Below are 111,369 nucleotides of genomic sequence, written 5' to 3' on the forward strand. Positions count from 1 at the left end.
ATATAACTAAACTTTTCTAATGCCTATATTATAAGCTTTGCGTAAAAACAAATAAAATTTAAAGCAAAATAAAAAATTTAACTTCAACATAAAACCCAAAATTTCTAATTTTATTCAAGAATTTAAAAGATTTTTATACGTTTTAACGTATATTATAAATAATTTTTAGTATATTTAATACTTTATATTGATATTTATATACTATTTTACATTATTTATATAATATTTTAGGTATATTTAATGATAAATAACGTATAATTCTTCAATGATTGAAACAAGTGATATATTTAATTTGCTTCACAATGCAGTTGAAGCAAAAAATATCGGTAAGAAAATTTCACAAGCAAAAATGGCAGAGGATCTTGGCGTGCCTATGAGGACATATCAGGACTGGAGACTTGGAAACTCAAAGCCGCAAGCTGCTGCTGCTGTTTGCAAACTGCTATGTGAGCTTGACGATGATGAAATATTATTTGTTGTCAATAAGATGAGAAAATTGCTAGGAAAATAGATGGAAAATTTAACACAAAAAGAGAGAATCGACCTTGAGGGCGTTTTTGCAGTCATTTGCACTAAAAAAGAGTCAAAAATTTTAGTTACTTACAAGGATCTATGCTCGGCTGCAGCTTCAAAATTTCATGTAGTTAAAAACAAGATCAAAAAAGCAAGAGAAAAAAGAGCCAAAATTTAGTATTTTTGGCTTGAAATTTAGTTATTTCATAAATTTAGTAGCCAAAAAGGCTATTAAATAAATTTCATCCTACTTATTTATAGGGTTTTGCTTCGCTTATCTTAATAAGCATCTATCTTAGCTACCAAAATATCTATAAACGGTGGCTCCAGTAGCCTAACATAAATTTATCAAATTTAATGTCACTACACTATCTTCTCCGCTTCTTTATTGCGTATTCTTTTTACATTTCTTATCTATAAGTTTGGGGAGTTTTTCGCAAGATCAATGAGTAAAGACGGGCTAAATAGAATGGAATTTGAAATTTCTGAGCTTGCAAAGGCACTCGGTTTTAGCGTCATTAGTAAAGATAGAAATCCAGCTTGGAAACCTATAAATGATAAATTTGCAAATGATATTTTAGAAGAGCTTAAAATTTATAAGCCAGAAGCTAGGATAACAGCTGTGCATGCTGGACTTGAGTGTGGAGTGCTTTTGGAGAAAAAGGCAGGTCTTAGTGCATGTTCTATTGGACCAAACATCTACTCACCTCACTCTACAAGAGAGCACTGCGAAGTAGCTTCTGCACTTTTTATCGAAAAAGTCGTTCGCGGTATCGTTAAAAAATATAACTCTTAAAAAACAAAATTTGCTAGAAATTTCTAGCAAATTTTTCTATATCACCTTATCCTTGCTTTTACAAAGATCGTTTAATATGCACTCATGGCAAAGCGGTTTTTTAGCCTTGCAGGTGTAGCGCCCAAAAAGAACCATCGCTTGATGAAGCTTGCCAAGATCAGTTTTAAAGGCAAGAGTTAGATCCTCTTCAGTCGCTTCTGGCGTCTTTGCACTGCTTAAGCCAAGTCTATGCGATACTCTAAAAACATGCGTATCAACTGCCATTACGTTTGCATTTGTCGCCTCTAAAAGCACGACGTGAGCGGTCTTTTGCCCAACTCCAGCAAGGGCTTTTAGCTTCTCTTCATCAAGCGGAATTTCTCCGTTATAAAGCTCAACCACGCTGTTTGCCATCTTGATCAAATTTACGGCCTTATTGTTAAAAAAGCTGCATGAGTTTATCATCAGTTTTAGACTGGCTAAATTTGCGCTAGCTAACTCAAAAACATCTTTATATGCCTCAAATAGGGCAGGTGTGATCAAATTTACCCTTTTGTCTGTGCACTGAGCTGAGAGCATGACGCAGACAAGAAGTTCATATAAATTTCTAAACTGAAGCTCGCTTTTGGCGTCTTTAAACTCTTCTAAAAGCCTTTTTTTTATCTCTAAAATATCTTTTTTTGTTCTCATTTGGCTATTTTACCTAAAATTGCAAGTTAAACGAAAAGTTACCGCATTATTTGATATAATTTTGCCCATAAAATCAATTTTTTAAAGGATTTATATGAAAAAATTTTTGTTTCCAGCAGTTTTAAGTTTAGCTGCAGCTGTCACTCTAAACGCAGCAGTAGTTGCAACAGTTGATGGCGATGCTATAAACGATAGCGATATCTCAGCACTTTTATCAGCGGCTATGCCAGGTTTTGACGCTAGCAAGCTTCAACCAAATGAGAAAAAACGTATAATCGACGATCTAATCAACAGAAAACTTCTTTTAAAAGATGCAAAAGCGACAGGTATTGAAAAAGATGTTGATTACATCAAGGCTGTAAAAGCTGCACAAGAAGGCATCGCAGTTGAGCTTTATATGAGAAAACTATTTGACGGTATAAAAGTAAGCGATAGCGATTTAAGAGATTTTTATAACAAAAACAAAGCTAGCATGAACCAACCAGCTCAAGCAAGAGCAAGACATATCTTAGTTGAAGATGAAAAAACAGCAAACGACATCATTGCTCAACTTAAAAATTTAAAAGGCGAGGCTCTAACTAAGAAATTTGCAGAGCTAGCAAGCCAAAAATCAATCGACAAAGGCTCAGCAGCACACGGTGGCGAGCTTGGCTGGTTTGGTCAAAGCCAAATGGTAAAACCTTTTGCAGACGCAGCATTTTCAATGGCTAATGGCACAGTTTCAACTAAGCCAGTTAAAACTCAGTTTGGCTACCATGTTATCTTAAAAGAAGATGGTAAAGCTGCTGGCACTGTAAGCTTTGAACAAGCAAAACCAGAGATCGAGCAAGCTGTAAAAATGGAGAAATTCCAAGCTGCTGTTAGACAAAAAAGTGAAGCTCTACGCCAAAAAGCAAAGATAGAATACAAATAAAATTTGGAGGATAAAATGGGCGTTTTAGATATCGTAAAACCTGGTGTTTTAAGCGGAGATGATGTAACAAAACTTTATGCTTATGCCAAAGAGCAAGGTTTTGCAATACCTGCTGTAAATGTCGTAGGCAGCGACTCGGTAAATGCTGTTTTAGAAGCGGCAAAGGTTGCTAACTCGCCTGTTATCGTTCAGTTTAGTAATGGCGGTGCAGGTTTTTACGCTGGTAAAGCCTGCGAAAACGCAGCCGTTCTTGGTGCGATCGCTGGAGCAAAACATGTTCATCTGCTTGCCAAGGCTTACGGCGTGCCAGTCATTTTACACACTGACCACGCTGCTAGAAAGCTTTTGCCTTGGATAGATGAGCTAGTAAAAGCAAGTCATGAGTATAAAAAAACTCACGGCGTGCCACTTTTTAGCTCTCACATGCTTGATCTTAGTGAAGAGAATATCAACGAAAATTTAAGCACGTGCGAGAAGTATCTAAAAGAGCTTAGCGAGCTTGGTATCAGCCTAGAGATCGAGCTAGGCGTCACTGGCGGCGAAGAAGATGGCGTAGATAACACAAGCGTTGATAACGCACTTCTTTACACTCAGCCAGAGGACGTCGCGCTTGCTTATGAAAGACTAAGCAAGATAAGCGATAAATTTAGCATCGCAGCTAGTTTTGGCAACGTTCACGGCGTCTATAAACCGGGCAATGTCGTGCTAAGACCAGAAATTCTTAAAAACTCACAAGCCTATGTCGCTAAGAAATTTAACACAAAAAGCGACAAGCCAGTAAATTTTGTATTTCACGGCGGAAGTGGCAGCGAGCTAAAAGATATCAAAAATGCTGTAAGTTACGGCGTTATCAAGATGAACATTGATACCGATACTCAGTGGGCATTTTGGGACGGCGTGCGCGAGTATGAGGCCAAAAATAGGGCATACTTGCAAGGTCAGATCGGCAACCCAGAAGGCGATGACAAGCCAAATAAAAAATACTACGATCCAAGGAAATGGCTAAGAAGTGGCGAGGAGAGCATGGTTAAGCGTCTTCAGACTGCTTTTAGCGACTTAAACTGCCTAAATAGGAACTAATCCTATGCAAAATCAAAATGATTTTAGTGAGCTAAGCGTGCCAAAAGAGCGCCAAGCTCACTCTTTCTTTGTCTTTTTTAAAGTTATCTTTATCCCTTCAGCTATCTACATCTTGGCGATACTAGCGTATCTTGGCGTTATAAATTTTCAGATGAAGCTTCACACCATCGTGATGATGGGCGTTATACTCTTTGTCGCTTTTATATTTTCACGTCACAGCGCTTTGGTCGCTTACTCAAATTTCTTAGCAAATGCCAAAGATTACAAGATAAGGTTAAAAGAATTTATTATCGCTCATCTCTTTGAAATTTCAGGCGTCAAAAAGGCAAACGCTAAATTTGAAGATTTTTTCGAGAGCTATACAAGAAATTTTAGAAATGACAACCTAGCAAACATTGGCCAAGCAGTCTTTCCTATGCTTGGAATTTTGGGCACATTTATTAGCATCGCTATCTCCATGCCAAGCTTTAGCTCAAGCACTGCAAACGGACTTGAAAAAGAGATCGCTATACTGCTAAACGGCGTGGCTACGGCATTTTATGTATCGATTTACGGCATATTTTTAGCACTTTGGTGGATGTTTTTTGAAAAGATCGGCATTAGTAAATTTGAGAGATTTTACAGCGAGCAAAAAGAGCTAAGCCGTGAGTTTTTCTGGCAGGAAAATGAGCTAAATGCAAATTTCATGAAGGCAAGTGTGGGCTACTTTAAAGATAGTCACGACGCCTTTAAAATGGTGCTTGATGATAAATTTATAAAAGAGCTAAGCGAGCAGACAAATGAGAAATTTAACAGCCTAAAAGAGCTTTGCGAGGTTGAGAAAAATATCATCAATCAAAGCAAAGCCGAGCTTAGTGCAAGTTTAAAAATGCTAAATGAATCTGGGCTAAAACAAGATGAATTTGTAAAAATCCACTCCGATATATTAAAGGCAGTTGGCGCGTTTTCTAATGCCTTTAAAGATATGGAGGTTAAAATTTTAACCGAGCATGCAAAGCTTGGCGAAATTTTTAGCAGAAATTTAAATGCCACAAAAGAGAGCCAGCTTAAATTTGAGCAGACTATCAAGAGTTTTGATGCCATTTTAAAAGAATTTTCTCTCTCTTTGATAAAAGAGCAAAACGAGGCATTAAAGGCATTTAGAGCCTCGCTCGTGGAGAGTGCTACGATATTTAAGGCAGCTTATGAGCAAGAAGGCAGGAGCTTGGAGCGTGAAAAAGAGCGCGAGAGCCTCATTGCTGAGCTTAAAAAGAACATAGACGAGATCGATAAAGAAGCAAATTCTGTAATAGAAAAAATCGAAAATCTAGTGCAATGAAAATAGACAAAAATAACGAGGATCAATCGAGCTTTTGGGTTTCGTACGCAGACTTGATGGCGGGTCTGCTCTTTGTTTTTATGCTGCTAATCGGCGCTGTCGTCGTAAAATACGTCCTAACTCAAAACACCCTTGAAAATAAAGAGCAAGCTATCATCACAGCTTTAGCAAATTTAAAAGACGCCCAGGGTAAGAATTTCACCCTTGAAGAGCTAAATGACGCCCTAAAAAGCGAGCTTTCAAAGATAAGCGACGAAAACATAAATTTAAAAAAATCAAATGAAATTTTTGTCATCCAAATAGACGCCCTAAAAGAAAAACTAGCCCAGCTCATAGAGGAAAACAAGGACGCAAATGCGAGCATAAAAGAGCTAAATGCTAGCATTTTTGATCTAAACCAAAAGATGATCGTGCTAAATGATGAAATTTCATCAAAAGATAGAGCGCTAAGCGACGCAAATGCAAGTAGCGAGAAAAATTTAGCCAAGATCGCCTTTTTGCTCGAGCAAGTGAGCAAAAAAGAGGCTAGATATGATGAGCTTTTAAGGGATCTAAACGTCACTCGTGACAGGGTCAAAAACCTAACTGGCATAAGGGTTAAAGTGATCTCAGCTCTAAAAGATAGGCTAGGATCTAGCATCGAGATCGACCCAAACTCAGGCGCGCTAAAGCTTAGCTCGTCAGTGCTTTTTGATAAGGGAAGTGCCATCTTAAAAGAAGAGGTCAAAGAGGAGCTAAAGGCAACACTTAGTAAGTATTTTGACGTGCTTTTAAATGACAAGGAGATCGCCTCAAACATCGATCAGATCGTGATCGAGGGCTTTACGGATAGCGACGGAAGCTACATTTACAACCTAGAGCTCTCACAAAAAAGAGCCTACGCCGTGATGGAGTTTATAAACTCATTTAGTGACGATGCACGCCTTAGAAAGCTGCTTGTCGCAAGTGGCAGAAGCTACAACGAGCTAGTTTTCAAAGATGGAGCCGAGGACAAGGACGCTTCAAGGCGCATCGAGATCAAATTTTCACTCTCAAACAAAGAGGCTATCAACGAGATAGAGAAATTTTTGGAGTTTAAGGGTGATTGATAAAATTCGCTTAAGAGGGCGAGAATTTTGGCTTTTAAGAGATGACTTGCTAGGCGAGTTTAACGGCAATAAAGCAAGAAAGCTGGAGTATTTTTTAAAGGCCGATCTTAGCGGCATCAAAGCCATCGTATCTCATGGCTCAAACCAGTCAAATGCCATGTATAGCCTAAGTCTTTTTGCCAAACTAAAAGGGCTTAAATTTTACTACGTCGTCTCTCATCTAAGCTCAAATTTAGAGCAAAATCCAGTTGGAAATTTCAAATTTGCACTTGAAAATGGCATGGAAATTTTTGTGAAAGAGGAGCGTGAGAAATTTGCCAAAGAGCTAGCAAAGAGCGAAAATGCGCTCTTTATAAACGAGGGCGTGGCGCAGAGTGAGGCTGAGCTTGGCTTTATCACGCAAGCAAATGAGATAAACGAGTGGAGCAAAAAAAGTGGCATAAGGCCTGACATTTTTTTGCCCTCAGGTACAGGCACAAGCGCATGCTACCTAGCAAAACACACCGATCTTAGGGTCTTTACAGCCCCTTGCGTAGGGGATGGCGACTATCTAAAAAAGCAAATTTACGAGCTAGATAAAAACAGCAAAGTGCAAATTTTAAATCCCCCAAAGAAGTATCATTTTGGAAATTTATACCCTGAGCTTTATGAAATTTGGCTTGAGGTTTGTAAAAGTGGCGTAGAATTTGAGCTTATTTACGACCCAGTGGGCTTTATGACGCTTTTTGCAAATTTAGATAAGCTTGGGAGCGAAATTTTATATATCCACCAGGGCGGAATTTTAGGTAATATTACACAAAAGCAAAGATATGAGAGAAAACTAAAAATAAAGGATCATAAATGAAATTTTTACACAGCAGCGACGCTGACTTTGAGAGTAGATTTTCGCAGCTTGTTAGACGAAGCGACAATGACATGAGTGCCGTTATGCCAGTTGTTACAGGCATCATAGACGAGATAAGAAAAGATGGTGATAGCGCGCTTTTTGCACAGATAAGCAAATTTGATAAATTTAATGTCACAAGCAAAAACGACATAATAATCGACGTAAAAGAGATGGAGGCGGCCTACAACTCGCTAGATAATGCCCTAAGAGTGGCTCTAAATTTAGCCCACGATAGGATAAAAAGCTATCACGAGCGCACAAAGCCAAGCGACTGGACATATAAGGACGAGCACGATATCTTGCTTGGCGCAAAATACACTCCGGTTGATCGCGCTGGTCTTTATATCCCAGGCGGCAAGGCGGCATATCCTAGCTCACTTCTTATGAATGCTATCCCAGCGATCGTTGCAGGCGTAAGAGAGATCGTAGTTTGCACCCCAGCGCCAAATGGCAAGGTAAATCCTCTACTCCTTGCAGCGATGCATCTTTGTGGCATCAAAACAGCCTTTAAAATAGGCGGCGCAAGTGCGATCGCAGCGATGGCGTATGGCACAGCGACCGTGCCAAAGGTCGATGTCATCACAGGACCTGGCAATATCTACGTAGCGACTGCTAAAAAGCTAGTTTATGGCGACGTGAATATCGATATGATCGCAGGCCCAAGCGAGATAGGCGTGATCGCTGATGATAGCGCGGACCCTCGTCACATAGCGATCGATCTACTCTCACAAGCCGAGCACGACGAGATCGCGAGTGCCTTTTTGATAACGCCAGTGGAGGCCTTTGCAAGAGCAGTGCAAAGACATATAGAGGACGAGCTAAAAACTCTAAAACGCGAACCAATCGCTAGTGCTAGCATGAGAAACAAAGCCGCTATCATCGTCGCAAAAGACTTGCAGGAGTGCTTTAAACTGATGAACGAGCTTGCAGTGGAGCACCTAGAGATCGCTACAAACGATGCTTTGAGCTATATGGACGAGGTAAAACACGCTGGAGCTATATTTTTTGGACACTTCACGCCTGAAGCGATGGGCGACTATTTAGCTGGACCAAACCACACCTTGCCAACTGGCGGAAGTGCGAGATTTTACTCACCACTTGGAGTTGAAAATTTCATGAAGCGAAGCTCTATCATCTCAGTTAGCAGAAAAGGCATCATGCACCTTGGCAAACCATGCATGCAGCTAGCCGAAGCCGAAGGACTAACGGCTCATAAAAGATCAATTGCTGTGAGATTAGAAGACTAAAAAGGGCAAAGAATTTAGGAAAAATGGCTTTTTTCTAAATTCTTTTTATAATATTTTTTGCTTTAAGAAATATTTTTGCAACTTTTTATGAAATTTATAGTAAAATCCATCACGAAACTACTAAAAAAGGAGTTGATATGAAGTTAGGAACTTATACTGCAAACCAGGCTTCAGGAAACTATTATTTAGATCAAGCTAAAAATAGCGAGAAAAAGGCGCTAAACGCCATTTCTGCAAATAGCGAGATCAAAGCATCAGGTGCAAATTTGCAAATCGCAGAGAGCTTACTTTCGCAAACAAATGTCCTAAACGAGGGCATGGCAAATGCAAACGATATGATCGGTATGCTCCAGATCGCTGACTCAACGCTTTTAAATTTAAGCGAGAGCGCTGATAAGATCGGTGAGCTATCAAGCAAGCTTTCAAACCCAGCTCTTTCGGCTAATGAGCAAAAGGGTATAAAAGGTGAGATAAATGCGCTAAAAAATGCGATGAGTGACAGCGTAAAAGAGGCCAAATTTAACGGTAAAAACGTTTTTGACGCCGAGCTTGGCTTTTTCACAGGCGAGGGCACAAAAAATATAAATTTAAGCACAAATGCTCTTTTAAATGTTAAAGAGGATGGCTCAAATTCTGGCGATATTTTGAAAAATATAAATTCACTTCGCTCTGAGATCGGCTCGACACAAAACGCTGTATTTAGAGGTATGAACGCTCTAGCTGCTAGAAGCGTAGCAAATGCTAATAGCGTAGAAAACCTTGATAGTAGCGACATCGCAAAGAGCTTGGAAGAAAATTTACAAGCAAATTTAAAGCTACATGCTGCCTCTTTAGCTAAAGCTCACGATACTACGAGCTTGGCTGCAAAACTAGATAAACTTCTAGGCGAATAAATTTTTACCGGTCTTTGGCCGGTAAAACTCTCTTTTTTTGCTTTTTATTTCTATTTTTTAAGTTATGAAATATATTTATAAATTAAAATTTGATCTTTATTGGGTTAATTTAGTTGGCAAACGTACCTGCAAAAGAGCAAATTAGATTAATTGTGTTTTATGATATTTTTGAGCTAATTCTTTGGTTATAAATTCTCAAAAAGAGAAAAGCAAATGTTACAAATTTGATCTAAGAATTTATAAAATTTCTTAATGGCTTTTTGACATCTTTGTTGCAAAAGTAAAAAAGTAGATTAAAAGTATAAAATTTAAGCTTGGGGTAGTGGATCTCGCCCAAAAGGGCAGGGCTTGTTAGCCCTCGATGTAGTTTTTGAGTTTTCTACCAACTTTTGGGTGTTTTAGTTTTTTAATAGCCGAGCTTTCTATCTGGCGGACGCGCTCACGAGTGACGTTTAGTGCCTTGCCGATCTCTTCAAGTGTGCGGTCGCTCTCGTCTTCAAGCAAGCCAAATCTCATCGAAATAACTGCCTTTTCACGCTCATTTAGCTGTGAAAGCACATCGTCGATCTGCTCTCTAAGGTCACTTTTTAAAATTTGATCTATCGGTGATAGCGAAGTTTTGTCTTCAACAAAATCTCCAAATTTACCGTCCTCTTCGTTTGCGATAGGAGCTTCAAGGCTAATAGGCTCTTTTGTAATCTTGATCACCTGTTTTACCTTATCAACGCTTAGTCCGACCTCTTTTGCGATGACGCTTACGTCAGGCTCTTTTCCCTCTTCTTGGAGGTATTTGCGGTTGATTTTGTTGATACGATTAATCGTCTCTATCATGTGGATAGGTATCCTAATCGTCCTTGCCTGATCGGCGATCGCGCGCGAGATAGCCTGGCGGATCCACCATGTGGCGTAGGTTGAAAATTTATATCCTTTTCTATATTCAAATTTATCAACCGCTTTCATAAGACCGATGTTGCCCTCTTGGATGAGATCTAAAAACGGCAAGCCCCTGTTTGTGTAGCGTTTTGCGATACTTACGACAAGACGGAGGTTTGACTTAGCCATTCTAGCTTTTGCTTCGTCTGAAATTTTCTTTCCACGTTTGATCTGCTCCAAAATTTCTTTTAGTCTTGCTGGCTCAAGGTCAAAGCCTTGTTTGCTCGCCTCTTTTGTCGTAAAAAGCTTTTTGATCTCGACGTAGGTCGATACCATCGTAGCCTCTGGCACGCGAGCTGCGATCTCTTCTTTGCTAAGCTTGATGATATCTTTTAAGATGCTTTTGTGATTTTTCTTTAGCTCGTCGCTAAACATCGGTAAGCGATACTCCAAGCGTTTTAGCTCTCTGTCAAATTCATCATCGCTTTTTAGTGCTGTCTCCATTGATTTTACGATCTCGCTGATTAGCTTACTTGTTGGACCAAGATCCATCAGCTTCTCTTTTAAAATTTTCTTTTTAAACGCAAGCGTCATCTTTGAAGCTGTGTCGTCGCTTTCTACCTTATCTTGCTTGTTTGCGGTCTTTAGCCACTCTTTTTTAGCCTTTTCAAGGGCTTTAAAGCTCTCTATAACTTTTTCAGCACGCTTGTCGTTTTTGGCTGATTTTTTAGGAGTTTCGTTCTCTTCGTTCTCCTCATCTTCTTCGTCTATATCCTCTTCGCCATCTTCGTTTTCGTTTTCACTCTCGTCTTCAAAGCTTTTAAAAAGCTCTTTTACGCGGCGTTCTCTGTTGATGAGCGGCTCTTTGTAATCAAGTATGAAATCGATCAAAAACGGTACCGAGCAAAATGCATCGATTATGATATCTTCGCCAAGCTCGATCCTCTTGCTGATCTCCACCTCTTCTTCTTTTGTAAGAAGCGCGATCTGACCCATCTCTCTTAGATACATCCTTACTGGACTATCTGATCTTGACCACTCTAAAAGGTCGCTCTCGCCTGAAAGATCGAGATCCTCGTCGATATCTTGATCACTTTTTTGAGCATTTTCTTGACGTTTTTTAGCGTCAGCTAAATTTCTAAGCTTTGCAGCTTCAGCAGATGTGATGAGCTGAACTTTGTTTGTTTTTGCTAGTTGTTCTATCTTTTTTACTATCGTAGCCGTCGGAGCTTTGTCTAATAATTTTACTAATTTTTCGTATGTCAAAAAGCCTTTTGCATTTTCAACAAAAAGCTCTTCTATCTGAGAAAAAGAGTCTTTTGCGGCGCTCATAAATTTCCTTTCAAATCGTATTATTGTGATTTAAGTATTGGTTAAAAGAAAGTGGATTATACCCAAAAATTTTTAAATGTCTATAAAAAGAAAGTTGGAACAATGATTGCTTAGTAGCTATAAAAATCAAATTTTGATTAGGAAAATTTATGCAAAATGGTTATTATCAAGCCACTGCTGGCATGGTAACGCAGTTTAATAGACTAAATGTCATCTCAAACAACCTTGCAAATGTAAATACGATCGGCTACAAGCGAAACGACGTAGTCATCGGCTACAAGCGAAACGACGTAGTCATCGGCGACTTTGCGAGAATTTTTAAAGAGACGCAAGATGAGCTCCCGCTTAAAAATCACACAAAAGACGGAGCTAAATTTCTAAATAGAACACTTGATCGTGTGCCACAAGTGAGCGAAGAATACACCGACTTTAGCGCTGGTGGCTTTAAATACAGCTCAAATACGCTTGACTTTGCGATAAAAAGAGACGATGCTTTTTTCTTAGTCGATACTCCAAATGGCGTAAAACTAAGCAAAAATGGCTCTTTTAGTCTTGACGGCGACGGATATATCGTCACAAAAGAGGGTTATAGGGTGCTGCCAAGTGGCTATGAAGCGCAAAATCCTGGTCAAAGAGGCATTCAAGTGCCACAAGGCGAGGTCTTAACCTCTGATAAAAATGGAAATTTATATTCAAATAACAATCAATTTTCTAAATTTTACATCGCTCAGCCAAGAGAGATAAGGGATCTAAAAAAGGTCGGCGACAATCTCTTTGAGAGTAGAAATTTTGACGACATAACCGAGCTTGACGAGGCTGACAGCGTGATGCAAGGCTACGCTCAGATGTCAAATGTAAATCCAGTCTTAGAAATGGTGGGTCTAATAGAAACCCAGCGCTTAGTTGATATGTATCAAAAGGTTATGACAAGCCACATGACTGACCTTAACCAAGATGCTGTTCAAAAACTAGCCCTAAAAGCTTAATAAAAGGATAAAACTATGATGAGATCACTTTACACTGCGGCCACTGGCATGATCGCCGAGCAGACGCAGATAGACGTAACCTCACACAACATCGCAAACGTAAATACCTATGGATATAAGAAAAATAGAGCTGAATTTGCTGACCTTATGTATCAAGTCATGGAGTACGCAGGCACGGCTACTAGCCAAACTACCACAAGCCCGACAGGCATCGAAGTAGGCCTTGGTGTGCGCCCAACAGCGATAAATAAAATTTTCTCTCAGGGCTATTTTAAAGAGACTAGCAACAACCTAGATATGGTAATAGCTGGCAACGGTTTTTTTCAAATTCAACTCCCTGATGGCACGACAGCTTACACTAGAAATGGTGCATTTAAGCTTGACGCAAACGGCACGATCGTAAATAGCGACGGCTACCAGCTCATCCCTCAGATCACTGTCCCTGCAAATGCGACGCAAATTTCAATAGGCACAGACGGTACCGTCTCAGTGCTTCAAGCTGGCGAAACCGACATGGCTCAGATAGGTCAGATCGAGCTAGCAAATTTCATAAACCCAGCCGGTCTTCACTCGATGGGCGATAACAACTACCTTCAAACAAGCGCTAGCGGCGACGTGGTGGTAGGTGTAGCAGGCCTTGACGGACTTGGCACCATTAGACAAGGCTTTGTCGAGATGAGTAACGTGCAGCTTGTTGAAGAGATGACTGATCTCATCACTGGTCAGCGCGCATACGAGGCGAACTCAAAGGCGATAACTACGAGTGACTCGATGTTAGAGATAGTAAATGGACTTAAAAGGTAGGTGATATGGACGCGACTTTGGCTATTGTTGGACTTATACTTGTTGCTTTTACGCTTGATGTTTTTTACTTTTCAGATAGGACCCCAAAGGGCAAGGGTCCAAAAAGTCAGGTGCATTAAATTTATAATGCATTGTAAATTTGGCAGTCTTCGTCGTTGCCTAGCTCGCAGGACTTGCCAAAGTATTTTTTGGCTAAATTTTTATTAGCCTCAGCGCCTTCTGCTTCATAGTAAATGACCCCAAGGTTATGACAACCATCCCCAAAGCCCATTTCGCAAGCTTTTATAAAGAGTTTGCTAGCTCTTTTTTGATCTTTTTCTACATATTTTCCACTATGAAGCATCATGCCAAGGCTATTGCAGCCAGCAGGAGCGTCTAGTTCGCAGCTCTTTTCAAAGAGCTCTTTTGCCTTTTTGGCGTCTTGCTTTACGCCATTTCCGTCATAGTATAAAAGCGCAAGACCGTAGTATCCGTCGCCATCTTTTAGCTCGCATGCCCTTAAAAAGAGCTCTTTTGACTTTTTATAGTTTTTATCTAGCGTATAGACAAAGCCGAGCCTTGCGCAGCCAAAGCCATCTTTTAGCTCGCAGCCCTTTTGGTAAAATTTGGCTGCATTTTTGTTATTTACATCTTTTATGTAGTCCATGTCATAAAGCACGCCCATGCTACTGCAAGCGCCTGCGTGTTTTAGCTCGCAAGCTTTTTTGTAAAACTCGCCCGCTTTTTGGTAGTTTTTGCTCTCTTGATAGATAGAGCCAAGCTCGTAGCAGCTTGTGGCGTCAGCCTTTTCGCACTTTGTCTCAAGCACTTTTTGGTCTAAATTTACACTCCACAAAAGAGCTGTAGAAGATAAAAGTAAAACGATCTTTTTCATTGCCTGCCTTTTTAAAAATTTAAATAAGTTTAGATAAAAAGGTCTAAATTTATAGTAAATATATTCTCATTATCGTTTAGGATGTGAAATTTAATACCCAAGCTTATCTAATAAATTTCTCATATCACAGCCCTTTTTAAAACCTAGCTCGCATGATCTTTGAAAGTAGCTTTTGGCAGTCGTTTTATCCTCTTTTTTGCCGTTATCTAAAAGCGCGTAGTTTAAAAATCTTGCATATCTATTTAATATGATAGTTTGATTAAGCTCGCTACCCACGTCGTTGTAGCCATTTAGATAGATGAGCGCAGCGCTGTAGCAACCCTCTTTCATATCATTTTCGCAAGCTAGTAAAAATATCTCTTTTAGCTTTTTGAAATCTTTATCATTGCTTGAAGAGTTATAAATTTTTGTAGCAGCCTTGTAACAGCTCGTTAAATTTGCTCTTATATCGCCCTCGCTTTGACACATCTCGTCTAAATTTTCTGCATTTAGAAGCAAAAAGAGAGATAAAAACAAAATTAGCTTTTTCATAAATGCTCTTTAGTGAAAATCTCTAACTATCTCGCAAGCCTCTTTAAGGCCTAGCTTGCAAGCTTTTTTAAGCTCTTTTTCTGCCAGCTTTTTATCCTTTTTTGTGCCTATGCCATGATAGTAAAAGTATGCAAGATGTTTGCACCCACTTGCGCTATCTAGTCTGCATGCCTTGTTGTAATATCTAAACGCCACTTCATCATCTTTTTCTACGCCAAGAGCGTCGTCGTAAAGGCTGGCTAGGTTATTGCAAGCATCGGCAAAGTCAAGCTTGCAAGCTTTAAAATAGAGCTTACCGGCCTTTTCATACTCTTTTTGCTCTTGATATAAGCTCGCTAGGTTGTAGCAAGATATGCTAAAGTCGCTATCACAAGCCTTTTTGTAAAGCTTTACCGCTTCTTTGTAGTCGCGCTTTACGCCAGGCGTGTTGTGGTATAAAACTGCCAGGTTGTAGCACCCTTCATAGAAATTTTGCTCGCAAACTTCTTTGTAAATTTTAGCAGCCTTTTTGTAGTCCCTTTTTACGCCGCCGCCGTTATTATATAAAACTGCGACGTTAAAACAGCTTTGTATAAAAGCTAGATCGCAGCCTTTTTTAAAAGCTTCTAAAGCCATTTTGTGATCTTTCATCTCTTGATACTCAACACCAAGGTTGTGGCAGGCAAATTTGTTATTTTCATCGCAAGCTTTGTTAAGAATTTCTAGTGATTTTGTCACGTCTTTTTTTACGCCAAGTCCGCTTTTGTAAAACTCAGCCAGATAGATGCATGCGTCTAAATTTTTAACCTCGCACTCACTTTTATAAACTCCAAATAGCCTTTTATACTCATCATCGCTATATTTGCGGCTAAAATCAATGCAGTTATCTTCGATGTTGCAGCTATTTGCTTGAGGGATTTTTATCTTTGGATTTGTTGTTAAAGCTATTAAATTTAGTGTTAAAAATATTAGTAAAACTATCTTTTTCATAGAAATTTTCTTTATAAATTTTTGTTGTTATTTTATAAAATTTAGTTTTAAAATGCGAAAAGGTCATTAAATTTATAAGAACAAAATCTATTCTTTAAATTTAACTCTTTTAAATATATTTTTAGCCTTTTTTGGTATTTTTAGTTAGTAAATTTTACAAGGAGAAATAATGAAAATAAACAAAATTTTATTTTTAGTCGCTCTATTTTTGGGCTTTGGCGTGGCAAACGCACAAGACAGCTTTCAGCATATCAGAAACGCTACCGCAAAGATAAACTATGCGGGAGTGAACTTTTTGCTCGACCCTTATCTTGCACCAAAGGGTAAATATCCTGGCTTTGAGGGGACGCTAAACTCACACCTTAGAAATCCTTTGATAGAACTTCCTATGGATGCAAAAGAGGTGTATAAGGGCGTCGATGCGATCATCGTTACGCACACGCATCCTGATCACTGGGATGAGGTCGCGGCTGAAATTTTACCTAAAAATATCGTTATCTTTGCTCAGCATAACGATGATGCGGCGCTAATCAAAAAGCAAGGCTTTAAAGACGTAAGAGTGCTAGACGAATCGGCTGAATTTAAAGGAGTGAAACTACATAAAGCAGGCGGCGCTCACGGCACAGCAGAGATGTATGAAAATAAGCAGCTTGGTGCTATTTTGGGCGATGCGATGGGCGTCGTGTTTGAGGCAAAGGGGCACAAAACGCTTTACGTCATGGGCGATACGCTTTGGACTGCGGACGTAAATAAGGCTCTAAACAAATTTAATCCTAGTGTAGTCGTGATGAATACGGGCGACGCTCGTGTGCTAGCATTTCCTGACAACGGTATCATAATGGGCAAAGCCGACGTAGCTCACGCCGCAAAAGTGCTTAATGGCGCGACTATCATCGCAGTGCATATGGACGCCGTAAATCACACGAGCGTAAGCCGTAAGGATCTTCGTGAATTTGTTAAAAAAGAAGGCATAGAGAGCAAGATCACTATCCCAGATGACGGTGAAATCATCAAATTTTAATCTCAAATTTTACCCTACAAGGCTAGAATTTCTAGCCTTTATCCTAAAATTTTTAAATTTTTGCTAACATTTTGGCTTTTATTAAGGTAAAAATTTGACATTTAACTACGTTTTTAAACTATCCATTCCTATCTTTATGGGCTATTTTCCGCTTGGTGTCGCCTTTGGCGTGCTGGCAAAGAGCATGGGAGTGAGCGCATTTATAGCTATGGCGCTTAGCATGCTTGGATACGGCGGAGCAGCGCAGTTTATGATGCTCTCGCTCTTTAGCGTGGGCACGAGCTATGTTGAGGTCTTTATCGTGAGCTACCTTGTAAATTTGCGTCACACTTTTTATGGAATTTCACTTTTAAAAGAGTATAGCGGGATCAAATTTAGGCTTTTAAACATCGCTTTGCTAACAGATGAGACCTTTGCGATATTTAAAAATTTGGGGCTAAAAGAGGCTAGTGATCGAAGTTTTGTCTTTACCTGGCTAAATTTGCTTTCTTGGTCTTACTGGGCGGCTGGGACGCTTCTTGGTGCGATACTTGGTGACTTTATCAAGGCCGATACAAGAGGGCTTGAGTTTAGCTTAACAGCGCTTTTTACAGTAGTCGTCATCGAGATGTTTAAAAATGATAAAAACTACCGCGTGCTCTTTGCGGCGGTCTTTTTTGGCGTGCTTGGAGTGAGCCTCTTTCCAACTAAATTTGTGCTGGTTGGCTCGATGGCGCTTTGTTTTGTATTTTTGCTTTTGTTTAAGGATAAAATTTGATAAGTGTAAGCTCAAGTGAGATGGTGCTTTTTGTGGCAGTGCTTTTAAGCGCCTTGGCTACTTTTATAACGAGGGCGACGCCGTTTTATGCGTTAAGAAACTATAAGTCAAACCCTTATTTAGACGCCATTGAGAAGCACATGGGTATGATGATAATGGTCGTTTTGGTCTGCTACGGGCTAAAAGATACGAAATTTAGCGAGTTTCCATACGGCTTAAGCGAGATAGTGGCAGTTTTTACGGCTGTTTTGGTGCATTTGAAATTCAAAAATGCCCTTCTTAGCATAGTAGTTTCGACTGGAATTTATATGCTTTTGATAAGAATTTTTTAAATAAATATAAATTTTGAAAATTAATAAATTTTTTAAATATATGACGTTATAATGCTCTAGCAAATTTTAATGCAAAGGAGCTAAAATGCGTTTAATCTTTAAGGCGGTGTTACTCATGATTTTAGGTGCTACTTTAGCGGTTGCTAAGCCAACCATCTACATCCTAGCTACTGGTGGAACGATAGCAGGAAGCGGCTCAGGCTCGCTTGATTCTAGCTATACTTCTGGAACTGTTACGGTCGATAAACTTATCGCAGCCGTGCCAGATATCAACAAGATCGCTACCATAAAAGGCGAGCAAATTTCAAATATCGGCTCACAAGATATGAACAACGAAGTTTGGCTTAAGCTTGCAAATAGAATAAATGAGCTTCTAAACAGCGGCAAAGCTGATGGTATCGTCGTTACTCACGGCACAGACACTATGGAGGAGACAGCTTACTTCTTAAATTTAGTCGTTAAAAGCGACAAGCCAGTTGTGCTTGTAGGTGCGATGAGAAATAGTGGCTCACTAAGCGCTGATGGCCCGCTAAATTTATTTAACGCTGTAAATGTAGCTATCAGCAAAGATAGCGTAGGCAAGGGTGTTGTGGTTACTATGAATGACGAAATTCACGCTGGCAGAGAGGTTACAAAAACTAACACAACAGGCGTTGATACATTTAAATCACCAAATAGCGGCAAGATCGGCACAGTCTTTTATGGCAACGTAAAATACTATATGAACCCACTCAGAAAACACACAGCAAGCTCAGCTTTTGACCTAACTGGCGTAAAAGAGCTTCCAAGAGTTGATATCATCTACTCTCACGCAAATGACAATCCTGACTTTGTAAATGTGGCTGTTAAAAACGGCGCAAAAGGTATCGTTAGCGCTGGTCTTGGCAATGGCAACCCTTACTTTAGCGTCTTAGAGGCTCTTGGCGAGGCTTCAAAAGCTGGCGTAGTGGTAGTTCGTGACTCACGTGTGGGAAGCGGCGAGACAACTATGAACGGCGAAGTCGATGACGCAAAATACGGCTTTTTAACAAGCGACAACCTAAACGCTCAAAAAGCTAGAGTGCTTTTAATGCTTGCACTTACAAAAACAAGCGACAAGGCTAAAATTCAAGAGTATTTCTTAACTCACTAAGCTTAAATTCTCGTGGCGGAACTATTAAATTTATAGCTCCGCCCTCTCTTTTTTAAAATTCACACTAAAATTTAAGGCTCTAAAATGGGTATCAGCGCGCACTACTACGCCTACTTGCAAGATGATATAGAAAAGATCAAAAATGGCGGCGGCGAGCTTTTGGACGAATACGACTTGGATAATTTTTGGGACGCGATGTGTAAGATGCTAACTGGCACAAATTTCAAGCAGAGGCTTAAGGCTGGTGATTTTTTTAGCTCAAATGAGCCTTTTAGCTGGGCTATTTTTGGGCGAAGTGCCTTAAACGAAGAGCTAAGCGAGATGATCTCTTATACTAACGCTTCGGATGTAAAAGAGGTGGCTAGGGCGATGAAAAATGTTGAGATTAGCGCACTTTTAGCAAAGATAAATTTAAAAGAATTTGCAAGCTCAAACACTTATCCTGATATCTTTGGGAGCGAGAGCGAATTTGAAGATATAGGGGCGAGTTTAAAAGAGCACTTTACTGGGCTTTTAAATTTTTATCAAAATGCCGCCAACAAAGGGCTTGGCGTGATAATAGTAATAGGCTAAATTTTTAAATTTATAAATGAAAGGTGATTTAAATTTAGCCAGCTTTAAAGGCAAATAAATTTATAGAGTGCCTACGTGGCAAAAGATAAATTTATACAAAAACATACTTGATAAATTTGCTATCTATCTAGGCTGCGAGGCATATACAAAATCGCCTTTGTTTTAGCGCTAAATTTATTAAATTTATATGCCTAGCGTCAAAAGTCAAATTTCTCACGTCCAAAAGCAAGCTAAATTTGCTAATAAAGCCTTCTTTTATCATAAATTTATAGATTTTGATTTAGCATTTCATTAAAATTTCAAGGCCTCTTATGAATTTCTTGCTATTTTTTATCACCCTTGCGCCCATTTCGATGATGCCAGGTATCAACATGACTTATGCGATGAGCGTTGGTATGAGCTTTGGCTACAAGCACTCGTTTTTCGTGATGGCTGGGCAGCTTTTAGCGATCGCTTTTGTCTCGTTTAGCTGTATGCTCGGCGTGGGAGCGGTACTGCATCATTTTGATTACGCATTTAAGGCGCTAAATATCATCGCAGGCCTTTATATGCTCTATCTTGGCGTGATGCTCTTTTTTGGCAAGGGCGAGCTTAGCATCACAAATGTCTCAAATTTGCCAAGCAAAAAGCAGATGTTTATAAATGGCCTCATCGTTAGCGTCTCAAACCCAAAGGCGTGGATATTTTTCTCAGCCTTGCTGCCTACATTTTTGGATAAAGATGACTCTTTTAGCCTTGCTCGCATGTGCGTTATCACCGTAACGCTCGTTTTCATCGAGTTTTGTGCGCTAAATATCTACGCACTTGGCGGAGCTATGCTAAAGAAATTTTTACAAACGCACCTAAGACTACTTGAAATTTGCACTGCTATCATCGTCTGCACGATCGGCGTGCTCTTGCTTTTTAGATAAATTTATCCCCTTTTTACCTAGCTTGGCTAAAATTTATCCAGTTTGCACTACATTTTTAGCAAAAGGATAAGAGATGAAAAAATTTCTATTTATATTTACAAATCAGCCATATAGCGGCACAGACAACGCTTACAACGCACTAAGGCTGGCTAGAGCGCTAAAAGAAAAGGGCGAAGAGGTTAGGATATTTCTCATGAACGACGCGGTCGATCTTGCGCGAAATAGCACCAAAAAGCCAGAAAACTACGACATTGATCTAGTGGAGATGCTAAAAGAGCTATACGCTGGCGGCGCTATGCTTAAGGTTTGTGGTAGCTGCCAAACAAGGTGCGGTTTGCATGTGGGAGAGCCTTATTTTGAGGCTGAGGTGAAAGGCAGCATGGATATCTTATCCGAGTGGGTGAGAGAGTGCGATCAGGTGATGACATTTTAGAGCAAAAAGGAGAATTTATGAGTTTGACATTTAGTGTAAAAAATAAAAAGAAGCTACTTGGCGGATATGCAAAGGCGCTAAGCGAGCGTGAAATTTCAGCTCTTGTTGAGGGGCTTTTCTTTTTTAACAGCGAGCAAGAGGAGCCAAGCGCAAATGAGCTTGGCGCTGACGTGATGATAGCAGGCGTGTGGCAAAAGAGCGTTCGTGGCTTTGAGCTAAACTACGAAGATGGCGAGTATATCGTGCGCGTTTATACTCCAAGTGGTGTCGGCGACTGGCAGATCGCACTTGAGCTACTCTCAAAGCTCTCAGCCCAAACTGGCTCAAAAATAGAGTGTGACAACGAAAAAAATTATGATAGTGAGCAAATTTTAAAATTTGACTACGAGACTGACATCATGTGGGGGCTTGAAGCGTTAAAAGATATAAAAGAGAAAAATCAAACGCTTTATATCTCTGGCGTGGAGCGAGACGTGGCGTTTGACGCGGTTATGGTAGATGAAATCTTTGCCAGTGCCAGCCCTGCGGCTAAATTTGATGAGATGATGAGGCAGGTGCAGTATCTTGACGCATACAGCGCAAAAGAGCACCTCTATCAAGACAAAGACGGCAACGAAATTTTTGGCACATATACACTTAGTGAAAATTTACCGACCATCTTGCCTTATGCCCCATCTCCGTCGTGGCAGGCGCAAGAAGCGCTTGGAGATCGCAAGGTATCGCGCTGGGTGCTTACGCTAGTTGTGGGCGTGGATGAAAAAGACGCGCATGTGCTTGATGAGTGTGAATATGGAGCTTTCATGGCAAATTTACCAAAAGAAAAATACCATTTCATCGACGCTGCAAACGTGCTTGTTGAGCCACTTAGTGAAGATGAGATGAGAGAAATTTTGCAAAAGGCAAAGGCATAAATTTATTAAACACCAAAAAAATGTAAATTCACCTCAGACTTGCTTAAAACTTAAGCCAGTTTAAGTGCATTTTTAAGCTCATAAAAGCCAGAATTTTACTGACTATGCCGCTTTTTGAGTATGATACGCATGGTTTAAAAAGGATAAAAATGAAAATTTTAAAGGCTATCTTAGCGGCGGTATCGGCGGTTTGCTATCTAAACTCGGCCGTTTTGCCCGAAAGCGACTGGAGCAAAAAGGATCTAAAAGGCGAGGTCAAAAGCATGACGGCTACGGAGTATGAATACTCTATGGATGGCTCTGGCACGCTAGAAAACACACGCGTAAAACGAACGGAGTTTAACAAAAACGGCTATATAGTGCAAGAAACCGAACACATAAACGGCATACCAAATAGCTCGGTTTTATTTGAATACGGCAAAGACGGGCTAATCCGCAAAAAATATCAAGATAGCGCCGTTTATCTCTACGAATACGAATTTGACGGCGAAAATTTAGTCGAGACGGCCAAAGAGCAGTATATCGAGGATAAATTTTACCCGCGCACGGAGAAAACTACTTACGGCAAGGACGGCAAAATGATCGCTCGGGCTGTGTATTCGGGCAGGGAACTAGTGATAGACGATAGCTACGTCTACGACGAAAAGGGCGTTTTAACGCGGATAGAAGATAATATGGAGCCGCGGCACGGCATAGAGATAAGCTTCGAGCGCAAGCCAAATGGTGAATACGAAAAAATCACGCAAGCCCCAAACTCAAAATGGGTTTATTACTACGCCGCAAATGGCGATGAAATGGAGTATACGTCGGTAAATTACTTCGGCTCTGAGGCAAAAATCTGGCAAATCTTGCAGTTTAAGGATATAAGCAGAGACGAGCGGGGAAATTTGACACATAAAACTTCAGTCAAATTTAAGCCCGCGGACAAATACTACGAAAACGGCGACATAAAAGAGATCGGTCTATACAAAAAACTACAAATCAGCTACGAATACTACGAATAAAATAACCGCTCTTAAATTTACAATCCTGCTGGCGGAGGCTAGTTGGCTTGATAAAACTGAGCATCGACATTAAACTGCTAAACTGGGCGGTGCATGTTTTTATTTTTGCTTTTTAGCCATTTTACCGCTAAATTTAGTAAGACTTAAATTCTTAGCTCATACGCATCGCTTAAAAGACCTTAAATTTACCCACATTAACCGATAGCTGCCGAGTTTTGATTATTTATTTAGCTTCTTTTGGTTAAAATCAGCCCAAATTTACAAAACTAAAGGTTAAAAATGAAACAAGGCAAAGTTTGGAAATTTGGCGATAACATCGACACTGACATCATCATCGCTGCAAGATATTTAAACACTTCAGACGAAAAAGAGCTAGCAAAACACATCATGGAAGACGCTGATCCTAAATTTAGCTCAAAAATAGCAAAAGGCGACATCATCGTAGCTGGCGAAAATTTTGGCTGCGGAAGCTCAAGAGAGCACGCCCCGTTAGCGCTAAAAGAGGCTGGTATAGCAGCTGTTGTGGCTAAAAGCTTTGCGAGGATTTTTTATAGAAACAGCTTTAATACAGGGCTTTTGATACTTGAGATAAAAGAGAGTGATGAGATAAACGAGGGCGACACGCTAAAGATCGACGTAGATAACGGCGTCATCATAGATGAAAGCACAAAAAAAGAGTATAAATTTAACGCTATCCCGCCATTTATGCAAGAGCTTTTAAACGCTGGAGGCCTTATCGAGTACGCAAAAGCGAAGATGAACTAAGGAGCGGCGATGAAAAACTATAGAATTTGCGTTATAAAAGGCGATGGTATCGGCCCTGAGATCATCGACGAGGCGATAAAGGTTTTAGACGTCGTAAGTGCCGAGTTTGGTATCAAATTTGAGTATGACTATAAGCTAATGGGTGGCGCAGCATACGACGTTTTTGGCGAGCCACTGCCAGATGAGACGCTAAGCTCGGCACTTAGTAGCGATGCTGTGCTTTTTGGAGCAATCGGCGGCGAGAAATGGGACAGCCTGCCAAGACACCTAAGACCAGAAAGCGGGCTTTTAAAGATCAGAAAAGAGCTAGAAGCTTATGCAAATTTACGCCCAGCCATCATCTTTGACGAGCTAGTGGATGCTAGCACGCTAAAGCCAGAGGTTTTAAAGGGCGTTGATTTTGTCGTGGTTCGTGAGCTAACTGGTGGGCTTTATTTTGGGCAGCCACGTGAAAAAGGCGAAGATAGAGCGTTTAATACGATGCTTTATACTAAATTTGAGATCGAGCGCATCGCAAAGATCGCCTTTGAGACGGCTATGCTTCGTAAGAAAAAGGTCTGTATGGTCGATAAGGCAAATGTCCTTGAGACGAGCCAGCTTTGGCGCGAGGTGACTAGTGAGGTGGCAAAGGGCTATCCTGAAGTAGAGCTAAGCTTTATGTATGTTGATAACGCAGCGATGCAGCTAGTAAGGGCGCCAGCAAATTTTGACGTCATACTTACTGAAAATTTATTTGGCGACATTTTAAGCGACGAAGCGAGCATGGTTTGTGGCTCGATAGGACTTTTACCAAGTGCTAGCATGGGCGGTAAAGTGGGAATTTATGAGCCTATCCACGGTTCAGCGCCAGACATCGCAGGGCAGGGCATAGCAAATCCGATCGCGACCATTTTAAGTGCGGCGATGATGCTAAGATACGCTTTTGGCGAGAGCGAAGCTGCAAATGCGATAGAAAATGCCGTAAAAACAGCGCTTGCAAAGGGATATAGAACAAAAGATATCGCCGCTTTTAACGCAGTTGAAATTTGCTCAACAAGTGAGATAGGCGACGTGATAGCAGGATTTATCAAAAAATGAAAAACACGATCACTGAAGCACTGATCTATGAGGCGCAAGGGCTAAAAGATGACGCGCTTGAAATTTACAAGAACATCTTAAAGCAAGACCCGTCAAACAAGGACGCCCTTAGCGCGATAAACCGCCTGAGCGGACTTCGCAAGGAGCGCGTGATAAAAAATGAGCAGATGAAAGAGTTTTTTATCAGGATGAAAAGTGACGAAGAGATAAATGAATTTAAAAGGTGGTTGATAAGATTATGAAGCTTGATGATATCGCTAGGATGGCTATTAGTGAGGTTAGCGCCGAGCTTGAGAAGATAGAGGCACTGCAAAACAAAAAGCAAGAAGAGCTTGAAAGGGAGAATTTAAAAAAAGAGCTTTTAGCAATAGAAACTGCTGATGAGCAAGTACTTGAAGAGCCAAAAGTAGAGCCAAGTGTGCCAAGCGCGCAAAGCGAGCCAGAGTCAAAGGTAGCGCAAATTTTGCCAAAGAGCAGGGAGATAAGTGATGAAGAAATTTTCTTAGCAAACCTTGCTGAACGCATAGAGGTGCTTTTTGAAGGGCTTAAGCAAACTAGCGAGCAAGAGCTTAGTCAAAGGCTCGAGCTAACGACTAAATTTTTAGAATTTACCCTTGCAAACATCGAAAATAGACTACAAAATCTCTCAAAATAATAAATTTGAGGCAAAAAGTGGGACAGAAATTTATAAAAATAGCGAGCTAGACTTTTTTAGATCGCTATTTGCTCCATTTAGCAAGCGTGTCTATCTAGTCGGAGGCTGCGTAAGAGACGCGCTTTTGGGACGAGAAATTTATGACTACGATATTGAAATTTACGACATCGAGCCTGCTAAATTTGACGAGCTGATGGCTAGCATAAAGGCTAGTGGTGTTGGCAAAAGCTACTTCATCTACAAATACAAAAACTACGATCTTGGCTTGCCTAGAAGCGAGAGTAAGACTGGAAATTCGCACAAAGACTTTGCCGTAAGCTATATAAATGATCCAAGCTTTGCAAGTCTTAGGCGTGATTTTACGGTAAATGCCATGATGATGAACATCTTTGACGGCGAAATTTTGGACTTTCACGGCGGTAAAAAGGACCTTGCGAGCAAGACGCTAAGGCACATAGATAATGAGAAATTTAAAGAAGATCCTCTAAGGGTGCTTAGGGGCGTGCAGTTTAGCGCAAGGCTTGGCTTTAGCTTAGCTGACGAGACGCTAGAGCTTATGAAAACGCTTGATTTAGCGCATCTAAGCCGTGATAGGATAAATACCGAGCTCATTAAATTTTTTAGGGCAAAGGAGCTTGAAAAAGGGGCGTTTTATCTTTTTAAGCTCTCTCTTTTTGAGCAAATTTTTGGCGTTCAAATTCGCAAGAATGATGAGTTTTTGAGCGAACTTAAGAGTGCTAGAAATTTCGTGGATGATGAGCGGCTATTTTTATATATGCTTTTTGGTAAATTTGAGCTTGACGCAAAGGAAATTTTAGAGAAAATGCGCCTGCCAAAGAGCTACTTTTCTATCTTGAAAGAGCCCTATTTTAAAGATATGCCAAGTGACAATGAGCTACTAGAAATTGCTCTAAATATGCCACTAAAATCATGGCTAGGAGCTTATAGCAAAGAGCGCATAGAGCGCGCAAAAGTGCTTGGAGTTTATGAAGCTAAATTTGACGCAAAGGTCGATATGAGCGAGATATTGGCGGCTGGCTTTAAAAATGAGATGATCGCCGCTGAGATAAAACGCAGACAGGAGCTTGAAATTTCAAGCTATCTTAGCAAGCGCAAATTTAGAAAATCTTAATCTTTAAAACTCTTAAAAGCCCATTTTGGCTAAAATGAGCCAGTTTATAACACTTTTTAAGGCAAAAATAAAGTTATGTTTAACATAGTCCTAGTCCATCCTCAGATACCGCAAAACACTGGAGCTATCGGCAGAATGTGTGTAAATGCAAATTTAAAGCTACATATCGTTAAGCCAACCGTGTTTGACCTGAGCGAAAAGGCGGTTAGACGAGCAGGGCTTGATTATTGGAAAATTTTAGATCCAAAAATTTGGGAGAGTTTGGATGAATTTTTACAGGCAAATTTAAGCCACAAAGAGCGATTTTTCTTTGCTACGACTAAGACAAATAGGCTTTACTACGACGCTAAATTTGAGCCAGGAGATTTTATATTTTTTGGCGGAGAGAGCACAGGGCTACCAAGAGAATTTATGGATATAAATTTTAAAAATGCCATAACGATCCCGATGGGAAAAGAGGGCAGGAGCTTAAATTTAGCCATGAGTGCTGGCATCATCGCGTATGAGGCGATCAGGCAAAACATCTCTAAATTTGACTTTAGGAGCGAGGTTTGAGAGCGCTCTTTGCATTAGTTTTTGCCGTTTTTATGGCGTTTGCTAGCGAGATAAGCATCGCAACTTATAATGTGCAAAATTTATTTGACTGCAAGGATGATGGCAGCGAATATCCTGACTTTAAATCTGGCACTTCAAAGTGGGACTGCGAGGCGGCTAGCTCAAAACTAAAAAGAACAAGGCAGGTCATAGACGCCATAGATACCGACATCATCGCACTTGAAGAGGTTGAAAACGAGCAGGTTTTAAGGGCTTTGGTTGATGGCAGTGAGTATAAATTTATAGCCTTTAGCAAGGCAAAAAACTCTCCAGTCGGACTAGCTCTTGTGTCAAAAATAAAGCCAAGTGGCAGTGAAATTTTTGAAGTGCCAAATGTAAAAACTAGAAACATTTTAAAGGTCATTTTTGAGGTGGAGGGTAAGAAATTTAGCGTTTTTGTTAATCACTTCCCAGCTTATAAAAACGGCATAAATATGCAAAAAAAGGCTGAAAGAACGCTAAGAGCTGCTCTTGGTAACGAGCAAAATGCCATAGTTTTGGGCGATTTTAACTCACCTTATGGGCAAAAATCCATCTTAAATGATATCATCGCAACTCGTGGATTTTATGATCTTTATAGCTTTTTAGCCCCAAAAGATAGATACTCTCATGCAGTCCATGGCAAAAAGCGAGCTATTGACCACGTTTTGCTCTCGCCTAGCTTTATGGCAAATGGTGATCTAAGCTACATTGATGGCAGTTTTGAAGTCTTTAAACCAAGCTTTATGGTCGATGAGCATGGCTTTGCAAAGAGCGATCTTTATTCAGATCATTTTGCACTTAAATTTAAAATCTCAACTAAACCAAGTCCTGCTAAATCAAATGAAAATTTAAAAAAAGAAGCTAAAAAAGTAGAAGAACAAAACTATAAAAAAGCTGATATAGAGACGCTTTTTGAGCATCCTGAGGCCATGCCAGCACTTGTGGAGCGAGCCGTTGTCATCTTAAAAGATAAGCATGGCTTTATCATCTCAAAAAATCGCCGTGGAATTTACGTTTTTGATCCTAAAAATAGCGTCGGCGTGGGCGATGAGCTTGACATCTTGGTCAGGCGAGTGAAATTTTACAAAGAGGCGCTTGAAATAAGCTCTTATGAGATCATAAATGAGTATGGCACAAAAGATGTGAGTGAAAATTTACTTGATAGCTCGAAACTAAGTGAGGCTAGAAGTGGCGACGTGATCGCTAAAATTTCAGGCAAGCTGGAGAGTGGCTACTTGCATACTCCACATGGCAAGATCAGAGTTTATAGCAAAAAAAGGCTAAAAGATGGCGAGTATAGCTTTGAGCGAGCGAGGGTGAAAATTTATAAAAACGAAAAAGAGATCGTTGTGGAGTAGATGGTGCAAATTTTAGATATTTTTATGATCGCAGCGTTTGTTTTGTTTGTGATATTTATGATAAGAGGCGTCATTGTGCAGGCGCAAGAGAAGGAGAAAGCAAGAGAGATGATAAGAGAAAAAAGAGAAAATTTTAATAAAAAGAGTGAGATATGAAAGAGTTGTTACTAGAGATCGGAGTCGAGGAGCTTCCAGCGATACCATTTTTAAGGGAGCTGCCAAACATCAATGCTAAATGGCAGGCTGTGCTTGAAAAATATAACATCAAAAGCGAGTTTAAATTTTACTACACGCCGCGCCGTTTGGTCTTTTTCCATGAGAAATTCCCGCTGGCTCAGCCAGATAGCGTGGCTAGTTTTGTCGGTGCGCCAAAGCAAGTGGCGCTAAAAGACGGAGCTTTTACAAAGGCTGCACTTAGCTTTGCAAATAAATGTGGCATAAGCGAGAGTGAGCTTAAATTTAAAGAGATAGACAGCAAAGAGGTGCTTTACTACGAAAAAGAGGTGAAGGGCGAGCCAGTCGCTAAGATAATGGGCGACATGGTCGAGGAGTTTTTAAAGAGCCTTAGCTTTGGCAAGTCTATGCGTTGGGGCAACGGCGAGTTTGAGTTTATCCGACCGATAAGATCGTTTTTGTGCTTGCTGGGCGATGAGGTCATTAAATTTAACAAATTTGGCGTAGAGAGTAGCAACTCTACCTATCCTCACAGAAGCATCAGCTACGACAAGATAAAAATTTCAAATATAAAAGAGTATTTTGAAGGCTCAAAGAGCCGTGGGGTCGTGCTAGAGGCAGACGAAAGAGAGAAAATAATCCTTGATGAATTTGAAAAGATCAGCCAAAAAAGTGGGCTAAAGATCGAGATAGATAAAGACTTGCTAGCTGAAGTAGTGGCGATCACAGAGTATCCAACAGCGCTTCTTGGCTCGTTTGAAGAGGAGTTTTTAGAGGTTCCAAGCGAGGTCATCATCACATCGATGAAAGAAAATCAGCGCTACTTCCCAGTCTTTAAAGATGGCAAGCTAGCAAATGGCTTTGTGGTCGTTAGTAACGCCATCACAAAGGACTACTCACTCATTATTAAGGGCAACGAAAAGGTGCTAAGAGCAAGACTAAGCGACGCGATGTTCTTTTGGCAAAGCGACCTTAAGGCCGAATTTAGCCCAGAAAAACTAAAAAATATAACCTACCTAAAAGAGCTTGGAAGTATCTACGAAAAAGAGCTTAGAGAGCTAAAGGTGGCTAAAAAACTTGCTAGCAACTATGGTGAGCTACTTAAAAAAGAAGCTGGCGAGTACGCGGCCAAGCTGGAGCGAGCTGTGATGCTAAGTAAGGCTGATCTTACAACGCAGATGGTTTATGAATTTACCGAGCTTCAAGGCATCATGGGTGCTTACTACGCAAAGGCTAAAAATGAAGATGAAAACGTCGTTTTAGCTATAAAAGAGCAGTATTTGCCAGATGGCGAGGAGGCGCAGTGCCCAAGCAAGGTCTTTAGCTCGGTTGTGGCGCTTTCAAATAAGCTTGATACGCTAATGGGGCTCTTTAGCATCGGCAAAATCCCAAGCGGCACCAAGGACCCATACGCTCTAAGGCGCGCGGCAAATGGCGTGATAAAGATTGTTTTGGCGCATAATCTAAAATTTAACGTAAAAGAAATTTTAGAAGATATTGCAAAAGATTATAAGAAATTTGACGTTGAAGTGCTTATAAATTTCATCCTTGATAGGCTCTACACCTTCTTTGACGTAAATGCTTCTATCGTAAAAGCGTGCATAAAAAGCGGCGAAAAGGACATCTTGGAGCTAACTAAGATGATAGAGGCACTTGCTAAAATTTCAAGCGAGCCAAATTTTAGGGAGAATTTCTCGACATTTAAGCGCCTTGCAAACATCATAAAAGATGATAAATTTAGCAAGGTCGATGAGAGCCTCTTTGAGATAGATGCTGAAAAGGCCTTAAATGACGCATTTAAAGCCGTCGATAAGAGCTTGGCATACGAGCCAAGGCTAAAAGCGCTATTTGCACTAAAACCGCAGATAGATGAGTTTTTTGACAAAGTTATGATAAACGTTGAAAACGAGAAGGTGCGAAATAACCGCGTCGCGATAATCGGTCAAATTTATAGTGAGATACTAAAAGTAGCTGATATAAAAGAGATCAGCTTTTAAATTTGCGCCAGCTTCGGGCTTTGCCTAGGCTGGCTTTTAAATTTACTCCTTAAAAATATCAAATTCTGGCTCGTAAGCCTTAGTTTTTACCCCAAAATATCCAAGAACTGAGCTAAAGATAAAATCATGCGAAAGGCTCTCATCTTTTCTAGATTTTAGTCTTTTTAAAAGCTCGCTATCGCTTGAAAAGACGATGGCTGGGATGTGTTTTTGCTCGTCTGGAGCGATGGAGTAAGGCAGTCCGTGTAAATATATGCCATTTTCGTCTAGGCTCTCTCCGTGATCTGAGAAAAAGAACATGGCAACCTCAAATTTATCTTTTCTTGCTTCAAGGGCGTTTATCAGCTCGCTTTGTAGATAGTCCTCGTATAAAATGGTGTTGTCATAGGTGTTTGCTATCTCATCTGGCGTGCATTTGTTTAGCTCGGCGGTGTCGCATGTTGGGGTGAATTCTTTAAACTTACTTGGGTAGCCTTTGTAGTAGATAGGGCCATGTGAGCCTTGCAAATGTAGCACGATAAATGTAGTGGAATTTGCATCTTTTATGACCTTTTTTGCCTCATCAAATATCACTTCATCAAAGCCAGCTGCTCTGTGCTCTGAGGTGTGGTTTTGATCAAGATTGTCGCAAATCACTACTTCTATTTTTCGCAGTCGCCACTATTGTTGCCAAAAAAATATGTTTTTATGCCAAGTTTATTGATGATATCAACTAAATTTTCACGAGCTTTAGCTTCGCGGTTGCTAAAATTTTCTCGCTTTAAGTCTGAAAATAGGCAAGGCACGCTAGTCTCTGTCGCGGTTCCACATGAGTAGAAATTTGTAAAACTTACCACATCTTTTTGCTTGGTGAATTTATTTGTATTGTTTTTAGTGTAGCTATTTAGTGAGTAGTTTTTGCTCCTTTGTGTCTCGCCAACTATCAAAACTAAAATTTTCTTTTTATCGTTAGTAAGCGTTGCGTCATCTGCCACGTAGGTAAAAGGGAGTGGTTTTTGCGCCAAAGACTTTGCTAATCTTATGCCAGAGTAGATGGGATAGTATGGGAGTAAAACGCTTGAGGCGTTATGCTCTCTAAAAAAATGGTATAAAAATTTTAGACATGAGAGTAAAGATTATAGCTGCACTTGCCAAAGTGCTAAGGGCTATTTTTAGCCTTGATCTAAGCGCATTTTTAAAACTGCCATAGCTAATCTTTACAAGCGCTACATATACGCAGGGCAGGATAGTTGTAAGAATAATCCAAAAGACTAAACCTGTACTAATGTAACTAAAAGCCTCTTTTGTATCAGTGTGTAGGACGTTTAATAGCATGCCTTTATCTATAATGACGCCGTAAATTTGCATAAAGTAGGCAGATGCTGCTAATCATGATGAGAAAGATAGCAAGAGGTTTTAGCAAAAATGGCACAAGCAAAATGCAAAAAACTCCAGCAAAGAGCAAAAGAAAAAATATGCTAAGTAGAGCAAAAAGCAGTATAGAAAAAGACAAAGTGTCGCCCGATAAAAACCCTAAAAACACGCCCTTAAATAAAAATATGTAGTTTATGAAAAACATATAAGCTACAAATAAAATTAAAAATTTAACAAAGCTTATATGTCTTATTTTGTCGATGTTTAGTATTTCTAGCCACCTTCTTTCAGGGGCGTAATGATAGAGCTAAAATGTAAATGGCTAGAAATTTAGAAGAGAAAAACTATTTTTTCTTTTTCTTGCTTTTTAGCTTCTTGTTTTTTGACTTCTTTTCAGGCTCAGCCTTTTTCGCCTTTTGGCTATCTTTTACACTAAGCTTTTCTTTGACCTTTTGCATGTCGTTAAAGCCGATGCCTTGAACCTTCTCAAGCTCCTCGACACTTTTAAATTTATGAGCTTTTCTATATTTTATGACGTTTAGCGCTTGGCTCTTGTTTAGCCCAAGGCTCATTAGCTCGCTCTTGCTAGCTGTGTTTAGATCAGCGCCGTATGCAAGGCTTGCAAGCGCTAGACAAAGTAAAATTTTTAATCTTTTCATCTTATCTCCTAAAATAATAATCCATCGTTTTCTTGATCTTGAATGATGTCATTTGTTGGCGTATTTTGCGGCAACGGCGAGTCATTTGTGTAGTACTCATCAGCGCCGTTATAGTATCCTTTATAGACGCCATCAGGCTGCTCAAACGCACGCCTTAGGGTAGGGTAGAGCTTGATGTAGCCCTCCATAAATTTCTTAAAGACCGGTGCAGCTGTCCTGCCGCCACCCTCGACCTTTTTCATAGGGCTGTTATCGTCGTTTCCGTACCAGATGATGGCCTCGATATCAGGCGAATAGCCGCAAAACCAAGCATCGATGTTATTGTTTGTCGTACCAGTCTTGCCAGCGATCTGGATGCCATTTACCTTTGCGTTGCGTCCGGTGCCGTTATTTACGACATTTTGAAGCAAGGTAGTCATCAAAAATGCCTGCTCAGGTTTTAGTACCTGCTTCTTTTGAGGCTCGTAGTCCATCGACGCGCCAAAGCTATTTTCTATATGCTTTATGAGCGTAGGCTCGACCACTTCGCCATCATTTGGAAACATCGAGTAAAATTTCGCAAAGTCAAGTGGCGAAATTCCAAAGCTACCAAGTGCGATTGATAAATTTTCAGGGATGTCGTTAAAGCCCATATCCGTAAGCTGTTTGCGAACCGAGCTAAGACCAAGATCGTTTAGTAAATTTATGGTTGCGAGGTTGCGAGACTGGGTTAAGGCTGATTTTATCGTGATGTAGCCTTGAAAACCACCGCTATAGTTTTTTGGCGTCCACTCTTTGCCATTGCCCATGTCAAACGTCCTAGCGATATCAGCTACCTGAGAGACGACAGAGTAGCCGCTATCAAGGGCTATTTGATAGATAAATGGCTTAAAGCTTGATCCTGGCTGGCGCTTGCTCTGTGTGGCGCGGTTGTAGCTACTTTTTGCGTAGTCGATGCCGCCAATTAGAGCTAAAATTTGTCCGCTTTGTGGATGAGTGACGACGATAGCGCCATTTAGCATCTCTGGATTTGCCTTTTTATCTCTTTTTAAAATTTCATTGTAGCCATAGATTAGGGCGTCTTGAGCGATCTTTTGCACATTTAGATCGACTGTGCTTTGTATCCTGTAACCGCCAGTTTTTATATCGTCAAATTTCTTTGAAGCCTCTTTTATGATCTCATCGACCACGTAAGGAGCCTTATTGCGCGTTAGCGTATCGTCAAAGACTGCTGGCTCTTCAAGTACGCCCTTGCGGTACTCATCTTCGTTTATCCAGCCGATGCTATACATCCTCTCAAGGACCCTGTTTGCGCGGCTAAGTGAGAGGTCAAGGTGCTTTGTAGGATCATAGGTGCTTGGCGCTTTTGGCATGCCAACTAGCATCGCTATCTCTTTTATACTTAGCTCATTTAGCTCTTTTCTAAAGTACCCCTCTGCAGCCGTTTTGATGCCGTAGTAGCCGTGCCCGAAATATACGTGATTTAGGTATCTTTCGATGATGTCCTCTTTGCTAAGCTCGCTTTCAAGCTTCATAGCAAGCACAACCTCTTTTATCTTTCTTGTAAATTTCTTCTCGCGGCTTAGGGCTAGATTTTTTATGAGCTGCTGAGTTAGCGTAGATGCGCCCTCGACTAGCTTTCTAGCTTTGATGTCCTTTATCGCCGCTCTTGCCATGGCTTCTACGTTGATACCGCCATGCTCAAAGTAGCTCGTATCCTCGATAGCCACGAGCGCTTCGATGACACGTGGCGGGATGTCGTTATATTTGACGTAAATTCTATTTTCTTCAAAGATATTTGCGATAAGCTCGTTGTTTCTATCAAAAATTTGTGTCGCAAGCTTTGGCTTGTAGTCGATGATGGTATAAGCGTCAAATCTCACCTGCGAATAAAAGTATAAAAACGCTCCACCAAGTGCGATGGCAACTACAAAGATAAATGCCAAGATATATTTCATAAAAATGCCTTTAATATTTTTAAATTTAACCCCATTGCCGTGCTTGTTTCGCCGTGCTGGGAGGTGATGTATTTTTTATTAAAATTTTCTATCGTCATGGCTCCAGCTTTGCCTCGCCACTCGCCACTTTCTAGGTAGCTTTTTAGATCTTGCTCGCTAAATTTAGCAAATTTATATGTAGTCTTGCTTACATTTATAAGCTCAAATTTGCCTAAAAATATCATCGCTGTATAGACGCTACATTCATTGCCACTTTGTAAATTTAGCATAGCAAGTGCCTCGTTTTCATCCTTTGCCTTGCCTAAAATTTTATCCCCACAAGCCACGCAGCTATCTGCAAAGAGTAAATTTGTAAGCTTTCCATTTGCCTTTAAAAACTGCTCTTTTTTAGTTTTTACGACGTTTTGGACGTAAATTTCTGGTTTTAGGCTCTTTGCTATCATACTCTCATCAAAGCTGCAAGAAATTTGTTTAAATTCTATCCCAGCATTTTTTAGTAAATTTGCCCTTGTTGGCGAGCTAGAAGCAAGTGTGATCATAAAAAGCCCATATAGCTCACGCCAAGATAGACAGCCGCAAGCGAGGCTAGTAAATTTAGCGGCGTGAAGTAGTAGATGATGACGATTAGACTTTCGTTTAGCTCGATCATCTCGTGTGATCTTAGAGTTTTTAAAGCCTTTTTGTATCTATAAAAGATGTAGCTTAAATTTAAGAGTAAAAATAGCTCTATCGCCCATTTGGTCGCTACTATCGCACTTGCCATCGGATTTTGCATTTTGCCATCATCAAAGCAAAAGATCATTATTAAACTAGTTAGTGCGATGCAAAGAACTAGCGCAAAGATAGCTAGTCCAAAGCGTCTTATGATGTGAAGCAAGATGTGATAGCGCTCTTTATCTTCAAATTTATTTTTTATAAAATAGCTTCCAGCAAGCACCAAACCAGCTTGTAGCCCTATAAAAAGAGCTACGAAACTAATGTGCAAGAAGATGATTAGTTGATCAAATTTAAAAAAAGCGATCTCTTGATGAATCATTTTTCTAAAGCTTGCCTTGCATACTCAAGTGAGCTTTTTATGGCGTCTTCGATGGCTAGAGCGTTTTTGCCGCCAGCTGTTGCAAAGTCGTCTTTTCCGCCGCCATTGCCACCTAGAATTTGCGCTGCAAATTTAACCCAAGCACCAGCTTTTATAGGAGCATTTTTCACGCCAGCTGCAAGAGAAATTTTGCCCTCTTCATCGACTTGAACCAGCAAGATCGCAGCGCTTTCATGCTCGTTTTTAAACTCATCTATCATCGTTTTTATATCGCCACCATCGATGCTTGCTACGCAAAGCTTGGTCTCATTTACGTTTAAAAAGGCTAGCTCCCCAGAGCTTTTAGCGTTTTTTAGCTTATCTTTTAGCGTTTTTATCTCGCCCTTTAGCTTTTTAACGGCATTTAATGGCTCTGTGCTTTTTAGCTCATCTTTTAGCTCTTCAAGCTCAGCTCTAAATGACCTTGCTAAATTTAGCGCAGCTCTTGAGCAAACAGCCTCTATACGCCTAACACCAGCACTTACACCACTCTCTTTTGTGATGAAAAACGATCCGATCTCATCTATATTTTTTACGTGTGTGCCGCCGCAAAGCTCTTTACTGACATCGCCAAAGCTCACAACTCTTACTTTGTCGGCATATTTTTCGTTAAATAGCGCGATCGCTCCGCTTTTTTTGGCCTCTTCAAGCTCCATAACCTGCGTTTTTGCATTTGCACCGTCTAAGATCCACTCATTTACAAGGTTCTCAACCTTTGAAATTTCTTCGCTAGTAAGCGCCTTTGGATGAGAGAAGTCAAACCTTAGCCTATCTGCCTCGACGTTTGAGCCAGCTTGAGCGATGTGTGTGCCAAGCACGCTTCTAAGGGCTGCGTGAAGCAAGTGTGTAGCGCTGTGATGACGTGCAGTCTCCGCTCTATCGCTGCCCACTTCAAGCTCTACTTCGTCGCCAACTTTTAGTGCCGCGCTAGTTTTTACTAAAGATAAATTTAGCCCGTGGAATTTTTGCGTATCAAGCACATTTGCTTTGCCTACTATCTTACCGCTATCGCCGCACTGACCGCCACTTTGAGCGTAAAATGGAGTGATATCAAACATCACCCAACCCTCTTTGCCAGCATCTAGGCTATCTACATTTTTAAATTCTTCATCAAGTAGGGCTAGAATTTTACTTTTACTCTTAAGCTCTTCGTAGCCTATAAATTTATTCTCGCCAAATTTCTCAAGTAGCTCTTTAAAGTCGCCCTTCGCACTCTTGTCGCCACTACCTTTCCAAGCAGCTTTTGCACGTGCTTTTTGCTCGCTCATAAGCTCATCAAACCTTGCCTCATCGACCTTTAAGCCCTTTTCTCTAAGCATATCAGCCGTTAGATCAAGTGGGAAGCCAAATGTGTCATAGAGCTTAAATGCAGCCTCTCCACTAAAAATTTCTTTTGTATTTTTAAGCTCACTCTCAAATAGTTCAAGCCCACTTGCGATAGTCGCTAAAAATCTCTCTTCTTCAAGTTTGATCTGCTCTTTTACAGCTGCTTTTTTATCGTTTAGATAGGTGTAGTGTCCGCCCATAAGCTCACAAACTTTATCGACAAGCTTATACATAAATGGCTCTTTTATGCCTAGCAAGTATCCATGGCGTATCGCACGGCGTAAGATACGGCGAAGCACGTAGCCACGGCCTTCTTTGTCAAATGTCGTGCCTTGAGCTAGCAAAAATGTAACCGAGCGGATGTGATCGCTTATGACGCGGTAGCTAGCGCCACTTTCATAGACGTATGGCTTGCCGCAAAGCTTTGCCACTTCGCTAATTAGCGGCATAAAAAGTGTGCTGTCGTAGTTGCTAAATTTACCCTGCAAGATAGCAGTAACACGCTCTAGCCCCATGCCAGTATCGATGCTTGGCTTTGGTAGTGGACTTAGTTTGCCATCCGCGCTTCTTTCATACTGCATGAAAACAAGGTTCCAGATCTCTAAAAATCTATCGCCATCGCCACCCATGTAGTCTTCAGGTGTGTTAAAGTGTTCAGCGCCTTGATCGTAAAAAATTTCACTGCAAGGGCCGCATGGTCCAGTATCGCCCATTTGCCAGAAGTTATCATGGTCGCCAAAGCGGTAAATTCTCTCTTTTGCGATGTGAGTGCTCCAAATTTCAAACGCCTCATCGTCGCTTTCGTGAACGGTTACATAAAGCTTATCTTTTGGTAGTTTTAGCACCTCTGTGACAAATTCCCAAGCGTAAGAGATCGCCTCTTTTTTGAAGTATTCGCCAAAGCTAAAGTTGCCAAGCATCTCAAAAAATGTGTGGTGGCGCGCTGTGTAACCGACGTTATCAAGGTCATTGTGCTTACCGCCAGCTCTTATGCAGGTCTGACAGCTAGTGCGAATAGGTGGTGTTGGGCGTGGCACTTCGCCTGTGAAAATGCTCTTAAATGGTACCATGCCAGCATTTGTAAAAAGTAGTGTTGCATCGTTTGGCACGAGTGGTGCAGAAGCTACGACTTCGTGACCTTTTGATTTAAAAAAATCAAGATATGCCTTTCTTATATCTAAATTTTGCATTTTTATCCTCGTTAGTTTTAAAATTTTGCTTGATTTTAGCCAAAATTCGTTTGCGAAATTCTAAAAAGAGAAAAAATAGTGATATTTTGAAAACTATCTCTTGTTTTATCTATTTAAAAGCGATTTGTAAATAAAATAATTAAAAATTTCTAAAGTTTTAAAGGGTGAATGTGAAGCTAAAAATCGGCATTATCGGCTATTGCAGCACAGGTAAAAAACATTATTTAGAGCTTAGACGCTCAAACGAGTTTGAAATTTGTGGCATTTTTGACAAAGACAATGTTGATGAGTTTTGCAGAGCTGATTTTTATACTGATTTTAAAGAATTTATAGAGGTTGCCCAGCCTCAAGCAGTCGTGCTTTGCTCACCAAGAGATGAGATGGTGGAGGCATTTTGCCAGTGTGCAAAATATTGCCAAAATATCCTCATTTCACGCCCAGTTTTTAAAAGTATCGCAGATCTTAAAGAGATAAAATATGCCGCCAAAACAAACAAAACTAGGGTTTGCACAGGCATTTCTGAGCGTTTTAATCCAACTATCTTGTCACTTAAAAAGGCACTTTTAAAAGAAGAGGAAATTTATAGCATCTCGATCGCTCATTTTAAGCCACTTTGCGATGGAAACATCATAAATGAGCTCTCAGTTTCTGACATCGACCTAGCAAAAAATATCATAAATTCTGAAGTCAGCGACTTTTACTACACTCAAACAAACAAGACAAATGCCAAAAGTGCCGATAATGTGGCGATAAGTTTTAAAAGTAAAAATCAAATTCTAGTGCATATCACCGACTCATTTTGTGGCTCACTAGAGCGCTTTAAGATAGAGGTAAATGCGAAAAATGGCGTCTATTTTGGCGATCTCATCGATCACAAGCTTCATCAAGTGAGCGAAAATGGACAGATGAATTTAAAGATAGATACAAATAATAGCGAGCTAAAAGCGCAATACGAGGCCTTTTACGATCTTTGCCAAAGTGGCGAGAGCAGCGAACTTTCAAACATCGATGACGCTATAAAAATAAGAGAACTATTTTAATGAAAAAAGCTCTTTTGCTTTTAAATATGGGCGGTGCAAATAGCCTAGATGATGTCGAAATTTTCTTAACAAATATGTTTAATGACCCATATATTTTGGGTATAAAAAATAAATTTTTAAGAAAATTTGTAGCTTTCATGATCACAAAAGGCAGGCTAAAAACCGCGAAGCACAACTACGAGCAAATAGGCGGAAAGTCGCCACTTTGCGAGCTTACAGCTAAGCTTTGTGAGAAAATTTCAAGCCTTAAAAGCGAATTTGACGCGGTTGATTTTGCGATGAACTACACTTCGCCATTTGTAAAAGATGTGCTTAAAAAGTATGAGAAATTTGATGAGATAGTTCTTTTGCCGCTCTACCCTCACCACTCACAAACTACGATAACTTCAAGCTTAGCTGATTTTAAAAAGGCAAAAGAGGAGCTTAAACTAAAAGCTAAAATTTTACTTTGTGAGCCATTTTATGATGATGACGCTTACAACAAGATCATTATCTCTCATATCCGTGAAGCGATAAAAGATATCGATATAAGCGATATTAGCCTCATTTTTTCAGCCCACTCTTTACCTCGCAAGATCATAGAAAAGGGCGATATCTACGAAAAACACATAAACGAACATGTGCAAATTTTAAGCAAAATGCTAAAAGAGCAGGGGCTAAATTTTAAAGATGTGAGCCTTGCTTATCAGTCGCGTCTTGGACCAGTTAAATGGCTAGAACCATCGCTAAATGAGGCTTTGGCAAAGTACGAAAATAAAAAAGCGCTTATCTATCCGCTATCTTTTTGCATAGACAACTCTGAGACCATTTTTGAGCTAGTTATCGAGTACGCTAAGCTTGCAAAAGAGCTAAGCTTTAGTTTTTATAAAGTGGTAGAGTGTCCAAATTTTAGCGATGAATTTGCTAGTTTTATCCTAGAAAAATCAAAAAGTGCTAGAGAATTTAGCCTTTAGGAATAAATCTTGCTTATAAAAAGCATCTCAAATTTAAAAGGAGATGTATGAAGGTTCAAAATAACGATATTATCGATTATTTGTTGCAGTCAGGCTCAAGCAAAGCTAAAGATAAAAAAAATAGTTTTGATGAAATTTTAAGTCTAACGCTTGATAAGATCACAAGCGAGGCAAAGGTTTCAGACAAGCTTGAGCAGTTTAAGAAAAGGCTTACAGAAATCGGTGCTGCTGGCTTTATGAATGAGCTAAATTCAAACAAGATAGAAGAGAAAATAGCTCAGAAAAAAGAGGAGCTAACTGAGCTTTTAAGCATAAATGATCCGACCAAAACGCAGGATCAAAAAAATGAGCTACTTAAAATCATGGATAAAATTTTAAGTGACTACCGCAAAGAGCTAAACATGGCACTTACGAGCCAAACACTGCTTGAGAAGCAAAATAGCCTTGGCAAAAATACAAATAATTCTGTAAATTTAAGCTCTGTCTTAAATGAACTTGGACTTGCATAAATTCTGGATTTAGGCCACTTGCCTAGATCCAAATTTCTACTTTAAACCCTAAATTTGAAATTTAATATTTTTATCTTAGAAGTTAAATTTAATCTAAAGCCGGTTTTTGTTTTGCTTTGTCGTTTTTGAGCTTATCTTTTTTAGCTTCAAACTCGGCTATGACATTAGGATCTGGGAATAAATAGCCATCTTCAACCATTAGATCAACGGCCTTTTTAAATGTCGGCAACGCACTTTGCGCACCAAAGTAGTAGTAAGGCTTTTTAGGATCTCTTGCTAAAACACCTATGGTGTAGCTGTTGCCTCTTGTGTCGTTTACGAAGCCAAAAAAGGAGCCATTGTAGGTGTTGCTATATCCGCCTTTGCCAGAAGCGATGTGTGCGGTGCCAGTTTTACCGCCTATCTCAAGACCTGGTGTAAATGCTTTTAGACCAGTACCTTTTTCAACTGTTTTTATCAAAATTCTCTTCATTATCTTTGCAGTCTCTTGCGAGATGACCTGCGCTGGCTCTGCTTTTGGCAGATCGTAGCGCTTGCCGTTTCGCTCCAGATATGCCACCATGTGTGGCGTCACCTCGATGCCTTTGTTATTAAAGGTGTTATAGGCTTTTAAAAGCTGCATAAATGTCGCTTGAAGGCCGTATCCGTAGCTAACTGTCGCTTTATAGGTCGATGAGTTTAGTTTAGTAACTGTTGGCATCATACCTACTTGCTCGTATGGCAGGTCGATGCCAGTCTTTCTTGAAAAGCCAAAATTTAAAAGCCCTTGATAAATTTGCGGACCATTTAGGCGTTCTACTAGCTGGATCATGCCGATGTTTGAGCTGTGCACGATGATGTCTTCAGCGCTCATAAAAGGCTCTGGGTGGGTATCTTTGATGATCCTTTTGCCTAGCTGATAGCGACCGTTATAGGTATTTACAAGCTCAAAAGGATTTACCTTTTTTTCTTGAAGTAGTATGGAGAAGATAAATGGCTTAAAAACCGATCCAACCTCGTATGCATACTCGCTTGCGCTCGAATTTAGCGCACTGTAATCTTGCTTTCTTATGTTTGAGGGATCGTATCTTGAGCTAGAAGCTAGGGCTAGAATTTCTCCATTTTTGCTATTCATTATGCAGATGATTAGCTCTTTTGCATCTAGAAATTCACGTTTTTCATCTAAAATTTGCTCTAACTTGGTTTGAAATTTAAGCGGTACAGAAAGCACTGCGTTGTAGCCATCAACTCTTGTTGCTAAATTTGAATCACTGGTTAAGATTATATTGTTGCCGATATCACGTGGGCCAAGGATTTTGGCATTTTGTATCGGAGCTAAGTAGTCCTCGTAGTATCTCTCAAGCCCTTTTACGCCTTTGCTTTTGGTAAGTGCGTCACTCTCTGTTTTGCTCACGTAGCCAATAGCTGGTGTTAGAGCATCTTTTGACATAAATTTACGGTTTTGACCGCTTTCCATCACGCGCATGCCTTGAAATGAGGCAAGGCCAGTTTTTGGGTCAAGATACGAGATTAAAATGCCCTTACGGTTTAGCTTTCTTGAAAGCTCTTGAAGGTAGGTAGCGCCCTTTGCGTCGATGCTGTAAGAGAGCGTGACAAGGCCTTTTGTGCCGTTTATGATCTTTCTTACTTTGTTTGGATCGTCGCCGCTATAAAGCGAGTAGAGCTTAATGAACATCTCTTTTTTGTTTGGATCGATGTTTCTGGTGTCAAGCATCACTTTGTAGAGTTTTTGGCTTGATGAGATGCTAAAGCCGTCTTTTGTGACGATGTTACCTCGGATTGCGGTATTTACGTCGCTTGTTTGAAGCTTAGGAAGCTTTCGCTCGATGCTTGCTCTATAAAATATAACGAGCACAAAGATTGAAATTCCAAAAGTAATTAATAAAAAAAGTATGGTTATTTTTGATTTTCTGGAATTCATTCAATGGCTTAAATTTGCGTTCTTGAAATTTCTTTGTATGCGCTTAGCGCTTTGTTGCGAATTTCTAGCATAAGCTTCATGCTAGTCTCTGCTTTGCCTATGGCGATAGCTGCTTGGTGCAAGTCTTTTACCTCGCCAGTTGCGAGATCAGCTATGGCTTTATCGGCGTTTATTTGAACCTTGTTTAGCTCTTTTAAAGAGTCGTTTAGTGCGTTTTCAAAGCCGCCTTCTTCGCCCGCTTTTGCTATTTTGTTTGAATTTTCGTTTTTGTTTAACTTATCTAAATTTATACTATTGATCATTATGCTTGTCCTGAAATGAGTGATATCGCACTTTGTGCTATTGTCTTTGCGTTTTGAAATGACGCTACATTTGCTTGATAGGCTCTTGTCGCCTCAAGCAAGTCAGCCATCTCGATGACTGGGTTTATATTTGGAAATGCGACGTAGCCATTTGCATTTGCGTCTGGGTGGCTTGGGTCGTATTTTAGCTGAAAGTCCTTATCATCGCGCACCACCTTATCTACGATCACGCTAGTTAGGGTAGGGTGAGCGTTTTTAGGTGAGCTTGGATCATCGAGCGGATTTTCGTAATCAAGCAAACTTTGTGAGTTTTTAAGCTGATCGTTTAAAATTTTATCAAAGTTCATCTCTTTAAAGATGACCTCTTGTCTTCTGTAAGGGCCGCCCTCAGCCGTTCTTGTGGTTTGAGCGTTTGCTATGTTTGAGCTGATGACGTTCATCCTGAAGCGTTGCGCACTTAGTCCGTATCCGCTAATATCAAAATCATTTAAGTATGACATCATCTCTCCTAGTTCTTAGCACTTGCGTCTATTACGCTTTTAAAGATATTTCCCTGAGCTTTGTAGGCACTATCAAGGGCGTTTATCATAACTGTATTTTTGCCCATTTCTGTTGTCTCAACATCAAGATCGACTGTGTTTGCATCGTTTCTAGCCATGTGACCATCGCGCAAGAAAAATTGAGCTGTATCGCTTTTTGGAAAATCAACCGCAGCCATGTGCGCTTCGTTTGTCTTAGCTAAATTTAGTTTTTTGCTCTCTGAAATGTTATAAATTTCATTTGCTTTTTCTCTTAAAATATCTTCAAATCTTACGTCTCTAGCCTTGTAAAATGGCGTATCAACATTTGCAAGGTTGCCAGAGATGAGCTTTTGGCGTAGCTCTCTGCCTGCAAGGGCTGATTCGACGAGTGGGCTAGATTTTGATCTATCTAAAACAAACATTTAAAGTCCTTCTAAAATTTCACACATTTATAAGCAAATGATGTTCCAAATGTAAGGCAAATTTATTTTGTTTCATAGATTTTTGCCAAATCTTCTTTCATTTTTGTGACTTTTATGCCGCCAAGATAGTATTTAACTCCGTATTGTCCGCTATCTACGTCTGTTAAAATTTGATATTCGCCGTTTTTTATCACCACTTTAAAAGGTAGTGCGATCTCGTGTTTGTATTCGATGTCTCTTACGATCTGCTCGGCAAGCCTGTCATTTATCTTTTGATCGTTTGTTATGAAGTAGTAGGCGTTAAATTTTTGCATAAATTCATGCAAAACATACTCATTTGTGACATTTTCAAAGTGAGTTAGCCCAATTAGCGTAAATTTATCTTTGTTTTCAAGCTGATATTTTGTAAGCTCGGCTGCCTCTTTTTGACAAGGTGGGCAAAATGTGCCAAAAATGTCGATCATTAAAACCTTATTTTCATCATTTTTGATAGCAAAGCCGTGATCTTTTCTAACTAAAGTAAGCTCCTTGCCGCTCACATCTACAAGTTTGACCTCTTCATTTGGGCTAAATTCTTTAAAATTTGCACTGCTGCTTTCTTCTTCACCACAACCAAAAAAAGCAAATAAAGCGATTATTAAAACAAGTAAATTCTTCATCTTATCCCTTAAACATATCTTTTAATGGCAGCTCTTGCCTCTTTGTCTGCCTCGCGTCTTTTTAAAGTCTCGCGCTTGTCGTGTAAATTTTTACCTTTTGCAAGGGCTAGCCTTGCTTTTACGATGTTTTTATCACTTAGATAAAGTGCCAAAACAACCAAAGTAAGCCCATCTTGTGAGACTTGACCGAAAATTTTATCGATCTGCTTTCTGTGCATCAAAAGTTTTCTGGCTGCTCGCTCGTTTGGACGAAATGCGCTGTGTGTAGTCTCAAGATAGCTGATATGGGCGTTTAGTAAGAAAAGCTCACCCTTTATGACGCGCACAAAGCTATCTTTTAAATTTGCTCTGCCAGCCCTTAGAGCCTTGACCTCGCTACCTTTTAAAACGATGCCAGCCTCAAAGGTCTCAAGTATGCTAAAGTCGTGCAAAGCTTTCTTGTTTTTTGCTAGATCTTTTATCAAAATTTTACCTTTTATTTTACGCTAAATACGCTACTGCCGCTGCCGCTTAGAAATTTATCCCTAAACTCGTTCATCTGTGGATAGAGCTTAAAGCATGGGGCAAAAAGATCGTTTAGCTCCTCGTTTTTATAAATTTCAAGTAGCTCTTTGCTCTTTAAATTTTGCATCTTTTTTGCAGCATTAACGTCTATGTATTGTAAGAAATTGCTTCTAAATTCTTGATAAACCATCGGTGTGGAGCAAAAAACATTTGGCGTGAAGATATTTAAATTTGGCACTTCATCGTCAAATTCTTCTATGATCTCGCCTATGCCGCTTACATTTGCTGCCCTATATCCGCTTACAAAAAAGGCCACGTCTGCGCCGATTTTAGAGGCTATTTGCATCAAATTTTCGCGTTTTATATTTAAATTTAGCTCGTCATTTACCATAAGTAAAAATGTGGCAGCGTTTGAACTGCCTCCTCCTAGACCAGCACCTATTGGGATTTGTTTGTTGATGATGATTTTGTGAGAGCTAAAAAACTCATCTAGCTCATTTGAAAAGCCAGCTTTTTTTAGCTCATCTATCGCTTTTTGTATGATGTTATCTTTTATCTCTTTGTTGTCGCATTCGATAGCAAAAGAATTTGACCTTTCAAAATAAATTTCATCAAAAAGCTGCTCGCAAAGAACAAAACGTGACAAAATTTCGTGATAGTTGCCTCTGGTGCCAACTACCTTCAAAAATACGTTGATCTTTGCAAAGCTTTTCATTTCTCGATTTTTTTCGCAAGCTCGTGGATATCGGCTTCGCTTGCTTTTTTGGTGGCGTGGATATTTTCGTTTTTGATATCGTTTGCCAGCTCGCTTCTTAGTATCATTGTGTTGCGCGGAGCCTCGATACCAAGCTTAACGGTGCTTTTTGAGATACTTACTACGACGACTTTTATGTCGTTACCTAGTAAAATTTCTTCGTTTTCTTTTCTTGCTAAGATTAACATTTTTCTACCTTGTTTAAAGTGTAATTTATAGTATCATCCATGATTTGGATTACGCTCATAAATTTATCATAATTTAGCAAATAAATTCCTTGTGTTTGTGTTTCAAAATCGTTAATTTTTAATTTCTTGCCGTTAAGTATGTTCTCAATATCCCCAAAATACGTGTTTTGCTTAATATTTAAAAAATTGCAAATATTTAAAAATTTTTCATTTTCATAGCGAAATTTACCCTCGCTTACCCTCTTTAATGAGCTTAAAGTTACATTATAACCAACTTTTTGCCCAAAAATTTCTGCATAAGAGCGGATGTAGCTTCCCTCACTTACGCTTAAACGAAGTGTCAAAAAAGGGTGTGAATAATTCAAAATTTCACTCTCATAAATTTCCATTATCTCTGGCTTTAGCTCAAATTCTTCACCGTTTCTTGCTAACTTGTAAGCCCTTGTGCCATTTACATGTTTGGCGCTAAATTTTGGCGGGACATAGCTTATCTTGCCAGTTAGCTCATCTCTAATGGCTTCAAGTTTTTCTAAATTTAGCTCTTTTACATTTAAAATTTCAGTGATATTTTCATTATCCATGCTTGGACTGCTTGCCCCAAGCCAGATCGTCGCCTCATAGACCTTTGGGCTTTTGTCTAAAAATCTAAAAAATTTCGTATACGAGCCAAAAGCGACTATCAAACAGCCACTCGCAAATGGATCAAGCGTGCCTGAAAATCCAGCCTTTTTGACGCCGTATTTTCTCTTTAGTCGTCCTAAAAAGTGGTTTGAGCTCATGCCAGCAGGCTTGTTTGCCACGAAAATGGCGTTCATACGGCCTTTTCCACGAAGCTTGACATGATCTCTCTTACATTGCCACCAAAATTTATAGTCAGTTTAAACTCTTTTTTGATCTTGCTAACCGCGCTCACCCTGCCGATACCAAAAATTTTATGTTTAACAAGGTCGCCTTTTTTAAATTCATTGCTCTGTTCGATAACTAGCGAGCCATGCGTGATACCGCTCTCGCTTAAAAATCTACTCTTATTTAGCCTCGTGCGCTGACCTTTGTAAAAGCGCGAATTTGCAAAGCTTAGGCTAAGTGTCTTTTTAGCTCTTGTTATCGCCACGTAAGCGAGCCTGCGCTCCTCTTCGATGTCGCTACCATCGCCAATTAACGGGAAAAATCCCTCTTCAAGACCGATCACAAAAAGGTGCTCAAACTCAAGTCCCTTGCTCGCATGCACGCTCATGATACTAATAGCCTCGTCGCTAATGCCGTCTTGCTCGCTTGTTAGCGTGATCTCGTTTAAAAACTCCTCCAGATCAAAGCTTGGATTTTGCTTGATCTGATCTTTTAAAACAGCGTAAAACTCGTCGATGTTTGCCGCTCTTTCAGCGCCATCTGGCAAGCTCTCGTAGTATTTTTTCACGCCAAATTTAGCTTCAAATTTATCTATGAGGTCAAAAACTGAGCTACTTTCTTGAAGCTCTTTTAGATTGTTTGCAAACTCAAGAAGGGCTGATTTTACCTTTTTACTAAAGGCTTCGTCGTTATCAGAGATGTTTGAGATCGCCTCGAAAATGGAAATTTTGCCCTCAAAAGCCATCTTTTCGAGCTTATCAAGGCTCACTTTACCAAGGCCGCGCTTTGGTCGGTTTATTATGCGTCTTATTGAAAAATCATCATTTGGATTGTTTATCAGCCTTAGGTAGCTTATGATATCTTTGATCTCGGCTCTTTCATAAAATTTTACGCCACCAACCATTTTATAGGCGATCTGCTCTTTGTTTAGCCCATCTTCAAGTGAGCGAGAGAGCGCGTTTATGCGGTATAAGATCGCGATATCTTTTGCTTGCACGCCTTTGCTTAAAAGCTCTTTTATGTTTTTTGCGATCTTGCCAGCCTCTAAATTTTCATCAAAACTCTCTATCAAATTTACAGCTTCACCTTCGCCTTTTGTGCCCACAAGCTTCTTGCCAAGGCGGTTGCGGTTGTGGTCTATCAGTTCGTTTGCAGCCTTTAGTATCGCTTCACTCGAGCGGTAGTTGTGCTCAAGCCTTATGATCTTTACGTTGCTAAACTGATCCTTGAAATTTAAGATATTATCGATCTTTGCACCTCGCCAGCCATAAATACTCTGGTCATCATCGCCCACTACGCAGATGTTTTCGTGGCATAGACAGAGTTTTTTTAGGAGCTTATACTGAAGGTCGTTTGTATCTTGATACTCATCGACCATTATGTATTTGTAGCGGTTTGAAATTTCTCTAGCAAGATCTTCGTTTTCGTCTAAAATTTTATATGTAAGCCCTAGCAAATCGTCAAAATCAACAAGGTTGTTCGCCTTTAAATAGTCCTCATATTTTTCATAAATTTGCGCTGCTTGTTTGTAAAAGTTGTCTTTGCTCTTGTCAAATGAAGAGAAATTTGCATTTTTATAGACCTGTTCGACGCTTAAAAGTGAGTTTTTATAGTTTGAAATTTCACTTGACAAAATCGCCGTGGCGACTGGACTTTCAAAGCTTTTGATGATGCGCTTTTTATCGTCTGTGTCGATGATGACGAAGTTGTTTTTTCTGCCAAGCTTTTCTATATAGAGCTTTAAAAATAAAAGTCCAAATTTGTGAAATGTGCAAAGAAGCGGCGAGTAGTTTTTGCCGCTTTGGCTTAGCATCGCCATGGCTCTGCTACGCATCTCGTTGGCGGCTTTGTTTGTAAAAGTAAGAGTTAGTGTGTTTGCCGCGTCTATGCCGACCTCGCCGATGAGATAGGCAAGCCTAGTCGTGATAGTCTTTGTCTTGCCACTGCCAGCACCTGCTAGTATGAGCATCGCACCGTCTATGTGAGTGGCTGCTTCGCGCTGGGCTTCGTTTAAATTTGATAGTAAATTTTCCATTTTTCGCTTTTTAAATTTTCTTTTGATTTTAGCCAAAAATGCTTAAAATTACTATTTTTTCTTAAATATATCTTTATTTTTTGGGTTTTGCAAAAAGACTGAGGCTGATTTTTTAGCGTGATCGACTTGCTTCTCTTTTGGCTTATAAATGGAGAAATTTACAAGGATCGGGCTATTTTCAACCAAAATTTGAACCACCGCCCCAAGTGGAAATGATACCACTGAGGCAAAATTTTCACTACCAAAGCCAGCCTCAAAGCTAAGCTCATCTTGCGTTAGCCTCGCACTCTCAAGCGTGTAGCCACCAAGTGAAAACATAATGACTGGCATGCTAAAGCCACTGCTTATCTCATCTGGCAAGCTAGGCTCAAAGCTAACTAGCGGCAAATTTGCCATAACTGAGAAATTTACCCCCTTTTCAAGCAAAAAATCAATGCACTCATAGACGTGCATCTTCATCAAAAGCGCAAATTTCTCATCGTCTAAAATTTCGTCTAACATCTTAATCCTTTGAAATTTCTAAAAACTCATCTACTAGTTTTTTAACCTCGTTTATGCCTATCTGCCAGAAATTTTTATCATCTATATCAAAGCCAAATTTACCCACAAGCTCCCTTGGGCTAAGACTCCCGCCAAGGCTCAAAAACTCGGTGTAAATTTCAACGAAATTTTCGCATTTGCCGCTTTTATAAAGCCCAAAAAGTGCAAGCACAAGAAGCTGCGCGTAAGAGTAGGCGTAGCAGTAAAATGGCGTGTGAATGAAGTGCGGGATGTAGCTCCACCAAATTTTGTAGTAGTCATTTAGTATGACACTTTTGCCAAACATCTTTTTGCTCTCTTTTAGCCAAATTTTATTTAGCTCATCTAGGCTGATCTCGCCCTCGTGCGCGTGCACGGCCCTTTCAAAGGTGGTGAAATTTATCTGGCGGTAAAGCGTGGCAAATATATCCTCTATCTTGCCAGCAAGCAGTGAAATTTTCTCTTTTTTGCTAAGGCCGTCTTTTACGTGGTCAAAAACTAGCATCTCGCAAAAGACTGAAGCCGTCTCAGCCGTGGTTAGCGGAGTGTCTGAGTTTAGGTAGCTTACGCTATAAGAGAGCTTTTGATGCACGGCGTGACCAAGCTCGTGAGCTAGCGTAAAAAGGTCTCTTCGCTGGTTTGTGTGATTTAGCAAAACATAAGGGTGCGTGTCGCTTGATCCTGAGTGAGAAAATGCTCCACCTCGCTTATTTGGTGCTGGATAAACGTCGATCCAGCCGTCACTAAAGGCACTTTTGGCGATCTCGCCAAATTTAGGTGAAAATGTCCCAAATGCTTTTAAAACTATCTTTTTGCAATCATCAAATTTATACTCGCTCTCGCTGATAAGAGGCGCGTATCTATCGTAGTCATAAAGCTTTTTAAGGCCTAAAATTTCTCTTTTGCGCTCGTAAAATTTAGAAACTAAATCAAAATTTTTCTCAGTTACAGCGATGAGTGAATCAACGCTTTTTTTACTGATTTGATTTTCAAGGTGTCTTGGCTCTTCAGGAAGCTTGAAATTTCGCAGCTCGCAGCTCGTTTTTAGATCAGTTTTTATCATATTATATATGTAACCAAGAAGATGCTGGTGCTTGCTAAGCTCGTTTGAAAGGCTTTTGGCGGCTAGTTTTCGCACGCTTTGGTCGCTCTCATGAAGCTTGGCTAAAATCTCTTCTTCATTTAAAAGCTCGCCTTTAAATTTAAACCTCATCTTGCTCATGCTCTCATCAAAAAGCCTTGAAAAGCCCTCAGCTCCAGTGCTTGCCGTGCGAAGTAGCACCCTTTCTTCTGCAACGCTTAGTTGATGTGGTTTTGCTTTGGCGAGGTTGCTTAGGTAGTAGCCATATTTTTTAGAGCTTTTGATGATCTCTTCTTGTTTTTTAGGGCTAAACTCATTAAATTTGATCTCAAAAAATATCAAATTTTCATTTGCTTTTGTCGCTATCTCATCGATCTTTGCGTAAAATGCACCCTTGCTTGTATCTTTGGCAAAATTTAAAAAAGCGTAAGTCATTACCTTTGAAATTTTAGCTATCAAGCTTTCATATTCGCCAAATGCCTTTAAAAACTCGTCTGTTTTTAAATTTTCATAAATTTCAAGGTATTTATCTTTAAATTTCTCGCACTCTTTTTGTAAATTTAGTGCGTTTTGTTCGCACTCTTTTTCATTTGCAAAAAGTGCTTTTAGATCCCAAATTTGCATATTTATCCTTTAAATTTTTGGGACATTTTACAAAAAAATGGATAAAAGTAAAATTTCAGCCAAAATTTAGCTGAAATTTTATGAATGTTAGTTTGAAGTCTCTGAGGCTACGGCTGTAAAAAGCACGTCTGATGAGCTATTTAGCGCAGTTTCAACTGAGTCTTGGATGACGCCTATCGTAAAGCCAACTGTGACAAATTGCATAGCGATGTCATTGCCGATACCAAAAAGTCCGCACGCTAATGGCACTAGAAGCAGTGAGCCGCCAGCCACGCCAGATGCGCCGCACGCACCAAGGGCTGAGATAAAGCAAAGAAGAAGCGCATCGCCAAATGTAACTGTGATAGATGGGATAGAATTTACCGCAGTAAGCGCTAGGATACTAATGGTAACTGCCGCACCGCCCATGTTTATGGTGGCTCCTAGTGGGATAGAGATCGAGTAGAGCTCCTCTTTTAGTCCAAGCTTTTTGCAAAGCGCCATATTTACAGGGATGTTTGCAGCGGAGCTTCTTGTGAAAAACGCTGAGATCGCGCTCTCTTTTAAGCAGATCATCACAAGTGGATAGGGATTTTTCCTAGTTAGTGCAAAAACCATCGCTGGATAGACGATAAATGCCACCACAAGCATCGCTCCAACAAGAACTAAGATCAGTTTTAGATATCCTGCAAGTGCCTCAAATCCAGTGTCATGAATGCTAATAGCAACCATGCCAAAGATGCCAAATGGAGCTAGTCTGATGATAAATTTAACGATATGAGTTACACCGTCGCTTATATCTTTAAATACTTTTTTGGTCTCAGGTGTAGCATATCTCATAGCGATGCCACCACCAATCGCCCAAGTGATGATGCCTATGTAGTTGCCGTTTGCTAGGGCGGTTATCGGATTTTCGACCATTTTATAGATAAGATCTTTTAGCACGTTTGTGATGCCTTGAGGTGCTGACATATCAGCGCTTTGCAGACCTTTTAGCGGTATCTCGATAGGAAATAAAAAGCTAGCAATAACCGCCACAACAGCTGCTAAAAAGGTGCCAACAAGGTAGAGTGTGATGATCTTTTGCATGCCTTTTGTGTGGCCAAAATCTTTTAAAATGATAGAGGTTGCAACTAAAACAAATACAAGAATAGGTGCGATCGCTTTTAGAGCGCCTTTAAACAAATCTCCTAAAACTGAGGCTGAAGCAGCGATAGAATCAGCCGAACTAGCCTTTTCTTTGGCTTCGTCAAGCTGTTTTGCTTCATCTTGGCTAAGGCGAGTTTTTATGACTTCATCTACGCTTAGGCCACTCTCTTTTTGGATGGTTTGAATTTTAGCTGAGATTTGGTTGTAAGGGGCTGCCTGATAGTGTGTGTAAAAGCCAACTAGGGCACCTAGGATGATACCAACTAAAATTTGAACGATCAAATTTCCGTCGGCGTATCTTCTTGCAATGTTTTTAAACATATTCATTTGACACCTTAATAAATTAGTTTTTTGTTGATTTTAGCTAAATGATTTTTAAATATAAAGAAATTTAAAAAGATTAATTCGCTTTTTATATGTATTTGTTACAATTGCACGAAAATTTAACCAAGGAAAAGGACGAAAATGTATCTATTTACTTCTGAAGTTGTAAGTCCAGGTCACCCAGACAAATGCGCTGATATCATCGCTGATAGCATTGTTGATACTATTTTAACGCAAGATCCAAATGGACGCGTCGCAAGCGAAGTTTTTGTAGCTGGAAAAAATATAGTAATAGGCGGAGAGATAAACTCAAAGGTAAAACTCTCTTATAAAGACTACGAAAAGATCGTAAAAGACGCTCTTGCGCATATTGGATATGACGGAAAGAGTAACTTTACAAAAGAGCAGTGCTTGCACCCAGATGATATCGAGGTCAAAGTATGCCTAAATCAACAAAGTCCAGATATAAATCAAGGCGTTGATCAAAGTGACGGCGAGATCGGAGCAGGTGATCAAGGCATCATGTTTGGCTTTGCAAGCTGCGAAGCGAAAGAATTTATGCCAGCAGCTATAACTTACGCAAGAATGCTTTGTGAAAAAGTATATAAATTTGCCAAAGCAAACCCTGATAAACTTGGTGTTGATATAAAAACTCAAGTTACGATTGATTACGGCAGTAAAGACAACTTTGAAAACTGCAAACCTCAAAGCATCCACACTATCGTCGTATCTGCTCCTTGCGTGGAGAGCATGAAGATAGAAGAGCTTCGCGCATTAATACAAAATTTAATAGACGAAACTGGCCTTCCAAAAGAGCTATATAATAAAGAAAAGACGATCATCTATATAAATCCAACAGGCAGATATGTAAATCACAGCTCACTTCACGATAGTGGTCTAACAGGCAGAAAACTAATCGTTGATAGCTTTGGTGGATATAGCCCAATAGGCGGTGGCGCCCAGTCAAGTAAGGACTACACAAAGGTTGATCGCAGCGGTCTTTACGCAGCGCGCTGGATAGCTAAAAACATAGTCGCAGCCGGCCTTGCAAAAAAATGTATCGTTCAGATAAGCTACGCAATAGGCGTTGCAAAGCCAACTTCAGTTAGCGTTGATACTATGGGAACTCACGCAAACGGCGTAAATGACGACATGCTTTCAAATTTTGTAAGCGAGCATTTCTCTCTGACACCTCGCTGGATAACAAATAAATTTGGTCTTGATAAACCAAGCAAAGAGACATTTTTATATGCAAAAGTAGCTGCAAAAGGTCAAGTGGGAAATGCAAAATATCCTTGGGAAAAGCTTGATGCGGTTGATACTTTCAAGGCTTTATTAAAAAAATAATCAAAAAAGTGGCTTTATCTAAAAAAGCCACTTTAAATTTCTTTTAAAACTCATCCCAAAATGCTTTTTTAGGCTTTATGATCTCGCTTTTTGAGCCATTTACGCTGTGATAGACCGCTTTATTATATTTTGTAGCAAGGTGTTTTATAAGCACTCTTTGAAGCACAGGTTCGCTACTTGGCACAAACCAGCCGTTATTTGTAATAGCCACAACAACGTCAAATTCGCCCCTATAAAGCTCCTCCCTTGTTGCCTCGTAGCAGATGGCGTTTCTGATCTTAACTCCGTCTATCTCATAGTCGCTAAAATTTTCAGCCTTTTTAAAGTCGCTAGCTCCGCCAAAAAATAGCTTATTTACCGCATCTTGCATAAATTTTGGCAAAGGAATTTCTTCTCCAAATGGCACTAAAAATTTCTTATCCATTCGCCTTAGAGTGCTATCTTGAAACAAAAATGCAGAGTTATAAATTTGCTTATTTTCATAGGCAAGTGCGCCAGCTACGATGGTTATCTTTTTTGAAAGCTCTTTTAGCTCATCAACAAGCAGTGGCTCATTTGTCATAAATAGTGGAAACGCACTCTCTGGAAGCACGATGAGGCGTTTTTGCTCGGCTATGGCGTTACTTATCAAGTCTAAATTTTCATTTGTAAATTTCATGCGCAAGCTTTTATCCCAGCGCACTCTTTGAGCGACATCGGTGTTTATTAGCTCCACGTCAAATGGCAGAGTTTTTGCCTCGCTACTTTTAAACTGCAAAGCGGCGATCAGGCAGATAAAAGCTAGGATAAATTTTAAAATTTTGCCTTTTAAACTCAAAGAAATGGCTGCTAAAAATATAAATATAAGTCCTCTAGTATTTGGCTCAAAAGCCCCTAAAACAAGCGTTGCTTCAAGGTTAAACCAGTTAAAGCCAAATGGATGTACGTAGCTTACTAAAAATAACAAAACAGCTCTTAGTGCTACAAAGCTTGGAAAAGAGGCTATCCAAAATAAAAGTCCATAAACAAGGGCTATAAAGAGGATGACAAATGGGATAAGCCAGACAAGCTCATAGTAGATAAAACTAAAGCCGATCCAGTAAAACCACAAAATTCCAGTGAAAAAGCCAGCCGAAAAAAAGCCAGCTCTGCTTAAATTTATGATGACGTAAATTCCAGCTAGCGTGAGAAATGGTGAGATGAAATTTAAAATTTGATTTTCTGCCATAGCTAAAAAAATGAAATTAGAAAGCAAAAAAGCACCGACAAAGGCTTTTATTATAATTTTAGTGCTAAAATGTCCGTTTAAAAATCTTACAAATAAGGAAATCCATGCAAAACGCTGATTTTTTAACATCATTACTACCTCTTGTTGTGCTTTTCGCCATATTTTACTTTTTGGTTATCAGACCTCAACAAAAACAACAAAAAGCCCACGCAGCAATGCTTGCAGCTCTTGACAAAGGCGATAAGATAGTAACTAATGGCGGACTTATATGCGAAGTGATTAAAGCCGAAAATGATTTTATCAAAGTTAAACTTAACGATGATGTAATCGTTCGTATAGCACGCGAGTTTGTAGCTAAAAAGATCGAAGATAAATAATGCGTAACGCAAGAGTTACATATAGGCTGATTATCTTAATATTAGCCTTGATTTTTGGTTTTGGCTTTTCGGTGCCATCTTTTTTTCAGACTCAAAGTGGAGCTAAAATTTCATTAGGACTTGACCTTCAAGGCGGTCTTCATATGCTTCTTGGTGTTGAAACTAACGAAGCCATCCACTCTAAGATCAAGTCAATCGCTGGAAGCATAAATTATTATGCTAAAAAAGAAGATGTGCTTATTGATAAATTTAAGATAAAAGAAGATAGTGTTGAGTTTGCGCTGCTTGATAGTGACGAGGCTCCAAAAGTTGATAAGGCACTTGCTGAGATAAAAGGGCTTGATATCAAAAAAGATGGTCTAAACTATCACATCACTCTAACAGAACAAGAGAGGCTTGATACGATCGAGTATGCGATCTCTCAAGCTGTTGAGACCATTAGAAACAGACTTGATCAGTTTGGTCTAGCTGAGCCAACAGTCGCTAGACAAGGCAAAGATAATATCCTAGTCGAGCTTCCTGGTATAAAAACCGAAGAGGACGAGCAAAGAGCGAGAGATCTTATCGCAAAGGCTGCTCACTTGCAGCTTATGGCAGTTGATGACAAAAGACAAGACCAGGCTAATACCATGAGCGAGGCTGAGGCCGAAAGCTATGGTGATGTGATCTTTAAAGATGCTAAAAATGACCGCGTAAAATACGTCGTTAAAAATATCCCAGTGCTTGATGGCTCAATGCTAACTGATGCAAAGGTCGCATTCTCTCAGCAAAACAACTTACCGATCATAAATTTTACACTAAATTCAGAAGGCGCTAGAATTTTTGGCGATTTTACTGGCGCAAATGTGGGTAAAAGGCTTGCTATCGTGCTTGACGGCAAGGTCTATTCAGCTCCAGTTATAAACGAAAGAATAGGTGGCGGCAGCGGCCAGATCAGCGGTGGTTTTACCCTTGATGAAGCTCACGACGTAGCGATCGCACTTAGAAGTGGCGCACTTTTAGCACCTGTGAAGATGCTAGAAAAAAGAAGCGTTGGTCCATCTTTAGGCCAAGAGAGCATCAATCAAAGCATGGTTGCTCTTGCTGCTGGATCTATTTTAGTCGTGCTATTTATGCTAGTTTATTATGGAATTTCTGGAATTTTTGCAAATATCGCACTAGTTGCGGATGTCGTTATATTAGTAGCTGTCATGGCACTTTTTGGAGCGACGCTTACCTTGCCAGGTATGGCTGGTATCGTGCTAACTATCGGTATGGCTGTTGATGCAAACGTCATCATAAATGAGCGTATCCGCGAGCTTTTGCGTGAAGGCGTGGCGATAAGAACAGCTGTTCAAAAGGGATATGAGCACGCTATGAGTGCGATCATCGACTCAAACTTGACTACTATCATCACAGTTGCTGTGCTTTATGCTTATGGCACTGGTCCAGTTAAGGGCTTTGCTGTGACAATGGCGATAGGTATCATGGCTTCGATGCTAACGGCCATTTTAGGCACACATGGCATGTTTGATGCAGTCATGGACAAGATAGAAAAAAGCGGAAATACCAGACTTTGGTTTGGTTATAAAAGGAGCTAGGGATGCAAATTTTTACTAAGGCAAAAGTTTATGATTTTATGCGGTTTAGATTTGCTTCATTGGCACTTTCTATATTTTTATTTGTTGGTTCGATCTTTTTGCTTGCAACAAAGGGTCTAAACTACGGCATCGACTTCTCTGGTGGTACGCTTATCCAGTTAAAATATGACACCAAAGCGCCACTTGATAAAATTCGCGACGCTTTTGGCACAAATGAAGTGCTTAAAAACGCCTCTGTTACTGAGTTTGGAAGCGAAGATGAGGCTGTTATTAGATTTTCTGGATCAAGCTCAAATTTAACTGGTGACATCGGCACTGAGATAAAGCAAATTTTAAAAGATACTGGAAATTTTGAAGTAAGACGTGTTGATATCGTTGGCCCAAAGGTTGGTGACGAGCTTAGGCAAAAGGGCTTGATGGCTCTTGGAATTTCACTAATTGGCGTGCTTCTTTATATCACATTTAGATTTGAGTGGAGATTTGCGCTAGCTGCGATCGCAACTGAAATTCACGATATAGTCATAACTGTTGGCGCTATTTCGCTATTTGATATTGATGTAAATTTAGACACACTAGCTGCTGTTTTAACGGTGCTTGGCTACTCGTTAAATGATACGATCATCATTTTTGATAGGATCAGAGAAGGCATAAAAGAGAGCAAGAGGACTGATATCGAGGGCGTTATCAACGAGTCAGTTTCAGCCACACTTTCAAGAACCATCCTAACTTCAGCCACTACGATGATGACTGTTGTTGTGCTATTTTTGTTTGGCGGAGATATGATACATGGATTTTCATTTATTCTTATCGTTGGTATAGTTATAGGAACGATCAGCTCGATCTACATCTCATCACCATTTCTTATCTGGTTTAAATTTAGCATCGAGCATTTTAGAGCTAGAGAGGCTGAGAAGCAAAGGATCAAAAAAGAGCGTGATAAAGAGCGTGCCATGTTTGAAAAAGGCGTTGTGTAAGGAGGGATAATGAACTGGGGAAAAGTTATCTACATATTTTTTGCGCTGATGAGTCTTACGACTACGGCGGAGTTTTTATATGATAAAAACGAGATCGCCCTTTTTGTGGCAGCTAGTATAAATTTGGTTTCAACTTTACTTAAGATCGGTGTTAAAAATTTACTATCAGCTGAGCTTTTTGCTAGCTCGCTGGTTGCTGATTTGCACCTTATACCAGCTTTTGTTATTTTGCAAGTATCTGAAAATGCAACGCTTAGCTATTCATTAGCTATTGGAGCGGTTATTGCAAATATCTTTTCACTAGCCTTGGTACTAATAGAATCAAGCAAATCACAAGAAGAATTTTAGGAGAAAAAATGGCTGAGAAGAGAAAATATGAGCCTTTAAAGATAGAAAAAAAGTGGCAGGAAATTTGGGATAAAAATGAAGAATTTGAACCAAAAGACGATCTAAGCTTGCCAAAAAAATATATCCTAAGTATGTTTCCATATCCAAGCGGACGCATACACATGGGGCATGTGAGAAACTACTCTATCGGCGATGCGCTGGCTAGATCATATAGAAAAAGCGGTTTTAACGTGCTTCATCCTATCGGCTTTGATAGCTTTGGTATGCCAGCTGAAAATGCAGCCATAAAACATAAAATTCACCCTAAAATTTGGACTTACGAAAACATCGACTATATGAAAAAGGAGCTTGCAAGCCTTGGCTTTTCGTTTTCTAAAAAGAGAATTTTAGCTACATCTGACCCACTTTACACAAAGTGGGAGCAAAGCTTTTTTATAAAGATGTTTGAAAAAGGGCTTGTTTATAGAAAAAATGCCATCGTAAACTGGTGTGAGTATGATCAAACTGTGCTTGCAAACGAGCAGGTTGAAGACGGAAAATGCTGGAGATGCGGTAATGATGTTGTTCAAAAAGAGCTTCCAGGATATTACTTCAACATCACAAAATACGCTAGCGAGCTGCTTGAAGATCTAAAACTTCTTGAGGGCAAATGGCCAAATCAAGTCATCACAATGCAAGAAAACTGGATCGGCAGAAGCTACGGCTTGGAGTTTAAATTTAGCCTTGATGAGGCTTCAAAAGAGACTTTAGGCGGTAAATTTGATGGCTTTGAGGTATTTACGACAAGACCTGATACGATTTATGGCGTTAGCTACACAGCTCTTGCACCAGAGCATCCTATCGTAAAAGCGCTTCTTGAAAGTGATAAATTTGATGAAAGCAAAAAAGCAAAGATAAAAGCAATACTTAATCAAAGCCCAAGAGAGCGTCAAGCAAGTGATAAAGATGGAGAATTTTTGGGAATTTACGTCGTTCATCCGCTCACAAATGAAAAGATCCCAGTTTGGGTTGCAAATTTCATCCTAGCTGACTATGGCAGTGGCGCTATCATGGCTGTTCCTGCTCATGATCAAAGAGACTTCGAGTTTGCAAGTAAATTTAACCTACCTATAAAACCAGTCGTAAAGCCGCTTGAAGGTGAGAGTGACGGCTCTAAGGCGTATTCAGAATACGGAGTTGCTATAAATTCTGAGCTGATAAATGGTCTTAGTTCAGAGGATGCCAAAAGCTTTATAATAGAGAAATTTGAAAAAGATGGCCTTGGCAAAAGGATCACAAACTACAAACTAAGAGACTGGGGAATTTCTCGCCAAAGATACTGGGGTGCGCCAATACCTGTAGTGCACTGCAAATGCTGCGGCGTAGTGCCTGAAAAAGAGGAAAATTTACCTATCGCACTGCCTGAAGATGTCAAGATCACAGGCGAGGGCAACCCACTTGATAAACATCCAACTTGGAAATTTACAAAGTGTCCAAAATGCGGCCAAGATGCGATCAGAGAGACTGATACGATGGATACATTTGTGGAGAGCAGCTGGTATTTTGCTAGATTTGCAAGCGATGAGAAGAGTTGGGAGCAAAAAGCGCTTGATGAAAAAAGTGTGAATTATTGGATGAACGTAGATCAGTATATCGGCGGTATCGAGCATGCGATCTTGCACCTTTTATACGCTAGATTTTTCCAAAAGGTCTTAAGAGATCTTGGCTATCTAAGAGACGATGAGCCGTTTGAAAATTTACTAACTCAAGGCATGGTCTTAAAAGATGGCAAAAAGATGAGTAAAAGCAAGGGCAACGTCGTAGATCCTGATGATATCATAAATAGATACGGCGCCGATACGGCAAGGCTATTTATCCTTTTTGCTGCTCCTCCTCAAAAAGAGCTTGAGTGGAACGACAGCGCAGTTGAGGGAGCATTTAGGTTTTTAAATAGGCTTTGGGAGAAGGCACAAACTATCAAAAAGATAGACAAGCTGCCTGAGATAGATCACGAAAGTTTAAATAAAGATGAGAAATTTGCAAGGCTAAAAATTTATGAAGCGCTTAAAAAATCAACCGAGGTTTTTGGTGATACATTTGCTTTTAACACTTTAATCGCTGCTTGTATGGAGGCGCTAAACGCTATAAATGCGCAGGATAATGAGAACGTAAATGCTGAGGGCTTTTTCATTATCTTAAATTTACTAGAGCCTATCGTGCCACATATCGCAAATGAGCTTAGCGAAGAACTTTTTGGCAGAAAAAATTTCACAAAGATAGCTGTAAAAGAAGAGGTCTTTGTAAAAGATAGCATCGCTCTTGCAGTTACAGTAAATGGCAAAAAAAGGGCCGAGTTTGAAGTGGCAGCGAGCCAGAGCGAGAGTGAAATTTTAAAACAAGCTAAGCAAAATGTGGCTAAATGGCTTGAAGGAAAAGAAATTTTAAAAGAGATTTATATAAAAGGCAAATTGGTAAATTTTGTCATTAAAGGATAAATTTTGAGATATTTTTTAGCGTTTTTTATTGCGATATTTATATGCGGATGTGGCTATAAACCAGTTTCAAAGATCTCGCAGGATTTGGTTGGAGATAGAGTTTATGTTGATGTTATCATCAGCAAAGAAGAGCCAAAAAATAGTGTCTGGATAAAAGACGCCGTAAAAGAGGGCATGGTCGCAAGACTACATAAATCACTATCAAGCAAAGATAGCGCTGATACTTCGATAATAGTTTCGGTGAAAAGCTTAAATTATGAGGCAATCATCTATGATGAATATGGCTATATCACATCTTATAAAGCTCTTTTGATTTTAAACTATAAAACCAAATTTAAAGATGGTCGTGTCGTAGATATACCTGCTACTGGCGAGTATGATTTTAGTGTGGCAAGACGTCAAAAGAGCGTAAGATACGCAGATAGTGTTATTAGCGATACTCAAAAATATGAAGCCATAAAAGAGGCTTCAAAAGAGGCTTTTGATGAGTACATCGCAAATTTAGCTGTAAAAGGATATAAAAATGGCAGCAATAACCGTTAGTCAAATAGTCAAGGAAGCCTTGAGCGAGATAAAAGATCGCCATTTGATGCTAACGCCAGAAAACTACACCGAAGTTTATAATGAAATTTCTAAAAAATATGGATTTACAACCGAAGAGAGCAAAAAGATAGAAAAATATATCTCAAGGCTCGCTGATGACTACAAGGCGCAAGCTATAAGTCTTCATATAAAAACGGTTGATGAGTTTGTAGCTTTTATGACCGCTAGGCTCTCTCATGGTGCTAAAAATGGCACAGCACAAGTGGTTGATGATAAAAAGTTAAAGTCACTAAATGCCTTTGCAAGAAGAATTCTCCAAGCCATCTCTATGCTTCACAACAAAGATGCAAAAGCTTTAGCAGAGCAAGGCATGCAGCTACTTGCTAGAAGATATGATGAGAAAAATCTTGAAGAGATGTGCCTTAAATGGTTTGACTTTGTAAGCTCTTACGATACTGAATTTTTGGACTTTTTGAAATATTACGGCGTGAGAGACTTTGACGATCTAAAGACTATGAGCGCTGAGCTTGAGAAATTTTTATCTCAAAAAAATGAAAATGCAGAAGAAAACGCTTTAGTTGAGCTTTTAAATTTTGCGCTTGAGCCTTCTATCACAAAGGAGCTTGGCGAAGAGCTTAGCACCATTAGAAGTGTTTTAAAGCAAAATCCACAAAGCCTAAATAGCAAAGAATTTCAAGATAAGATAAAGGGTTTTGTTGATCGCAGGATCGAAGAAGATAGAACCGAGATCATCGAAAAGGTTGGCTCTTTAAACAACATCTTACAAAGCATAGGCGAGAGGATTTCAGATATCGCAGCTAGCTCTCAAAGTAGCTCAGCTAAGGTGCAAAGCATCAAAAATGATCTTAAAAATGTAAATTTAAATGCAAATAGCATCGATCATGTAAAGAGCATGCTTATCGAGATCGCAGGTGCCTTGGAGATCGAGAGTAAGGAGCTTGGTCTTGAGATGAACAGCAAGCAAGCTACCATTTCTGAGCTTCAAAACAGGGTCACAAGCCTAGAAAAAGAGCTTGAAGCTGCTAAGCTTGAGAGCAAAGAGGACTTTTTAACAAAAGTTGCTACAAAGCGCGCTTTGATGAGTGAAATTCAGCGTATCGAAGAGGCTTATAAACGTTACGGCACGGACTATTCGATCTGCTTTGTTGATATTGACTTCTTTAAAAAGATAAATGACACCTACGGACACGAAGCTGGCGACGTGATCCTTTCAGCCGTGGCTCAAGTGCTTAAGAAAAATGCTAGAAAGGTTGATTTTGTCGGTAGATATGGTGGCGAAGAATTTGTCATTTTGCTACCAAGTACGAGCCTAAAAGATGGTGTTAGATTTGGCGATAAGCTAAGAAGTATGATCGAAAATTTCAAATTTATCTATAAAAACGAGCGCATCAAAGTTACCATTAGCTCTGGTGTGGCGACAAGAAGTGCAAATTTAAGTGACACGATGACGCTTGAGGGTGCTGATAAGATGCTCTATCTTTCAAAAGAGGGCGGCAGAAACCAAGTCATGCCAAAGATAATCGAGGAAAAATGAGCCTAGCGAAATTTCTTGATGGCAAGCCACTTTACTACAAAGAGATCGACTATGGTAGGATCATAAGGGCTTATGATACGATCAAAGGCCATCTAAAGCCTTTTAAGATAATCCACATCATCGGCACAAATGGCAAAGGTAGCACGGGCCGCTTTTTAGCGCAAATTTTAAGCCAAAATGGCGCAAAAGTAGGCCACTACACGAGCCCACATATATTTAAATTTAACGAGCGATTTTGGCTAAATGGCGAGGTTGCTAGCGATGAAATTTTAGAGGTAGCTCACGAGCGTTTGCAAGCTCTCTTGAGTGATGAATACAAGATAAAAACGAGCTATTTTGAGTATATGACTCTGCTTTCTGCGGTGCTTTTTGAGGGTTGTGACTACTTTGTCTGCGAGGCTGGCATGGGCGGCGTGCTGGATGCGACAAATGTCTTTGAAAAAGAGCTAAGCATCTTTACTCCGATCGGCTTTGACCACACGGCGATACTGGGAAATAGCATAGAAGAAATTTCACGCACGAAATTTGAAGCCATGGGCAAAAGAGCTATTTTAAATGATGAGATGAACGAGATAAGTGTGGCTATCGCAAAAGAGATCGCAAGCGAAAAAGGCGCAACTCTGAGCTTTCCAAGAGAAATTTTGACCAAAGAGAATTTAAACGAGATCGCAAACTACGCAGATAAATTTAACCTACCAGAGTTTTTACGCTCAAATTTAACTCTAGCCTACGCCGCGGCTAAAATTTTAGATAGCAGCATAGATATCAAAAGGCTTGGCGCTTTATCGCTTCGAGGCAGATGCGAAAAGATCGCTTCAAATTTATACGTGGATGTCGGTCACAACGAGCTTGGTGCAAAGGCTGTGGCTAAGAAATTTAGCCAAGAAGAGTTTAGCGGCAAAAAACTAACACTAGTTTATAACTCGTTTTTAGATAAAGATTTCAAGGCAGTTTTGGCAGCTCTAAAGCCAGCCATTGAGGACGTGCTACTTTATCACTACCACTGCGAGGGCAGGGAGCTTGGCGGAGAGCTTATAAATAAAGCGCTAAACGAGCTTGAAATTTCGCATAGAGAGTTTGAGCCAAGCGATATGAACGATATAAAAGAGGCAAAAAACGGCAAAATTTACCTAGCATTTGGCTCGTTTCACTTGGTCGAAGCCTTTTTAAAAGAGTACTATGCAAGCAAAGGTCTATGAGTATCTTTTAACACACACCCCACAAATTCTCATCTGCGAAGATGACAAAGAGGCGGCACTCTGCGCTGACGCGGCCAGTTTTGCTGGCTTTAGCGCATTTAAACTACCTGATTTTAGAGCTAAAAAGGGCGATGATCTAAGAAGCTTTAACGAAGAGCTTTTTGAAATTTCATCCGTTCTTAGCAAATACTATAAATTTGATGGCAAAAAGATCATCATAAGCCCATTTAGCACGCTTTTAAACCCACTTCCAACGCAAAAAAACTTAGAAAGCTCAACGATCAAGCTAAAAGATAATCTAAATTTAAGCGAATTTGCCGACTTGCTCATACGATTTGGCTACGAGTGCGTCGATATCGTTGAGAGCGTTGGTGAGTTTAGCATACGCGGCGAAGTGATCGACATTTACGGCGTAAATATGGACGATCCTGTTAGAATTTTACTCTTTGGCGATGAGGTGGAGAGCATCAGAAACTACAACACCGCCACGCAAATTAGCAACAAAAATGAGCTAAGCGAAGCTGAGATTGTGCCATTTATCGCAAATTTGAGCAAAGATGAGTTTGAAAAAGTTAGCCAAAAGATCGAGGATATGCAGAGTGACGCCATAGTGAGCGATCTAAATTCGCTTGGATTTTGGGCGATAGATAGCTTTAGCGACTACTTAAAAGATTTTGACTCAAAGCTGGTTAAGAAGATCGATTTTGAAATTTATGACGCGCCTGAGGAGAAATTTAAGGGCATTGAAATTTTGCCTGAGCCAAAGGTCTATAAAGATTTAGAAGTTACTTTAAATTTTGACTTTTTTGAGCTAAACAAGAGCAAAAGTATAACCGTTCTTTCAAGAAATGAGGGGCTTTTTAAGGGTTATGAGCTTGATGGCTTTGCCAACGTAAAGCTTGAAATTTCGCCCCTTGTAGTAAATTTAACCTCAAATGACAAGATCGTAGTATCACTAAATAAATTTGAGAAAAAAAGGCGAGTAAAACGCTCAAGCCTCGTGGTCGATGAGCTAAAAGTAAATGACTATGTCGTGCATGAAGATTATGGTATAGGCAGATTTTTGGGGCTTGAAAAGATCAAGGTTTTGGGCGCGACGAAAGAATTTGTAGTAATTGCCTACCAAAATGACGATAAGCTTCTTTTGCCAGTCGAGCATCTAAATTTGATAGATCGCTACATCGCGCAAAATGGCTCTATGGCGGTGCTTGATCGCTTGGGTAAGGCAAATTTTGCCAAGATAAAAGAGAAGGTTAGAGAAAAACTCTTCGCGATCGCTTCAAAGATCGTGGCGATGGCGGCAAAAAGGGAGCTAATTGCAGGCAAAATTTTACAAAAAGAGGATATCTCTTATCTAAATTTCGTCCAAGACGCTGGCTTTTCATACACAAATGATCAGCAAAAGGCGGTAAATGATATAAAAGATGAGCTAAAAAGCGGCAAGGTGATGGATAGGCTGCTTAGCGGAGATGTTGGCTTTGGCAAGACTGAAGTCGCGATGAATGCCATATTTACCTGCATAAAATCAGGCTTTAGTGCATTTTTCTTTGTGCCAACGACGCTTCTTAGCTCGCAGCACTACAAGACGTTAAGCCAGAGATTTAGCAAATTTGGCATAAAGGTCTTTAGGTTAGACCGCTTCTCAAGCGCCAAAGAAAAATCAAGCTTGCAAAAAGCGCTAAAAGAAAATGAGCCTATAGTTTGCGTGGGTACGCATGCACTTCTTGGTGTAAAGGCTGAAAATTTAGGGCTTATCGTCGTTGATGAAGAGCATAAATTTGGCGTTAAGCAAAAAGAGCAGCTAAAAGAAATTTCTCAGCACTCACACATCCTAAGTATGAGCGCCACGCCGATACCAAGAAGCCTAAATATGGCACTTAGCAAGATAAAAACATATAGCATTTTAGCCACTCCGCCAAGCTCGAGGCTCGATGTGAGAACAAGCGTGAGAGAGTGGGACGAGAAGGTCGTCAAAGAGGCTATCATGCGTGAGCTAAGACGCGGCGGGCAGACCTTTTACATCCATAACCACATCGCAGACATCGAGCAGACAGCAAATGAGCTAAGAAAAATTTTGCCAAAGCTTAGAATTTTGATACTTCACTCAAAGATAAATGCAAAAGTCGCTGAAGATGAGATGATGAAATTTGAGCGGGGTGAGTATGACTTGCTACTTTGCACCAGCATCGTTGAAAGCGGCATCCACTTGCCAAATGCAAACACTATAATCGTAGAAAATGCTAATAAATTTGGCATGGCTGACTTGCATCAGCTGCGCGGTCGCGTGGGTAGAAGCGACAAGCAGGCTTACTGCTACTTTTTGGTGGAAGATAAAAACGCCATTAGCAAAGACGCGCTAAAACGACTTGTTGCACTTGAGGGCAACTCATTTTTGGGCGCTGGCTCGGTGCTGGCCTATCACGACCTTGAGATAAGGGGTGGTGGTAACATCATCGGCGAGGCGCAAAGCGGTCACATCGAGGCTATCGGCTACTCGCTATATCTAAAGATGCTAGAAGATGAGATAAACAAGCTTCTTAATCAAGACTCCGCAAAGCTTGATAAGATCGATCTAAAGCTTAGCGTAAGCGCCTTTTTAAATCAAGAATTTATAAGAGAAGATAGGCTCAGGCTTGAAATTTACAGACGCCTTAGCAAGTGCAAAGAGGTCGCTGAGGTCTATGAGATACAAAGCGAGCTTGAGGATAGATTTGGCAAGATAGATACCTTTACAAAGCAGTTTTTAGACCTTATCATCATCAAAATTTTAGCCCTAAAAGCTGGCATAAAGACTATCTCAAACAGCGAGCAAAATATACTAATAACAAAAAATGACAACGAGAAGATCAGGCTAAAGTCACGTAGCAAGGACGACGACGATGTTTTGGCTGAAATTTTGGTCTATCTAAGAAAGGATAAGAGATGATAGATTGGGGCGTGAAGTACGCAGCGATATATAGAAGTACAAAAGGGATGTTAAAACCAGTTGAGGATATCGATTTTGTCGATATCGACTCACTTTATGGGCTAGAGAAACAAAAAGAAATTTTGCTAAAAAATACTAGAAATTTTATAGCTGGCGACGAGGCAAATCACGTGCTTCTTTGGGGTGAGAGAGGATGTGGCAAGTCAAGCCTTGTGAGGGCGGTGTTTACGCAGTTTTATAAGATGGGACTTCGTATCGTAGAGATCGGTTGCGAGGATCTAAAATATCTTGGCGACATCATCGATGAGATCAGAAAGAGCGAGTTTAAATTTATCATTTTCTGCGATGATCTAAGCTTTGAAAATGGCAGTAATGAGTATAAATTTCTAAAGCCTATTATGGACGGCTCTATCCAAAAGCCGCCTAAAAACGTCCTTTTATACGCCACATCAAACCGCCGCCACCTAATAAGCGAGTTTAAGAGTGAAAATGAAAACTCAGAGCTAATAGATGGAGAAATTCACTACAGCGACGCCACTCAGGAGAAAATTTCTCTCTCAGACCGCTTTGGTCTTTGGGTCAGCTTTTATCAAGGCAACTACGACGAGTATCTAAAAATGGTTGATTTTTATTTTAAAGACTACACTGGCAACAAAGACGAGCTTCACACGCTTGCTAAAAATTTCGCCACTCTTAGGGCTAGCAGAAGTGGCAGGACTGCAAAGCAGTTTTATCTAACATTTAAAGAAAATTTAAAATGAGATCAACTGATCTATTTTTAGCTCTGCTAAATCACAAAAGTAGAAATTTAGACGAGCTAAAATGGCCAGGCGAGGGCACTTTTGAGGTTATTTTGGGTGCTATTTTAGTGCAAAATACCAACTGGAAAAATGTAGAAAAAGCTCTAAATAATCTAAAAAATGCCAGCAAAGATAGCTTGCAAGGCATTTGCACGCTTGAAAACAGCGAGCTTGCCACGCTCATAAAGCCAAGTGGCTTTTACAACACAAAGGCAAAACGGCTAAAGACGCTTTGCCTAGCTATAAAAAATGAATTTGAGAGCTTTGAAAATTTCAAAGAAAACGTAGGCCGCGAGTGGCTTATAAGCGTAAAAGGCGTTGGCGCTGAGACTTGCGACGCGATACTGGCATACGCCTGCGGCAAGCCTTACATGGTCGTTGATGCTTATGCGCTTAGGATAATGGCATATTTTGACTACATTTTTGAGAGCTACGACGAGGCGGCTGAGTGGTTTAGTTCGCTTGATTATGATGAAATTTATAAATTTCTTGATAGCGAGAAATTTGACGAGAGTGAGGTTTTAAAGCTTTATCACGCGCTTATTTTGGAGTTTTGCAAGGAAAATTTTAAAGGTAAAATTTTAAGCCAAAGCGGACAAGAGGTGCTTGATGGCACTAAAAACTAAATTTTTATTTTAAATTTAGCGCAAATTAGGACTTTTTATGTTTTATTTTAAATTCTATGCTAAATTTACAAGAAATTTATTTTAGGAGGATTGATGATCTACGATAACATCGTAAAAACGATCGGTAATACACCTATCGTAAAGGTTAAAACAGGTGCTGATGAGGCTGAAATTTACGTAAAATTAGAGTTTTTTAACCCAGGCGGCTCTGTAAAAGATAGGATCGCGTTTAATATGATCACTAAAATGCTAGCTGATGGCACGCTAAAACATGGCGACACTATCGTTGAGCCAACAAGCGGTAATACAGGTATCGGCGTAGCTATGTGCGGTGCTGCACTTGGCTTTAAAGTGATTCTTTGCATGCCTGAGAGTATGAGTATCGAAAGACGCAAGATCGTTGCAGCTTATGGTGCTCATCTTGAGCTAACTCCTGCAGCTGGCGGTATGAAAGCGGCGATCGCAAAAGCTACTGAGCTAGCTTCTCAGCCAAATCACGTAATGCTAAGCCAGTTTGAAAACAAGTACAATCCACAAGCTCACGAGCTAACAACAGCTGCTGAGATCGTGGCTGATTTTAGCAAGCTTGATGCCTTTGTAGCAGGCGTTGGCACAGGTGGCACGATAAGCGGCGTGGCAAAGGTTCTAAAAGAAAAAGGCTATGACACTAAGATCATCGCAGTAGAGCCTGAGGCATCACCGGTTTTAAGTGGCGGCAATCCAGGACCACATAAAATTCAAGGCATCGGAGCTGGATTTTTACCAAATACAATGGATATGAGCCTAGTTAGCGAAGTAGAAAAAGTAAGCAACGATGACGCACTAAACGCAGCTAGAGCGATCGCAAAGAGCGATGGCTTAATGATAGGCATAAGTGGCGGCGCTTCTTACGTGGCTGCAAAAAGAGTGGCTAAAAGACTTGGCGCTGGCAAAAAAGTGCTTTTCATAGCTCCAGATAACGGCGAGAGATACCTAAGTACAGAGCTTTACGGAGCGTAAAATTATGTGGGAGAGTCTAAAAGAGCTAGTTCAAACTGTCCGTGAAAAAGACCCATCGGTGCATAGTTGTTGCTTTTTGGCGATACTTATAAACACTCCTGGCATCCATGCGGTTTTATTTCACAAAATTTCTCATTTTTTATATGAGAAAAAGTGGTTTTTTCTAGCTAGACTCATCTCGCAAATAGCAAGATTTCTAACAGGCATCGAGATCCACCCGGGCGCTAAGATCGGTAGGAGATTTTTCATAGATCACGGCATGGGCGTGGTTATCGGTGAGACGGCCGAGGTTGGTGATGATGTAATGATGTATCATCAAGTGACACTTGGAGGCACTGGCAAAGAGTGTGGCAAGCGCCATCCGACCATTAAAAATGGCGTGACTATCGCCGCTGGCTCAAAGATACTTGGGGCTATAACGATCGGCGAAAATGCCAAGATCGGCGCAAACTCAGTTGTGCTAAAAAACGTCCCAGCAAACGCAACCGTAGTTGGCATACCAGCAAGGATTGTCAGAGTAAATGGGACAAAATTTGAACCAGAATTTATCATCTAAAAGCAAAATTTGATCTCCCCATGCAGCAAGGAAAGCTAAAATGCAAATTTTTGATACGGCAAATTTACTATCCATTATGTTGCCGGCATTTTTTAGCTTTGCGCTACCTAATAATAATATTTGTCGTGCTAGTAAATTTGATGATGAAATTTATAAAACGAAAACTGCGCCAAAAAACTTATGTGAAATTTAATCAAAGAAATATAGCTGATACATTTAGTGCAAAAGAGATAGCAAAGAAATTTGGCAAAAAATGCAAAAGATGTAAATTTGGCTTTGCTAAATTTGGGCTTTATAAAAAAATGTGACAATGGCTACAATGTAACAGATATTGGCAAATACTATGGCGGCAAGCAAAATTTCTACATGGGCAAAGCAAGTGTTAGGTGGGATGAGAGGCTACTTTGTAATGAAAATTTCATAAACGAGATAGTAAAAATTGGCGCAAAAGTAGCCAGAGAAGAGCAAAAAGAAGATTTTAGAGAGAAATTTAAGGCTGAATACCGAACAAGCGGTGGCCACTACGTAAGAAGCAGGGCCGAGCTAGTCATCGCAAACTGGCTTTTTGCTGAGGGCATAGCCTATGCCTATGAAAAAAGAGTGCCAGTAGAAGAAGATATCTATTGTGATTTTTACATACCAAAAGGCAAGGTCTATGTTGAATTTTGGGGCTTAGAAGATAATGAGGCATATCTAAAAAGAAAAGAGCAAAAGATAGAGCTTTATAAAAAATATGGTCTAAATTTAATAGAGATAGATAATAGCACGATCAGCAACTTAGATGACTATCTGCCAAGAGAGCTTTTAAAATTTGGTGTGAGTTTAAATTTGTAGAAAAAAGGGGCGAGCGCCCCTGTGATTATTTTAAAGTTTGGATGTATTCAGCTACTGCTTTTGCATCTTCATCGCTCATTGGAGTAGCGATAGGTTTCATCATAGCACCAAGACCAAAATTATTTGCTCCTGTTTTGTAGCCTTTTAGAGCTGCTTCGATAGCTGCTGCATCAAGTGATGTTAAAGCTGGAACTTTGTTATTGAAAACTTTTTCAGCTTTAGCGCCATGACAGGCAACGCATTTTTTATAGATAGTAGCGCCATCTGCAGCGAAAGCAGCAGTTGAAAGTAGTGCTGCAACACTTGAAACGATTAGTAGTTTTTTCATTTGTCATCCTTTTTTAAAAACGTGCTGGCATTATAATACAAAAATGTAAATTTGCAAGGGGCGGGTTAAAATATTTTGGCTATAATCACCAAATGATAAAAGAAACAGCCAAAAAAGCACTTTTTTTAGACCGAGACGGTGTCATAAATGAAGACGCTGGATATGTTTGTGAGATCAAAGACTTCAAATTTGTTGATGGCATTTTTGATGCGTTGAGGGAATTTGCTGGGGCTGGCTACAAGCTTTTTGTCGTGACAAATCAATCAGGCATCGGCAGGGGCTACTACACGCAGGAGCAGTTTGACGCTCTAAACAAATTTATGCTAGAAAGCTTTAAAAAAGAGCAAATTTTTATCACCAAAGTCTATTTTTGTCCGCACGCTCCAGAGCAAAAATGCACCTGCAGAAAGCCAAATCCAAAAATGATACTTGATGCTTGCAAAGAGTTTAACATTGACCTTGAAAACTCGCTCATGATAGGCGATAAGCCAAGCGACGTCGAGGCTGGCAAAAGAGCAGGTGTTGGTAGAAATTTCTTGCTTGATGGCGTAAATTTTAAAGATGTAAGAGATGTTTTAAATAAGCTAAAAAAGGAAAAATCACTATGAATTTAAACGGAAAAAAGATAGTTATAACTGGCGGCGCTGGCTTTATCGGCTCAGCTTTGGCGCACTATTTTGATGAAAATTTTAAAGATGCTCACGTGCTTGTCGTGGATAAATTTAGAAACGACGAGACATTTAGCAACGGCAACCTAAAAAGCTTTGGTCATTTTAAAAATTTACTTGGCTTTAAAGGTGAAATTTACGCTGGCGACATTAATGATCTTAGCACGCTTGAGAAGATAAAAAGCTTTCGCCCAGACGTCATCTACCACGAAGCAGCGATCTCAGACACGACCGTAAAAGAGCAAGACGAGCTAATAAAAACAAATGTAAATGCCTTTGTAAATTTGCTTGATATCTGCGAGAGTTTGGGCGCAAAGATGATCTACGCTAGCTCAGGGGCGACTTATGGTAACGCAAAGAGCCCGCAAACAGTTGGCGAGTGCGAAGCGCCAAATAACGTTTACGGCTTTAGCAAACTAAGCATGGATAATATCAATAAAATTTACGCAAAGCGCGGCGTGAGCGTGGTTGGACTGAGGTATTTTAACGTCTTTGGCAAGGGCGAGTTTTTCAAAAATAAAACCGCCTCGATGGTGCTTCAGTTTGGACTTCAAATTTTAGCCGGCAAGACTCCAAGGCTCTTTGAGGGCAGCGACCAGATCAAGCGCGACTTTGTCTATATAAAAGATATCATTGACGCAAATATAAAAGCGCTTGACGCGCCAAGTGGCGTCTATAACGCAGCCACTGGCAAGGCTAGAAGCTTTCAAGATATCGCTGACATCTTGCAGCGTGAGATCGGCGTAAATTTAGGCAACGAATATATCAAAAACCCATTTATCGGCTCATATCAGTTTCACACAGAGGCCGACGTAGCCCCAGCTCGCGAGGCATTTGGCTTTAGTGCGACTTGGAGCTTAGAAGAGGCGATAAAAGACTACTTGCCAGAGATAAAGAGAATTTATAAGGAAGAACTAAATGGCTAAGAGAGTTAAAATTTTAGTCGTCGGCGATCTCATGCTAGATCACTATATCTGGGGTAGCTGCGAGCGCATCTCGCCTGAGGCACCGGTGCAAGTTGTAAAGATAAATAACGAAACCTACACGCTTGGTGGCGCTGGTAACGTGGTGAGAAATTTACTCTCCCTTGGTGCAAATGTGAGCGTGGCTAGCGTCTTAGGAGATGACGAGGCTGGTAAAAAGATAAAAGAGAAGCTTGCTGAGCTAAATGTAAAAGATGAGCTGATCCTTACTGAAAAAGGGCGCGAAAGCTCGATAAAAAGCCGCATTATGGCATCTCATCAGCAAGTTGTCAGGATCGATAAAGAGAGCGTTGTCAAGATAAATTTAGAAGATGAGCTTGTCTTAAAAGTCAAAGAAAACCTTGCAAATTTTAAGGCCGTCTTGCTAAGTGACTACGGCAAAGGCGTGCTTAGCGAAAAAGTCTGCCAAGAGACCATAAATGAGTGCGTGAGGCTAAATATCCCAGTGCTCATAGACCCAAAAGGCAGTGACTACTCAAAATACAAAAACGCGACCCTGCTCACGCCAAATAAAAAAGAGGCGAGCGAGGCTACAAATTTAAAGATAAAAGACAAGGCCGAGCTTGAAAAGGCGATAAAACAGCTAAAAGACGAGCTAAATTTGACCTATTCGATCATCACGATCTCAGAAGAGGGCATCGCGCTATATGATGACAGGCTACACATCTTTGCTGCCAAGGCAAAAGAGGTCTTCGACGTCACTGGCGCTGGAGATACGGTGCTTGCTACACTTGGCTACATGCTAGCAACTGGAGCTGACATAAAAGAGGCAATAAAGATAGCAAACCTAGCAGCAGCCGTTGTCGTGGCAAAGATCGGCAGCGCAACGGCTAGCTTTAGCGAGATCGAGCAGCTGCTAAATAGCTCGTTTGGGGCAAATTTTGAGCATAAACTTAAAAGTGTTGAGGAGCTAGAGGAAATTTTGAGCCAAAAGGGCAAGAAAAAGGTCGTTTTCACAAATGGCTGCTTTGATATCTTGCACGCTGGGCACGTAAAATACCTAGCCCGAGCAAGGGAGCTTGGCGATCTTTTGGTTGTCGGGCTAAACTCGGACGCTTCAGTTAAGAGACTAAAAGGCGATGAGCGTCCTATAAATTCGCAAGATGATAGAGCCTGCGTACTAAGTGGGCTTGGATTTGTTGATTATGTCGTGATTTTTGATGAGGATACGCCTTTAAATTTGATCACCAAAATAAAGCCAGACGTGCTTGTAAAGGGGGCTGATTATAAGGGCAAAGAGGTCGTTGGCAGCGAGATCGTAAAAGAGGTCAGGCTGATCGACTTTGTCGAGGGCAAAAGCACAACAGGTATAATAAAAAGGATAAAAGATGCTAAAAACGATGATAAAAAATGAGCTCGAAGCTCACCAAAAGACATTTATCGAGCATGTAAATTTGCTGGGTAGCCTAGAGCGTGCTTGCCAGATGGTAGCTGATACGCTAAAAAACGGCAAAAAGGTGCTAATATGTGGCAACGGCGGCTCTGCGGCGGACGCACAGCATTTTGCAGCCGAGCTAACTGGCAGATATAAAAGCGAGCGTCAAGCACTACCAGGCATCGCGCTAACTACCGATACTTCAGCGCTTACGGCCATTGGCAACGACTACGGCTTTGACTACGTCTTTTCACGCCAGTTTGAGGCTTTGGCGCAGGAGGGCGACTTGCTCGTGGCGATCTCGACAAGTGGCAATAGTAAAAACGTCCTTGAAGCGATAAAAAGTGCTAAAAAAATGGGCGTTGCAGTGCTCGGACTTAGCGGTAAAGGCGGTGGCGCGATGAATGAAGGATGTGATCTAAATTTAGTCGTTAGTTCAAGCGATACTGCAAGGATCCAAGAGTCACACATCTTTTTCATACACACGATCTGTCAGGCCGTAGATGAGGCTTTTAGGAGCTAAAATGCAAGAAGCGATGGATAAATTTTTAAATGAGCCTAACGAGCAAAATGAGATAAATTTGATATCGGCTTTAAAAAAGGCCACATTTTTTGCTCCGGTGCTTTTAAACCAAGCACTTGCAAAGCCTGATGGCGGCGTTGTTTATGAAGAAGAGGGCTCAAATATCAAATTTATCCTCCTTGAAGATGAGAGCGAAAAGCTTAGCTATTTTCCGGCATTTACTAGCAAAGAGGCGATGAAACTTTGGCGAAACGACAGCGAGCAAGAGAGTATAGAGATAGGGCTAAAAGAGTATCTAGCGATGCTAAAAGAGAGTAGTTATGCTGGTGTCGTTGTGGATGCTTTTAGCTATGACTTTGTGCTAAAAAGAGAGCTGATAGAAAAAATCCTCGCCTAGTGCGTAATAAAATTTATAAAATTTTACGTATTATTTTATGCAAATGGCTTTGATGAGGTAAATTTAAACTGCTGGCTTGTTTAAAATTTATGGGCTAGCTTTTTTGCTGTGATCGGCGCTGGTTTATAAATTTGACTTGTTGGACGCGTTTATTAAATTTGATATTGTAGATGGGCTAAATTTAATAAGCAACAAATTTCACTATCTCGTATATCAAATTTAAGCTTTTATAATTTTGTTTAATGGCTTGTAGGCGATGTGACCAAATTTGCAGCTTTAGTGCCATATTTTGCTAAGGCTAGAGCTATAAATTTGACTTTAAATTTCTAGTTTTTGCCACTCCAAATTTAACTTTAAAAGCAGCTACGACAAAGCAAAAAGAGCTGGAGTAAATTTGCTGATAAAATTTCAAATTTGCACACTTGTCGCCTTAGTGTTAATACCGTAAGGGTAAAATTTAGCACTAGAAATTTTAAATTTGCTCTTTTGTGGATTAAATTTATAGCCTTTATACTCTAAAATTAAATGCAAAAGCAGTTTATCTCAGAGATAAAATAACTAAAATCAAATTCACGGTTTTTACTCTAATTATTAATGTTTGTGGGCGCTTTAGCTTAAGAGTTAGAGCAAAATTTAGTTTTAAATTAGCCTTTAGTAGATCAAATTTATAGCCTAAAACGCTCTATCTACTAAAAAATTTAGAAAGGTTTTCTAATTGAACGCCATTTGCAAATAAATAGCCTCTATTTATCGCTGGTAGCTTTAAAATTCTAGCCTTTTCTTTAAATATTTTTGGCATTACGGCTTTGCAAAATGGCGTTACTAGGATGTATCCATTAGCGTAGCCAACGGCGATCTTGCCACTTAGCACCACGCTTGTTTGCTTTGCTAAATTTGCGCTTAGTTCATCTTTTTGAGCCTTGCTTAAGAGCACATTTAGCTCTTTTGCCGCCATATCGATGCCTCGAACCACGTTACTATCATTTTTTATAATGAAAATTTCATCATCTATCTTTGTGATATTTGGCAGCAAAATTTGCCTATCAGCCTCCAAAAACTCAAAGCTTCTTTTCACGCCGCTAAAATACTCGTCCAAAAATGGCTCGCTAAAATTTAGCCTAACAAAGCTTCTTTTAAGCTTGCCATCTAAATTTGTCTCATCGACAAAATAGCGCAAACCTCGCTCGTCAAGGTAGTTTTGAAGCTCTTTTTTGCGTAAATTTAAAAGCGGCCTAACTAACCAAAAGTGCTCTCTCCTCTCAAGCTCGCTCATGCCAAAGAGCTCTTTTAGCCCAGCGCCCTTGCCAAGCTGCATCAAAAACCACTCAAATTTATCGTCAAATTGATGCGCTAGGATCAAATTTTCATAGCCATATTTTTGGCAAATTTCACCAAAAAACTCATACCTCGCCTCACGCGCTTTTTTTTCAAAATTTGACTTACCTAAATTTACGCTTTTTATGTAGATTTTTTTGCCAAATTTGCTGGCAAGCTCTTTGGCGCTCTCAACTTCAAATTTACTCTGCTCTCTAACGTTGTGATCGACTATGGCTAGATCAAATTTGACCCCAGCTTCTTCTAAAATGTAAAAAAGTGCAGTGCTATCGATGCCGTGCGAGAAGGCAAGCAGGTTTGCGCCCAAGCTTAGCCTATCAAGCACATTTTGGCTTATCATTTTGCTTTTTTGACGATGGTAGCGACTAGTTTTTGATCAACCACATCGCCAACCTCGCAAAGGTAGAGTGAGCCGATCTCAAGCTCTTTTACGTCGCTTTCGTTTATCAAAATTTCGCCGTCTATATCTTTGTCCCAGATATCTTTTTTGGCAGCGTAAAACATCTCGCCCTCGCTGCTAATGCCCTCAAGTGATGCGTAAATTTGCTTGCCAAGCTCTTTTTGCAAGCTCTCATTTATCGCTTTTTTGGTGATCTTTTCTATCTTGCTTAGCCTTTTTGAGATAATCTTGGCTGGGATTTGCTCCATTTCAAAAGAGGCTGTGTCTTCTTCTTTTGAGTAGGCAAAGGCTGAAATTCTATCAAATTTAAACTCTTCTAAAAACTCGCAAAGCTCCTCAAAATCCTCCTCGCTCTCGCCTGGGTGTCCCACGATGACTCCAGTTCGCAAGAATGAATTTTTGGCATTTCTCATCAAATTTAAAAGCTCTTTTATCTTTTTAGCGCCACTTCCACGCTTCATTATCTTTAGCATATTTTCGCTGATGTGCTGGATCGGCATGTCAAAGTAGTTGTGAAAGATGGGCGAGGCGATGATACGCTCTATTAGTTCTTTGCTGGTCGTGCTTGGATAAAGATAAAGTATCCTAGCACTCCTTACGCCTTTTATCTTTTCTATCTCGTCTATTAAATTTATTAGCCCGTCGCTAACGCCGTGATCGCGCATATATGAGCTTGAGTCTTGTGATAAAAAGCTAAAGTCGTAGTAGCCTTTTTTGACTAGATTTTTGACCTCATTTACGATATTTTCAAGCGAGCGTGATTTTAGCTTGCCCTTAAATGTCGGTATCGCGCAAAAGCTGCATTTTTGGTTACAGCCCTCTGAAATTTTGATGTAGGCGTGGTAGTTTGAGCCAGTTATCACACGCTCTTCGTTTGCTTGCAGATAAGTTTCTGGACTAAATAAATTTTGCTTTTTTAAGATGATCTCGTCGATCTTGTCGTAGTCCGCCACGCCGGTAAAGAGATCGACCTCTGGCAGTTCTTTTATGAGCTCATCTTTGTAACGCTGCATAAGACAGCCAGTCACTACCAGCAAAGAGCCATTTTTACGAGCTTCGTGCATCTCAAGTATGGTTTGGATGCTCTCTTCTTTGGCGGATTTGATAAAGCCGCAAGTATTTACGATAATGACGTCTGCGTCCGTGATATCGTCCGTGATATCGTAGTTTTGCAAGCGTCCAAGCATGATCTCAGAATCAACTAAATTTTTATTACAACCAAGCGAGATTAGATGAAGTTTTGGCATTTTTAGATCCAGATGTTGTCTATTAGCCTAGTTTTGCCTACAAAGGCGGCTACTAAGATGATGGTGTTGCCTTTTTCTACCTTTGAAATTTCATTTAAATTTCTATCCGTAACCGCGACGTAATCAACTTTTAGTGGCTCAAGTACCTCAAGCATGCTTGCTTTGATCTCGCTTGCGTCTTCTTCGCCATTTTGGATCAAATTTTGTGCTTTATTTAGCGATCTTGAAAGCCTTAGTGCGTTGCACTTATCTTCGTCGCAGATATAGACATTTCTGCTTGAAAGTGCTAGGCCGTCTGGCTCTCTAACGATATCGCAGGCAACTAGCTCGATGTTTAGGAAAAATGTCTTTATCATATTTTGCACGATGATTAGTTGTTGAGTGTCTTTTTTACCCATATAGACGCTATTTGCACGAGTTAGGCGAAATAGCTTGTTTAGCACTCTTAAGACGCCATCAAAGTGCCCAGGCCTAGTTTTGCCCTCTAAGATGGCTGAAAGCTTCTTTGGAGCGACTATGAGCGGCTCATCTTCAAAGTAAAGCTCTTTTTCGTCTGGTATAAAAATAGCGCTAACGCCATTTTGCTCGCAAATTTGGATGTCGCTTTGCTCTTTTCTTGGGTATTTGTCCAGATCTTCACCTGGTAAAAACTGAGTTGGATTTACAAAAGTTGAGACGATGCTTATCTCATTTTCGCTCACACATTTTTTTATAAGACTAACGTGTCCGTTGTGAAGTGCGCCCATAGTCGGGACAAAACCGATCTTGCCGCTTGCATTTTGGACAAAATTTTCAAGTTCGTTTATAGTTCTTATGATCTGCATATTTGACTCTTTTTATCTAAATTTTAACTTGGCATTGTAACAAAAAAGGATTAAAAGGGCGTAAATTTAAAAATGTAAGCAACTTTTGGCTAAAATCGGCAAAAATTTATGGAGAAAAACTTGGATAGTTACGAATACAACGAGCTTTTAAAGAAGCTACAAACAAAAGTTGAAAACATAGGCTCTATCGTAAAGCCTGACGAGATAAAGGCTAGGCTAAAAGAGATCGAGGCTATAGAGCAAGACCCTGACTTTTGGCAAGATATCGCTAAAGCTGGAGCGCTAAATAAAGAAAAGACAAAAATTTCAAATATGCTTGCTAAATTTAGTGACGCTCACCAAGCAGTTAGCGATGCAAAGGAGCTTTTTGAGCTAGCAAATTCTGAAAATGACGAGGAGACTATAAATTCTCTCTTTGAAGATGCTAAAAATTTAGATGAAAAGATAGTAAATTTAGAAATTTCTATGCTTTTAAGTGGCGAAGATGACGGCAAAAATGCGATCGTATCGATCCACCCAGGAGCTGGCGGCACTGAGAGTAACGACTGGGCGAGTATGCTTTATAGGATGTATCTTAGATTTTGCGAGCGTGAGGGCTTTAAGGTCGAGACTCTGGACTTTCAAGAGGGCGATGAGGCAGGATTAAAGGACGTGAGCTTTATCGTAAAGGGCGAAAATGCCTATGGATATTTCAAGGCAGAAAATGGCATCCACAGGCTCGTTCGCACAAGTCCATTTGATAGCGCAGGACGCCGCCACACGAGCTTTTCTAGCGTCATGGTAAGCCCCGAAGTAGATGATGATATAGAGATCGAGATCGAAGAGAAAGATCTAAAGATAGACACTTATAGAGCCAGTGGTGCAGGCGGTCAGCATGTAAATAAGACTGAATCAGCCATCCGCATCACGCACATACCAACTGGCATCGTCGTGCAGTGCCAAAATGACCGCAGTCAGCACAAAAACAGAGCCACAGCGATGAAGATGCTAAAATCGCGCCTTTACGAGCTTGAGCTGATGAAACAGCAAGAGGCGAGCAACAGCGTCGAAAAGAGCGAGATCGGCTGGGGTCATCAGATAAGATCGTATGTACTTTTTCCATACCAGCAGGTAAAAGACAACCGCAGCGGCGAGGCATACTCACAAACTGACGCGATACTTGATGGTGATATCAAAAAGATGATAGAGGGCGTTTTGATCGCTCAAAAGGCTGAGGCGTAGTAAATTTAAAAGAGATGAGAGCTAAAATTTCATCTCTTTTAGCTTCGTGCAGGCTTCTTCTTTGCCATGGTAGCAAGCCTCATCAAGATAAATTCTAGCTTTTTTATAGTCGTTTTTGCCAAGATAGATAAGCCCTAGATCGTAGCTGGCCTCGCTTGAGCCAAGACTAGTGGCTTTTTCATAAAAATATATCGCTTTTTCTAAATTTTTATTGACCCCAAGGCCGTATTCGTAAATATATCCAGCGCTTCTTAGTCCGTCTATGTTGCCGTATCTGCCAGCTGTCTCAAACCAAAAAAGCGCCCTTAAGATATCCTTGCTAAAGCCTTTGCCGTCACGAAAACAAACGCCAGTTTGCTGCATGGCTAGGACGTTGCCATCTTTTGCGTAGTCATAAAATCTCTTGCAAGCTTTTTGGTAGTTGCCTTCGTTATATAGATAGATGGCGTCTGCTATCTGCTCGACTTCAGGATCAAGTGGTGGCTCGCTAAGACCTAAATTTTGCGAAATTTGATCTGCAGAACAGCCCCAAAATAGCAAAATGCTAAATAGAAAAATGATAAATTTTTTCATATTTGTCCTTGAAAATTTAGGCGATTTTATCGAATTTTATCTTATAATGATCGCAAATTTAAGCAAAAAGGAACGATATGGATCATAACGCACTTTTGACACAGCTTGGCTACAACATAGATGAAACGACCACTGAGCATATGCGTAGAATTTTAAATAACACTGACGGCCTTTTGCCAAAGAGTGTGATCGAGCTAAACGATCATCTAAAGCCACACCTTTGCTTTGTAGCGATGAGCGGGAGTGAGGATAGGCTAAAGATAAAAAACGTTGCGACCGTCAAAGAGATAAAAGAGCGTGTTGATGAGATCATCAAAAGCTGGGCAAATAAATACAAAATGGATATCAAAAAGATAAACGAAACTACATACTACATAATAGGAAAAATTAAATGAAATATGACATTGTTATTATTGGATTTGGTAAGGCTGGCAAGACGCTAGCTGTAAAGGCTGCTGCGCTTGGCAAAAAGGTCGCGCTAATCGAGAGATCGCCAAAGATGTATGGAGGCACTTGCATAAACGTAGGCTGCATACCGACAAAACGTCTAATCACAGCTGCAAAAGAGGCGATATATGCAGACAATAGCGTTGAAAACGAGTATTACACGCTTAGCATCGAAAACAAAAATAAGCTAATCTCAGCTTTAAATTCTAAAAACTATGCGATGCTAAATGATAAAGAAAATATCGACGTGATCGATGGTGTTGGCTCGTTTAAAGATAAAAATAGCGTCCTAGTTACGACATCAAATGGCGAGCAAAAAGTCGTTGAAGGCGAGTTTATCATCATAAATACCGGCTCAAAAGAGGCGTATGCGCCATTTGAGATAACAAACTCAAACGTCTTTTCAAGTAAAACCTTGCTTGATCTAAAAACTATGCCAAAGCATCTTGTCATCATTGGCAGCGGCTTTATCGGCATCGAGTTTGCATCGATGTTTGCAAATTTTGGCTCAAAAGTGACCATCGTCGGACGCTCACCACTTCTAAAAAACGAAGATGAAGATATAACTAAAAGCGTAAAAGATGCGCTAAACGTGCAGGGCATCGAAATTTTAGAGGGCTGCGAGATAGAGAGCCTAAAAGATAATGCGCTAAATTTCAAACAAGATAATGAAGATAGGATCATCAAGGCTGATGCGTTTTTAGTAGCGCTTGGCAGAGTGGCAAATTTAGATGATCTAAATTTAAAAGCAGCTGGTGTAGAGCTAAATGAAAAAGGCTTTATAAAGACAAATGAGCGCCTTCAAACAAATGTGCCAAATATCTACGCGGTGGGCGACGTGCGCGGCGGAGAGCTTTTTACCTACACTAGCTTGGATGATTTTAGGATAGTTTTCTCGCAAATTTTTGGCGATAAAAAACGCACCACACAAAACAGAAGCATCCACGCAAATGTGCTATTTACCGACACTCCACTAGCAAGAGTTGGCGTAAATGCAAAAGAAGCTAGCAAGCTTGGGCTAAATTTCAAAGAACTAAAGCTTAGCATGGCAGCAGTGCCAGGAGCAAAGGTGCTAAATCACGATGTGGGCATGCTTAAAGCGATCGTTGAAGCTAGTAGTGGCGAAATTTTAGGGGCTAGCTTTCACTGCATCTACGCAAATGAGATCATAAACGAGATTGCGATTGCGATGAATTTAAAAGCAGATGCAAATTTCTTTAAAAACCAAATTTTCACTCACCCAAGCATCAGCGAAGCCCTAAATGACTTGTTTGGACAATACTAAAAGGACAAAAATGAAAAAATATCTACTACTTTTAACTGCTCTATTTTTCACAGGCTGCTTAAATGTCATCGGCATCGGGGATACGCCAAAGCAAGATGACTCGTGGCAGCAACCAAAGGACGAAAAAGTGGTGCAAAACAAAGAGCAAATTTCAAAAAATGCCATCGATCTTTTAACACCAAAGTGCGAGAGCGGCGATGCTGAAGCTTGCAATGACTTGGGTGTAAATTTTGAGCTTATGAAAGAGTATGACAATGCCTACACAAACTACAAAAAGGCTTGCGATGCGAAGGTGCAGCTTGCTTGCTCAAATCTTGGCACGCTCTATGAAAACGGCCTTGGCGTGAAAAAAGATCCAAAAAAAGCGGTCGAAATTTACAAAGATAGCTGCAACAGTGGCGGCGTGCAAGCTTGCTATCATCTAGGCAACGCCTACCGCAAGGGCGAGATCGTAAAACAAGACTACTATCTAGCGATGGAAGCCTACACAAACGCTTGCAACGCTGGGGATCTGCCAAGCTGCGCAAATATCGGTGCGATGTATGAGCTAGGTCTTGGTATGAACAAGGACGAAAAGAGAGCTTATGGGATTTACAAAGTCGCTTGCTTTCGTGGTCTAAACAAGGCATGCCCACAGATGAAAAGACTTGGCGCAAAGCTTGGCATGTAAGTAGGAAAATAAGTGAAAAAAGTTTTAAATTTCGGGCTTATCGTAGCTGCTAGCTTTATGCTAAGTGGCTGCTGGTCGTGGCAAAAGATGGTGAGCTTTGGCTTTTGGCAAAGTGATGAGGAGGCTAGGGCGGAGCGTCTTGAGCTTGAAAAAGAGAAGATGGTGCAAAACTGCGAGAGCGGAAATAGCATCGACTGTAACAACCTAGCTGTAAATTTTAGCAACGAAAAGGACTTCGTAAAGGCAAAGGGCTACTACGAAAAGGCTTGCAATGCTGGGCTTGCGACTGCTTGCTCAAATTTAGGACAAATTTATGAGCAAGGGCTAGTTGATGAGCAAAAAGATATCGAAAAGGCTCTAAAGCTTTATAAACTAGCTTGCGATAGTGGCGACGGTGTTGGCTGCTACAACGAGGCAATGGGGCTAAAGTCCTACATCGAAAGCGAAAATTTAAAAACTCATAAGATAGATAGAACTAAGGCCGAGGCTAGAGTTTTAAAGCTTTTGGCAAAGAGCTGTGAACTTGAGTATGCTCAGTCATGCTTTTTGCTTGCAAAGCTAAGTGGCGATGAAACAAAGGCAGACGCACTTTACAAAAGAGCCTGCCAACTTGGCAAATGTGTGGATAAAAGGTAAGAATTTGTGTAGCTTAAATTTATAAAAGCTACACAAAGTTAAATTTAGTTTGATCAGCTAAGTCTATATCCCACGCCTGAGATGTTTTTGATGAGGTCGGTGTCGGTTTTTGCCCTTATCTTTTTGATAGTCATTCTAAGCGCTTCGTTACTCATCGACTTCTCGCTCCAGACGTAGTTTTCTATCACTTCGTAACTCACCACTTTTTCTATATTACTCACGAGCAGAAAGAAGAGTTTTGCCTCATTTTTTGGCATCTGCACCTCTTCGCCATTTTTAAAAAGCTGCTTACTCTTCATATCGTATTCGTAAATTTCTTTAAATTTGATCCTGCTTTCAAAAATATCTTTTGTCGCTATTATGATCTTGGTTTGAAGCTCTTTACATAGTTTTGCAACCTCGCTTTGTGTGCCAGCGCCTGCGTGTAAGAACTTTGTTTGGCACCTTGCAACAGTGGTGTGGCTCTAGCTGGTTTTTATATCCATAACGGCACAGCAATTTTAAATTTAATGCAGAGAAATTTATTAAACTTGGTTACTTCAATCCAAAAACTTTTATATTAAAAGTTGTGTGGATTTTGTCGTTTTCGCCCTTCATTACGATAGGAAATTCGGCTTTTATGATGCTATCGTAGCTGCTAAGTGCATCTAGAAAGTCATAAAATTTCTGAGGAGTTTTAAGTGAGCTGGTGACATTTAGGCGGTATCTAAAGAACTTCTCTGTTGCGTTATTTTCGCCTTCTTCTATCTTGCTAAGGCTTACCTCGCTAAAAAATTGCGATGCGAAATTTATAAATTTATCCTTATCAAAAGCTGTATCATAGGCCAAGATGATAGTGCCATCTTTTTGTCTTGTCGCTTCAAGTGCTTTAAATTTAGCTTCAAATTCGTTTTTCACCTTCGTGTATGATGAGGTTTGCGAGTAGTTTTGTCTTGAGAGGCTTTTAAATTCTTTTATATTTGGCACGATAAAGCCAAATATCATTATGAAGCAAACTATGATAAAAGCAAATATAAAAAGTAAAAGCTTTACAGGATCGATTTTTTCTAAGCTTGTATCTTTTTTACTCATTATATCCCTCAGAATTATCAATCTTGTTTGTGCTTATAAAGCCGTACCAGCCGTTTTTGCTCTGATAAAAGCTAGTATTTGACGTGGTGAAAATCGACCTTAGTGGTGATGCTAAGAGCTGGTTAAAGACATCTTTTGTTGGCGTTATGCCGCGGATGATGAGCGAGTTTTTATCCATAAAGACCTCTTCAAGCGTGATGCTATCAGGCACAAGGTCAAAAAGGTTGTGCAAGCTTTGCTTTAGGATAGAATTTGACGTAAAGATATCGTTTGCCGAGTCTATCTGCACGGCAAGTTTGGCTGAAATTTCATCCGTGGTGACTATCTTTTGACTAAGCTCTTTTTGCTCGTTTGCTAGAAATTCTATATTTTTCTTGGTTGAGTAGTTTTTATAAACGATAAAGAAATTTGCCACCAAAAGCACCACAAAAGCAAAGCCTATGAGCGTTAGCCAAAGCTTGCTAAAGATAGAAAGAAGCGGTCTTGGTTCTGGGGTGATGAAGCTAAATTTCATAGTGTTATCTCTTCTTGCATGATCTCGTTCATGATGTGATTTGTGTTGATCGGATAGCTTGATGTCTCCACAAATAGCTCAGATTGTAGGTATTGTAAAAAGGTTGCGCTTGTCTTTGTGTTTTCAAAAACGATGATCTGCTCGATAAAATCGCCGCCGTAGATTGGATTTTCATAAAATTCTTTCATAGCCTTTGCGATGTAGTCAAACATCTTCATATCGCGCCCAAAGATCGCCACTGACTTCTCGACATTGGTCGAAGTTGGCATGTTTAGCTCGTAGTTTAGATCTTCAAATTCTTTTGGCTTATCGTCGCTTAAGAAATCATCCAAACTCTTGAAATCATCAAGCGCCGTTGCGCCATCTTCTTCTTTGACGATGAGATTGTCGATGTCTGTTATGTCCTCTTCTTTTAGGCTTTCGATCTCTTCGTTGCCCTCTTCAGCGTCGTTCATATTTAAAAATGTAGAGAGCTTCATCTGCTTATCTTTAAATATCGCAAGTGCAAAAGAGTGCGAGTGGATGTAGAGATATAGCGTGGTTTTTGGCGAAATTCCACGCTTTAAAAGCTCGTGAAAGAGCAGGGCGATAGGCGAGTAGATAAGATCGACACTACCTTGCCCAAAGAGGTTTTTATATCTTCTTATAGCATTTAAATTTGCATATATGCTCCAGCTATCTTGCATTACAAGGCTGGTTAAATTTTGCGTGTTGATGTTAAATTTTTTGTACTCGTCAAAGTTAGCAGTAGGCAGCGCACCTTGTGAGTCGTCGTTAAAAAAGAGCGAAACATAGACGCCAAAATAGGTCTTTTCTTGCTCCTCTATGTATTTTAAAACTTTTTCATCGACACTATCGATGCTTATGTCTGTAAATTTAGCATTTATGGTTTTTATAAGCTTGCCATTTCTAAAGACCTGACCGTAAAAAACGCACTCATTGCCCTCGATCACGGCGCTTAAGAAAAGGTTTGAAAAAAGCTTTTTGATGCTAAAAGACATAACTCTCCTAAATTTAGTGCATTATTTTTGATATGTTAGCTAAAAAGGGATTAAATAAGTTTAAAACAGCTCGTTTTTTAGTTTTGCAAACGCCTCTTTCATCTTCAGAGCTTCGCTTTTTAGCTCATCATCAAGCAGTGCAGAATTTCTTAAGCTTTCAAAATCCTCTATCATCACATCACACATCATTTTGATGCGCTCATTATCAGCCTTACTGACGCCATTTTGGCTCATTTTTTTGATGCGCTCAAGATACTCTTTGCCGTTTTTTATGTATGAGCTAAATTTTATCGCTGACTTGCTTTGATTAAGCGTGGTGGCGGCCATTTTGTTGTAGGCGTCAAGATCAAGGGCTTTTTGGCTTAAATTTATAGCCTTTTCATACTCTTTACTCTCGTAGTAAAATTTCGCTTCAAGAGCGAGCTTGTAGGAGTTGTCGCTGTAAAAAAAGAGCCCAAACAAAGCTATTATAAAAATGGCTATAAAGATAGAAATTTTATTTTTCATAAATTTCGTCCAAAATTTCTCTTATCTCATCGCTTATTTGCGGATTTTTATGCGCATATTTTTTCCACCAAATTTTTAAATTTGATCTAAAATCCTCTTTGTTTTGCTTTGCACTCTTGCCGCCGTCATTTTGTGAGGCCTGCCAAAGCTCGTTTTGTATTTTTTCTTTTGCCTTTTTTTGCTCTAAATTTGTCACGCTAAAAGGTGCTGAGAGGCTAAAATTTATAGTTGAAAATGGCTTTGGAAGTATCATCTTATCCCAGCTTTTAAATTCCCAAAACGAGTTTGCTTCGAAATTTAGAGCATAAATTTCGCAAGATGACTTTTGCGCGATCACCGCAGCTCCGTCTGCTACGCTGTGTCTTGGACCGCGTGGGCCATCTGGTGTGATGATGACGTCGTGGCCTTGCTTTATCTCTCTTAGGGCTTCTATGAGCGCCCTTGCGCCGCCTTTTGAGCTGCTGCCTCTAATGGTGCCGATGCCAAAAAAATTGATTATTCTGGTGATTAGCTCGCCATCTTTGTGGTCGCTGATTATTACCTTGCCTTGTTTTCTGTTTTGGCTGCTCCACCAGCGCCTGTAAGCAAAGCTCATAAAGCTAAGTCTGCCGTGCCAAAAGACGACGACGCAGCCATTTTGTGGCAAGAAATTTGGAGTGTAGCTCTTTTTGCAGGTTAGAAAAATGAGCCACATCAAAATGTAGATGAAAAAGACGCCAACACTTAGGGCGAGCTTTTCAAGGGCGTTTTTAAATTTGCAGCTCGCCATACAAAACCATTCGTTTTGGATTTGTGATCTTTACTTTTTGCGTAGTGCCAAGAAGCTCTTCGCTGCCATCAACTTGAACTAAAAAGTTGTTAAAACTTCGCCCAGCAACGCCGCCATTTGCTCTTAGTTCTTCAAAATATACATCAAAAATTTTATCTTTTTGTGTTGCTACGATCTCGTCTAAAATTTCGCTGTGGCGATTTTGCAGGCGCGTTAGCCTTTCTGATGCGGTTTTATCGTCTATTTGATTTGTAAAAGTAGCTGCCTTTGTAAGCGGACGAGGTGAATACTTAAAGCTAAAAATTTGTTCAAATCTAACTTGCTCAAGCACGTCCATCGTATCTTCAAATTCGCTTTCGCTCTCGCCTGGAAATGCGACGATGATATCAGTTGAGATGCTTACATCTGGACACATCTTTCTAAGTCTTAGCGCGCGGTCTAAAAACCACTCTTTTGTGTATCCGCGCTTCATCTCGTGCAAAACTTTGGTGTTTCCGCTTTGAAGTGGCATGTGCATAGACTTGCAAATTTTTGGGTTATTAGTGAAAATTTCAAGAAATTTATCATCCATGTGAAGCGGGTGCGGACTTGTAAATCTTATCCTCTCAACGCCCTCTATCTCGCTTATCTTCACTAACAGGTCGCTAAAATCGATATTTTCTTGCGCGCCTGAAAATCTTTTGCCGTAGTTATTGACATTTTGCCCTAGTAAAAATATCTCTTTTGCGCCGCTTTTTGCGGCCTTTTCTACCTCTTTTAAGATGAGGCTTGAAGGGATGGAAATTTCATCGCCTCTGGTGTGTGGGACGATGCAGTAGGTGCATTTTTTATCGCAGCCGATCGAGATGTTGATGTGGCTTTTATATGGCGAGCCTCTAAACTCACCAAATGCGTATTCGCTCTCGTCGTGGTTGATATCGGTTGAGATAAATTTAGGCGTATTTACCGCCTTTGTGATCTTGCTAACATTTCTTGCGCCAAGGACAAAATCAACATAAGGTGCGCGCTTAAAAATTTCACTACCCAAATGGCTTGCAGTGCAGCCGCAAACGCCTATCTTTGCACCTCTTTTTTTGGCTTTTTCAAAGGCTCCAACCTCGCTAAAGAGCTTATGCACCGGCTTTTCACGAACTGAACAGGTATTTATAAGGATTAAATCAGCTTCTTCGATGTTTTGTGTTAAGGAGTAGTCTTCTTTTTGTGAGAGCTCGGCTATGATATGCTCGCTGTCACGAACATTCATAGCACAACCTAGAGTTTGGATAAAGAGTTTTTTACTCATTAAAGTATATGCACTTCATACATATAATCGCTATCATCAAGGCCGTATTTCACGGTTCTGTGATAAACGCTTAGCCCTTTTTCTTCAAAGTGCTCGACTAAGGCGATTAGTTGTTTGTGCGTGTTTTCTTTATCAAAATAGAAAATTTTCTGACCCTCTTTTTCGACAGCTGCCTCTATCTTTTCTAGTGAAATCGTTTTTGGTTTTGCGTCTAATTCGGCTCTTGCAAGTTTTAGCTCCATTTTTAATCCTTTCAAAATCTTAAATTTTAATCGGTCAATATACCCAAATCATCATAAAAAAAGGATTAAATAAAAGTTAATAACAAGCTTAAAGTTATTAAAAGTATGGCTTATGTATAATTTCAAAACTTCACGAAAAATCCCCGAAATTTATCGTCACAATGGAGAAAAAATGGAAAGAATATCAGACATTATAGAGTCAATTGCAAATGAGAAAAATTTAGAGATAGAAGATGTAAAAGAGCGTGTCATAAGAGCCTTGATAAACACTGCTAAAAGGGTTTATGGCGAAAATTATGAATATGACGTGAGCATCGATGCAAATAAAAATTTAAAGCTTTATCAAAAAATTTCAATCGTAGCAAACGACGACGAGAGGCTTGCTGAAGACAATGAGCACTTTTTAAGCTTAAAAGAGGCTAAAAAGATAGATAGTGGCGTAGAGATCGGAGATGAGCTCACTTACGAACTAAGCCTTGATAATCTCGGCAGAACAGCCGCCCAAACGCTTCACAAGGAGCTTGAGTATCACATCCAACGCCTAGTCGAAGAGAAAATTTTACAAAAATATAATGAGATGAGCGGTCACATGGTATTTGGTCCGGTTGTTAGGGTTGATAACGATGAAAACACCTTTATCGAGATAGATGAGCTTCGCGCCGTTTTACCGCGCAAAAACCGCATAAAAGGCGAGAAATTTAAAGTGGGCGACGTGGTAAAAGCGGTCATTAGAAAAGTTTTCACAGATAAAAATTTAGGCATAAAGGTCGAGCTTTCAAGGACTTCACCTAAATTTCTTGAAGCGCTGCTAACTTCAGAAGTCCCTGAGATAAAAGATGGCGGCATCATTATCCAAGGAAGTGCGAGGATCCCTGGCGAAAGGGCTAAAGTAGCACTCATCTCAACCACTCCAAACATCGATCCAGTCGGCGCAACTGTCGGCACAAAGGGCGTTAGGATAAATGCCGTAAGCAAAGAGCTTCATGGTGAGAGCATCGATGCGATCGAATACACCACCGAGCCAGCGATCTTGGTAGCTCGCGCTATGGCACCTGCGATCATCACATCTGTAAAGATCGAAGAAAACAAGGCGATCGTGACACTTGCGAGCGAGCAAAAGAGCAAGGCGATCGGCAAAAATGGCATAAATATCCGCCTTGCAAGCATGCTAACTGGCTATGAGATCGAGCTAAATGAGCTTGGCTCAAAAACTAGCAGCAGCAGCGAAAATGGCGAAATGGTTAAAGATCTAAAAGCACTCTTTGGAGATAACTAATGAAATTTCAAATAAGAAAAGCGACTGAGGGCGATGTAGACGTGATTTGCGAGCTTGTAAGAGAGCTTGCGAGCTATGAAAAGATGAGTGATCAAGTCACTTTTACAAATGAAATTTTCGCAGACTCCATCTTTAACAAAAATCATGCAAAAGCCCTTGTTTGCGAAAGCGAGGGCAGGGCTATTGGCTACGCTATCTATTTTTATACATTCTCTACATTTTTGGGGCTTGGCGGAATGTATCTTGAAGACATCTACGTCAAAAAAGAGTTTAGAAATCAAGGTATCGGCAAGGCTTTTTTTAAATTTCTAGCTCAAATTTGTAAGGATGAAAATTTAAAAAGGCTTGAGTGGTGCTGCCTAAACTGGAATGAGCCAAGTATTAAATTTTATGAAAGCATGGGCGCTAAAAATCAATCTCTTGAGTGGAGAACCTACCGCTTAGACGGCGAAAATTTAGAAAAGCTGGTAAATTTATAGTTTCTAGTAAAGCTCAAATTTGCTTTGAAATTTGAGCTTGCGAGCGATTAAAATTTATATGTATATCCCATATAAAGACCGACGTTTGTCTCTTTTATTTTTGCATTATCATATTTTGTTATAGAGCGATATTTTGTTCTATCAGCTTTTAAACCAAACTCAACTGCATTGTTTTCATTTATAGAGTATTCTGCGCCAACTCTTGCACCTAGTATCCAGCCAGTTGCGTTGCCTTTTTCAGAGCCATCATGTGTGTCAAATACATCCATTTTAAGCTTTGAAAAACCAGTGTAACCGCCAAGAACTAACTTAATATCTTTTGCTACGCTCGGAGTATAGTCAGCTCCAACTATAAATTTATGAGTTTTCCATTTTATTATTGTGCCATCTTCGTCACCAAGTGACTTTTTGGCTTGAAAGTCATATATGTAAGCTCCATAAACTCTAGCTACGTCAAAGTCATAACCAGCTTTTATGCCAAGACCGGGTTGTGCTTTTTTAGCTTTTGATTTGCCATTGTCGCTTTTTGCTGTTAAATTTGAATTAAAAGAATAATCTCCTTCAACCCCAACAAACGCTCCTTGCGCTAAAGCAGCGGCACTAGCTAGGCTTAAACCTAAAGCAACTTTTAAAACTACATTTTTCATTTTTACTCCTTATTTAAAAAATGTTACGCAGCTATTTTAAATTTTCTTATATTAAATAAAGTTTAAATATTCAATGAAATTAATAAAAAACATAAAATAATTCAATTGTTTTCTTATCAGAATAAAATTTATAAAATCACTCAAAAAGAAGGAGTGTAAAGTGGCTAAGATGACAAAACGTGATATGGCTTATCATTTAGACGTTGATGTCGCAACGCTTTACAACTGGCGAAAACACAAACCAAACCTTTATCGTATCGTGATGCTTGGATTTAAATTTGATGAGCTTATCGAACAGAGTAAAAAGACTTGCAACGAGCTTTGTGAATATGAAAATTTAATCAATCAAGACATAGAAAAATTTAGTAAATAATCGTTTAAAAATCGTAATCTCTTTTATAATTGCAAGTGCTTGAAAATTCAAAATTTCTAATATACTTTTGGCTAGAAAAGCCGGAGCTTATATTTTAAGTGAAAAAATTTGAGCTCAAAGCAAGCGCTTCAAGCTCAGTTAAATTTACTCGTTTAGGATAGAGAGAAGCTCTTTGTTATCTTTTGTTTTTAGCATTTTTGCGTATAAGAATTTAAGTGCTTCGACATCGTCCATTGTAGCTATCGCAGAGCGGATAGCCCAAATTTTTTGAAGCTCATCAGGTTTTTGAAGTAGCTCTTCTTTTCTGGTGCCTGATTTTAGCACGTTGATAGCTGGGTAAATTCTGCGGTCTGAGATGTTGCGGTCAAGCACGATCTCGCTGTTTCCAGTGCCTTTAAACTCTTCAAATATAACTTCATCCATGCGTGAGCCAGTGTCGATAAGTGCTGTTGCGATGATGGTTAGTGAGCCGCCGTGCTCGATGTTTCTAGCTGCGCCAAAGAAGCGTTTTGGCTTGTGAAGTGCGTTTGCGTCCACACCGCCTGTTAGCACCTTACCGCTTGGTGGGGTCACTGTGTTATAGGCACGTGCCAGACGGGTTATGCTGTCAAGCAAGATGATGACATCTTTGCCCATCTCAACTAGACGTTTTGCCTTTTCGATGACTAGCTCTGCTACGCGGACGTGGTTAAGCGCTGGCAGGTCAAATGTCGAGCTAAATACCTCACCTTTTACGCAGCGCTGCATATCGGTAACTTCTTCTGGTCTCTCATCTACTAGAAGCACCATGAGCTGCGCTTCTGGATGGTTTTTGGCGATGCCGTGAGCTAGCTCTTTCATAAGCTCAGTTTTACCACTTCTTGGAGGTGCGACGATGAGGCCACGCTGACCCTTGCCAATAGGCGTGAAAAGATCAAGCACACGGCCCGTTAGCTTCATCGGATCATACTCTAAATTTAGCTTTTCGGTTGGGAAAAGTGGGGTTAGGTTGTCAAAGAGTGGCCTCTCTTTTGCATCTGCTAGAGGCATGTAGTTTACCGCTTCGATCTTTAAAAGGGCGTAGTATTTTTCTTGATCTTTTGGCTCTCTTACTTGACCAGTAATGATGTCGCCCACACGAAGTGCAAATTTGCGTATCTGTGAGTTTGAAACATAAGCGTCGTTTGAGCTGTCGCTTAAATTCGCATCAACAGCCCTTAAAAAGCCGTAGCCCTCGTTTGTGATCTCTAAAATTCCAGTAAATAGTATAAAGCCACCTTGTTTTGTCTGGGTTTTTAGTATCTCAAATATCAAATCTTGCCTGCGAAATTCGCGTGGATTTTCGACGCCAACGCCATTTGCGATCTGCACTAGCTCGTCTAAACTAAGCGTTCTTAGCTCTTCGATCTTGTGTCCGTCGACTGGTACGTGAGTTCTTGATGCTTGATGTTTTTTTGTAGTTTTTGTGTTTTGAGCAGCACTTTGCTCGGTTTGGTTGTTGTTTTCCATTTTTCCTCTTTAAATGCGGGGATAAGATTGCAGAATTCTGGGCTTCAAAAGTTTTTTGAAAGTTTTGGCATTTTATAAAAATAAAACTTTGTTGTCAAGAAATGCCACAGCCAAAGTCGCTAAAATAGGCAAATTTGCAGGCAAAATGACCTGCAAATTTATCTTAATGCTCGCTTTTTAGCCCAGCGCCGCACATCGAGATGATGCTTCTGCCCTCTATCTTGTGCGATTTTACGTAGCTTGCGTATGCCGCGTAGATCGCTGCTGTGGTGTGCTCGACGTAAAAACCTCGGCTTGCTAGGAAATTTCTAGCTGGCTCAATATCATCTTCTTTTATCGTGATCACTTCGCGCTCTCCTGCGTAACTGCTAGTTAATATCTCAGCGCCACGAGCAGGTTTTGCTATAGCTATGCCCTCAGCCAAAGTTAGCTCTGGCTTGATCGCAAGTGGCTCGCTTGTTGCCCCTAAAAATGGCGCGCACTTTTCACTTTGAACGATGAAAATTTTAGGTAGTTTTTTGATCACTCCAGCCTCATATAGCTCGTTTAGCGCGATCTCGCAGCCAATTAGCAAGGTGCCGTTGCCAACTGGCAAAAAGAGATTTTCAGGGACAAAGCCAAGCTGCTCGTAAATTTCATATATATATGTTTTGGTGCCTTGGTAAAAAAGCGGGTTAAATACGTGGTTTGCGTAAAATATGCCCTCATCTTTTGCCCTTTTTCTGCAAGCATCTGCCGTCTCGTCGCGCGTGCCGTCAAAGACAACCGCCTTTGCACCGTAGTACTCAAGCATCTTTATCTTTTTCTCGCTTGTGCCTTTTGGGACGTAAATTTCACACTCTATGCCAGCTCTAGCAGCGTATGCAGCGACCGAGTTACCAGCGTTTTCGCTGCTATCTTGCAATATCTTTTTAATGCCATGAGTTTTACAAAACCAAATAAGCATCACCGCGCCTCTATCTTTAAACGAAAGCGTTGGCATCGCATAGTCCATTTTAAGGTAGAGCGAATCATCAAATTTCACGCTCTTTGTTAGCCCTTCGCCAAGGCTGATATCGCGCCAAAGATCATTTTTGATAGGGAAAAATTTGCGGTATCTAAATAGGCTAAACTCGCGCTGGTCGATCAAATTTAGATCAAATTTGGCCGGTTTAAACTCCAGATCATAAAGCCCACCGCACTCGCACGCAAATATAGGCGTCTCAAAATCTGCGCTCTTGCCGCACCTTGAGCAGATAAATTTAGGCATTTTCGCTCCTTTTAAATTTTTCTATCAAGTATCGCTGTAGCTTCGATCTCTAGTAGGCAGCCAAAGTGAAGCTTATTTGTCGGCACTACGACGCGAGCTGGCTTGTGCTCGCCAAAAAATAGTGCATACTCGTCATCTATCTCGTCCCAAAAGTCGATATCTGGCGTATAGATGCGGCACATCAAGATGTCATTTCTTGTCGCATTTGCCAGCTTTAGCACGTTATCAAGGTTTTTTAAAGCCTGCCTTGTTTGCGCCTTTAGCCCCTCTGGGATCTGCCTAGTCTCAGGGTCCATGCTAAGCTGGCCTGAGATATAGAGGATGCCGTTGTGCTCGGTCGCTAAAGAGTAGTGAGCCTTTTTCTTTTTTGAAATTTCGGTCTCATAAATTTTCATATTTTCTCCTTAAAAATTTAAAAGATTATAGATAAAAATTTATTGTTTTCACTTAAATTTTACAAATTTTCATAAAAAATTATATTTTTCTTATCGAAAATTTAAAAATATTTTGGCTAAACTTAAACAAAAACAAAAGGCGCCTTATGCATCCTATATTAAAGGCATTTATCCCAACGGCAAATCTCATACAAAAAAGCTCGCCATTTGCCTGCGAAGTCGTTTTGCACGACCTTTCACACCCGCAGCGCTCAGTCGTATACGTAGCTGGCGACGTCACTGGCAGAAAGGTCGGACAAAGCTTTGATCACCTTGTAAGCGAGGTTTTAAACAGCCAAAATTTCAAAGACGACTACGTGGCGAACTACTTTTTTACAAAGGATGAAAAGCTGGTGAAGTCTTCAACCGCCTTTATCAGAGATGAGCACGGCGAGATCATAGGGGCGATATGCGTAAATGTCGATGCGAGCGTGGCAAAGAGCCTTTTTGAAATGGCTAGAAATTTCTTAAAAACGAGTGAAAATGAGCCAGATGGCGAGCAAAATGACGATGTGACAAAGATCGTCTTAGGCTTGATCGACAAGATCATCGCCAAAAACGAGGGAAAGAAGCTTAAAAAAGAGCAAAAGCTAGAACTCGTTGGCTTTATGAACGAAAAGGGCATTTTTAACATCAAGGGCGCTATCGAGGTTGTGGCAGCCAAGCTAAACGTCTCAAAGATCACGATATATGGCTATTTAGACCAGCTTAAAAAGAAGCGTCCGTGAAGTGTAGGTGCGCTCACTGCAAGCAAAGCTTTGACGAAAGCGCGATGATAGAGGCGAAAGGCGGGCTTAAGTTTTGCTGTGTTGGCTGCAAAGGCGTCTATGAAATTTTAAATGAAAGTGGCCTTGGCGAGTTTTATGAACGACTTGGCAAAAACACGCTAAATCCTGCAAGTAGCGGTGCAAATGTCAAAAATTTAGCGGCAAATTTTAGCGAGCTAGTGACAAAAGAGGGCGAGTTTTCTAAAATTTCGCTTCTCATTGACGGCATAACCTGCTCGGCGTGCATCTGGCTACTTGAAAAGGCGCTTTTTAGCCTGCCTGGTATCTTGGAGGTAAATATCAACTCGCTTAGCCAAAAAGCAGTCATCGTTTACGATGAGCAAGAGCTTTTGGTGGAGCAGATAATTGAGAAAATTTACGCCGTTGGCTACACTCCAAAGGCCTACGCGGCGAGCCAAAAAGAGGACGAGCTAGTCAAAAAAAGGCGAAATTTCTACTCAAAAGCGCTTGTTGGCGTCTTTGCCACGATGAATATCATGTGGCTAGCGATCGCGCAGTATGGCGGTTACTTTAGCGGTATCAGAAGCGACGTGAAGGACCTGCTAAGCTTCGCGCAGTTTGTGCTGGCAACGCCTGTGCTTTTCTACACTGGTAGCGAGTTTTTTAAGGGGGCAAAGATCGCCATTAAAAATGCCTCGCCAAATATGGACTTGCTCGTTATCACTGGGGCTAGCGTAACATACATCTACTCGATCTTTGCAATGCTTACAAGAAGCGGCGAGAGCTATTTTGACTCGGTCGCGATGATTATAACCTTTGTTTTTATCGGTAAATTTTTAGAAATTTTAGGCAAGAAAAAGGCTCTTGAGACTTCAAATTTCTTAAGTGATATGCTGCTTGCAAAGGTGTGCGTTTTAGAGGACGGCAAGGACATTTTAAAAGAGCCAAAGGATGTAAATTTAGGCGAAAAGATCGTGCTAAGATCAGGCGAGAGAGCGCTGCTTGATGGGGTGGTGCTTAGCGGTGAAGCAAGCGTGGATAGCTCAAGCTTAACAGGCGAAAGCTTGCCACTTTTGCTAAGCTCTAGCAGCGAGGTCAAAAGTGGCGTTGTCTGCTTAAACGGGCAGATCGTCTATGAGGCAAGGCAGATTTTTAAAAACTCATATCTTAATAAGCTTATAAATTTGCTCCAAAACGCAGAGCTAAAAAAGCTAAATATCGAGCTAGCAGTCAATAAAATCGCCTCGAAATTCTCTCTTAGCGTGCTAACTCTGGCATTTTTTACATTTTGGTTTTGGTACTTTAAATTTAGCTTTTCAGAAGCGGTAGTGACAGCTGTGAGCGTCATCGTCATCGCTTGTCCTTGCGCGCTAGCCCTTGCCACGCCAGTTAGCAGCGTTTGCGCCCTTGGGGTTGCTTTTAAAAACAAGGTGCTTTTTAAGGAGGCTAAATTTTTTGAAAGCCTTGCAAAGTGCGACGTAGCGGTATTTGACAAGACTGGGACGCTCACAAAGGCTAAATTTGAAGTGAGCGAGTTTTTTATAAAAGAGAGCGTGAGTATTGATAAAATTTACTCGCTTTGCCTCATCTCAAACCACCAAATAAGCGTGGCGGTGGCTGATTTTTTAAAGCAAAAGGGCGCAAAAAAAGTTGAGCTTGAAAATGCAAATTTAAGCGCGGCAAAGGGAGTTAGCGCTGATATTATGGGTGAGCGTTTTGTGGCTGGAAGCAGGCGCTTTTTGGCTGAAAATGGGGTGAAATTTGATGAGAGCGAAGAAAATGTTAGCTTTTTTGTGGGCAAGCAGGGCGAGCTGGTGGCTAAATTTTATCTAAAAGATAGCGTAAAGCCCGAGGCAAAGGCTTTGATAGACGAGCTAAAGAGCGCTGGTATGAAGGTGTGTATCCTAAGTGGCGACGTGCAAAATGTGGTAAAAAATGTGGCAGATGAGCTTGGTGTGAGCGAGTTTAGAGCAGGGATGCTGCCTGATGAAAAGGCTAAATTTATAGCTGGTCTTAAGCAGCAGGGCAAAAAGGTGCTGATGGTGGGGGACGGCATAAACGACGCAGCCGCGCTTAGCCTCGCTCACGTGGCTATTTGCATGGGAAGTGGCGCTGCGGTTAGCTTAGAAAAAAGCGACGTGGTGCTACTTGATGATAGCCTTCAAAGCCTTGCAAAAGCGGTGAAAATTTCAAAATTTACTTATAAAACGATAAAGCAAAATTTGCTCTTTTGCCTGCTTTATAACGCTCTTAGCCTGCCATTTGCCGTGTGTGGCTACGTCATGCCGCTTTTTGCCGCGCTTTTCATGTCGGCAAGCTCGCTAAGCGTCATACTAAACTCGCTTTTTATAGTTAGAAAATTTAAGGACAAATAGTGGATACAACGACTCTTGCGATGCTTGTTTTTATCTCGGTTTTGATGGGGGCGGCCCTGCTTTTTGGCGTGCTTTGGGGGATAAAAAATAGGCAGTTTGAAGACTACCGCAAATTTTTAGACGGAGCAAATTTAGATGATGAAGACGCGCTAAATGAAGCCTACGCACTCGAACTTCGCAAAAAAGAGGCGCTAAAAAAGAGGCTAGAAGCTAGCAAAAATAAGCATGAAGGCAAGGGCGAGCATGATGAGGCCGACAAAAAACTCTAAAATTTTCCAAGAGATGGGCCTTGCAAAAATGGGCGCTAAAAACCTAGCTAGATAGCCAAGTGCGAAGAAAAAACAAAACGAGGCAAGACTAGCTCCCACGCCAAATATCAAATTTTCATCTTTAAATTTAGTCGAAACCGAGCCTATTAGGATCATCGTGTCAAGATAGACGTGAGGATTTAGCCAAGTAAATGCGAGCGTTAAAAGGATATTTTTCTTTAAATTTGATCTGGCATAATCGCTGCTGGTATCTATGCTAAGGTCCTTAAAAAGCACGTGTGAAAGCTCTTTAGCGAGTAAAAAAGTAAAAATAAAAAGCCGCCATATAGGGCGATTTGCTTGATGATGGAGAAGTTTTGCACGAGGCTGCCAAGCCCAAAAACCCCTGCAAAGATCAAGACAGCGTCGCTAATAGCGCAAATGAGGCAGATGATAAAGATATTTTCTCTTTTGATGCCCTGTTTTAGCACAAATGCGTTTTGCGCGCCAATGGCTAAAATAAGCGATAAAGAGGTGAAAAATCCAGATATAAACGCTTGCAAATCTATCCTTCTCGCTAAAGTTTAGCTTAAATTTAGCAAAATTTAACTTTATCATAACCATAAATTTATGCCTTTTTTTATAAAATCAGCAAATTAAAATTGCAAAAAGGAAAGCAGTTGCAAGCACTAGCCCTAAAATATCGACCAAAAAATTTTGACGAGCTCATCGGACAAGAAGCCGTAAGCAAGAGCCTAACCCACGCACTTGACGAAAACAGAGTGAGCCATGCCTATTTGTTTTCAGGCCTTAGGGGAAGCGGCAAGACATCGAGCGCTAGGATATTTGCAAAGGCTTTGGTCTGCGAGAAAGGGCCAACTTCTAGGCCTTGCGAGGTCTGCGCGCAGTGCGTGATGGCAAACGAGTCGCGCCATATGGATATCATCGAGATGGACGCAGCCAGCCACAGAAAGATCGACGACATAAGAGAGCTCATCGAGCAGACAAAATACGCTCCTACGGCTGCTAGATATAAAATTTTTATCATCGACGAAGTGCATATGCTAACAAAAGAGGCATTTAATGCCCTTCTTAAAACGCTCGAAGAGCCGCCAAGCTACGTTAAATTTATCCTAGCGACCACTGACCCGCTCAAGCTACCAACGACTGTGCTTTCAAGGACGCAGCATTTTAGATTTAAGCAAATAAGCAGATATGAGATCGTAAAACATCTTGAATTTATCCTTAGCAAAGAGGGCGTGAGCTACGAGAGGGAGGCGCTTGAGATACTAGCTAGAAGTGGCGGCGGCTCGCTAAGAGATACGCTAACGCTGCTTGATCAAGCTATCATTTATGGCGCTGGCAATATCACAAAATCAAGCGTGGCAGCGATGCTCGGACTTCTTGATCCAAGTAGGATCGAGCAGATCATCGAGCACGTCGCGAATGCCGATAAAAATGCCATTAGAGTGCTTGTGACCGAGCTTGAGACCTATGAGCCAGATATGATCATAGATGAAATTTTGGCAAATTTAAAGCAGAGATTTTTAGACAATGATCCAAAATTTTCACTTCTTATATATGAGAGATTTTTTAGGATTTTGGCGCAGGCAAAGTCGATGCTAAGCGTATCAAGCGATAATGGCTTTGTGCTCATGCTTATGCTTTTTATGATGATAGAAGCGCTAAATCTGCAAGATATCAATGAAGCTATAAAACTTGCTAAGAGCGAGCCTAGCGTGGCTGTGATCGAGCCAAAAGCTGGCGTGAGTGAGCAAATTTTAGCCATAAAAGAGGCACCAAAGACGCCATACGAGCAGTTTGTGGCAAAAATTTATGATAGAAGCTTTGAGCTTGGAGAAATTTTTAAAAATCACATAAGTTTTAGCTTTTTAAATGAAAATGAGCTTGGCTTAGTCGTCAATGCAACTGGCGATGAGCTGGCATTTTTTAAAAAAAGCTGGGGCGTAATGCATGAAATTTTACATACAATTTTTGGTAAAAAAATAAAGATCGTAAATGCTAAGACACAGATTTCAGCCGCAAAGCCAGAGCCTCAAACTCCGCCACAAGAGCCAAAGGATAAATATAGCTACCTTGACGAGGAGATCGCTAAGATAAAGGCTAGGCAGCAAAATGAGCAAAAAGATGAGCCAGTAAGCGAGCCTGCTGCGCCTGAAACTAGGGTAAATGCGCTAGCTCAGCCACAAAATGACTTTGCAAAAGAGCTGATGTCGCTAAGTCAGAGCAAAAGCCCAGAGGAGCTTAAAAAGCAAAGAGAAGAGGGTGTGATAAAAGAGGCAAATAGGCTCTTTGGACAGCCTGAAGTGCAAAATAGCTAGGGATTTGGCTTTTTTGTAAATTTTTAAATAAAAGTGGTCAAATTTAGCTTTTAATAAAATTATCTGCTGCTATCCTAACTAAATGAAATCTCAAATTTATATTACAAATTTAAAAGAGTTATGGCTTATTAAATTTGAACTTTTAGTGATGCAGATAAATTTAAAACTCTGGTAAATTTGTCCCCTGTTTGCAAAATCAAATTTTGTTCAAATTTTAACCACCATATTAAATTTGAAGTTTCAAATTTATCTGCTATGACTATTTTTGTGCATGAGCTTAAATTTCTAAATTTGCATGAGTTTTGGCTTATTAAATTTAAAATTTATTCTTGTGCGTAAAGCCAAATTTAGCTCAAAATTTAACTATATAGATTTTATATTTTTAAAAAATTTATCTGTTGTGTTTAAAAAATTTCTAAGCGATAATGCTTATTGGATTTAGCTCTAAATTTAATAATCGCAGGATTTTATATTTTAAATTTGATTAAAAAAGTCTCCAAGCCCAAAATGAGCTTGGAGATCGCGTTTTAGCAAGAGAAGCAGGTCTTAAACTCATAAGCAGTTGGGCGCGCTTCGTAAGGCCAAACCTGAGTTTCAAATTTCATGTGTTGATAAGTGTCGATGAAAAGATCGCTCATTATCGGTTTTAGGTATTCGTTATCGCGGATAAGCGCTTCAAGGCTGCCACGAAGCGTGTGTGGTAGCTGCTCGATGCCGCGTTCTCTGATCTCATCTAGGTGAAGTTTAAATAAATTTTCATCCATCGGACCAACTGGCTCGTATTTGTTTTTAACGCCGTCAAGACCCGCCATTAGCATCGCTGAGAAGGCTAGATAAGGGTTTGCTGTGCTATCTGGAAATCTCATCTCAGCCCTAACTGACTTCTCGCCAGCTCCGTAAGGTATGCGGATGCTCGCTGAGCGGTTTTGGCTCGAGTAGGTGAGGATAGATGGCGCTTCAAAGCCTGGGATTAGGCGTTTGTAGCTGTTTGTGCTAGGGTTTGTAAAGGCTGCAACGCTTCTTGCGTGTTTTAAAACGCCGCCGATGTAGTGTCTAGCAAAGTCACTTAAATTTGCGTAGTTGCCCTCTTTGTAGAATAAATTTTTGCCGTCTTTCCAGACTGATTGATGCACGTGCATGCCGCTGCCGTTGTCGCCATAAAGCGGTTTTGGCATAAATGTAACTGTCTTGCCGTTTAGGTGAGCGACCATGCGAACGACGTATTTGTAAATTTGAACGTTGTCAGCAGCCTCGACTAAGTTGCCAAATTTCACGCCGATCTCACCTTGACCTTGAGCGACTTCGTGGTGTCCTAAAAATACTTCAAGGCCAACTTGCTCTAAAACTTGCATCATTTCAGCTCTTAGATCGACCATGCTATCGATTGGCTGAGTCATCAAGTAGCCGCCTTTTCTGCGTGGGCGGTGACCTGTGTTGTAGCTATCTTTAAAGTCTGCAGCGTCGTTCCACTCGCCTTCTTCACTATCTACTTGATACATCGCGCAGTTTGGGCTATCGATGATTTTAACGTTGTCAAATACAAAAAATTCATTCTCAGGGCCAAAATACGCCTCGTCGCCAAGTCCGCTATCTTTTACATATTGCATCGCTCTTTTTGCGATCGAGCGAGGGCATTTTTCATAAATTTGACCTTTGTAGATGTCGAAAATGTCACAGAAAACGACGATCGTGATATCTGAGGTAAATGGGTCCAAAAACGCAGATGTCGCTTCTGGCTTCATTATCATATCGCTCTTGTCGATTGGTTGCCAGCCGTTCATCGAGCTAGCGTCCATCGGGATGCCGTTTGTGAAATTCTCTTTTGTAACAGCTTTTATGTTGTAGCTTATGCTGTGCCAAGCGCCGTTTAGATCTGTAAATCTAAAATCTACAAATTTAACTTCATTTTCTTTGCAAAAATCAAAAAAATGATCGATGTTTTGGACAAATTTTCCCATTTTTTATCTCCTTCTGGTTTTTAATTTTCGTATTGTATCACAAAATTTTATATTTAAGATTATTTTTATATTTTATTTGACCCCAAACTAAAATTTTACTAATTCTCTATCTCTGTTTTTAAATATCGCACACTTTGAATATCCCAAATTTCTAGCTATCTGCTCGCAAATTTCGCCGTTTTTACCGATATCTTCTTTGGCATGAGCATCTGAGCCAAAGGTGATAGTGATGTCATTTTCGGCGATTAGCTCAAGTAAATTTACGCTTGGATATTGCTCTCCGATAGGCTTTCTAAAGCCAGCTGTGTTTATCTCGACTACCAAATTTGCCTCTTTTATCGCTTTTATAGCGTTTTTGGCTAGGATTCTGACATCTTTTTTGGGTAAAAATTTAAAGAGTTTTAAAAGATCGATGTGTCCCATGATGTCAAATTTACCAAGCTTAGCTGATCTTTCTATGTGGTCAAAATACTCTTGCCAAATTTGATCCAAGTCTTTGCCCTCGTAGCCGCCGATAAATTCAGGGTTGTCAAACGCCCAGCCGTTAAAAAAATGCACAGAGCCTATTAGATAATCAACCTTTCTAGCAAAAACTCGCTCGTCCATAAAGCCATCTAAAAAGTCCATCTCATAACCAAGTAAAATTTCTATCTCGCCGCTAAATTCATCTCTTAAACGTAAAATTTCGTCTTCGTAGCTTTGCATCTCTTCAAATTTCATCCTGTAAGCCTCGTCAAATTTCATCGGAGCGTGGTCGCTAAAGCCAAAGTATTTTGTACCAGCACTTATGGCGGCTTTTACATACTCTCGTGGCTCGCCAACTGCGTGGTTGCAAAGAGGTGTGTGGTTGTGAAGATCGACTGTCATTTTTAGCCTTTTAAAGTCGTTTATTTTTCAAAAATGCTACCTAAAATTTGATAAATTTAAAGATAAACGCATACTTTTTAAACTTTCTTTTTATTTAAATCCTATATAATCAAGGCAAATTTTATTAGGAGCTTTTATGACCCAAGAGGAACTTGACGCGCTTATGGCGGGCGGATTAGAGGATGATTTAGGTGATACTAAAGATGCCAGCCAAGAGATCGCGGACGTCAAAGAGGAAACAGACGAGGTAGCAGAAGTTGCAAAGGCAATGAGTGCTAAAGCAGATGAGCCACAAGTAAAGTCAGAGAGTAGCTCAAAACAGAGCGAAAACTACAGAGTGAGCGCAGACGGCGTTTGGCCACCACCACCACCGACTGAAGACCATAAAATGGTGCATCAACTTGACGATGTAACAAGAGATAGCGAAGAGAAAGCTACTCAGATGTTTGACAAGCTTGAGACGATAAATAACTTTTTTATGGACGCTGAGAGCGACTCAAACAGCCTAAAAGATGCGATAAACTCAAACGTTGAACTATTTACGACACTAAGTGAGAAATTTCCAAATATTGCCGCATTTAGCGAGGCTTTGGAGAAAAACAACGCACTTCTTGGCACGATCGATAATATCATCTCAAATTTACAAATGGGACAAGATGAGATCATGATGGCTATGGATATGATGCAGTATCAAGACATCCACAGACAAAAGATCGAACGTGTTATCAACGTTATGAGGGCGCTTAGCAAATATATGAATACATTGTTTGAAGGTCGTATCGATGATGATAAGCGTGTTGGTTCAGCTGTTCATATCGCTGGTGATACAACGACTGAAAACCTTGTCAGCAACGACGACATCGAAGCCTTGATAGAAAGTCTAGGTAAAAAATAGTGCTAAAAAGGCCTGAGCTTTTATCTCCAGCTGGAAATTTAACAAAACTTAAAATCGCCCTTGAATACGGAGCCGACGCTGTTTATGGCTCGGTGGCTAGCTTTTCACTAAGGACTAGATCGGCAAGGGAGTTTAACCTTGAAACATTTAAAGAGGCGATAGACTACACACACGAAAAGGGAAAGAAATTTTATGCGACCATAAATGCCTTTCCTTTTAACTCTCAGATAGAGCCGCTAAAAAGGCACTTACAAACTATCTCAGCGATGAAGCCAGATGCCTTTATCATCGCAACGCCAGGCGTAATGAGCCTAGCAAAAGAGATCGCTCCAGATATCGAGATACATCTCTCAACTCAGGCAAACGTTATGAACGTGCTAGACGCCAAAATTTATCACGACATGGGCGCAAAACGCATCGTCGTGGCACGCGAGATGAATTTAAAAGATGTTATAAAGATAAAAGAGGAAATTCCAACTCTTGACATTGAAATTTTCGTCCATGGCTCGATGTGCTTTGCCTACTCTGGCAGGTGCCTAGTAAGCTCAGTGCAAAGCGGACGTATGTCAAACCGCGGCAGCTGCGCAAATGACTGCAGATTTAAGTATGAACTCTACGCCAAAAACGAAGAGAGCGGCGTGCTTTTCCGCTTAGAAGAGGACGAAAACGGCACTCACATCATGAACTCAAAAGATCTTTGCCTCATCTCACACATCAAAGAGATCGTTGATAGCGGTGTCATTGATAGCTTTAAGATAGAGGGTCGCACAAAGAGCGAGTACTACGCAGCCTGCACGGCAAGAGCCTATAAAATGGCGATAGATGATGCTATGGATGATAAATTTGACGCGCAAATTTATGAAAATGAGATAAATACGCTGAAAAATCGTGGCTTTACGGACGGCTACTTGGTGCATAGACCTTATGAGCGAACCGATACGCAAAATCACACGAGCAGCCTAGAAGAGGGCACTCATCAGGTAAATGCCATAAGTGAAGATGGTGAGTTTTTTAAATGTAAATATAAAATTTTCCCAGATAAGAGCTACGAGATCGTGGCGCCAACTGGCTCACACATAGTTGATAGTGAAAATGAAATTTCTAAGGTCTATTCGCAAGATGGCAAGAAATTTATCAAATTTAAGCAACTCATCACCAAAAAAGGCAAGGTCATGAGCGAAATTCACAGCGGCAATGAAAATGAGATAAACCTTGGCGTTAAGCTGCCAAAATTTAGTTTTTTAAGGGAGAAAATATGAAATTTGTTTCTATTATAATGGGAAGTAAAAGTGACTATGAGATCGTTAGCGAGGCAGCAAAGACTCTGGAGAAATTTGGCGTAAAATATGAACTGATAATCAGCTCAGCCCACAGAAGCCCAAAAAGAACTAGCGAATACGTCGCAAATGCCGAGAAAAAGGGCGCAAAAGTCTTTATCGCAGCTGCTGGTATGGCGGCTCACCTAGCTGGAGCGATCGCTGCAAACACAACAAAGCCAGTGATCGGCATACCAATGGCAGGATCGGCTTTAAGCGGCGTTGATGCACTTTACTCAACTGTGCAAATGCCAAGTGGCATGCCAGTGGCGACCCTAGCTATCGGCAAGGCTGGCGCAATAAATGCAGCCTATCTTGCGGTGCAAATTTTAGCCCTTGAAGATGAGGGGCTAGCAAGCGCGCTAAAGGCCGACAGAGAGGCAAAGATAAAGGCTTTAGAGGAAGACTCTTCAAAGGTTGAAGTGATACTATAAAAGGAGAAGCGGTGCAGACCTATCTTGGAGTTGATGAATTTTGCAAACTTGTGCACTTGGAGCGCGAAGTTATCGAGGATATGATAAATCGTGGCGTTTTAAAAACCAAAGAGGAAAACGGAGAAATTTTGATAGAAGCGAGCGAGGGAACGATGAGCGTGGTGCCTAGTGTTTCGCAAAATTTATCCTTGCAGCCACAAAGCCAAGATGGTTTTAGCTTTGTGGAAAAGACGATTGGCACGATACTAAATTTACACGAAAAGGTGCTTGACGCAAAAGATGAGACGCTTGAAACCTTAAGAAATGAGAATAAATTTTTAAAAGAGGCGCTCATTTCGATGCAAGAGCTCTATGACGAGGATAGAAAAACGGTCGAAACGCTTACAAAACAGCTTAAAATTTCACAAGATGAAGTTGAATTTTTAAAACGAAAATACAAGCTCATGTGGAACCAAGCGGTTGAAAATTTTAACGGACAAAAGTAGTTTATGAAGATTATAAATTTAGATGATAGCTTTGAAATTTACGGAGTAAAAACTCGCACTAAAAATGAAGATGAAATGGACGGCAACGGCAAAATTCCAGCTTTATGGTCCAAATTTATGAGTGAATACTATGATGGCAAGAGCGAAATTTATAGCGTTTACTGCAATTACGAAAGCGATTTTAATGGACATTACGATAACTTTATCGGCACAAGATCACGCCAAAAGGGTGATGAAAATTTAGATATACAAAGCGGAAAATACGCTCTTTTTAGCTTTGCAAATGAGCCGCAAAATGTTGCAAAATTTTGGGGTGAAATTTGGAGATATTTTGAAAATAGTGAGCTAAAAAGAACCTATAAAACAGACTTTGAAAAATACCTAAAAGACAAAATAGAAATTTATATATCAATAAAATAAAAGGCAAAAAATGACATTTTCACAAATAATACTAACGCTTCAAAACTATTGGCAAGAGCAAGGCTGCGTCATACTTCAGCCATACGACATGCCAGCAGGTGCGGGCACATATCATCAAGCGACATTTTTAAGAAGCCTTGGACCAAAGCCATGGGCGACAGCATACGTAGCTCCAAGTCGCCGTCCGACTGATGGCAGATACGGCGAAAACCCAAACCGCTTAGGTGCTTACTATCAGTTTCAAGTACTCATAAAACCAAGTCCAGAAAACATCCAAGAGCTTTATCTAAAAAGCCTTGAAAGACTTGGTCTAAATTTAAAAAATCACGACATCCGCTTTGTCGAAGACAACTGGGAGAGCCCTACACTTGGCGCTTGGGGACTTGGCTGGGAGGTCTGGCTAGATGGCATGGAAGTGACGCAATTTACCTATTTTCAACAAGTTGGCGGCATCGCATGCGAGCTCATATCTGGCGAAATAACATACGGTCTTGAGCGCTTAGCTATGTATCTACAAGATGTAAATAGCGTCTATGACATCGTTTGGGACGACTCTAATGGCAACATCGTAACCTACGCCGATGTGCATAAGCAAGGCGAGTATGAGTGGAGTAAATATAACTTTGAAGTGGCAAATGTTGATATGCTTTTTAACCAGTTTGAAAATGCATTTAACGAGTGCAAACGCTGCTTGGAGGCTAAAATTTCACTGCCAGCTTACGACTACTGTATGCTTGCAGCTCATACATTTAACGTCCTTGATGCGCGCGGAGCGATCAGCGTTACGCAAAGGCAAGACTACATCTTAAAAATTCGCGAGCTTGCAAAAGAGTGCGCGCTAACATATAAAGAGAGCTTAGAGTAAAAGTAAAATTTGATGAAAATAGCTGAAATTTATAAAATCTTGGATGAAATTTGCCCATTTGCGAGCCAAGAGTCTTGGGACAATAGTGGCCTGCAAGTCGGCTCATTTGATAGCGAATTTGAGCGAATTTATCTAAGCCTTGATATTGATAGCGAGCTTTTGCAAAATGTCTTGCCAAACTCGCTCATCATCACCCACCATCCGCTCATTTTTAAAGGGCTAAAGAGCCTAGACTACAGCCTCTATCCAAGCTCGCTCATAAGAGAGATGATGATAAAAAATATCTCGCTCATCTCACTTCATACAAACGCTGATCTTGCATTTTTAAATGAAAAATTTGTAACGCAGGTTTTGGGGCTTGAAATTTCAAGCAAAGAGGGCTTTTTGATCTACGCTGATGTGAAGATGAAATTTAACGAGCTTTGCAAATTTGTAAAAGAAAAACTTGGGTTAGAAAATTTAAGAGCAGTTTATGCAAAAGATGAAATTTCTAAAATTTGCATCTGCACTGGAAGTGGTGCAGATCTTATGCAAGATGTCAAAGCAGACGCCTTTTTAACGGGCGATCTAAAGTATCACCAAGCCCTTTACGCAAAGGAAAATGGACTAAATTTGATCGATATAAACCACTATGAAAGCGAGCGTTATTTTAGTGATTTTTTAGCAAAATATTTGCAAAATCTAAAAATTGAAGTTATAATAAGCAATTCTAAAAACCCATTTACATATTGCTAACAAAAAAAAGGAAACATTATGAATAAATATTTGCAACAATTAGTTGAATTATCTGATCTTGACAAACAAATAGATGGTTTCACTCCGCGCATACAAGAAGTAGAAAAAGCCTATAAAAGTATAGAAGAAGAGTGTGAAACCATAGCGGTTAATGTAGAAAGACTTGACGAAGAGGTAAATGATCTAAAATCACAAAAATCAGGCACAAACGCTCACATCGCAGAATTTAGCGCAAAGATCAAAGACGTGGCTAAAAAAAGCTCAAGCGCAAAAAGCGAAAAAGAGATAAAAGCGCTAGGTCTTGAAGAAGATATCGCAAAAGAGCAACTTGAAGCAGCAAACGAAGAGATCGCTAGACTTGAAAAACTAATAGACAATAAAAATGCTCAAAAAGATGAGCTAAACGCTAAAAAAACAGAACTTGAAGGAAATTTAGAAAAGATAAAAAGTGAGGTTTCATCTGAGCTTGAAAAGATCGAAAAAGAGCGCAAAGAGGTTTATGCTAAAAAAGATAAACTTGTCGCTGCGATGAACCAAAAAATCCTAGCATTTTACGAAAAGATCAGAAAATGGGCTCACAACACAGCAGTTGTGCCAGTTAAAAAACAAGCTTGTTATGGCTGCTTTATGCAGATAAATGATAAAACTTTCTCTGCGGTTGTAAAAGGCGAAGACATCGTTACTTGCCCGCATTGTGGCAGAATTTTATATAAACAAGAGCAATAACATATTTCGTGATAATAATATATTATTTTTTAGCCTCAATACTCTATTTTTTTGGGGCTATTTTTCTACTTTTATTAAGTTTCAAAAAAAAATATCATAGATCGATCCCGGCACGTTTTTTTCTCTTTGATAATCCTAAATTTAAAGATGCAGATGTGCATTTTCACGCTTGCTCATTTGGCGAGGTGCAAGCGCTTAAGCCTTTGATGCAAAAATTTGACAGCAAAGCCATAAGCGTTGTGACAAATACGGGCTTTGAAGCGGCAAGCAAAATTTGTGCTAACACGAGATTTTTACCATTTGAAATTTTCTTGCCATTTTGGCTAAAAAAGAGCAAAATTTTAGTCATTTTTGAGGCAGAGCTCTGGCTCATGCTAGTTTTCATGGCAAAGCTAAAAGGCAGCCGCGTGATCCTCATAAACGCTAGAATTTCAGATAGAAGCTATAAAAGCTACTTAAAATTTGGCTTTTTTTATAGATATCTTTTTAAATTTATAGATAAAATTTACGCCCAAAGCGAGCTTGATAAAGAGCGGCTAAAAACGCTAGGAGCAGGTGAGATAGAGGTCGTTGGCAACATAAAAGCTGCGTTTTTGCCAAGTGTGAGTAGAGTTTATGAAAAGCCAAAAGCTAGAGTGATCGTGCTAGCAAGCACACATGCGGGCGAAGAAGAGATGATTTTAGATAATTTAAATTTAAAAGAAAACTATCTTTTAATCATCGCGCCACGCCACCCTGAGAGATTTGCAGAGGTTGAAAAGATTGCAGGCGAGTATGCTAAAAAGCATGATTTTAGCTTTGCTAAATTTAGCCAAAGTCATAAATTTGAAGCTAAAGTAAATTTGCTTGATGCTTTAGGCGAGCTTGTAAATATCTATGCTATTAGCGATGTAGTCGTACTTGGCGGCAGTTTTGTGCCAAATATCGGCGGGCATAATCCAATCGAGTGCGCACAATTTAACCCAGTGATAATTAGCGGCGAGTTTATATTTAATCAAAAGGCGTTATTTAGCCTAGTTGAAAACATCTACATCGCAAAGGCTAGCGAGATCGGCGGCATAATGGGTAGTGACGCCAAAAAGAGCAAGATCGCCGTGCAAGCAAGCGCTGATGCGATCATAGAAGATATAAGGAGCACTTTATGAGTGAAGAAAAAGCGTATAAAATTTTAGCCAAGCAAAAAAATATCTCAAACAACGAGGCAAAGGAGCTAATCGACAGCGGGCTAGTCTATGCCAAGGGGCAAAAGGTGATGATCGCTCGTGCTTTGATGAGTGAAAACACTAAATTTAGTGTCGAAGATATGCCAAAGCCAAGCGTTATCTTTGAAGATGAAAATTTAATAGCAATTAATAAACCAGCCGCCGTAACTAGTGAAAAAATCAGCCAAATGTATAAATTCCCGCTTCTTCATAGACTTGATAAGGATACAAGCGGCGTGCTACTTCTTGTAAAAAATGATGAATTTGCAAGCCTTGCCATAAATGAGTTTAAAAAGATGCAGGTTGAGAAAATTTACGTGGCCGCAGTTAGAGGTATCATGAGCGAAGAAGTGGTCGTAAATGAGCCGATCTTAACGATAAAAAATAAAAATGGCGCCTTTTCAAAGATCTCAAAAGATGGCAAAGAGGCGATCAGTGAAATTTCGCCGCTCATGGTTGTTGGCAAAAAAACGCTGGTAAAAGTTGCCATAAAAACAGGCAGAACGCACCAGATAAGAGTGCATTTGGCTAGTTTAAATTTACCTATCGTTGGCGATGAGAAATACGGCAAAAATAGAGCAAATAGAATGTTTTTACATGCTTATTCTATCGCGCTTTTAGACTATAAATTTAAAGCGCCGATCCCAAAAGAATTTAACTCTCTTGGATTTGAGATATCTAATAAATTTGAAATTTAAAGAGCAATAAAGAAATTATTTAGTAATATACGCCCT

The 111,369-nt window shown here is 40.2% G+C and carries 125 protein-coding genes; 77 read left to right on the plus strand and 48 right to left on the minus strand.

Features of this window, described 5'->3' with window-relative positions:
• Positions 1-265 precede the first annotated feature (265 nt).
• The 3 genes from F3G98_RS02895 to F3G98_RS02905 all read left to right on the plus strand — a co-directional run bounded on the left by F3G98_RS02895 (position 266) and on the right by F3G98_RS02905 (position 1,309).
• Entirely contained in the window at positions 266-511 is a 246-nt protein-coding gene (locus tag F3G98_RS02895) for a helix-turn-helix domain-containing protein (protein ID WP_009294123.1), read from the plus strand.
• Entirely contained in the window at positions 512-691 is a 180-nt protein-coding gene (locus F3G98_RS02900; RefSeq protein WP_149725709.1) for a hypothetical protein, read from the plus strand.
• 267 nt (positions 692-958) lie between these two features.
• Positions 959-1,309: a zinc-binding metallopeptidase family protein gene (locus tag F3G98_RS02905; protein ID WP_223231300.1), complete on the plus strand. Its 351-nt coding sequence runs from the start codon at positions 959-961 to the stop codon at positions 1,307-1,309.
• A 36-nt stretch (positions 1,310-1,345) separates the two neighbouring features.
• Here the strand turns inward: F3G98_RS02905 and nth are convergent, their stop codons facing one another.
• Positions 1,346-1,978, minus strand: coding sequence for an endonuclease III (gene nth, locus F3G98_RS02910; RefSeq protein ID WP_149725710.1), 633 nt, complete (start codon positions 1,976-1,978; stop codon positions 1,346-1,348).
• Between the two features lie 94 nt (positions 1,979-2,072).
• Between nth and F3G98_RS02915 the strand changes: the two genes are divergently transcribed.
• The 7 genes from F3G98_RS02915 to F3G98_RS02945 all read left to right on the plus strand — a co-directional run bounded on the left by F3G98_RS02915 (position 2,073) and on the right by F3G98_RS02945 (position 9,403).
• Positions 2,073-2,891, plus strand: a complete 819-nt coding sequence (locus F3G98_RS02915) for a peptidylprolyl isomerase (protein ID WP_009294116.1) — start codon at positions 2,073-2,075, stop codon at positions 2,889-2,891.
• 15 nt (positions 2,892-2,906) lie between these two features.
• Positions 2,907-3,971 carry a class II fructose-bisphosphate aldolase gene (fbaA, locus tag F3G98_RS02920; RefSeq protein ID WP_009294115.1) on the plus strand — a complete coding sequence of 355 codons (1,065 nt, stop codon included), beginning with the start codon at positions 2,907-2,909 and terminating at the stop codon, positions 3,969-3,971.
• A 4-nt stretch (positions 3,972-3,975) separates the two neighbouring features.
• Positions 3,976-5,289 carry a MotA/TolQ/ExbB proton channel family protein gene (locus F3G98_RS02925; RefSeq protein WP_149725711.1) on the plus strand — a complete coding sequence of 438 codons (1,314 nt, stop codon included), beginning with the start codon at positions 3,976-3,978 and terminating at the stop codon, positions 5,287-5,289.
• Positions 5,286-6,377 (plus strand): OmpA family protein, encoded by a 1,092-nt coding sequence (locus F3G98_RS02930; RefSeq protein WP_149725712.1) that lies wholly within the window; start codon positions 5,286-5,288, stop codon positions 6,375-6,377. The genes F3G98_RS02925 and F3G98_RS02930 overlap by 4 nt, the downstream gene beginning before the upstream one ends.
• Complete coding sequence (locus tag F3G98_RS02935; RefSeq protein ID WP_103607638.1) at positions 6,370-7,221, plus strand: pyridoxal-phosphate dependent enzyme; 852 nt, start codon at positions 6,370-6,372, stop codon at positions 7,219-7,221. The genes F3G98_RS02930 and F3G98_RS02935 overlap by 8 nt, the downstream gene beginning before the upstream one ends.
• Positions 7,218-8,510, plus strand: a complete 1,293-nt coding sequence (hisD, locus tag F3G98_RS02940; RefSeq protein ID WP_103607639.1) for a histidinol dehydrogenase — start codon at positions 7,218-7,220, stop codon at positions 8,508-8,510. Before F3G98_RS02935 ends, hisD begins: the two co-directional genes overlap by 4 nt.
• Before the next feature lie 137 nt (positions 8,511-8,647).
• The gene (locus tag F3G98_RS02945; RefSeq protein ID WP_188116962.1) at positions 8,648-9,403 is read left to right on the plus strand and encodes a flagellin; all 756 of its coding nucleotides are present in this window, start codon (positions 8,648-8,650) and stop codon (positions 9,401-9,403) included.
• Positions 9,404-9,754: 351 nt separating this feature from the next.
• Here F3G98_RS02945 and rpoD read toward each other — a convergent pair whose 3' ends face one another.
• The gene (gene rpoD, locus F3G98_RS02950; RefSeq protein ID WP_021092252.1) at positions 9,755-11,608 is read right to left on the minus strand and encodes an RNA polymerase sigma factor RpoD; all 1,854 of its coding nucleotides are present in this window, start codon (positions 11,606-11,608) and stop codon (positions 9,755-9,757) included.
• A 149-nt stretch (positions 11,609-11,757) separates the two neighbouring features.
• Here rpoD and F3G98_RS02955 point away from each other — a divergent pair, with 149 nt between their 5' ends.
• Together F3G98_RS02955 and flgG are read left to right on the plus strand one after the other, a co-directional pair.
• Entirely contained in the window at positions 11,758-12,594 is an 837-nt protein-coding gene (locus tag F3G98_RS02955; RefSeq protein ID WP_149725714.1) for a flagellar hook-basal body protein, read from the plus strand.
• 15 nt (positions 12,595-12,609) lie between these two features.
• Positions 12,610-13,398 carry a flagellar basal-body rod protein FlgG gene (gene flgG / locus F3G98_RS02960; protein WP_002942100.1) on the plus strand — a complete coding sequence of 263 codons (789 nt, stop codon included), beginning with the start codon at positions 12,610-12,612 and terminating at the stop codon, positions 13,396-13,398.
• A gap of 121 nt (positions 13,399-13,519) precedes the next feature.
• On the opposite strand, the gene F3G98_RS02970 is transcribed toward flgG, so the two are convergent.
• The 3 genes from F3G98_RS02970 to F3G98_RS02980 form a co-directional block, all read right to left on the minus strand.
• Positions 13,520-14,272: a tetratricopeptide repeat protein gene (locus tag F3G98_RS02970; protein ID WP_149725715.1), complete on the minus strand. Its 753-nt coding sequence runs from the start codon at positions 14,270-14,272 to the stop codon at positions 13,520-13,522.
• 90 nt (positions 14,273-14,362) lie between these two features.
• Positions 14,363-14,803, minus strand: coding sequence for a sel1 repeat family protein (locus tag F3G98_RS02975; protein ID WP_149725716.1), 441 nt, complete (start codon positions 14,801-14,803; stop codon positions 14,363-14,365).
• A 9-nt stretch (positions 14,804-14,812) separates the two neighbouring features.
• Complete coding sequence (locus tag F3G98_RS02980; protein WP_149725717.1) at positions 14,813-15,772, minus strand: tetratricopeptide repeat protein; 960 nt, start codon at positions 15,770-15,772, stop codon at positions 14,813-14,815.
• Positions 15,773-15,941: 169 nt separating this feature from the next.
• Here F3G98_RS02980 and F3G98_RS02985 point away from each other — a divergent pair, with 169 nt between their 5' ends.
• From F3G98_RS02985 to glyS, 18 genes are all read left to right on the plus strand, one after another.
• A complete protein-coding gene (locus F3G98_RS02985) occupies positions 15,942-16,793 on the plus strand; it encodes an MBL fold metallo-hydrolase (RefSeq protein ID WP_149725718.1) in 852 nt (283 codons plus the stop codon).
• Between the two features lie 94 nt (positions 16,794-16,887).
• The gene (locus F3G98_RS02990; protein WP_149725719.1) at positions 16,888-17,550 is read left to right on the plus strand and encodes an AzlC family ABC transporter permease; all 663 of its coding nucleotides are present in this window, start codon (positions 16,888-16,890) and stop codon (positions 17,548-17,550) included.
• On the plus strand, positions 17,547-17,882 hold the full coding sequence (locus tag F3G98_RS02995) for a branched-chain amino acid transporter permease (RefSeq protein ID WP_103558556.1): 336 nt from the start codon (positions 17,547-17,549) through the stop codon (positions 17,880-17,882). Before F3G98_RS02990 ends, F3G98_RS02995 begins: the two co-directional genes overlap by 4 nt.
• Positions 17,883-17,967: 85 nt before the next feature.
• On the plus strand, positions 17,968-19,014 hold the full coding sequence (locus tag F3G98_RS03000; RefSeq protein WP_149725720.1) for a type II asparaginase: 1,047 nt from the start codon (positions 17,968-17,970) through the stop codon (positions 19,012-19,014).
• Between the two features lie 84 nt (positions 19,015-19,098).
• Entirely contained in the window at positions 19,099-19,587 is a 489-nt protein-coding gene (locus tag F3G98_RS03005) for a DUF1877 family protein (protein WP_149725721.1), read from the plus strand.
• A 311-nt stretch (positions 19,588-19,898) separates the two neighbouring features.
• Complete coding sequence (locus F3G98_RS03010) at positions 19,899-20,498, plus strand: LysE family translocator (RefSeq protein WP_149725722.1); 600 nt, start codon at positions 19,899-19,901, stop codon at positions 20,496-20,498.
• A 73-nt stretch (positions 20,499-20,571) separates the two neighbouring features.
• The gene (locus F3G98_RS03015) at positions 20,572-20,931 is read left to right on the plus strand and encodes a DsrE/DsrF/TusD sulfur relay family protein (protein WP_149725723.1); all 360 of its coding nucleotides are present in this window, start codon (positions 20,572-20,574) and stop codon (positions 20,929-20,931) included.
• Between the two features lie 17 nt (positions 20,932-20,948).
• Positions 20,949-21,842: a DUF4299 family protein gene (locus tag F3G98_RS03020; protein ID WP_012140002.1), complete on the plus strand. Its 894-nt coding sequence runs from the start codon at positions 20,949-20,951 to the stop codon at positions 21,840-21,842.
• A 149-nt stretch (positions 21,843-21,991) separates the two neighbouring features.
• Positions 21,992-22,846 (plus strand): hypothetical protein, encoded by an 855-nt coding sequence (locus tag F3G98_RS03025; protein ID WP_103607650.1) that lies wholly within the window; start codon positions 21,992-21,994, stop codon positions 22,844-22,846.
• Between the two features lie 279 nt (positions 22,847-23,125).
• A complete protein-coding gene (locus F3G98_RS03030; protein ID WP_103607651.1) occupies positions 23,126-23,611 on the plus strand; it encodes a 3-isopropylmalate dehydratase small subunit in 486 nt (161 codons plus the stop codon).
• A 9-nt stretch (positions 23,612-23,620) separates the two neighbouring features.
• Entirely contained in the window at positions 23,621-24,688 is a 1,068-nt protein-coding gene (gene leuB / locus F3G98_RS03035; protein ID WP_103607652.1) for a 3-isopropylmalate dehydrogenase, read from the plus strand.
• Positions 24,685-24,930, plus strand: coding sequence for a hypothetical protein (locus F3G98_RS03040; RefSeq protein WP_002941772.1), 246 nt, complete (start codon positions 24,685-24,687; stop codon positions 24,928-24,930). The genes leuB and F3G98_RS03040 overlap by 4 nt, the downstream gene beginning before the upstream one ends.
• Positions 24,927-25,343 (plus strand): CiaD-like domain-containing protein, encoded by a 417-nt coding sequence (locus F3G98_RS03045; protein ID WP_149725724.1) that lies wholly within the window; start codon positions 24,927-24,929, stop codon positions 25,341-25,343. The genes F3G98_RS03040 and F3G98_RS03045 overlap by 4 nt, the downstream gene beginning before the upstream one ends.
• Positions 25,303-26,475, plus strand: coding sequence for a tRNA nucleotidyltransferase/poly(A) polymerase family protein (locus tag F3G98_RS03050; RefSeq protein WP_149725725.1), 1,173 nt, complete (start codon positions 25,303-25,305; stop codon positions 26,473-26,475). The genes F3G98_RS03045 and F3G98_RS03050 overlap by 41 nt, the downstream gene beginning before the upstream one ends.
• Positions 26,476-26,550: 75 nt before the next feature.
• Positions 26,551-27,030: a tRNA (cytidine(34)-2'-O)-methyltransferase gene (locus tag F3G98_RS03055; RefSeq protein WP_149711808.1), complete on the plus strand. Its 480-nt coding sequence runs from the start codon at positions 26,551-26,553 to the stop codon at positions 27,028-27,030.
• Positions 27,027-28,409: an endonuclease/exonuclease/phosphatase family protein gene (locus tag F3G98_RS03060; protein WP_149725726.1), complete on the plus strand. Its 1,383-nt coding sequence runs from the start codon at positions 27,027-27,029 to the stop codon at positions 28,407-28,409. Before F3G98_RS03055 ends, F3G98_RS03060 begins: the two co-directional genes overlap by 4 nt.
• Before the next feature lie 3 nt (positions 28,410-28,412).
• On the plus strand, positions 28,413-28,565 hold the full coding sequence (locus F3G98_RS10340) for a hypothetical protein (RefSeq protein WP_180999458.1): 153 nt from the start codon (positions 28,413-28,415) through the stop codon (positions 28,563-28,565).
• Positions 28,562-30,580, plus strand: coding sequence for a glycine--tRNA ligase subunit beta (gene glyS, locus F3G98_RS03065; protein ID WP_103607656.1), 2,019 nt, complete (start codon positions 28,562-28,564; stop codon positions 30,578-30,580). Before F3G98_RS10340 ends, glyS begins: the two co-directional genes overlap by 4 nt.
• Before the next feature lie 42 nt (positions 30,581-30,622).
• Here glyS and F3G98_RS10870 read toward each other — a convergent pair whose 3' ends face one another.
• The 3 genes from F3G98_RS10870 to F3G98_RS10750 form a co-directional block, all read right to left on the minus strand.
• Positions 30,623-31,216, minus strand: coding sequence for a phosphoethanolamine transferase (locus F3G98_RS10870; protein WP_258031027.1), 594 nt, complete (start codon positions 31,214-31,216; stop codon positions 30,623-30,625).
• A gap of 5 nt (positions 31,217-31,221) precedes the next feature.
• Positions 31,222-31,584 (minus strand): sulfatase-like hydrolase/transferase, encoded by a 363-nt coding sequence (locus F3G98_RS10875; RefSeq protein ID WP_258031026.1) that lies wholly within the window; start codon positions 31,582-31,584, stop codon positions 31,222-31,224.
• 70 nt (positions 31,585-31,654) lie between these two features.
• Positions 31,655-31,927 (minus strand): phosphoethanolamine transferase domain-containing protein, encoded by a 273-nt coding sequence (locus tag F3G98_RS10750; protein ID WP_223231301.1) that lies wholly within the window; start codon positions 31,925-31,927, stop codon positions 31,655-31,657.
• Positions 31,928-31,938: 11 nt separating this feature from the next.
• Here F3G98_RS10750 and F3G98_RS10755 point away from each other — a divergent pair, with 11 nt between their 5' ends.
• Positions 31,939-32,124, plus strand: coding sequence for a hypothetical protein (locus tag F3G98_RS10755; protein ID WP_223231302.1), 186 nt, complete (start codon positions 31,939-31,941; stop codon positions 32,122-32,124).
• 153 nt (positions 32,125-32,277) lie between these two features.
• On the opposite strand, the gene F3G98_RS03075 is transcribed toward F3G98_RS10755, so the two are convergent.
• From F3G98_RS03075 to alaS, 5 genes are read right to left on the minus strand one after another with little or no spacing between them, the layout of a single operon-like run.
• Positions 32,278-32,592 (minus strand): ComEA family DNA-binding protein, encoded by a 315-nt coding sequence (locus F3G98_RS03075; protein WP_149725727.1) that lies wholly within the window; start codon positions 32,590-32,592, stop codon positions 32,278-32,280.
• Positions 32,593-32,600: 8 nt separating this feature from the next.
• On the minus strand, positions 32,601-34,529 hold the full coding sequence (locus tag F3G98_RS03080; protein ID WP_103607658.1) for a transglycosylase domain-containing protein: 1,929 nt from the start codon (positions 34,527-34,529) through the stop codon (positions 32,601-32,603).
• Positions 34,526-35,068 carry a septum formation inhibitor Maf gene (maf, locus tag F3G98_RS03085; RefSeq protein ID WP_103607659.1) on the minus strand — a complete coding sequence of 181 codons (543 nt, stop codon included), beginning with the start codon at positions 35,066-35,068 and terminating at the stop codon, positions 34,526-34,528. Before maf ends, F3G98_RS03080 begins: the two co-directional genes overlap by 4 nt.
• Positions 35,065-35,565, minus strand: a complete 501-nt coding sequence (locus tag F3G98_RS03090; RefSeq protein WP_149725728.1) for a 3-isopropylmalate dehydratase — start codon at positions 35,563-35,565, stop codon at positions 35,065-35,067. Before F3G98_RS03090 ends, maf begins: the two co-directional genes overlap by 4 nt.
• Entirely contained in the window at positions 35,562-38,120 is a 2,559-nt protein-coding gene (gene alaS, locus F3G98_RS03095) for an alanine--tRNA ligase (RefSeq protein ID WP_149725729.1), read from the minus strand. The genes F3G98_RS03090 and alaS overlap by 4 nt, the downstream gene beginning before the upstream one ends.
• 170 nt (positions 38,121-38,290) lie before the next feature.
• On the opposite strand from alaS, the gene F3G98_RS03100 reads away from it, so the two are divergent.
• The 3 genes from F3G98_RS03100 to F3G98_RS03110 are packed head-to-tail and all read left to right on the plus strand — an operon-like array spanning position 38,291 to position 40,622.
• Positions 38,291-39,160 carry a Gfo/Idh/MocA family protein gene (locus F3G98_RS03100; RefSeq protein WP_149725730.1) on the plus strand — a complete coding sequence of 290 codons (870 nt, stop codon included), beginning with the start codon at positions 38,291-38,293 and terminating at the stop codon, positions 39,158-39,160.
• Complete coding sequence (gene hemH / locus F3G98_RS03105; RefSeq protein ID WP_149725731.1) at positions 39,160-40,113, plus strand: ferrochelatase; 954 nt, start codon at positions 39,160-39,162, stop codon at positions 40,111-40,113. The genes F3G98_RS03100 and hemH overlap by 1 nt, the downstream gene beginning before the upstream one ends.
• 47 nt (positions 40,114-40,160) lie before the next feature.
• Positions 40,161-40,622 (plus strand): hypothetical protein, encoded by a 462-nt coding sequence (locus tag F3G98_RS03110; RefSeq protein ID WP_009294079.1) that lies wholly within the window; start codon positions 40,161-40,163, stop codon positions 40,620-40,622.
• 88 nt (positions 40,623-40,710) lie between these two features.
• Here the strand turns inward: F3G98_RS03110 and F3G98_RS03115 are convergent, their stop codons facing one another.
• From F3G98_RS03115 to sstT, 13 genes are all read right to left on the minus strand, one after another.
• Positions 40,711-42,543 (minus strand): peptidoglycan D,D-transpeptidase FtsI family protein, encoded by a 1,833-nt coding sequence (locus F3G98_RS03115; RefSeq protein ID WP_021085499.1) that lies wholly within the window; start codon positions 42,541-42,543, stop codon positions 40,711-40,713.
• Positions 42,544-42,551: 8 nt separating this feature from the next.
• Positions 42,552-42,845, minus strand: coding sequence for a flagellar hook-basal body complex protein FliE (gene fliE, locus F3G98_RS03120; protein ID WP_002941937.1), 294 nt, complete (start codon positions 42,843-42,845; stop codon positions 42,552-42,554).
• On the minus strand, positions 42,845-43,345 hold the full coding sequence (gene flgC, locus F3G98_RS03125; protein ID WP_103607663.1) for a flagellar basal body rod protein FlgC: 501 nt from the start codon (positions 43,343-43,345) through the stop codon (positions 42,845-42,847). Before flgC ends, fliE begins: the two co-directional genes overlap by 1 nt.
• Positions 43,346-43,353: 8 nt before the next feature.
• A complete protein-coding gene (gene flgB / locus F3G98_RS03130) occupies positions 43,354-43,788 on the minus strand; it encodes a flagellar basal body rod protein FlgB (protein WP_103607664.1) in 435 nt (144 codons plus the stop codon).
• 62 nt (positions 43,789-43,850) lie between these two features.
• Positions 43,851-44,447, minus strand: a complete 597-nt coding sequence (locus F3G98_RS03135) for a thioredoxin domain-containing protein (protein ID WP_103607748.1) — start codon at positions 44,445-44,447, stop codon at positions 43,851-43,853.
• A gap of 8 nt (positions 44,448-44,455) precedes the next feature.
• Positions 44,456-44,908 (minus strand): SsrA-binding protein SmpB, encoded by a 453-nt coding sequence (gene smpB / locus F3G98_RS03140; protein WP_035142320.1) that lies wholly within the window; start codon positions 44,906-44,908, stop codon positions 44,456-44,458.
• A 14-nt stretch (positions 44,909-44,922) separates the two neighbouring features.
• Positions 44,923-45,666 carry a 4-(cytidine 5'-diphospho)-2-C-methyl-D-erythritol kinase gene (locus F3G98_RS03145; RefSeq protein ID WP_021092307.1) on the minus strand — a complete coding sequence of 248 codons (744 nt, stop codon included), beginning with the start codon at positions 45,664-45,666 and terminating at the stop codon, positions 44,923-44,925.
• Positions 45,663-45,893: a carbon storage regulator CsrA gene (gene csrA, locus F3G98_RS03150; RefSeq protein ID WP_002941828.1), complete on the minus strand. Its 231-nt coding sequence runs from the start codon at positions 45,891-45,893 to the stop codon at positions 45,663-45,665. The genes F3G98_RS03145 and csrA overlap by 4 nt, the downstream gene beginning before the upstream one ends.
• Complete coding sequence (gene truB / locus F3G98_RS03155; RefSeq protein ID WP_103607665.1) at positions 45,887-46,708, minus strand: tRNA pseudouridine(55) synthase TruB; 822 nt, start codon at positions 46,706-46,708, stop codon at positions 45,887-45,889. The genes csrA and truB overlap by 7 nt, the downstream gene beginning before the upstream one ends.
• On the minus strand, positions 46,705-48,774 hold the full coding sequence (locus F3G98_RS03160) for an ATP-dependent helicase (RefSeq protein WP_103607666.1): 2,070 nt from the start codon (positions 48,772-48,774) through the stop codon (positions 46,705-46,707). The genes truB and F3G98_RS03160 overlap by 4 nt, the downstream gene beginning before the upstream one ends.
• A gap of 51 nt (positions 48,775-48,825) precedes the next feature.
• Positions 48,826-49,275, minus strand: coding sequence for a hypothetical protein (locus F3G98_RS03165; protein WP_021089593.1), 450 nt, complete (start codon positions 49,273-49,275; stop codon positions 48,826-48,828).
• Between the two features lies 1 nt (position 49,276).
• On the minus strand, positions 49,277-50,998 hold the full coding sequence (locus tag F3G98_RS03170) for a M3 family oligoendopeptidase (RefSeq protein WP_149725732.1): 1,722 nt from the start codon (positions 50,996-50,998) through the stop codon (positions 49,277-49,279).
• Between the two features lie 87 nt (positions 50,999-51,085).
• A complete protein-coding gene (gene sstT, locus F3G98_RS03175; protein ID WP_411160826.1) occupies positions 51,086-52,453 on the minus strand; it encodes a serine/threonine transporter SstT in 1,368 nt (455 codons plus the stop codon).
• Positions 52,454-52,591: 138 nt separating this feature from the next.
• On the opposite strand from sstT, the gene metK reads away from it, so the two are divergent.
• Complete coding sequence (metK, locus tag F3G98_RS03180; protein ID WP_021084435.1) at positions 52,592-53,797, plus strand: methionine adenosyltransferase; 1,206 nt, start codon at positions 52,592-52,594, stop codon at positions 53,795-53,797.
• A 43-nt stretch (positions 53,798-53,840) separates the two neighbouring features.
• Here metK and F3G98_RS03185 read toward each other — a convergent pair whose 3' ends face one another.
• Complete coding sequence (locus F3G98_RS03185; protein WP_188116964.1) at positions 53,841-55,133, minus strand: apolipoprotein N-acyltransferase; 1,293 nt, start codon at positions 55,131-55,133, stop codon at positions 53,841-53,843.
• Between F3G98_RS03185 and yajC the strand changes: the two genes are divergently transcribed.
• From yajC to F3G98_RS03255, 15 genes are all read left to right on the plus strand, one after another.
• Complete coding sequence (gene yajC / locus F3G98_RS03190; RefSeq protein ID WP_002941849.1) at positions 55,109-55,381, plus strand: preprotein translocase subunit YajC; 273 nt, start codon at positions 55,109-55,111, stop codon at positions 55,379-55,381. The two genes, F3G98_RS03185 and yajC, sit on opposite strands and share 25 nt — an antisense overlap.
• Complete coding sequence (gene secD / locus F3G98_RS03195; protein WP_149725734.1) at positions 55,381-56,961, plus strand: protein translocase subunit SecD; 1,581 nt, start codon at positions 55,381-55,383, stop codon at positions 56,959-56,961. The genes yajC and secD overlap by 1 nt, the downstream gene beginning before the upstream one ends.
• 2 nt (positions 56,962-56,963) lie before the next feature.
• Positions 56,964-57,935: a protein translocase subunit SecF gene (secF, locus tag F3G98_RS03200; protein WP_021092267.1), complete on the plus strand. Its 972-nt coding sequence runs from the start codon at positions 56,964-56,966 to the stop codon at positions 57,933-57,935.
• Between the two features lie 9 nt (positions 57,936-57,944).
• On the plus strand, positions 57,945-58,283 hold the full coding sequence (locus F3G98_RS03205; protein ID WP_002942000.1) for a DUF6394 family protein: 339 nt from the start codon (positions 57,945-57,947) through the stop codon (positions 58,281-58,283).
• Between the two features lie 8 nt (positions 58,284-58,291).
• Entirely contained in the window at positions 58,292-60,757 is a 2,466-nt protein-coding gene (gene leuS / locus F3G98_RS03210; RefSeq protein ID WP_149725735.1) for a leucine--tRNA ligase, read from the plus strand.
• A gap of 3 nt (positions 60,758-60,760) precedes the next feature.
• On the plus strand, positions 60,761-61,300 hold the full coding sequence (locus F3G98_RS03215; RefSeq protein WP_103607671.1) for an LPS assembly lipoprotein LptE: 540 nt from the start codon (positions 60,761-60,763) through the stop codon (positions 61,298-61,300).
• Positions 61,281-62,855, plus strand: coding sequence for a GGDEF domain-containing protein (locus F3G98_RS03220; protein WP_149725736.1), 1,575 nt, complete (start codon positions 61,281-61,283; stop codon positions 62,853-62,855). The genes F3G98_RS03215 and F3G98_RS03220 overlap by 20 nt, the downstream gene beginning before the upstream one ends.
• A complete protein-coding gene (locus tag F3G98_RS03225; RefSeq protein WP_149725737.1) occupies positions 62,852-64,054 on the plus strand; it encodes a Mur ligase family protein in 1,203 nt (400 codons plus the stop codon). The genes F3G98_RS03220 and F3G98_RS03225 overlap by 4 nt, the downstream gene beginning before the upstream one ends.
• Positions 64,035-66,980 carry a transcription-repair coupling factor gene (gene mfd, locus F3G98_RS03230; RefSeq protein ID WP_149725738.1) on the plus strand — a complete coding sequence of 982 codons (2,946 nt, stop codon included), beginning with the start codon at positions 64,035-64,037 and terminating at the stop codon, positions 66,978-66,980. Before F3G98_RS03225 ends, mfd begins: the two co-directional genes overlap by 20 nt.
• Positions 66,977-67,741, plus strand: coding sequence for an ATP-binding protein (locus tag F3G98_RS03235; protein WP_149725739.1), 765 nt, complete (start codon positions 66,977-66,979; stop codon positions 67,739-67,741). The genes mfd and F3G98_RS03235 overlap by 4 nt, the downstream gene beginning before the upstream one ends.
• Positions 67,738-68,406 (plus strand): endonuclease III domain-containing protein, encoded by a 669-nt coding sequence (locus F3G98_RS03240; RefSeq protein ID WP_103607676.1) that lies wholly within the window; start codon positions 67,738-67,740, stop codon positions 68,404-68,406. Before F3G98_RS03235 ends, F3G98_RS03240 begins: the two co-directional genes overlap by 4 nt.
• Positions 68,407-68,499: 93 nt before the next feature.
• Positions 68,500-69,405 (plus strand): cysteine synthase A, encoded by a 906-nt coding sequence (gene cysK, locus F3G98_RS03245; RefSeq protein ID WP_012139961.1) that lies wholly within the window; start codon positions 68,500-68,502, stop codon positions 69,403-69,405.
• A gap of 4 nt (positions 69,406-69,409) precedes the next feature.
• Entirely contained in the window at positions 69,410-69,961 is a 552-nt protein-coding gene (epsC, locus tag F3G98_RS03250) for a serine O-acetyltransferase EpsC (protein WP_021084481.1), read from the plus strand.
• 40 nt (positions 69,962-70,001) lie between these two features.
• Positions 70,002-70,154 carry a hypothetical protein gene (locus tag F3G98_RS10345; RefSeq protein WP_188116965.1) on the plus strand — a complete coding sequence of 51 codons (153 nt, stop codon included), beginning with the start codon at positions 70,002-70,004 and terminating at the stop codon, positions 70,152-70,154.
• Positions 70,155-70,204: 50 nt separating this feature from the next.
• Positions 70,205-70,795, plus strand: coding sequence for a hypothetical protein (locus tag F3G98_RS03255; protein ID WP_103607677.1), 591 nt, complete (start codon positions 70,205-70,207; stop codon positions 70,793-70,795).
• Positions 70,796-70,820: 25 nt separating this feature from the next.
• Here the strand turns inward: F3G98_RS03255 and F3G98_RS03260 are convergent, their stop codons facing one another.
• Positions 70,821-71,123: a c-type cytochrome gene (locus F3G98_RS03260; protein ID WP_103607678.1), complete on the minus strand. Its 303-nt coding sequence runs from the start codon at positions 71,121-71,123 to the stop codon at positions 70,821-70,823.
• A 92-nt stretch (positions 71,124-71,215) separates the two neighbouring features.
• On the opposite strand from F3G98_RS03260, the gene gmhB reads away from it, so the two are divergent.
• The 5 genes from gmhB to F3G98_RS03285 are packed head-to-tail and all read left to right on the plus strand — an operon-like array spanning position 71,216 to position 75,069.
• Entirely contained in the window at positions 71,216-71,731 is a 516-nt protein-coding gene (gene gmhB / locus F3G98_RS03265; RefSeq protein ID WP_149725740.1) for a D-glycero-beta-D-manno-heptose 1,7-bisphosphate 7-phosphatase, read from the plus strand.
• Positions 71,728-72,717 (plus strand): ADP-glyceromanno-heptose 6-epimerase, encoded by a 990-nt coding sequence (gene rfaD / locus F3G98_RS03270; protein WP_103607680.1) that lies wholly within the window; start codon positions 71,728-71,730, stop codon positions 72,715-72,717. Before gmhB ends, rfaD begins: the two co-directional genes overlap by 4 nt.
• Positions 72,710-74,128 carry a D-glycero-beta-D-manno-heptose-7-phosphate kinase gene (gene rfaE1 / locus F3G98_RS03275; protein ID WP_103607681.1) on the plus strand — a complete coding sequence of 473 codons (1,419 nt, stop codon included), beginning with the start codon at positions 72,710-72,712 and terminating at the stop codon, positions 74,126-74,128. Before rfaD ends, rfaE1 begins: the two co-directional genes overlap by 8 nt.
• Positions 74,103-74,672, plus strand: a complete 570-nt coding sequence (gene gmhA, locus F3G98_RS03280) for a D-sedoheptulose 7-phosphate isomerase (RefSeq protein ID WP_103607682.1) — start codon at positions 74,103-74,105, stop codon at positions 74,670-74,672. The genes rfaE1 and gmhA overlap by 26 nt, the downstream gene beginning before the upstream one ends.
• 1 nt (position 74,673) lies before the next feature.
• Entirely contained in the window at positions 74,674-75,069 is a 396-nt protein-coding gene (locus tag F3G98_RS03285) for an SseB family protein (RefSeq protein ID WP_103607683.1), read from the plus strand.
• Positions 75,070-75,751: 682 nt separating this feature from the next.
• On the opposite strand, the gene tilS is transcribed toward F3G98_RS03285, so the two are convergent.
• The 3 genes from tilS to panC are packed head-to-tail and all read right to left on the minus strand — an operon-like array spanning position 75,752 to position 78,875.
• Positions 75,752-76,744, minus strand: a complete 993-nt coding sequence (gene tilS / locus F3G98_RS03290) for a tRNA lysidine(34) synthetase TilS (RefSeq protein ID WP_148823721.1) — start codon at positions 76,742-76,744, stop codon at positions 75,752-75,754.
• A complete protein-coding gene (rimO, locus tag F3G98_RS03295; RefSeq protein WP_103607685.1) occupies positions 76,741-78,051 on the minus strand; it encodes a 30S ribosomal protein S12 methylthiotransferase RimO in 1,311 nt (436 codons plus the stop codon). The genes tilS and rimO overlap by 4 nt, the downstream gene beginning before the upstream one ends.
• 2 nt (positions 78,052-78,053) lie before the next feature.
• A complete protein-coding gene (panC, locus tag F3G98_RS03300; protein ID WP_103607686.1) occupies positions 78,054-78,875 on the minus strand; it encodes a pantoate--beta-alanine ligase in 822 nt (273 codons plus the stop codon).
• Between the two features lie 120 nt (positions 78,876-78,995).
• Here panC and prfB point away from each other — a divergent pair, with 120 nt between their 5' ends.
• Positions 78,996-80,096, plus strand: coding sequence for a peptide chain release factor 2 (gene prfB / locus F3G98_RS03305; protein ID WP_103607687.1), 1,101 nt, complete (start codon positions 78,996-78,998; stop codon positions 80,094-80,096).
• A gap of 21 nt (positions 80,097-80,117) precedes the next feature.
• Here the strand turns inward: prfB and F3G98_RS03310 are convergent, their stop codons facing one another.
• Positions 80,118-80,669 carry a tetratricopeptide repeat protein gene (locus tag F3G98_RS03310; RefSeq protein ID WP_103607688.1) on the minus strand — a complete coding sequence of 184 codons (552 nt, stop codon included), beginning with the start codon at positions 80,667-80,669 and terminating at the stop codon, positions 80,118-80,120.
• A 77-nt stretch (positions 80,670-80,746) separates the two neighbouring features.
• Here F3G98_RS03310 and F3G98_RS03315 point away from each other — a divergent pair, with 77 nt between their 5' ends.
• Genes F3G98_RS03315 through F3G98_RS03330 form a run of 4 tightly spaced genes read left to right on the plus strand, consistent with a single transcriptional unit; the run spans position 80,747 to position 83,707 of the window.
• Positions 80,747-81,064, plus strand: a complete 318-nt coding sequence (locus F3G98_RS03315) for a hypothetical protein (RefSeq protein WP_012139947.1) — start codon at positions 80,747-80,749, stop codon at positions 81,062-81,064.
• The gene (locus tag F3G98_RS03320; RefSeq protein ID WP_149725741.1) at positions 81,061-82,401 is read left to right on the plus strand and encodes a dihydrolipoyl dehydrogenase family protein; all 1,341 of its coding nucleotides are present in this window, start codon (positions 81,061-81,063) and stop codon (positions 82,399-82,401) included. Before F3G98_RS03315 ends, F3G98_RS03320 begins: the two co-directional genes overlap by 4 nt.
• Positions 82,402-82,411: 10 nt before the next feature.
• A complete protein-coding gene (locus F3G98_RS03325) occupies positions 82,412-83,071 on the plus strand; it encodes a tetratricopeptide repeat protein (RefSeq protein ID WP_021089510.1) in 660 nt (219 codons plus the stop codon).
• Positions 83,072-83,083: 12 nt separating this feature from the next.
• Entirely contained in the window at positions 83,084-83,707 is a 624-nt protein-coding gene (locus F3G98_RS03330) for a tetratricopeptide repeat protein (RefSeq protein WP_103603107.1), read from the plus strand.
• Positions 83,708-83,760: 53 nt separating this feature from the next.
• Here the strand turns inward: F3G98_RS03330 and F3G98_RS03335 are convergent, their stop codons facing one another.
• The 8 genes from F3G98_RS03335 to F3G98_RS03370 all read right to left on the minus strand — a co-directional run bounded on the left by F3G98_RS03335 (position 83,761) and on the right by F3G98_RS03370 (position 89,093).
• Positions 83,761-84,006 (minus strand): winged helix-turn-helix domain-containing protein, encoded by a 246-nt coding sequence (locus tag F3G98_RS03335; protein WP_149725742.1) that lies wholly within the window; start codon positions 84,004-84,006, stop codon positions 83,761-83,763.
• 235 nt (positions 84,007-84,241) lie between these two features.
• Positions 84,242-84,778, minus strand: a complete 537-nt coding sequence (locus F3G98_RS03340) for a hypothetical protein (protein WP_107944187.1) — start codon at positions 84,776-84,778, stop codon at positions 84,242-84,244.
• Positions 84,771-85,292, minus strand: coding sequence for a PilN family protein (locus F3G98_RS03345; protein WP_107944188.1), 522 nt, complete (start codon positions 85,290-85,292; stop codon positions 84,771-84,773). The genes F3G98_RS03340 and F3G98_RS03345 overlap by 8 nt, the downstream gene beginning before the upstream one ends.
• On the minus strand, positions 85,289-86,293 hold the full coding sequence (locus F3G98_RS03350) for a DUF8341 domain-containing protein (RefSeq protein WP_107944189.1): 1,005 nt from the start codon (positions 86,291-86,293) through the stop codon (positions 85,289-85,291). Before F3G98_RS03350 ends, F3G98_RS03345 begins: the two co-directional genes overlap by 4 nt.
• A 60-nt stretch (positions 86,294-86,353) precedes the next feature.
• Complete coding sequence (locus tag F3G98_RS03355; RefSeq protein WP_107944190.1) at positions 86,354-86,800, minus strand: hypothetical protein; 447 nt, start codon at positions 86,798-86,800, stop codon at positions 86,354-86,356.
• The gene (locus tag F3G98_RS03360; protein ID WP_107944191.1) at positions 86,790-87,569 is read right to left on the minus strand and encodes a lysophospholipid acyltransferase family protein; all 780 of its coding nucleotides are present in this window, start codon (positions 87,567-87,569) and stop codon (positions 86,790-86,792) included. The genes F3G98_RS03355 and F3G98_RS03360 overlap by 11 nt, the downstream gene beginning before the upstream one ends.
• Positions 87,550-88,851: a tRNA (N6-isopentenyl adenosine(37)-C2)-methylthiotransferase MiaB gene (gene miaB, locus F3G98_RS03365; protein ID WP_149725743.1), complete on the minus strand. Its 1,302-nt coding sequence runs from the start codon at positions 88,849-88,851 to the stop codon at positions 87,550-87,552. The genes F3G98_RS03360 and miaB overlap by 20 nt, the downstream gene beginning before the upstream one ends.
• Positions 88,851-89,093, minus strand: a complete 243-nt coding sequence (locus tag F3G98_RS03370) for an HP0268 family nuclease (RefSeq protein WP_002941786.1) — start codon at positions 89,091-89,093, stop codon at positions 88,851-88,853. The genes miaB and F3G98_RS03370 overlap by 1 nt, the downstream gene beginning before the upstream one ends.
• A gap of 172 nt (positions 89,094-89,265) precedes the next feature.
• On the opposite strand from F3G98_RS03370, the gene nusA reads away from it, so the two are divergent.
• Together nusA and F3G98_RS03380 are read left to right on the plus strand one after the other, a co-directional pair.
• A complete protein-coding gene (gene nusA / locus F3G98_RS03375; RefSeq protein ID WP_149725744.1) occupies positions 89,266-90,369 on the plus strand; it encodes a transcription termination factor NusA in 1,104 nt (367 codons plus the stop codon).
• The gene (locus tag F3G98_RS03380; RefSeq protein WP_149725745.1) at positions 90,369-90,848 is read left to right on the plus strand and encodes a GNAT family N-acetyltransferase; all 480 of its coding nucleotides are present in this window, start codon (positions 90,369-90,371) and stop codon (positions 90,846-90,848) included. The genes nusA and F3G98_RS03380 overlap by 1 nt, the downstream gene beginning before the upstream one ends.
• Positions 90,849-90,895: 47 nt before the next feature.
• Here the strand turns inward: F3G98_RS03380 and F3G98_RS03385 are convergent, their stop codons facing one another.
• Positions 90,896-91,495 (minus strand): outer membrane beta-barrel protein, encoded by a 600-nt coding sequence (locus F3G98_RS03385; protein WP_103607699.1) that lies wholly within the window; start codon positions 91,493-91,495, stop codon positions 90,896-90,898.
• 160 nt (positions 91,496-91,655) lie between these two features.
• On the opposite strand from F3G98_RS03385, the gene F3G98_RS03390 reads away from it, so the two are divergent.
• A complete protein-coding gene (locus F3G98_RS03390) occupies positions 91,656-91,868 on the plus strand; it encodes a transcriptional regulator (protein WP_002941953.1) in 213 nt (70 codons plus the stop codon).
• A gap of 144 nt (positions 91,869-92,012) precedes the next feature.
• On the opposite strand, the gene rho is transcribed toward F3G98_RS03390, so the two are convergent.
• From rho to F3G98_RS03405, 3 genes are all read right to left on the minus strand, one after another.
• Positions 92,013-93,356, minus strand: coding sequence for a transcription termination factor Rho (gene rho, locus F3G98_RS03395; protein ID WP_002941811.1), 1,344 nt, complete (start codon positions 93,354-93,356; stop codon positions 92,013-92,015).
• Between the two features lie 163 nt (positions 93,357-93,519).
• Positions 93,520-94,605 carry a pyridoxal-phosphate dependent enzyme gene (locus F3G98_RS03400; protein WP_103607700.1) on the minus strand — a complete coding sequence of 362 codons (1,086 nt, stop codon included), beginning with the start codon at positions 94,603-94,605 and terminating at the stop codon, positions 93,520-93,522.
• Between the two features lie 11 nt (positions 94,606-94,616).
• Positions 94,617-95,000, minus strand: a complete 384-nt coding sequence (locus F3G98_RS03405; protein WP_103607701.1) for a RidA family protein — start codon at positions 94,998-95,000, stop codon at positions 94,617-94,619.
• A gap of 146 nt (positions 95,001-95,146) precedes the next feature.
• Between F3G98_RS03405 and F3G98_RS03410 the strand changes: the two genes are divergently transcribed.
• The 3 genes from F3G98_RS03410 to ccoS are packed head-to-tail and all read left to right on the plus strand — an operon-like array spanning position 95,147 to position 98,411.
• Positions 95,147-95,767, plus strand: a complete 621-nt coding sequence (locus F3G98_RS03410) for a helix-turn-helix transcriptional regulator (protein WP_103607702.1) — start codon at positions 95,147-95,149, stop codon at positions 95,765-95,767.
• Positions 95,764-98,142 carry a heavy metal translocating P-type ATPase gene (locus F3G98_RS03415; protein WP_149725746.1) on the plus strand — a complete coding sequence of 793 codons (2,379 nt, stop codon included), beginning with the start codon at positions 95,764-95,766 and terminating at the stop codon, positions 98,140-98,142. The genes F3G98_RS03410 and F3G98_RS03415 overlap by 4 nt, the downstream gene beginning before the upstream one ends.
• Positions 98,142-98,411 (plus strand): cbb3-type cytochrome oxidase assembly protein CcoS, encoded by a 270-nt coding sequence (gene ccoS, locus F3G98_RS03420; protein WP_103645212.1) that lies wholly within the window; start codon positions 98,142-98,144, stop codon positions 98,409-98,411. Before F3G98_RS03415 ends, ccoS begins: the two co-directional genes overlap by 1 nt.
• Here ccoS and F3G98_RS10880 read toward each other — a convergent pair.
• Both F3G98_RS10880 and F3G98_RS10885 read right to left on the minus strand, forming a co-directional pair.
• Positions 98,346-98,687 carry a LysE/ArgO family amino acid transporter gene (locus F3G98_RS10880; RefSeq protein WP_258035556.1) on the minus strand — a complete coding sequence of 114 codons (342 nt, stop codon included), beginning with the start codon at positions 98,685-98,687 and terminating at the stop codon, positions 98,346-98,348. The two genes, ccoS and F3G98_RS10880, sit on opposite strands and share 66 nt — an antisense overlap.
• A complete protein-coding gene (locus F3G98_RS10885; RefSeq protein ID WP_262974960.1) occupies positions 98,663-98,953 on the minus strand; it encodes a LysE/ArgO family amino acid transporter in 291 nt (96 codons plus the stop codon). Before F3G98_RS10885 ends, F3G98_RS10880 begins: the two co-directional genes overlap by 25 nt.
• A 117-nt stretch (positions 98,954-99,070) precedes the next feature.
• On the opposite strand from F3G98_RS10885, the gene F3G98_RS03430 reads away from it, so the two are divergent.
• The gene (locus tag F3G98_RS03430; RefSeq protein ID WP_149725747.1) at positions 99,071-100,732 is read left to right on the plus strand and encodes a DNA polymerase III subunit gamma/tau; all 1,662 of its coding nucleotides are present in this window, start codon (positions 99,071-99,073) and stop codon (positions 100,730-100,732) included.
• Positions 100,733-101,259: 527 nt separating this feature from the next.
• On the opposite strand, the gene glnA is transcribed toward F3G98_RS03430, so the two are convergent.
• Both glnA and F3G98_RS03440 read right to left on the minus strand, forming a co-directional pair.
• Positions 101,260-102,690 carry a type I glutamate--ammonia ligase gene (gene glnA / locus F3G98_RS03435; protein WP_103607707.1) on the minus strand — a complete coding sequence of 477 codons (1,431 nt, stop codon included), beginning with the start codon at positions 102,688-102,690 and terminating at the stop codon, positions 101,260-101,262.
• Positions 102,691-102,777: 87 nt separating this feature from the next.
• Positions 102,778-103,557, minus strand: coding sequence for a histidinol-phosphatase (locus F3G98_RS03440; protein WP_103607708.1), 780 nt, complete (start codon positions 103,555-103,557; stop codon positions 102,778-102,780).
• A gap of 136 nt (positions 103,558-103,693) precedes the next feature.
• Here F3G98_RS03440 and F3G98_RS03445 point away from each other — a divergent pair, with 136 nt between their 5' ends.
• Genes F3G98_RS03445 through F3G98_RS03490 form a run of 10 tightly spaced genes read left to right on the plus strand, consistent with a single transcriptional unit; the run spans position 103,694 to position 111,333 of the window.
• On the plus strand, positions 103,694-104,452 hold the full coding sequence (locus F3G98_RS03445) for a chemotaxis protein (RefSeq protein ID WP_103607709.1): 759 nt from the start codon (positions 103,694-103,696) through the stop codon (positions 104,450-104,452).
• Positions 104,452-105,711 carry a peptidase U32 family protein gene (locus F3G98_RS03450; RefSeq protein ID WP_149725748.1) on the plus strand — a complete coding sequence of 420 codons (1,260 nt, stop codon included), beginning with the start codon at positions 104,452-104,454 and terminating at the stop codon, positions 105,709-105,711. Before F3G98_RS03445 ends, F3G98_RS03450 begins: the two co-directional genes overlap by 1 nt.
• A complete protein-coding gene (gene purE, locus F3G98_RS03455; protein ID WP_021084425.1) occupies positions 105,708-106,202 on the plus strand; it encodes a 5-(carboxyamino)imidazole ribonucleotide mutase in 495 nt (164 codons plus the stop codon). Before F3G98_RS03450 ends, purE begins: the two co-directional genes overlap by 4 nt.
• Before the next feature lie 11 nt (positions 106,203-106,213).
• Entirely contained in the window at positions 106,214-106,687 is a 474-nt protein-coding gene (locus tag F3G98_RS03460; protein ID WP_002942132.1) for a DUF3972 domain-containing protein, read from the plus strand.
• A gap of 3 nt (positions 106,688-106,690) precedes the next feature.
• Positions 106,691-107,107 carry a GyrI-like domain-containing protein gene (locus F3G98_RS03465; RefSeq protein ID WP_149725749.1) on the plus strand — a complete coding sequence of 139 codons (417 nt, stop codon included), beginning with the start codon at positions 106,691-106,693 and terminating at the stop codon, positions 107,105-107,107.
• A 10-nt stretch (positions 107,108-107,117) separates the two neighbouring features.
• Positions 107,118-107,972 (plus strand): glycine--tRNA ligase subunit alpha, encoded by an 855-nt coding sequence (glyQ, locus tag F3G98_RS03470; protein WP_002941957.1) that lies wholly within the window; start codon positions 107,118-107,120, stop codon positions 107,970-107,972.
• 12 nt (positions 107,973-107,984) lie between these two features.
• Complete coding sequence (locus F3G98_RS03475; protein ID WP_103607712.1) at positions 107,985-108,707, plus strand: Nif3-like dinuclear metal center hexameric protein; 723 nt, start codon at positions 107,985-107,987, stop codon at positions 108,705-108,707.
• Between the two features lie 18 nt (positions 108,708-108,725).
• Positions 108,726-109,433: a zinc ribbon domain-containing protein gene (locus tag F3G98_RS03480; RefSeq protein ID WP_002941798.1), complete on the plus strand. Its 708-nt coding sequence runs from the start codon at positions 108,726-108,728 to the stop codon at positions 109,431-109,433.
• 8 nt (positions 109,434-109,441) lie between these two features.
• Entirely contained in the window at positions 109,442-110,578 is a 1,137-nt protein-coding gene (waaA, locus tag F3G98_RS03485; RefSeq protein WP_103607713.1) for a lipid IV(A) 3-deoxy-D-manno-octulosonic acid transferase, read from the plus strand.
• Positions 110,575-111,333: an RluA family pseudouridine synthase gene (locus F3G98_RS03490; RefSeq protein WP_103607714.1), complete on the plus strand. Its 759-nt coding sequence runs from the start codon at positions 110,575-110,577 to the stop codon at positions 111,331-111,333. Before waaA ends, F3G98_RS03490 begins: the two co-directional genes overlap by 4 nt.
• The last annotated feature ends 36 nt before the right edge of the window (positions 111,334-111,369 follow it).

Source organism: Campylobacter concisus (genome assembly GCF_902460895.1).
Taxonomy (GTDB): domain Bacteria; phylum Campylobacterota; class Campylobacteria; order Campylobacterales; family Campylobacteraceae; genus Campylobacter_A; species Campylobacter_A concisus_BC.

What these genes read in the sequence shown, in the direction of transcription:
- F3G98_RS02980 (WP_149725717.1), bottom strand. Translation starts at nt 15,772, where the DNA reads ATGAAAAAGATAGTTTTACTAATATTTTTAACACTAAATTTAATAGCT.
- sstT (WP_411160826.1), bottom strand. Translation starts at nt 52,453, where the DNA reads ATGAATATGTTTAAAAACATTGCAAGAAGATACGCCGACGGAAATTTG.
- rho (WP_002941811.1), bottom strand. Translation starts at nt 93,356, where the DNA reads ATGGAAAACAACAACCAAACCGAGCAAAGTGCTGCTCAAAACACAAAA.
- F3G98_RS03385 (WP_103607699.1), bottom strand. Translation starts at nt 91,495, where the DNA reads ATGAAAAATGTAGTTTTAAAAGTTGCTTTAGGTTTAAGCCTAGCTAGT.
- F3G98_RS02975 (WP_149725716.1), bottom strand. Translation starts at nt 14,803, where the DNA reads ATGAAAAAGCTAATTTTGTTTTTATCTCTCTTTTTGCTTCTAAATGCA.
- flgB (WP_103607664.1), bottom strand. Translation starts at nt 43,788, where the DNA reads ATGTTTGTTTTAGATAGATCAAAATCTAGCCCACTCGTCGAATCAGCC.
- F3G98_RS03025 (WP_103607650.1), top strand. Translation starts at nt 21,992, where the DNA reads ATGAAAATTTTAAAGGCTATCTTAGCGGCGGTATCGGCGGTTTGCTAT.
- csrA (WP_002941828.1), bottom strand. Translation starts at nt 45,893, where the DNA reads ATGTTAATCTTAGCAAGAAAAGAAAACGAAGAAATTTTACTAGGTAAC.
- secF (WP_021092267.1), top strand. Translation starts at nt 56,964, where the DNA reads ATGCAAATTTTTACTAAGGCAAAAGTTTATGATTTTATGCGGTTTAGA.
- flgC (WP_103607663.1), bottom strand. Translation starts at nt 43,345, where the DNA reads ATGTCATACTTAAATGATTTTGATATTAGCGGATACGGACTAAGTGCG.
- F3G98_RS03475 (WP_103607712.1), top strand. Translation starts at nt 107,985, where the DNA reads ATGAAAATAGCTGAAATTTATAAAATCTTGGATGAAATTTGCCCATTT.
- F3G98_RS03015 (WP_149725723.1), top strand. Translation starts at nt 20,572, where the DNA reads ATGAAAAAATTTCTATTTATATTTACAAATCAGCCATATAGCGGCACA.
- F3G98_RS03030 (WP_103607651.1), top strand. Translation starts at nt 23,126, where the DNA reads ATGAAACAAGGCAAAGTTTGGAAATTTGGCGATAACATCGACACTGAC.
- glyS (WP_103607656.1), top strand. Translation starts at nt 28,562, where the DNA reads ATGAAAGAGTTGTTACTAGAGATCGGAGTCGAGGAGCTTCCAGCGATA.
- F3G98_RS03445 (WP_103607709.1), top strand. Translation starts at nt 103,694, where the DNA reads ATGACCCAAGAGGAACTTGACGCGCTTATGGCGGGCGGATTAGAGGAT.
- miaB (WP_149725743.1), bottom strand. Translation starts at nt 88,851, where the DNA reads ATGAGTAAAAAACTCTTTATCCAAACTCTAGGTTGTGCTATGAATGTT.
- alaS (WP_149725729.1), bottom strand. Translation starts at nt 38,120, where the DNA reads ATGCAAAATTTAGATATAAGAAAGGCATATCTTGATTTTTTTAAATCA.
- F3G98_RS03465 (WP_149725749.1), top strand. Translation starts at nt 106,691, where the DNA reads ATGAAGATTATAAATTTAGATGATAGCTTTGAAATTTACGGAGTAAAA.
- F3G98_RS03010 (WP_149725722.1), top strand. Translation starts at nt 19,899, where the DNA reads ATGAATTTCTTGCTATTTTTTATCACCCTTGCGCCCATTTCGATGATG.
- F3G98_RS02930 (WP_149725712.1), top strand. Translation starts at nt 5,286, where the DNA reads ATGAAAATAGACAAAAATAACGAGGATCAATCGAGCTTTTGGGTTTCG.
- F3G98_RS03360 (WP_107944191.1), bottom strand. Translation starts at nt 87,569, where the DNA reads ATGGCGAGCTGCAAATTTAAAAACGCCCTTGAAAAGCTCGCCCTAAGT.
- F3G98_RS03160 (WP_103607666.1), bottom strand. Translation starts at nt 48,774, where the DNA reads ATGGAAAATTTACTATCAAATTTAAACGAAGCCCAGCGCGAAGCAGCC.
- panC (WP_103607686.1), bottom strand. Translation starts at nt 78,875, where the DNA reads ATGCAGATCATAAGAACTATAAACGAACTTGAAAATTTTGTCCAAAAT.
- F3G98_RS03405 (WP_103607701.1), bottom strand. Translation starts at nt 95,000, where the DNA reads ATGAAAATTTATGAGACCGAAATTTCAAAAAAGAAAAAGGCTCACTAC.
- F3G98_RS03345 (WP_107944188.1), bottom strand. Translation starts at nt 85,292, where the DNA reads ATGAAATTTAGCTTCATCACCCCAGAACCAAGACCGCTTCTTTCTATC.
- F3G98_RS02900 (WP_149725709.1), top strand. Translation starts at nt 512, where the DNA reads ATGGAAAATTTAACACAAAAAGAGAGAATCGACCTTGAGGGCGTTTTT.
- F3G98_RS03315 (WP_012139947.1), top strand. Translation starts at nt 80,747, where the DNA reads ATGGATCATAACGCACTTTTGACACAGCTTGGCTACAACATAGATGAA.
- rimO (WP_103607685.1), bottom strand. Translation starts at nt 78,051, where the DNA reads ATGCCAAAACTTCATCTAATCTCGCTTGGTTGTAATAAAAATTTAGTT.
- gmhA (WP_103607682.1), top strand. Translation starts at nt 74,103, where the DNA reads ATGCTAAAAACGATGATAAAAAATGAGCTCGAAGCTCACCAAAAGACA.
- F3G98_RS03440 (WP_103607708.1), bottom strand. Translation starts at nt 103,557, where the DNA reads ATGACAGTCGATCTTCACAACCACACACCTCTTTGCAACCACGCAGTT.
- F3G98_RS10750 (WP_223231301.1), bottom strand. Translation starts at nt 31,927, where the DNA reads ATGCAAATTTACGGCGTCATTATAGATAAAGGCATGCTATTAAACGTC.
- F3G98_RS03370 (WP_002941786.1), bottom strand. Translation starts at nt 89,093, where the DNA reads ATGGAGCTAAAACTTGCAAGAGCCGAATTAGACGCAAAACCAAAAACG.
- nth (WP_149725710.1), bottom strand. Translation starts at nt 1,978, where the DNA reads ATGAGAACAAAAAAAGATATTTTAGAGATAAAAAAAAGGCTTTTAGAA.
- F3G98_RS03135 (WP_103607748.1), bottom strand. Translation starts at nt 44,447, where the DNA reads ATGAAGAATTTACTTGTTTTAATAATCGCTTTATTTGCTTTTTTTGGT.
- F3G98_RS03040 (WP_002941772.1), top strand. Translation starts at nt 24,685, where the DNA reads ATGAAAAACACGATCACTGAAGCACTGATCTATGAGGCGCAAGGGCTA.
- F3G98_RS03110 (WP_009294079.1), top strand. Translation starts at nt 40,161, where the DNA reads ATGAAGGTTCAAAATAACGATATTATCGATTATTTGTTGCAGTCAGGC.
- F3G98_RS02985 (WP_149725718.1), top strand. Translation starts at nt 15,942, where the DNA reads ATGAAAATAAACAAAATTTTATTTTTAGTCGCTCTATTTTTGGGCTTT.
- F3G98_RS03075 (WP_149725727.1), bottom strand. Translation starts at nt 32,592, where the DNA reads ATGAAAAGATTAAAAATTTTACTTTGTCTAGCGCTTGCAAGCCTTGCA.
- F3G98_RS02905 (WP_223231300.1), top strand. Translation starts at nt 959, where the DNA reads ATGAGTAAAGACGGGCTAAATAGAATGGAATTTGAAATTTCTGAGCTT.
- F3G98_RS03490 (WP_103607714.1), top strand. Translation starts at nt 110,575, where the DNA reads ATGAGTGAAGAAAAAGCGTATAAAATTTTAGCCAAGCAAAAAAATATC.
- F3G98_RS02895 (WP_009294123.1), top strand. Translation starts at nt 266, where the DNA reads ATGATTGAAACAAGTGATATATTTAATTTGCTTCACAATGCAGTTGAA.
- glnA (WP_103607707.1), bottom strand. Translation starts at nt 102,690, where the DNA reads ATGGGAAAATTTGTCCAAAACATCGATCATTTTTTTGATTTTTGCAAA.
- F3G98_RS03165 (WP_021089593.1), bottom strand. Translation starts at nt 49,275, where the DNA reads ATGTTAGACGAAATTTTAGACGATGAGAAATTTGCGCTTTTGATGAAG.
- F3G98_RS03240 (WP_103607676.1), top strand. Translation starts at nt 67,738, where the DNA reads ATGAGATCAACTGATCTATTTTTAGCTCTGCTAAATCACAAAAGTAGA.
- F3G98_RS03000 (WP_149725720.1), top strand. Translation starts at nt 17,968, where the DNA reads ATGCGTTTAATCTTTAAGGCGGTGTTACTCATGATTTTAGGTGCTACT.
- F3G98_RS03185 (WP_188116964.1), bottom strand. Translation starts at nt 55,133, where the DNA reads ATGTTAAAAAATCAGCGTTTTGCATGGATTTCCTTATTTGTAAGATTT.
- F3G98_RS03055 (WP_149711808.1), top strand. Translation starts at nt 26,551, where the DNA reads ATGTTTAACATAGTCCTAGTCCATCCTCAGATACCGCAAAACACTGGA.
- F3G98_RS03090 (WP_149725728.1), bottom strand. Translation starts at nt 35,565, where the DNA reads ATGATTCATCAAGAGATCGCTTTTTTTAAATTTGATCAACTAATCATC.
- F3G98_RS03350 (WP_107944189.1), bottom strand. Translation starts at nt 86,293, where the DNA reads ATGTCTTTTAGCATCAAAAAGCTTTTTTCAAACCTTTTCTTAAGCGCC.
- fliE (WP_002941937.1), bottom strand. Translation starts at nt 42,845, where the DNA reads ATGATCAATAGTATAAATTTAGATAAGTTAAACAAAAACGAAAATTCA.
- gmhB (WP_149725740.1), top strand. Translation starts at nt 71,216, where the DNA reads ATGATAAAAGAAACAGCCAAAAAAGCACTTTTTTTAGACCGAGACGGT.
- truB (WP_103607665.1), bottom strand. Translation starts at nt 46,708, where the DNA reads ATGAACGCCATTTTCGTGGCAAACAAGCCTGCTGGCATGAGCTCAAAC.
- F3G98_RS02925 (WP_149725711.1), top strand. Translation starts at nt 3,976, where the DNA reads ATGCAAAATCAAAATGATTTTAGTGAGCTAAGCGTGCCAAAAGAGCGC.
- rfaD (WP_103607680.1), top strand. Translation starts at nt 71,728, where the DNA reads ATGAATTTAAACGGAAAAAAGATAGTTATAACTGGCGGCGCTGGCTTT.
- F3G98_RS03145 (WP_021092307.1), bottom strand. Translation starts at nt 45,666, where the DNA reads ATGAAAAGCTTTGCAAAGATCAACGTATTTTTGAAGGTAGTTGGCACC.
- F3G98_RS03310 (WP_103607688.1), bottom strand. Translation starts at nt 80,669, where the DNA reads ATGAAAAAATTTATCATTTTTCTATTTAGCATTTTGCTATTTTGGGGC.
- F3G98_RS03335 (WP_149725742.1), bottom strand. Translation starts at nt 84,006, where the DNA reads ATGAAGAGTAAGCAGCTTTTTAAAAATGGCGAAGAGGTGCAGATGCCA.
- epsC (WP_021084481.1), top strand. Translation starts at nt 69,410, where the DNA reads ATGTGGGAGAGTCTAAAAGAGCTAGTTCAAACTGTCCGTGAAAAAGAC.
- maf (WP_103607659.1), bottom strand. Translation starts at nt 35,068, where the DNA reads ATGATCACACTTGCTTCTAGCTCGCCAACAAGGGCAAATTTACTAAAA.
- F3G98_RS03340 (WP_107944187.1), bottom strand. Translation starts at nt 84,778, where the DNA reads ATGAGTAAAAAAGATACAAGCTTAGAAAAAATCGATCCTGTAAAGCTT.
- F3G98_RS03170 (WP_149725732.1), bottom strand. Translation starts at nt 50,998, where the DNA reads ATGCAAATTTGGGATCTAAAAGCACTTTTTGCAAATGAAAAAGAGTGC.
- F3G98_RS02955 (WP_149725714.1), top strand. Translation starts at nt 11,758, where the DNA reads ATGCAAAATGGTTATTATCAAGCCACTGCTGGCATGGTAACGCAGTTT.
- F3G98_RS03045 (WP_149725724.1), top strand. Translation starts at nt 24,927, where the DNA reads ATGAAGCTTGATGATATCGCTAGGATGGCTATTAGTGAGGTTAGCGCC.
- F3G98_RS03080 (WP_103607658.1), bottom strand. Translation starts at nt 34,529, where the DNA reads ATGAAATATATCTTGGCATTTATCTTTGTAGTTGCCATCGCACTTGGT.
- F3G98_RS03005 (WP_149725721.1), top strand. Translation starts at nt 19,099, where the DNA reads ATGGGTATCAGCGCGCACTACTACGCCTACTTGCAAGATGATATAGAA.
- F3G98_RS03205 (WP_002942000.1), top strand. Translation starts at nt 57,945, where the DNA reads ATGAACTGGGGAAAAGTTATCTACATATTTTTTGCGCTGATGAGTCTT.
- F3G98_RS03410 (WP_103607702.1), top strand. Translation starts at nt 95,147, where the DNA reads ATGCATCCTATATTAAAGGCATTTATCCCAACGGCAAATCTCATACAA.
- rpoD (WP_021092252.1), bottom strand. Translation starts at nt 11,608, where the DNA reads ATGAGCGCCGCAAAAGACTCTTTTTCTCAGATAGAAGAGCTTTTTGTT.
- F3G98_RS02970 (WP_149725715.1), bottom strand. Translation starts at nt 14,272, where the DNA reads ATGAAAAAGATCGTTTTACTTTTATCTTCTACAGCTCTTTTGTGGAGT.
- leuB (WP_103607652.1), top strand. Translation starts at nt 23,621, where the DNA reads ATGAAAAACTATAGAATTTGCGTTATAAAAGGCGATGGTATCGGCCCT.
- flgG (WP_002942100.1), top strand. Translation starts at nt 12,610, where the DNA reads ATGATGAGATCACTTTACACTGCGGCCACTGGCATGATCGCCGAGCAG.
- F3G98_RS03380 (WP_149725745.1), top strand. Translation starts at nt 90,369, where the DNA reads ATGAAATTTCAAATAAGAAAAGCGACTGAGGGCGATGTAGACGTGATT.
- yajC (WP_002941849.1), top strand. Translation starts at nt 55,109, where the DNA reads ATGCAAAACGCTGATTTTTTAACATCATTACTACCTCTTGTTGTGCTT.
- leuS (WP_149725735.1), top strand. Translation starts at nt 58,292, where the DNA reads ATGGCTGAGAAGAGAAAATATGAGCCTTTAAAGATAGAAAAAAAGTGG.
- F3G98_RS03320 (WP_149725741.1), top strand. Translation starts at nt 81,061, where the DNA reads ATGAAATATGACATTGTTATTATTGGATTTGGTAAGGCTGGCAAGACG.
- purE (WP_021084425.1), top strand. Translation starts at nt 105,708, where the DNA reads ATGAAATTTGTTTCTATTATAATGGGAAGTAAAAGTGACTATGAGATC.
- hemH (WP_149725731.1), top strand. Translation starts at nt 39,160, where the DNA reads ATGAAAAAAGCTCTTTTGCTTTTAAATATGGGCGGTGCAAATAGCCTA.
- F3G98_RS02915 (WP_009294116.1), top strand. Translation starts at nt 2,073, where the DNA reads ATGAAAAAATTTTTGTTTCCAGCAGTTTTAAGTTTAGCTGCAGCTGTC.
- mfd (WP_149725738.1), top strand. Translation starts at nt 64,035, where the DNA reads ATGCAAGCAAAGGTCTATGAGTATCTTTTAACACACACCCCACAAATT.
- F3G98_RS03260 (WP_103607678.1), bottom strand. Translation starts at nt 71,123, where the DNA reads ATGAAAAAACTACTAATCGTTTCAAGTGTTGCAGCACTACTTTCAACT.
- F3G98_RS10345 (WP_188116965.1), top strand. Translation starts at nt 70,002, where the DNA reads ATGCAAATTTTTGATACGGCAAATTTACTATCCATTATGTTGCCGGCA.
- F3G98_RS02945 (WP_188116962.1), top strand. Translation starts at nt 8,648, where the DNA reads ATGAAGTTAGGAACTTATACTGCAAACCAGGCTTCAGGAAACTATTAT.
- metK (WP_021084435.1), top strand. Translation starts at nt 52,592, where the DNA reads ATGTATCTATTTACTTCTGAAGTTGTAAGTCCAGGTCACCCAGACAAA.
- F3G98_RS03400 (WP_103607700.1), bottom strand. Translation starts at nt 94,605, where the DNA reads ATGCCTAAATTTATCTGCTCAAGGTGCGGCAAGAGCGCAGATTTTGAG.
- cysK (WP_012139961.1), top strand. Translation starts at nt 68,500, where the DNA reads ATGATCTACGATAACATCGTAAAAACGATCGGTAATACACCTATCGTA.
- F3G98_RS03480 (WP_002941798.1), top strand. Translation starts at nt 108,726, where the DNA reads ATGAATAAATATTTGCAACAATTAGTTGAATTATCTGATCTTGACAAA.
- F3G98_RS03225 (WP_149725737.1), top strand. Translation starts at nt 62,852, where the DNA reads ATGAGCCTAGCGAAATTTCTTGATGGCAAGCCACTTTACTACAAAGAG.
- F3G98_RS03220 (WP_149725736.1), top strand. Translation starts at nt 61,281, where the DNA reads ATGGCAGCAATAACCGTTAGTCAAATAGTCAAGGAAGCCTTGAGCGAG.
- F3G98_RS03115 (WP_021085499.1), bottom strand. Translation starts at nt 42,543, where the DNA reads ATGAATTCCAGAAAATCAAAAATAACCATACTTTTTTTATTAATTACT.
- F3G98_RS10755 (WP_223231302.1), top strand. Translation starts at nt 31,939, where the DNA reads ATGCTGCTAATCATGATGAGAAAGATAGCAAGAGGTTTTAGCAAAAAT.
- F3G98_RS03235 (WP_149725739.1), top strand. Translation starts at nt 66,977, where the DNA reads ATGATAGATTGGGGCGTGAAGTACGCAGCGATATATAGAAGTACAAAA.
- fbaA (WP_009294115.1), top strand. Translation starts at nt 2,907, where the DNA reads ATGGGCGTTTTAGATATCGTAAAACCTGGTGTTTTAAGCGGAGATGAT.
- secD (WP_149725734.1), top strand. Translation starts at nt 55,381, where the DNA reads ATGCGTAACGCAAGAGTTACATATAGGCTGATTATCTTAATATTAGCC.
- F3G98_RS03020 (WP_012140002.1), top strand. Translation starts at nt 20,949, where the DNA reads ATGAGTTTGACATTTAGTGTAAAAAATAAAAAGAAGCTACTTGGCGGA.
- hisD (WP_103607639.1), top strand. Translation starts at nt 7,218, where the DNA reads ATGAAATTTTTACACAGCAGCGACGCTGACTTTGAGAGTAGATTTTCG.
- tilS (WP_148823721.1), bottom strand. Translation starts at nt 76,744, where the DNA reads ATGATAAGCCAAAATGTGCTTGATAGGCTAAGCTTGGGCGCAAACCTG.
- nusA (WP_149725744.1), top strand. Translation starts at nt 89,266, where the DNA reads ATGGAAAGAATATCAGACATTATAGAGTCAATTGCAAATGAGAAAAAT.
- glyQ (WP_002941957.1), top strand. Translation starts at nt 107,118, where the DNA reads ATGACATTTTCACAAATAATACTAACGCTTCAAAACTATTGGCAAGAG.
- rfaE1 (WP_103607681.1), top strand. Translation starts at nt 72,710, where the DNA reads ATGGCTAAGAGAGTTAAAATTTTAGTCGTCGGCGATCTCATGCTAGAT.
- F3G98_RS03355 (WP_107944190.1), bottom strand. Translation starts at nt 86,800, where the DNA reads ATGAAAAATAAAATTTCTATCTTTATAGCCATTTTTATAATAGCTTTG.
- F3G98_RS03285 (WP_103607683.1), top strand. Translation starts at nt 74,674, where the DNA reads ATGCAAGAAGCGATGGATAAATTTTTAAATGAGCCTAACGAGCAAAAT.
- F3G98_RS03325 (WP_021089510.1), top strand. Translation starts at nt 82,412, where the DNA reads ATGAAAAAATATCTACTACTTTTAACTGCTCTATTTTTCACAGGCTGC.